Source organism: Rhizobium sp. SRDI943 (genome assembly GCF_057653695.1).
Genome location: NZ_JBYGKN010000002.1, coordinates 1 through 110,243 on the forward strand (window position 1 = coordinate 1; position 110,243 = coordinate 110,243).

A 110,243-nucleotide genomic window follows, 5' to 3' on the forward strand; every position below is an offset into this window, starting at 1 on the left:
ATGGAGCCGAGTCTTGCTCTTCAGGACGATCAAGAGCACCTCCCGTCGCTTCTGGCAACGGATGCGAAGGAGTTATCCTATCAACTTCAGCAGCATCAGGCAAAAATCTTCCCCCCGCTCTCGCAAAAGACCATCAGAACATTTTCGCCGGCGGAAGCGGCAGGCTTTATCGGCATCGGCGAAGGGTATCTCCGCCAGGTAGCCGCCGACGGCCATGGGCCCGATCCGCTCGCAAACGGACGGCGGCTCTATAGCGCAACGGATATGGATCGAATTCGCCGGGTCCTCGACGAGCGAAACGGAACGCCGAAATATGTGCCGGCCCGCAGGCCGGGCGAAAAGCTCCAGATCATCTCCGTCATGAATTTCAAGGGCGGCTCGGGCAAGACCACCACTGCGGCCCATCTGGCGCAGTTCATGGCGCTGCGAGGCTACCGCGTGCTCGCCGTCGACCTCGATCCGCAGGCGTCCCTGTCCGCCTTGTTCGGTCATCAGCCGGAGTTCGACGTCGGAGAGGGCGAAACGATCTATGGTGCGATCCGATATGAGGACCCGCGCCCCATCGCCGACATCGTGCGCGCCACCTACACGCCCAATCTGCATCTCATTCCGGGCAATCTCGAGCTGATGGAATTCGAGCACGAGACCCCGAAGGCGATGGCGTCGGGTACGGCGGAGACGATGTTCTTTGCCCGCATCGGCGAGGCCTTGACGGAAATCGAAAGCCTTTACGACGTTGTGGTCATCGACTGCCCGCCGCAATTGGGCTTCCTGACGATGTCGGCGCTCTGCGCGGCAACCTCGGTCTTGATCACGGTCCACCCGCAGATGCTGGATGTCATGTCGATGTCGCAGTTTCTGACGATGACGAGTGAATTGATGTCGGTCGTGGAAAAGGCCGGCGGGCGTACCAGCTATGACTGGATGCGCTATCTCGTGACGCGGTTCGAACCGAATGACGGACCGCAAAGCCAGATGACCGGCTTCATGCGGGCAATCTTCGGCAACCGAATGCTCCACAATGCCATGGTGAAATCGACGGCAGTCGCCGATGCCGGCGTCACCAAGCAGACACTTTACGAGGTCGAGCGGTCGCAGTTCACACGCGGAACCTACGATCGGGCACTGGAATCCCTCAACCTCGTGAATGGCGAGATCGAGGCGCATATTCGCTCCACCTGGGGGAGGAAATAGATAGATGGCGCGCAAGAACCTCATCGAAATTTCCGCTCCGAACCCGGCAAGGGCGGACGCGGTCGCACTGCGCGACAATCGTCCGATCGCTGGATTCGTGCCGCAGGAGCGCAGTGCCGCGCCGGTCGGCGGCATTACCAAGACGCTCGGCAACATTACCGAGAAAATGGAGCGGGCGAGTGAGCTGGAACGGCAGCTTGCCAGTGGCCAGACGATCATCGAACTCGATCCCGGCCTGATCGACGCTTCCTTCGTCAGCGATCGATTGGCGATCGATGCGGCCGAACTCGCGCAGCTTGTCGAGCAGATCCGCGAGCATGGGCAGCAGGTTCCGATTCTTGTCCGCCCGCATCCCGAAAGCAGGGGACGCTATCAGGTCGCCTACGGCCATCGTCGCCTGGCTGCCACCCGAGAAATTGGCATCAGGGTGCGTGCGGTCGTCCGCGATCTCACCGACGGTCAGTTGGTCGTCAGCCAGGGACAGGAAAACAGCGCTCGAACCAATCTCTCCTACATCGAGCGCGCACTCTTCGCATCGCGGCTCGAGGAACGCAGCTTTGGCCGTGACGTCATCATGGCGGCTCTCGGCGTGGACAAGGCGGCGCTGTCGAGAATGCTGATCGTCATACGACAGGTCCCCCTGGGGCTCGTCAATGCGATAGGTGCAGCACCTGATATCGGCCGCCGCCGATGGCTGGAACTGGGTGAGCGGCTTGAGAAAGCCGACGTCGAAAAGATCATCGCGGAGTTGTCCGCGGACGACGCGCGCAAAATTTCGAGCGACGAACGGTTTCACCGGGCACTCGTTCTGGCAACGAAGAAGACGACTGCTCCGAAGCCGACGGTGGCCAAATCTGAGGTCAGCGGTGTGCCTGTCATGATCAAGAAGACAGCATCCGGTGCGACCTTCGTCTTCGACGGAAAGACCGCGCCCGGTTTTGATCAATTCGTCCAGGAAAGGCTGAAGGGCCTGTTCCAGGAGTTCAACAAGGACAGAGGAGCGTAGCGCGCAAAAGAAAAAGGCCCCCAACGACGACGCCGTGGAAGCCCTTCTCAGATCTTAAGCACATCGAGAATCGCATTTCCCCGAATCACAGTCAAGCGTCTTAGGCACCAAATTGGTGGATGGTTTTCTTTTGCCTGAACGAAGGTGAAGGCAAATGGAGAGTGGATATGTGACGACGCCCTTTGGGCGGCGGCCGATGTCGCTTGGCATGCTGGCAAACCAGCACCTGGCCGAGACCATCGAGCCGGGAATGAAACGCAGCAAATGGAAGCTATTCAGGGCGATCTGCGAAGCACGGCCGGCGCTTGGCGTCACCGATCGGGCACTGACGGTGCTCGACGCGCTTCTGACCTTCTACCCTGACGACGAAATCTCCGAGGAAAAGGGACTGATCGTCTTCCCGTCGAATGCGCAGCTTTCGTTGCGCGCCCGCGGCATGACGCCAGCGACCCTCAGGCGGCATCTTGCTGTCCTGGTCGAGGCCGGCCTGATCCTGCGCAAGGACAGCCCGAATGGAAAGCGCTATGCGCGCCGCGACAGGGCAGGGGCGATCGGCGATGCCTTCGGCTTCAGCGTCGCACCGCTTTTGGCGCGTGCTGTCGAAATCGAAAGCCTGGCGGCTCAGGCGGTTGCCGACCGGGAGCTGTTACGGGTGACCAGGGAACGCCTGACGTTGTGCCGGCGGGACATTTCCAAGCTGATCACGGCGGCGCTCGAAGAAGGGGTTTCCGGTGATTGGGAAGGTATTTCGGCGATGTTTCGAGCGCTTCTTGCCCGAATTCCACGGGTGGCGACCGCCGAAGACCTGACACCGCTGCTCGACGAGATGGCGATGCTGCGTGCAGAGATCGTCAACATGCTGGAAAGACGGATAAAAACACAAAAAATAGACGCCAATGAGTCTCAAATTGAGCATCACAAACAGAATTCAAATCCCGACTCCAATTATGAACTTGAACCAAGCTTCGAAACGAAGCAGGGCGAAAAGGCAGCGGCCGATAACGACCCGAACGCCGGGCCGTCAGACGAACGAAGATTGAAGCAGCAAAGGCCTTCCGGCCGGATGAGCAACAGGGCGGGGGGCGCAGCCGACCCGGGCGCCGGACAAGGCCTGAAGTCCTTCCCGCTCGGCCTCGTCCTCCAGGCCTGCCCCAGTATTCTCGACTATGGGCCCGGCGGAAACATCGGCAATTGGCGAGACTTGATGTCGGCGGCCGTCGTCGTGCGTTCGATGCTCGGCGTCAGTCCCTCGGCCTATGAGGAAGCCTGCTCGGGCATGGGCCCGGAAAACGCCGCCACCGTGATCGCCTGCATCCTGGAAAGGGGAGGGCACATCAACTCGCCCGGCGGTTATCTCAGAGATCTGACCCGAAGGACCGAAAAGGGCGAGTTTGCAATCGGACCGATGCTGATGGCGCTCGTGCGGGCCAATGGGCCGACGGCGAGGCATGCCAGTTGATCGTGAGAAAGCGACTGCCTCGGCATTCGTGTAACAGTGCGCAATCACCTCTTTACAGCTAACATGTTAGTTTGCTACATTTGATCCATTCATTGGGAGGAAGCATATTTGACACAAAAATTCGGGCTCTCGGTTGCTCTCGCCACGCCGTTCGACAGCAACGGCGATATCGCGATCGAGGCGATGATCGAGCAGGCACGGCGGAGCCTCGCGGCCGGCTGCTCGAGTGTGACCCTGTTCGGGACGACGGGTGAAGGTTCTTCCATCGGCACGCAGGAACGTGAGCATGTTCTCGCTTCCATGCTTGATAGCGGAATAGCTGCAAAGCAGATCATCGTCGGTGTGCTGGTCGACGCTGCCGAGGATGCGGCGATGCAGGCCGGCCATGCGCTTTCCAAGGGAGCCCGCAATATCCTTCTTGCTCCGCCGTCTTATTTCAAGAACGTGAGTGAGGACGGCGTCTTCCAGTGGTTTTCGGCTGTTTTCGCTATCCTGGGCGGCAAGGCGCGAGACATTATCGTCTACAACATTCCTTCGGTCACCATGGTTCCGCTGAGCGTATCGCTCATCGGCCGACTGCGGACCGCCTTTCCCAAGGTCGTTACGGGCGTCAAAGATTCCTCCGGCGACTGGCCTTTTACGGAAAAGCTGCTGAAGGCGCATGGCGATCTCGTCATCCTGGTGGGCGACGAACGTCACCTGGCGAAGGGTGTGCGGCTTGGCGGCCAGGGTGCGATCTCCGGCATGGCGAATTTCGTACCTCGCGAAGTCAAGCTGATGGCGGAAGAAGGCAAGGACGATCCTCGCGTCGAGGATTTCGTGGCCGAACTGCTGAAATTTCCGGTGACCGCCGCCGTGAAAGCGATGGTCACTCACCTGACGTCTGATGAAATCTGGCTTGCGGTTCGCCCACCACTCGTTTCAATATCCGGCGAAGGGCAGGCGCAACTCGCTCTTGCGTTCGACACTCTTTTCCGCTCGAAAGCGGCATAGGTCGGAGATGTTTCTGGGAGAGGCGATGGACGGAACGGACGAGCAGCCGACACTGCGGGAAAAGGCGTATGAGAGTTTCACACGCCACCTTCTTGCGCGTGACGTGCGCCCCGGCCAGTTCGTTTCGCAGCGTCGCCTCGTCGAGCTGACAGGGCTGACGCTTGGCGCCATCCGCGAACTTATCCCAAGGCTCGAAGCCGAAGGACTGATCAAGACGGTGCCCCAGCGGGGGTTGCAGATCGCGCATATCGACCTGAACCTTATTCGCGAGGCGTTCCAACTGCGCGTGTTCCTGGAGAAGGAAGCGGTAGCGCTTTTCACCCGCTCTGCGTCTGAGGAGACGATCGCCGGGCTTTTGAAGCAGCATCGGGATATTGCGGACGCCATTCGAAATGGCGATGGATCGCACGAATTGGAAGTACACGCACAAGCTGTCGATTGGGGTATGCATGACGCCTTTATCGATGCTTTGGGAAATACCATCATCTCGAACGCCTACCGGGTGAACTCAATCAAGATGCGCCTGATCAGTCAGGACCGTTTTCGTATCGATGGTCACGTCGGACCTGTCATGGGTGAGCACCTCAAGGTACTCGAGGCGATCGAACGACGATCGGCGGAGGACGCCGTCAACAGCCTTGTCGCACACATCAATCATGCAAGAGATCGTGCGCTCAGGATATAATCGGAAATAAGCAGCCGGGGGTGAGGAGATCGCCGGCAAAAGGAGGAGGAATCACATGTCATCGTTTTTGAACCCGACGAGGCGCGGCTTTCTGGCGGGTACGGCCGCTTTTGGCGCCAGCAGCATGCTCGGCGTGCGGCTGGCATCGGCTGCGGTCGATTGGAAGCGCTTTGCCGGCACGACGCTCGAAGTCAATCTGGTCAAGAGCCCGCGCAGCGAAATACTTCTCAAGTACCTTCCCGAATTCGAGGAGCTCACCGGCATCAAGGTCAATGCCGAAGCGACGCCCGAACAACAGCAGCGTCAGAAGACGACCATCGAGCTGAGCTCCGGCAAGCCCAGCTTCGATGTCGTGCATATGAGCTATCATGTCCAGAAGCGGCAGTTCGAAAAGGGCGGCTGGCTTGCCGATATCGGCGGTTTTCTCAAGGACCCCTCTCTGACCGACCCGTCTCTGGTTGAAAGCGACTTCGCCGAAGCCGGCCTGACTTTTGCCAAAGATCCGGGCGGCGTTCTGCGTTCGCTTCCATTCTCGGTCGACTACTGGATCATCTATTGGAACAAGGCGCTGTTCGAGAAGAAGGGGCTGGCCTATCCGACGACGTTCGAAGAACTCGCCAGTGCCGCGGAGGCGCTCACCGATCCTTCCACCAACACCTACGGCTTCGTCGCCCGCGGCCTGAAGAATGCCAATACGCCGGTCTGGACGTCGCTGCTGCTTGGCTATGGTTCGAGCCCGCTCGGCCCGGATGGCAAGCTGCGCACGACATCGCAAGAAGCGATCGATGCGGCCAAGCTTTACCAAAGACTGATGACCAAGACAGCCCCTCCCGGCGTCTCCGGCTTCAACTGGGCCGAGGCACAGTCGGCCTTCCTGCAGGGCAAGATCGGCATGTGGCTGGATGGCGTCGGTTTTGCGCCGCCGATCGAGAATCCGGAAAAGTCGCGCGTCGTCGGCCAGGTCGGTTACGGCATCATGCCGAAAGGTCCGAAGGCACAGGCCGCGGGCACCTTCGGTGACGGGCTTGGAGTCGTCGCGGCAAGCCAGAAGAAAGAAGCCGGATACCTCTTCTGCCAATGGGCGATTTCGCATGAAATGGGCGCACGTCTGCTGCAGGCCGGCGCCGGCGTTCCTTTCCGCCAGTCCGTCCTCGAGGATGCGAAGGTCCGCGAAGGCGTCAAGATGCCGGGCGCCTGGCTAGATGCCGTCGTCGGTTCCGGCAAGATTTCGCAGCTCGCGCTGCCGGTCATCATTCCGGTCACCGAGTTCCGCGACGTTTACGGTGTCGGTCTCACCAACATGATCGGCGGCGCCGATCCCGAAACCGAGCTGAAGGCAGCGACGGCACAGTTCGAACCCGTCCTGGCGAAAAGCGAGGGATAATGGCCTCGACAAGCATCGAAACGGCCGCAGTGGCCAAGACCTCGAAAGGAAGGAGCAAACCGGATCGGTTTGCTCCCAACTACTGGCCTTTCGTCATCCCGGCGCTCATCGTCATTGCGGCCGTCATCGTTTTTCCATGGGTGTTTACCCTTTGGATGAGCGTCAACAGCTGGACGCTTGGCCAATCCCAGGTCTTTGCGGGACTGGACAACTATGCCCGCCTGGTCGTGGACATGCGCTTCTGGGACTCGCTGTGGCATACGGTGCTCTATACGACGCTCTCCGTGGTGGCGCCCCTTTTCCTGGGGACGCTCGCCGCGCTGATCTTTGATACGCAATTTCCGCTGCGCGGCCTTCTGCGTGGCATATTCGTGATGCCGATGATGGCGACGCCGGTCGCCATCGCCCTCGTCTGGACGATGATGTTCCACCCGCAGCTCGGCGTCCTCAACTATCTTCTCTCCCTCATGGGCATCGGCCCGCAGGAATGGATCTATAACCAGAACAGTGTCATCCCATCGCTGGTGCTGGTCGAGACGTGGCAATGGACGCCGCTTATCATGCTGATCGTGCTCGGTGGTCTGGCGGCGGTTCCGCGCGAGCCCTATGAAAGTGCCGAAATCGACGGAGCCAATGTCTGGCAGAAATTTCGCTACCTGACGCTGCCGATGATCGCGCCATTTCTGATGATTGCCGTGATGATCCGCAGCATCGATGCGGTGAAAAGTTTCGACATCATCTACGCCATGACCCAAGGCGGTCCGGGCACGGCGTCGGAAACGATCAACATCTATCTCTACAACACTGCTTTCGCTTACTACGATATTGGCTATGGATCTGCGATGGCGGTTGTCTTCTTCATCCTCATCGTCCTGCTCGCCTTCGTCCTGATGATGCTGCGGCAGCGCGCGAACTGGTCCGACGGGGAGGCACGCTGATGAAGCGCAAGACGCTCGATCGCATCGGACTGCTGTTTGTTGCCCTGGTGATGATATCGCCGGTCGTCCTGTTCTTCCTCTGGATGATTTCCCTGTCGCTGAAATATGAAATCGACAACGGCGCTTATCCACCGATCTTCATCCCGGAGCGCTTTGCCTGGTCGAACTATCTGAAGGTCTTCGAAGAGAACAACTTCTTCCTCTATCTCTGGAATTCGGTGCTGGTGACGGGTGCCGCCACACTTCTGGCGCTACTAATCGGCGTGCCGGCCGGATATGGCATCGCGCGGCTGAAGGCCGAGAAGTCTGCGATGGTCATCATGATTGCGCGCATGACGCCGGGCCTTTCGTTCCTGATCCCGCTCTTCCTACTGTTCCAATGGCTGAACCTGCTCGGCACGCTCTTGCCGCAGATCATCATCCATCTCGTCGTCACAGTGCCGATCGTCGTGTGGATCATGATCGGTTATTTCGAGACGACGCCGATGGAACTGGAAGAGGCTGCAAGCATCGACGGTGCAACACCCTGGCAGGTTTTCCGGCTGGTTGCCTTGCCGATCGCCAGGCCAGGCATTGTCGTCGCCTTCATCCTGTCGGTCATCTTCTCGTGGAACAATTTCGTCTTCGGCATCGTGCTCGCCAGTCGCGAGACGCGCACGCTCCCCGTCGCGGTCTACAACATGCTCTCGTTCGAGCAGGTCAGTTGGGGTCCGCTGGCGGCGGCGGCGTTGATCGTCACCTTGCCCGTGCTGATTTTGACGGTGTTTGCGCAACGGCAGATCGTGGCGGGTCTGACGGCCGGAGCCGTCAAGTGAGCGGGTGAGACAACGGTTTTGACGACTTCTTCTTCTTCTGCCTTCGACCCACCTCCCGGTCGGGCGCGCCGCGTTTTGTGTGTCGGCGCCGCGGTTATGGACACCTTGTTTCGCGTACGTTCGCTACCGAATGGCCAGGGCAAAATTCTGCCTTACGATATGCTCCAGATCGCCGAAGGCATGGCATCGAGCGCCGCCTTTGCAGTCGCCCGGCTGGGTGGCAAAGCCAGCCTCTGGGGCGCCGTCGGCAATGATGCCACCGGCGAACGGATCATTGCCGATCTCAGCAATAGCGGCATAGACACGAGCGGCATGCTGCGCGTCGAAGACGCCCGTTCGGCCGTCTCGACCATCCTTGTGGATGACCAAGGCGAGCGTTTGATCGTACCTTTCTACGATGCGGGCCTGCACGAAACGGTCAAGCCGGTCACCAAAAAGGATATTTCTGCTTTCGATGCGGTGCTGGTTGACGTCCGGTGGCCGAAGCTTGCATTGCGGACGCTATTGGCAGCCGCAGAGGCGGGCAAGCCGGCCATTCTCGATGGCGATGTTGCAGGCGATGGCGTGATCGAGATGCTTGCGCCGGCGGCCAGTCACATCGTGTTCTCACAACCGGCGGCCGAACGGCTTTCTGGAGCAGCCGAGCTGGTGAAGATCGTCGGTCTTCTCAAACGAAAGTTCGAGCATGCCTTCATCAGCGTCACGGCGGGCGAAAGTGGCTGCTTCTGGTTCGATGACCGAAGCGGCGAAGTCCTTCATCTTGCCGCTCCGAAGGTGAGGGCGGTCGACACGCTCGCGGCAGGCGATATCTTCCATGGCGCTTTTGCGCTGGTTGTCGCGGAAGGCCTGCCGATTGAAGAGACGATGCGCTTTTCATCCATGGCGGCGGCGCTCAAATGCCAGGTGTTTGGCGGTCGTACCGGCGCACCCAGCAGAGCCGAGGTCTGCAACAGGCTGCAGGGTTGGGACGCGCCGGTGACAAGGATGGGTGGTCGCTAGAGAAATTCCAGCAATAGTGCGAAGCGGTTTTGCGTCCGGTATTGCGTGAAAACAAAGAGATAGGGCATGATGCCGAAAAATGTGAGCGGTTTTCGGACGACATCCCGTTCTAGGCGAAGAGGTCCGATAGCCAGTAGCACAGCGCCGAAATGATCGCAGCGGCGGGGAGTGTGACAACCCAGGCAACAACGATGTTGCCCGCCAAGCCCCAGCGTACGGCGGACAGGCGTCGGGCGGCGCCCACGCCGATGATGGCGCCGGTGATCGTATGCGTGGTCGAGACCGGGATGCCCAGCCAGGTTGCGCCAAACAGTGTCAATGCACCGCCTGTTTCGGCACAAAAGCCCTGCATTGGGTTGAGACGCGTGATCTTCGATCCCATCGTATGGACGATCCGCCAGCCGCCGAAAAGCGTACCGAGTGCCATTGCGCTTTGGCATGAGAGAACGACCCAGAGCGGCACATGGAAACCACCCGTCAGGTACCCTTGCGAATATAGCAACACGGCGATGATGCCCATCGTCTTCTGCGCGTCGTTGCCCCCATGGCCGAGGGAGTAGAGGGAGGCAGACACAAACTGGAAGACCCGGAATGTGCGATCAACGGCGAACGGTGTCTGTCGCACGAAAGTCCACGACACGATCAGAATGAGCAGAAGCGCCAGGAAAAATCCGATCGCCGGCGACATCACGATGGCGCCGGCCGTCTTCAACAAACCGGTCCAGACGATCGAACTGAATCCCGTCTTCATCAGGCCAGCACCCACCAGACCGCCGACCAGTGCATGCGATGAACTCGACGGGATACCAAAGACCCAGGTGACAATATTCCAGACAATGGCGCCCATCAACGCCGCGAAAATGACTTGCGGAGTCACGATGGCCGGATCGATGATGCCGGTTCCGAGCGTTTCCGCGACGTGCAAGCCGAAGAACAGGAAGGCTATGAAGTTGAAAAAGGCCGCCCAAAACACAGCATATTGCGGACGCAGCACGCGCGTCGACACGATTGTGGCGATGGAATTGGCTGCATCGTGCAGGCCGTTCAGGAAATCAAAGAAGAGTGCGACAGCCACGAGAGCGGCAAGAAGAGGAAGGGCAAGGGTGGCTTCCATCAAACGTTCTCGATGACGATGCCACTGATCTCATTGGCGACATCCTCGAAACGGTCAACGACCTTCTCAAGCTCGCCATAGATCTCGCTGCCGATGAGGTAAGCCATTGCATTCGACGCGCCGTGGCGGCGGAAAAGATCCTTCAAGCCCTGCTCGTGCAACTCGTCGGACCGGCCTTCGACGCGCGTCACTTCTTCTGCCAGCGCCGCCAGACGGGGAGCATTCGTGCTGATCCGATCGAGAAGAGGAAGGGCTTCGGCTATCAAATGTGCTGCCTGGACAATGGTCTTTCCCATTTCCTGCATCAGAGGATCGAAGCTTTTCTGCTCGAATAGCCGAATGGTCTTCACCGTTTTCTGCATCATGTCGATCGCATCATCCATCGACTGGATCAGATCCTTGATGTCGCCACGGTCGAACGGCGTGACAAAACTGCGACGCACGGCAAGCAGTACTTCGCGGGTGATCTCGTCCGCTTCATTCTCCAAGGCGACAATCCGTGCACAATGCCCTTCAATGTCTGTGCCGCTCAAAAGTTCGTCGAGGGCTTCGGCCGCACCGACGACAGTCTTTGCGTGTTGAGCGAACAGATCGAAGAAGCGATCTTCCCGCGGCATGAGTTTTCGAAACCAGTTCAGCATCTGCGCTCCATCGACTGTCACAAAGCTGTCATAGAGCACGCCGTTGGTCGTGAAAAGCCGTTAGCGACCGATGTCATGGGACTTCCACCGGATCATGCGTGCCATCAAAGGCTGACGCGGCGCGTATCATCGATTGGCCACTCCTTCCGGGCAACGGTCTTTACGATCGCCGACCGAGTTGGTGTCATCAAATGTTCATATGAACATTCTATCTTTGCAAAATGAAACTAGCCTGTTACCATCGAGCTCACGTTCGTAGCGGGAGGCTATGGACCGACAACAAGTGGGAGTGAGGATGAACAAGATCGCTTTTTTCCTGTCCGCAGGATTGACCAGCCTATCCTTATCCGTTCCGGCAATGGCGGCCACGAAGATCCAGTGGTGGCACGCAATGGGCGGCGAGAATGGCGCGAAGCTTGAACAGATCGCCAAGGGGTTTAACGCATCTCAATCTGACTATGAGATCGTCCCGGTATTCAAAGGCACCTATGACGAGACGCTGACGGGCGCCATTGCTGCGTTCCGCGCCAACCAGCAGCCTGCAATCGTACAGGTCTATGAAGTCGGTACCGGCACGATGATGGCAGCACAGGGCGCGATCTATCCTGTTTACCAGTTAATGAAGGACGAAGGCGAGGCCTGGGACCAGAGCAAATTCATTGCTCCGGTCGTCGGCTATTACTCAGACACCAGCGGCAACGTTCTGTCCTTGCCGTTCAATTCCTCGACGCCGATCATGTATTACAACAAGGATGTCTTCAAAAAGGCGGGGCTCGATCCGGAAACACCGCCGAAAACATGGGCGGAAGTTGAAGCCTTTTCGCGGACGATCATGAAGTCCGGCGCTGCCAAATGCGGCTTCACCAGCGCCTGGATCTCCTGGATTCAGACTGAAAACCTCAATGCTCTGCACGACAAGCCCTACTCCACCAAGGCCAACGGCTTTGGCGGCTTGGATGCGGAGTTCACCTTCAACAACGATCTCACGATCCGCCATTGGGGCAACTTGAAGAAGTGGCAGGACGAGGGGCTCTTCAAATTCGGCGGGCCTGGCGGCGGCGATAATGCTCCTCCGATGTTCTATTCGCAGGAATGCGCGATGTACATGAACTCGTCGGCCGGCCGGGCAGGCGTTATCAATAACGCAAAGGCTTTCAAGGTCGGGTTTGCGCCGCTTCCCTACTATGACGACGTCATTACGCAGCCGCTCAATTCGATTATCGGCGGCGCCACGCTCTGGACGCTGAAAGGTCGCCCAGAAGAGGAGTACAAGGGTGTCGCGAAGTTCTTCACCTACCTGCAGAAGCCGGAAGTGCAAGCCGATTGGCATCAGTTCTCCGGCTACCTGCCGATAACCGAGGCTGCCTATAAGCTGGGCCAGGATCAGGGTTATTACGAGAAGAATCCTGGAGCAGATATCGGCATCAAGCAGCTGACGCGGGTGACACCTACCGATAATTCCAAGGGTATCCGGTTCGGCAACTACGTCCAGGTGCGTGGCATCATCGACGATGAGTTTGCAGCATTGCTGGGCGGGAAGAAGACGGCGAAGGAAGCGGTTGATTCCGTGGTCGCACGAGGCAACGAACAGCTTCGCGATTTCCAGTCCGCCAACTAATGGGCTCCGCGACGGGGGCTGGTGAGAGACCGGCCCCCGTTTCCCATCCGTCAGTGTGAGGGCCCATGCAAACCAAACGGACCGTATTTCCCAACAAGCTTTTGCCTTACCTGCTCATCGCACCCCAAATTTTCGTGACCGTGGTATTCTTCCTCTGGCCCGCGGCGACGGCATTCTGGCAATCTTTCCTGCGCCAGGATGCCTTCGGCTTCAAAACGAGTTTCGTCTGGTTCGAAAACTACCGCCGGCTCTTTGCCGATCCGATCTACATCAACGCCTTCGGCCACACGCTCATCTTCGCCATTCTCGTGACCGTCCTATCGACGGCGATCGCGCTGCTCCTGGCTGCAGCGGCGATGCGCGTGTTGCGCACCTCTCGAATTTATTCGACCTTGCTGATCTGGCCCTATGCCGTCGCTCCCGCGATCGCCGGCATTCTTTGGTGGTTCATGTTCAATCCCTCGATCGGCATCGTCGCCTATATGTTGCGGGCGATGGGGATCAACTGGAACCATCTGATCAATCCTGACGACGCTATGATCCTGATCGTCATCGCGGCGACTTGGAAGCAGATTTCCTATAATTTCTTATTCTTCTTGGCTGCGCTGCAGTCGGTGCCCCGTTCGCTTCAGGAAGCCGGGGCGATCGACGGAGCCGGTCCTGTGAAGCGTTTCTGGACGATCGTGTTCCCGCTGATCTCACCGACAACCTTCTATCTGATCGTCATCAATATCGTTTACGCGATGTTCGATACCTTCGGCATCATTCATGCGACCACCCAGGGCGGACCGGCGCGTGCAACCGAGATCCTTGTCTACAAGGTTTATTTCGACGGCTTCATCGGACTGAATTTGGGCTCGTCGGCGGCGCAGTCGGTCATTCTCATGGTGATCGTCATCGCTCTGACCGCGGTCCAATTCCGCTTCATCGAACGCCGCGTGCAATATTGAGGAATCCCGAGGATGGTTGAAAATCGCCCCTTCCTAAATTTCCTGGCGCATCTTGTCCTCATCATCGGCGTCACGATTGTTGTATTTCCCGTCTACGTGGCTTTCATCGCATCGAGCCACGGTCCAAACGACTTCTTGTCAGGTGTCGTGCCGCTAACGCCGGGCAGCCACATCATCGAGAACTATTCGACGATGCTGTCATCTGGAATGACAAGCTCGGGGGCGCCGCCGATCGGACCGATGATGATCAACTCGCTGATCATGGCGGTTGGCGTCGCCGTCGGGAAGATCGCTATTTCGATCCTTTCGGCTTTTGCTATCGTCTATTTCCGGTTTCCGTTCCGGACCTTGGCATTTTGGATGATCTTCATCACGCTGATGCTGCCGGTCGAGGTGCGCATCGTGCCGACCTACAAAGTCGTCGCCGATCTCGGAATGCTGAACAATTACGGCGGCCTCATCATCCCGCTGATCGCATCGGCAACGGCAACCTTCCTGTTTCGTCAGTTCTTTCTGACTGTTCCCGACGAACTCATGGAGGCTGCCCGTGTCGATGGCGCAGGGCCGATGAAGTTCTTCCGGGATATCCTGCTCCCACTATCGATCACCAACATTGCGGCGCTCTTCATCATCTTGTTCGTGCTCGGCTGGAACCAATATCTGTGGCCGCTCATCATAACGACCGACCAGAGCTTTTATACCGTCGTGATGGGAATCCAGCGCATGGCAGCGGTTGCCGATGCGGAGCCGCGCTGGAACCTTGTGATGGCAGCCGTCATTCTGGCCGCCCTGCCACCCGTCCTCGTCATCGTCGCCATGCAACGCCTTTTTGTCAAAGGCCTGGTCGAAACGGAGAAATGAAATGGCAACGATCAATATCATCGACGTCAAGAAGAATTATGGCGCCGTTCCGGCGGTCAAGGGCATCAACCTGTCTGTCGCAGACGGCGAACTCATCGTCCTCGTCGGCCCCTCCGGCTGTGGCAAATCAACCCTGCTTCGCATGATTGCCGGGCTGGAATCCATCAGCGAAGGCCATGTCGAGATTGCCGGCCGCAATGTCAACAAGGCAGAGCCGGCCGACCGCGATATCGCCATGGTCTTTCAGAATTATGCGCTTTATCCGCATATGACCGTACGCGGAAATCTCGAATATGGTTTGAAAAATCGTGGCACCGAACGGGCGGAAATCAACCGCCGTGTGGCGGAGGCGGCCGAGATCCTCGAAATTGGGCCGATGTTGGATCGTAAACCTCGCGAACTCTCCGGCGGGCAGCGCCAGCGCGTTGCGATGGGGCGGGCGATCGTTCGCGAGCCGGCCGCCTTCCTGTTCGATGAGCCTCTGTCCAATCTCGATGCCAAATTGCGGGTGCAGATGCGCGTTGAAATACGCCGGCTGCAACGGCGCCTGAAGACCACCAGCATCTATGTCACCCATGACCAGCTTGAAGCGATGACGCTGGCCGACCGGCTGGTTGTCATGAACGGAGGACTTGTCGAACAGGTCGGCACGCCCGTGGCGGTCTACGATCGCCCGGCGAGCCTGTTCGTCGCCAGCTTCATCGGCTCACCGCCTATGAATCTCGTGCCGATCGACGTCCTCAGGGCAGCCGACAGCGCAAGTGCCCTGGCATTGCCCGCCGGGACCGATATGGTCGGCCTTCGCCCGGACGCGTTGCTTGTTGCCAAGCCGGTTGAGCCTTCCGTTCGTCTCAATGCAACGGTCGAGCTGCTCGAGCCAATCGGCGGAGAAAGCCATCTGCATGTGCGATTGGGAGGGGGCCAGCAGACGGTCGTCCTGACCGTACCGGGTCGTCCGGATTTTGCCGAGAATGCCAATATCGACGTCTTCGCACGCGTCGGCGCGATGCATCCTTTCAACAGCGATACCGGAAAACGCACAGATTGACTCCGGTTTATTATTTCTCCATCCCAGCCCAGAAGACGATGAAAGAGATGAGACGATGACGACCGTAGAGCCGCGATCCGGCCCGAGACGCAGTGAGGTTCAGGCGCATCGAGGCGCCTCTGCCATTGCGCCCGAGAATACCATTGCCGCTTTCCGGGCGGCCGCTGAACAAGGCGCGGAATGGGTCGAACTCGACGTAGCACTTCTTGCCGACGGGACCCCGGTCGTCATCCACGACGTGTCGATCGATCGCTGTTCCTCGTCGAAGGGAAATCTTGCCGACCTCACCGCGTCGGATCTCGGCGCCATCGACGCTGGCTCATGGTTCAGCCCGAAATTCAAAGGCGAACCACTGCCGACGCTGGCCCGCGTTGTTTCCGCGCTGGGCGAACTCGGGCTCAACGCCAATGTCGAGATCAAGCAGCATGCCCATCACAAGTCACTCGACCAGCTGGTCAAAGTCGTCGATCAACATCTGAAGGCGCGGGCGGCGCACACCAGGATCATGATCTCAAGCTTTGATGCCGCTGCGCTGAAGGGAATGTATGAGATCGATCCAAGCTACGAACTCGCCATGCTGTGGAGCAAGCTGCCTGCGGATTGGCAGGATACCCTTCGGTCGATTCCCGCAAAGACCATCCATCTCGACTACAAGGCTCTGAGTATCGGGTTTCTCGAGGAGGCCGTGCGTCGCGGCATCTCGGTGCGGGCGTGGACCTGCAACGATCCCAAGCGGCTCGCATCATTCTGGGACGTGGGTTTGACCGGTGTGATAACAGACGACCCCAGTGTCTACCTCACGTAAGGAGCGGCGATGGGGCAGCGGATCATATCGAGCCGACAACGTGAGATCCTTGCGCTGATCGAAACGGAAGGTGTTCAGTACATCGAGGAACTGGCACGTCGGTATGATCTGACGACGCAGACGATCCGTCGTGATATCAATGCATTATGCGATCTCGGGCACGCACGCCGCTTCCACGGCGGCGTCGACTTGCCGGTCGCGGGCAGCAACATCTCACTCAATGCTCGCGCCCAGCTCAACCGACGGGCCAAGCGGCTGATCGCCAAGCGTGTCGCCGCCGACATAGGGGCAGACGCGACAGTGTTCCTCGGGATCGGCAGCACGGTTCGGTTCGTCGCCGAGGCGCTGCGTGATCACCAGGGTCTGACGGTGATCACCAATAACATCCACGTCGCCTTGAGCCTTTGCGACGCGCCGAGCGTCGAGGTCCATTTGACGGGCGGACTTTTGCGCCACGATGACCGCGACGTGGTGGGCACGGATGTGATCAGGTTCGTCGAAAAATTCTATGCGACTTACGCAGTCGTCGGCGCGGGCGCTTTGAGCCCGCTCAACGGTCTGATGGATTTCAGCTATAGCGAAGCCCAAATCACCAATGCCCTCCTTGAGAATTCACAAACGCAGATTCTGGCCGCAGACGTCAGCAAGTGGACGCGCAACGCTTCCGTGCGTGTTGCGCCATTCAGCAAACTCACCCGCTTCTACACCGATCGGCTGCCTGGCGAAGCTGCCGCCACCAATGCCCTCGCCGAGAGCGGCTTGGACGTGGTCACATGCAGCGAGGATATGACATGAGCTATGTAGACCTTGCACCATCGGCTCGTGAGTTACAGGATGTGCGCTACCTGTTCACCGACATCGACGATACCCTGACCACCGAAGGCAAGCTTCTGCCGCAAACCTACGAAGCTCTCTGGGATCTCAGCCGGGCGGGAATTGCCGTCGTGCCGGTCACGGGCGGCTCAGCCGGATGGTGCGAACATATCGTCCGCGCCTGGCCTGTGGCTGCCGTCATCGGCGAAAGCGGCGCATATTGCGTCACCCGTCAGGACGGCGAAGTGGTGTTCGACTATTGGGAGGATGGCGCCCTACAGGGTGAGCGCCAGCGCCAGCACCTGCAGACGATCAAAGAGCTGATCTCGCAAAATAGCCGGACGTTCAGAATTGCCCACGACCAGGTCTTCCGGCTGGCGGATGTCGCAATCGACATTCACGGTCAGGAACCGTATGAGGTCGAAGATCTGGCATCCAGCATTAGAGCCATGGGCGGAACGGTCGCGATCAGCTCCATCCACATCAACACGTGGATCGGCGATTACAATAAGCGCTCGATGAGCGAGCGCGTTTTAACCGAGATGTTCGGTATCGATCCCGATCAAACAGCCGCCGTGACCGCCTTCGTCGGTGACTCTCGAAACGATGCACCGATGTTTGGCTTTATCCGCAACTCTTTCGGGGTCAACAACATCATCCCGGTTCTTTCACAATTGCAATACGCGCCGAAATGGGTCTCCTCGCAGCCCGCCGGGCTTGGCTTTGCCGATATTGCCCAAACGATCTTGGACGCGGCTGGCGCAGGTTCTGAGACGTCTCGTCAGCTTTTGACCGAGCCGGCGGTCATGCCTGCCAGGAAGTAGCGTTGAGCAACCAGATAAAGGACCAGGAGGGGAAGGGAACCGAGCACGCTCATCGCCATCATCTCGTTCCATTCGAAGGCGTGCTGGCCCATCAGAAGCTGGATGCCGATCGGAACCGTCCTGAGGTCCATCGATTTTGTCAGCGTCAGCGCGAAGAGGAATTCGTTCCAGGCGAGCAGAAAGGTGTAGACCGCAGTGGCGACGATCCCGGGGATGGAGACCGGAACGATGACGCGCCAGAGCGCCGTCCAGCTCGAACCGCCGTCGACCAGGACGGCCTCGTCCAGCTCTTTCGGCAGGGTGTTGAGATAGCCTGTCATCAGCAGGACGGCGTAAGGCAGTGTGAAGACCATGTAGGTCAGGATCAGCGCCAGATAGGTATCGAAGATCCTGAAGGCGACCACCATTCCGAAATAGGGAATGAGAAGGGTAATCGGCGGAACGGTCTGGGTGCTGATGATGAAAATGTTCAAGGTGTTCTTGAACCGGAACTGATAGCGGCTGAAGCCGTAGGCGGTCACGATCGCGACGAGGAGGGTCAGAATGGTGACGACGCCGGCGACAAAGTAGCTGTTGATGAAGAACCGCACTTTCACCGGATCGTTGAAAATCGTCAGATAGGCGGCCACCGTGAAATCATCCGGCAACAGTCGCGGCGGAAGGGCGAAGATTTCCGTATTCGATTTCAGCGAGCTGAAAAACATCCACACGATCGGAAAAGCCGAAAAAACCAGGCCGATCGCCAGACCGAGATAGGTCAGGATGGTCGGCAATACCGAGCTTTTGAAGGAACGCTTTGCCATGACGGTCACCTGCGCTGCTGGTGTTTGATGTAGAAATAGGTGACGCTCATCGAGATGATTAGGATGATCATCGCGCTCGCCGAAGCCAGCGAGAATTCATACTGCGAGAAGGCGAGCTTGTAGGTGAAAGTGGAGAGCACTTCCGTCGAATAGATCGGGCCGCCGCCCGTCGTCATCCATACCAGCGGAAAAACCTGCATCGTCCAGATGAAATCGAGAAGCGCGATGCTGACGATGATCGGCATCAGCTGCGGAATGGTGATGTACCAGAACTTTTGGAGTCCGTTGGCGCCGTCGATGCCGGCCGCCTCGTAAAGCTCCTTGGAAATGCCCTGGAGGCCGGCGAGCAGGCTGACCATGTAAAGCGGATAACCCGCCCAGATGTTTGCGAAGGTCAAAGCGTGAATGGCCGTGCGCGTCGACGAAAACCACTCGACCTTGAAGTTGATGATATGGAGCGCCATCAGCACGCTGTTGACGACGCCGTTCGGGTCGAGCAGCAGGCGCCAGATGATGGCGATGATGACGGCGGTGAACAGCCAGGGCAGGATGAAGAGCACGCGCAGGATGCTGCGAATAAGCGGATCGACGCGGTTGGTGTTCAACAGCAGCGCGAATGCCAGGCCGATGATGAAGTGGAAGACGACGCTCATGATCGTGAAATAAAGCGTCTGCGCGACCGACTGCCAGAAGACCGGATTTTCAAAGATGGTCACATAGTTCTGGAGCCCTGCGAAGGCAGCGGTCTTTTTCATGATGGCGCCGTCCATCAGAGAATATTTGAAGACCATCACCATCGGGAACAGCATCAGCAGCACAAGCAGCAGGGTCGCCGGCGACACGTAGAAATACGGGACCAGCTTCCTCAAGGTGCTGTAACGAAGCCATCCTTTTCTTCGCGCTTTGGCATGCGCGGCGACCAGAGCCGTAGCCGAGTGATTCATGAGCTGTGACTTTCCATTCTGCCGAGATTTGACGACTTGCACCGGCAGCGCAAGGCTGCGCTGCCGGTGATCGTGAAAGCGACGTGCTTAGAACTTCGCGAGCCACGCCTTTTGGGTATTGGCAGCTGCGTCCTTGGCTGACTGCCCGCCGTCGAACATCTTCTGGACTTCGACGTTCATGTCGCGCATCAGCTCTTCGGCAACCGGAAGACCGACGAATTCGTTGGCAGGATAGCCGCTCTGGAAGATTTTGAAAGCTTCCGCGAAGATCGGGTCCGAGGCCACGAAGTCCGGCTTGGCATGGACGTTGCCGGGGAAGGCGTTGGCAATCGAGACGAGACGGCCGTTGACGTCAGGGCTCATCAGGTATTCGACCAGCTTCCAGGCTTCGTCCTTGTGCTGGCTGCCTTCGCTGATGCCGATGCCCCAGGAGGCATAGGGCATGCCGCGCTTGCCGGTGTAGCCGTCAGTGGCCGGCAAGGCGGAGATGCCGAAGTTGAGCTTCGGATTGCGCTCGCGGATGAGGTTCACATGGGCGAGGGAATCCACCATCATGCCGACGCGGCCGTTGACGAATTCTTCGACCTTGTCCTGTTCCTTCTTGGCGAAGATGCCGGGAGAAATCACGCCTTCCTTGTTGAGCGAGGCAAGATAATCGAGCGTGCCGACGACGGCGTCATTTTCGAGGTCAGGCTTGCCGTCCTTCAGCATCGAGGCGCCGGAGGCCCAGACCCAGGACATCACGTCGTTCTGGATTCCGCTCGGAGACTGCAGCGATAGCGGCAGAACCCAGCCGTACTGGTTCTTCGAGGCGTCGGTCATCTTCTTCGCGGCTTCAGCGAATTCCGTGCGCGTCGTCGGCAACTTGTCGACGCCGGCGGCCTTGGAGATATCCAGGTTCACGAAGACCGGGTAGACGAAGGATGCCAGCGGGAACATCACGCTCTTGCCATCGACCTTGACGATATCGGTGATCTGGCTCTTGTCGTATTTCGCCTTCTCCATCAGTTCGTCCATGGAGGCGATCGCGCCCTGCTTGGCGAGCCCGTTTACCCAGGCACCATCGAGGCCGACCACGTCGCTGAGCGTTCCCGAGGCGGCGCCGACGACGATCTGGTCACGCGTCGTGGCATAGGGACCGCTGACAAGCGTCACCTTGATGCCGGGATTTTTGGCTTCGAAATCGTTCATAATGCCGCGCAAGGCGCCGGACGGCATTTCGGGTTCCCACCATTGAATGAACTCGATGGTGGTGTCGGCAAACGCGGATGTGGCGCAGAGCGCCCATACCGCTACCGCAGCCCGCATCGTCACGCCGAATTTGCTGATATTCATCTGTGCCTCCCAAAGATTGTCAGTTAATCGATCCTCCTCAAGATCGTAGGCAAAGTAGGTTCCCTGAAGGCCCTATCTGTCAATGAAGAACTGCGATCGGGAAAAGATGGGAGGCCGGCATTCACGGCGCGTGTCGCGTTAAATCATTGATAAAAAATAATAAAACTGATTGACATCATCGGTATTTTTCTACAGCATTTGTGTTGCTTGTGACGCATTTTTTCTTTACTTTCGTAAACAAATGAAAGTTTATCCAACAAAATGAAAAGCGTGGAACCCGGCGTCTTCACTGCAAATTTTCGAATTTGGGGCGCTGAAACAAGCACCTTTTGCAACCACGCGGCGCAAACGGCGCAAGTCGCAGTGAAGGGAATATTTCGATTTTCGAAAGGGAGGGCAGGGCCCGCACCAAAAGTGACGGATCACGCCGGCTTACGTGGTGGGTTTCGACGATTGAGGATACGAAGATCACCTGTACAAATTGCCGAATGCGTGATTTGGCGCGTCAGAGGATCGGCCGTTGCGTCAAATCATTCCCGATCAGTTGTCGTCGTCCCGCCAGTAAGGAATTGAATGGCCAAGAAAAATTATAAATCGATGGACGACTTCGCGACCGCCGCCGGCGTATCGCGTCCGACCTTGTCGAAATATTTCGACGATCCCTCACAGATCAAGGAGGTGACCCGCAAGCGTATCGAGGCGGCTCTCAAGAAGTCGCATTTCGAGCCGAACCTTTTCGCCCGGCATCTCAATCGCAAGCGGACCAGGAATATCGGGATTCTGGTCCCGACCATGTCGGATCCCTTTTATGTGCAGGTCGTGTCGCTGATCGAGCTGGAGTTGCGCGAAAAGGGATTCTGGCCCGTCCAGATCTCTTCGCACACGCGGCCGGAGCTGGAGGCGGAGGCCGTGCGGACCTTGCTGTCGCTGAAGGTTGCAGGCGCGATCGTGGCGCCGCTCGGAGCCGGTTCACGCCGTTCCGCGCTGGAAAGACTAAGCGGCGCAATCCCCGTCGTCTGCTTCGACAACCCTGCCGGCGCTGACCTTCCCTATGTCGGAAACGATAACGCGCAAAGCATGGCCGCCATTGTGCAATATCTCTGCCGGTCCGGTGAGCCACCGATATTCCTGGAGATTCCGCATTTGACCGAAAATGCTGGCGAGCGGCAGGAGAGCTACCGCGCGACCATGGCGAGGGAAGGGCATACTCCGCTGGTCATCGATTGCGACGCACCACCTTCCTGGGAATTCGAGCGTCTCGGATACGAGCAGATGCAGAGAATTCTTGCCAGAGGCGGTCTTCCCGGCAAAACGCTGCTATGCGCTAATGACCGCTTCGCTTTCGGCGCGATGGCTGCCGCTTTCGCTTCGGGACTGAAAATCGGTCGTAGCGACGCGTGCGACGTACGCATTGCCGGGCACGACGACCACCCGCTGAGCCGATACACCTGCCCGTCGCTGACGACGATGGCTCAGAACGCGCCCGAGATCGCCGCGAAATCCGTGGAGCTTTTGCTGGCGCATATCGAAAGCGAGGATGATGGAACCACCCCTGCGACGAACAAGGTGATCCTCGAGGCAACGCTGGTTATGCGCGAATCGGCTTGAGACTAGGCAGTTCCCGCCTCAACGGGTAAGCGCAGGGTCCATGGCGCGCCATGCCATTGCGATGGCTTCGAGGGCCTCTTGTGCTTCCGGAATAGCCCGTCGCTTCGATACGAAGCCATGGATCTGTCCGGGCCAGGTCCGGGTCGTGGCCTTCGCCTCGGCGCTGAGCCGCTCGGCATAAGCGGCCCCTTCGTCGAACAGCACGTCGTATCCGGCAAGGATCACCAGGGCCGGCGCCACGCCCGCCAGCGATTCTGCGCTCAGCGGCGAGGCTCGCCAGTCCGACCGGCTCGTAGGTTCCGGCAGATAGTGGTCTCGGAACCATTTCATCGCCGCGGCCGTCAGGCCGAAATCCTCTTGGTAACGCAAGTAGCTGTCGCTTGTCTGCAACTGATCGGTCACCGGATAGATCAGCACCTGTCCGATGACAGCCGGCACCTGTCCGTCCCGCGCCAACAGGGCGACGACGGCGGCCAGATTGCCACCGGCGCTATCGCCGGCGACGAGAATTCGCAAGGGATCGATGCCGAGCGCATCCGCCTGCTCCGTCATCCAGACGAGTGTGGCGGCGCAGTCGTCAATGGCAGCGGGAAAGGGGTGTTCCGGGGCCAGGCGATAGTCGGGCGAAACCACGACGGCGCCTGCCATATTGGCAAGCGTCCGGCAGATATCCTCATGGGTTTCCGGCGCGCCGATGACAAAGCCGCCGCCATGGAGATAGAGCAAGGCCGGTGCGCCCTGGCGCGGCGCAGCGCGGCCGCGCCATATCTTCAACCGGATTGCGCCCGCATGCCTTTCCAGGATCTCGGCTACGTCTTCGAGCGGCCGTTGAATGTCTGCGAAACTATCCAGATATTGCTGCCGCGCCAGCGCCGGCGTGCAGCTTTCGACCGGCGTTTGGGGATCGCCGGGCCATGCAAGCGCACGTTTGGCGGATTCATCCAGTTGTGTCATGCCAGCAAACTCCTCGCTTCGTCTTCCCGCAATTCTTTTGGCTGCGCGACAATACCCGGAATGGTCTGCGCGACACCGGTTTCACCGGCACGCAGGATCGCTTCCATGACTTCGAGCACATGGAGAGCGAGATCGCCCGAAGCACGCGGCGCACGGCCCTCAATGATTGCGCGTGCGAGATCGGCAAGACCAAGCATGCGGTAGTTGGCACGATCAGGCGCTGCGATCGGCCAGTTGACGGCGCCAAAGAGTTTGCCTGACGTATCCGTTTCCTGCCAGGGCGCGCCGCGGCTGGAGAGCGCAACGGAGCCGCCGAAATTGTCGGGGTCGGGCAGGCGCAGCGAGCCTTCGGTCCCGTGGAGTTCGATGGGGTGATTGGAGTGGCGAAAGACGTCCCAGGAGGTGCCGAAGGTGACCGTGGCACCGCAATCGAATTCCAGCAACGACAGCACGCTGGTCGGCGTGCCGACCTTGAACGTGGTGCCCTGCTTCGGTCCCTCCGCCGTGATGAGCCGCTCGTCCTGCCCGCTTGTGGCGACGGCCTGCACACGGCGGATAGGCCCCATCAGATTGACCATCATCGTCAGATAATAAGGCCCCATATCCATGAGCGGGCCGGCGCCGGCCTGGTAATAAAAGCCGGGATCCGGATGCCAGTGCTCCATGCCGCGCCCCATCATGAAGGCCGTCCCGGTCACCGGCTTGCCGATGGCGCCGGCTTCCATCTGCCGCCGGGCATGGCGTCCGGCCGCCCCCAGAAACGTATCTGGCGCCGAGCCGAGCATGAGGCCCTTTACGGCGGCGGCATCCACCAAGCGGCGTCCTTCGGCGGCCGTGACACCGAGCGGCTTCTCCGTGAAGACATGCTTGCCTGCAGACAGCGCCCGCATCGAAACGTCAAAATGCGCGGCCGGGATCGTCAGGTTGAGGATGAGGTCGATGTTCCGGTCGTCGATGAGGCTGTCGACGTCGGCCGCGCGCAGATCGAACTCGGCCGCGCGACGTTTGGCGGCGTCTGCGTTGAGGTCTGCACAGGCGATGATTTCGACGCCGCGAAACAGCGGCGCGTTGCGCATATAGGCGAGCGAAATGTTGCCGCATCCGACAACGCCGATCCTGAGTTTCATACCATTGGTCTGTGCCATCGAAGAACCTGATTTTGCCGTTGCGCGTGCGAAGCGTTGAGGGGTACGTTACATTTTAATCGTAAGGTATAAAATATATTGACGTACGCTAACATTTGACCGTACGTAATGGCAAGACGCTGGCGTCGCAATCCCCGCTGAAGAGCCCGCCTTTCCGGCCTTCGGCCGCCTCCCAGGCGGAAGGAGTTTTGCAAGGTCGGCGAAGCCCCTGAGGATTGCCCGCGCGGGGAAGCAGCCGGCTTCGGTATCGGCTGTCATCAACGAATAGGTCAGGACCGCGATATGAAAAATGCTGAGCTGCAGATCGGCTGCCAAACATTCACCTGGGAGATGCTGGGGACAGGTTGGAGCGGCGGCCCGGACGATCTGGTGCGCGCCATTGCCGACGGCGGATATGCCGGTATCGAAATCACCGACACGATGATCGGTCACTACGCGCTCAAGCCTGCCGACTTTGCCCGCACCCTGGCGGATGCCGGTTTGGCGCTGGTTTCCTTTGCCTTCGGCTCCGCCAGCGGCTTCACGGTGGCGGAAAAGATTGCCTCCGATCTCGACACGGCGCGGCGATGGGTCGATTTCGCAGCGAACTTTCCCGGCGCTATGATATCGATGGGATCGGCGACGGTCGTCTCGGATGGTCCGCGCGATGAGAAATTCGCCATTGCGGCCGAGTGCTACAATCGTGCAACCGAGATCGGACGGTCGGCTGGCGTCGCTGTAGCTGTCCATCCTTCCTCGCACCACAACACGCTGCTGTTCACGCGGAACGACTATGATCAGCTGTTTGCTCTCTTGGATCCACAGGTGGGTTGGGTGCCGGATACCGGTCATATCCTGCGTGGCGGCCAGCAGATCGGCGATACGCTGGCGGCCCACCGGGACCGGATCCGTTACGTGCATCTGAAGGATGTCGACGCCGGCGGGATCTGGGCGATGCTGGGCGAAGGCGTCTGCGACGTGCCTGCCGTGGTTTCGACCGTTCGGGATGCGCCGAACTTTATCGGCTGGATCGTGGTGGAAGAAGAATCGGACCATGCCGGAACCGATCCTGCCGCCGCCGTTCGAGCGAACCGCGAGACGCTTCGACGTCTGGGGTTTTAGCCCATCTCGTATTCCGTGGCGTCGGCCAAAGCTATCCGTCGATGCCAAAGCCTCTCCTGTCTCTCTTGTAAATTGGAGAGGTGGACTGGAGGTCACGCGTAGCGAACCTCCACGCCCAGCTTGTCGAGCCTGTGGCGAATGCTGTGCGGCATGTTGCTGTCCGTGATGATCAAGTCGACGCGCGACAGCGAGAAGGCTTTGGAGGAGGCGCCGACGTCAAATTTGCTCGAATCCGCCACGAGGACGACACGCCGCGCCATGCGAACCAGGTTGCGCTTGGTCCGTGCCACGTCCTCGGAGACATCGACGACATCGAAGGCCTGATCGATCGCGTGGGCGCCGACAAAAGCCTGGTGGGCGACGAGGCCGCCGACCGCCTTGTCGGAATCCTGTACGATCGTGCTCACGGTGCTGGGAAACACGCGGCCGCCGATCATGTGCACGTCGAGCCCTGGCCGGTACATCAGATGCTGGGCGATGTTCATTGCCGTTGTCGCAACCACGACGTTGTTGACTGGTGGCATCTGCATGGCGACCTGCAGCAGCGTCGAGCCGCTGTCGAAGACGATCGACTGGTTATCGATGATCTGTCTCGCAGCCATCTGGGCGATGCGGCGCTTCGCATCGAAATTGCGTTGCATGCGTTCCTCGAAGGCTGCTGCCGGAGAGTCGGACGGCAGGGCGATTGCCCCGCCATGCGTTTTGATCAGCTGCTTCTTGGCGTCCATGATTTCGAGATCGGAGCGGATCGTCACTTCCGAGACCTCGAAGAATTCCGCGAGCTGGCGGGTGCGTGCCTGGCCGACCCGTTGAAGTTCCAGCATGATCTGCTGCCGCCTCTGCTCTGCAAGCATATGTGATCCCGACTGCTGTTATTTGCGACACTGCGACTTTTGAAATTGCGACACTGCGACTTTTGAAAAACGAAAGCTCGCTGTCTCATCCTACGGCTTCTGCTGTAGAAATAGCCGTTCAACGACGAAAATGCACGTCAAAAATTCATCATTCTTGTAAAAACGAAAGAAATCGAAATATTGAATGTTTGTTTGTTTTCGAGTTAGGGTTTTTCCAGCATCGGCGCCGGCAATCGCAAGCCTGCAATCACAAAGTCGGCAATCACAAAGGAAGTCTCGCCATGGGTCTCGGAACCAAAATCCGCCTCGCACGCCTGTTCTCGAACCCATCGGGTCACTTGTTCGGAGGCGCCGTCGATCATTTTGTCGGTTATGGCAATGTGCGTGAGGGCGGGCTTGCCGACCTGCCGGGTGCGCTCAGACGCGTCATGGCGGGAGGCCCCGACTACATCAGCATCCAGCCTGGCGCGGCGCGCCACCTCTGGTCGGAATACGCCGGAAAGGCAGCGCTCGTCATTCAGGGCGGTTGCTTCACCGCCGACGACCGTATTCGCCAGCTCATTGCGACCCCGGAGGACGCGGTTCGTTATGGTGCGGACGCTCTGGCTGTCGCCATTCCCGTGCGCGGCGCCACCGAAGGAGAGTATATCCGCTGGCTCACCGATACGGTCAACGCCGCCGCCCGCTTCGAGATGCCGGTCGTTGCCCACGTCTATCCCCGCGATTTCTCCGACGGCGGCAAGATCGTGTTCACCCCGGATGAAATCGCTTACGCCGTGCGCATCGGCTTCGAGGCCGGCGTCGACGTGATCAAGGTCGGCTACACCGGCGATTTCGAGTCCTTCCGCGAGACCGTTGCGACTTGCCCGATTCCGGTCGTGATCGCCGGCGGCCCGAAGACCGATACGCTGCTCGGCGCGCTCGTCCAGACGTCGGAAGCACTGCGCGCTGGGGCCAAAGGCGCGGTCGTCGGTCGCAACCTCTGGGGTCACGGCGACACGACCATGGCCGCGCGCGCCTTCAAGTTCGTCATTCATAAGGGGATGACGCCGGAGGATGCGCTGGCGGCGGCCGGTGCTTGAGACGTGTCGCGCCCTTTCCAGGTTCTGGGCTTCGGCGCCCTGGCAATCGATGACATCATCTATGTCGATCGGGGCCTGACGGCCGGCAAAGGGAAGGTGAAGAAGCGCGCCACGGACCATGGCGGCAACGTGGCGACGGCCCTTGTTGCCGTCGCCCGGCTCGGCGGGCGGGCCGGCTTCATCGGCTGGCTCGGCGATGAGACAACGGCCGACGTGGCGGGAAGCGAGCTCGAGCGGGACGGTGTCGATATATCGCTGGCTCCCCGCCACGCGGATGCCGCGCCGATCCGCTCCGTGATCACCGTCGGTCCCGACGGCGACCGGTTCATCGCTTATGACGATGATGTGCTGCACGGCACGTCGGATGCGCTGCCGGACGATGTTCTGATGCAGGCCCCGGTGCTGCTGATCGATGGCTACGCCACGCACTCGGAACGGGTCGTGGCACGCGCACGCGCCTTGGGCCTGGCCGTGATTGCCGATATCGAATGGACGGTCGGCGCCGCGACCGACCGGATCCTGGCTCTTGCCGATCACCTGGTGCTGCCGCTTGCCTTCGGGCGGGAGTACACCGGCGAGGGTGATCCAACGATGATCCTGGACAAGCTCTGGTCGGGGGATCGGTCCGCGGTTGTCCTGACTGATGGCGAACGAGGGACCTACCTCCGTCAGAGAGGCGATGCCACCCGCTGGCATGTGCCGGCCTATCAAGTTCAGGCGGTCGACACGACCGGCGCCGGGGATTGTTTTCACGGTGCCTACGCCCTTGCTCTCGCAGAGGGTAAGAGCCCGCTTGATTGCACTGCCTATGCCGCGGCGGCGGCCGCCATTTCCGTGACCGCACGGGGAGGGCGCAGAGGCCTGCCGGATCACCTTATGTGCCTGGCATGGATGGCGGCGGAGAATGCGCCTGTGCCGATGCCGATGCCGGGATGCCAAAAATGAGCGCGGGCGGCGATGGGTGCCGGCACCGATCGACTGACCCAGCAGAGCCTCACGGCTGGCGTGTCATTGAATCACTTTGAGCGATCTCTCAACAGCGGCAAGTTCGATCATAAAAGTTACGCGCGATAAAAAATATAATTCCGCAGTTTATTTTTAATTTCTGGTAAAATAATGATACGTTTCAAATAGATATTAAGAGCGGCTGGTAATCTGCGGCGAAATATCATCGATTCTTTGGTTGACTTTGAAGCTCAGGCCTGAGCTTTCTTGTCAAAAGGATCGGACACGGCGGGGAGCGCCGTCTGAAGATATGATCCGGACTGGTACGGGAGGACGAGACGTGGCTGTGGTTGTACTCGACAAAATCTGCAAGACCTACGGAAACAGCTACCATGCGATCAAGGATCTGAGCCTGACGATCCATGATGGCGAGTTTCTGATTCTGGTCGGGCCGTCCGGATGCGGAAAATCGACCGCTCTGCGCATGATTGCCGGGCTCGAGGAAATCAGCAGCGGAACATTGAGCATCGGCGGCCAGGACGTCGTGGATCTCGCGCCCAAGGACCGGGATATTGCCATGGTCTTTCAGAGCTATGCGCTTTATCCGCACATGACCGTGTTCGATAACATTGCCTTTTCGATGAAGCTGGCCGGAAAGAACAAGGCCGAACGCACCAAACGTGTCCACGAAATCGCCAAGATCCTGCAGCTGGAGCCCTTGCTGGGCAACAAGCCCGCGCAGCTTTCGGGCGGCCAGCGCCAGCGTGTTGCGATGGGCCGCGCCATGGTCCGCGAGCCCGCGGCATTCCTCATGGACGAACCGCTCTCGAACCTCGATGCGAAGCTGCGTGTTCAGATGCGGGCAGAGATCGCCAGCCTGCAGAGACAGCTGGGCGTGACGACGATCTATGTGACGCACGACCAGACTGAAGCGCTGACCATGGGCGATCGGGTCGCGGTGCTGAAGGGCGGCGTGCTGCAGCAGGTGGATACGCCCAAGGCTCTGTATCACCGCCCGGTCAATGCGTTTGTCGCCGGCTTTATCGGTTCGCCGTCGATGAACCTTTTCGAAGGGCGTCTGGCGGGCGGACGGATCCATCTGCCGGGCTTCTCCATCCCCTTGTCCGGCGGCGCCTTCGAGGGCGCTCCCGGTCTATCCGCTTTCGAGGGAAAGGATGTGATCTTTGGGGTCAGGCCCGAGGACCTCTACGACAGCCGGTTGCCATCTGGCGCCTCCCATCCGACGATCCCGGTTGTCGTGAAATCGATCGAGGAGCTTGGCTCCGAGCTGATCGTGCATTTGAAGATCGACGCGGTCCGCATCGACTCGGGCGACCCCGATGCCGTCGAGGACCTGAGCGGGGCCGCCAATGCCGTCGCGCGGTTCGAAGCGGTCAGCGCGGTCGAGACAGGCCAATCGATCGACCTGGCCATCGACCCGGCGAAACTGCACTTTTTCCACCCTCAAACGCATATGGCGCTGTGACGTGACGAGGGAGAGCCGCAGGCGCTGCTGGCAGTCCGGCCACAAGCCGTTGGCGACGTTCGATGTCTTGAAAGCATTCCATCCGACGCCGAAACCAGCGTTCATCTTCAGTATCCGACTTAAAGGGCTTATCGATGCCAGCAAAACAGGAACGACGTCTCCGCATCGGCGTATTGGGAGCGGGCCAGATTGCCCAGGCCGCGCATTTCGAGAGCTGCACCAAGGCAGCCAATGCCGACCTTTATGCAATTTGCGATGTTGCCGAAGATCTCCGCGAACGTGTGGCCATCACCCATGGGGCGGAAAAAACCTATGACGACTACGACAAGATGCTGGCCGATCCCGACCTCGATGCCGTGGTCATCGCGACCGCCGACGCCTTTCACGTGCCTGCTTCCATTCGCGCCCTTCAGGCAGGCAAGCATGTGCTGTGCGAAAAACCCGTCGGTGTCACCATCGAGGAATGCCTTGAACTCAAGGCTGTGGTCGACACGTCGGGAAAGGTGTTTCAGGTCGGGCATATGAAGCGTTTCGACGCGGGGCTGCAGGCTGCCAAGTCCTTCATCCGCGATGAAATGGGCGAGATGGTCGCTCTGAAAGCATGGTATTGCGACAGCACGCACCGCTATCCGATGACCGATGCGGTTCAGCCCCTGATCGTCACCAGCGCCAATGCGAAGAAACCCTCCGCCAATCCGAAGGCCGACCTGCGGCGCTACTATATGCTTGCCCATGGTTGCCATCTGATCGACACGGCACGTTATTTCGCCGGCGACATCGTTTCCGTCAACGCTCGTCTGTCCGAGCGAGCCGGTATCTGGTGCTGGTTCGTGGACGTGGAATTTGCCTCCGGCACGCTCGGCCATCTCGATCTCACCGTCCAGGTGCGCATGGACTGGCACGAAGGCTTCCAGATCTATGGCAAGAACGGCAGCATTTTGGGCAAGACCTATAACCCGTGGTACTACAAAAGCAGTGAGGTCGACATTTTCCGGGAAGCGGACGGCGCCTCACACCGTGTTCTCGGTGCCGACGGCCATTTCTACCGCCGCCAGGTCGAAGGCTTCGCCCGCACCATTCTGGATGGCGCGGTGATGGAAGGGGCCGATATCGATGATGGCCTGGCATCCGTCCGGGCCATGGTTGCCGTCGCGCGTTCCGCCGAAAGCGGCAAGGCGGTTGCGCTGTCCGACGTCACGGGTGGCGTGTGATGAAGCTCGGCATCTTCGCAAAGACCTTCGAGGGAACGGAACCCGTAACCGTTCTCAACTCGGTCGCTGGCGCCGGGTTCACCTGCGCACAATACAATATGGCCTGCTCGGGCCTTGCGCCGATGCCGGAGATGATCACGGAAGCCCAGGCCCGCGCAGTCGGCGAAGCGGCGCGTAGCAGCGGCGTCGAGATCGTTGCCGTTTCCGGCACCTTCAACATGATTCATCCGGATCTCGCCGTGCGCGAGGCCGGCCTTCGCAAACTGGCGACCCTGGCCGAGCGCTGCGCCGGCATGTCGACCACCTTGATCACGCTCTGCACCGGCACACGCGACCCCATCGACCAGTGGAAGGCGCATGCCGACAACGACACGCCGGAGGCCTGGCGGGATCTCCTCGAGGCGATGGGCGCGGCCATCGAGATCGCCGAGCGTTACGATGTCGATCTCGGCGTCGAGCCCGAGCTTGCCAATGTCGTCAACTCGGCTGAGAAAGCCCATCGGCTGATTACGGCACTGAAGAGCCCCCGCATCAAGATCGTGCTCGATCCAGCCAATCTCTTCGAGGTCGCGACGCTCGATGAGCAGCGGAACATTGTCTCTTCCGCCATCGACCTTCTGGCCGATCGGATCGACATGGCACATGCGAAAGATCGCAATCCGGACGGTAGTTTCGCGACCGCCGGCAAGGGTGTGCTCGACTACGCGCATTATCTCGGCCGTCTCAAGGCGATCGGCTTCGAGGGCAGTCTCGTCACACATGGCCTTTCGGCTTCGGAGGCGGCCGGTGCGGCGAGTTTCCTGAAGAGCAGTCTCGGCGGCGAAGCTGTGGGGGCAGGAAGATGAGATGGGCTGAACCGTTCGAAACCAGCGACGGGACCATTCTCAATGTCGATATGGCGGGCGAGGGCGCGTCCATAATCTTCCAGCATGGCTTATGCGGCGACGCGGCGCAGACCGACGAAGCCTTTCCGCTCGAAGCGGGTTTTCGCCGGGTAACGATCGAAGCGCGCGGCCACGGCCATTCCCAAACCGGCAATCCGGAGCAGCTGTCGATCGCGACCTTCTGCGATGATGTCGCCGCCTATATCGAAAAGAACCTTATGCCGCCGATCGTGATCGGCGGCATCTCGATGGGCGCGGCGATCGCCCTGCGTCTCGCGGTCAAGCGGCCTGATCTTGTCAAGGCTCTGATCATAGCAAGGCCGGCCTGGCTGACGGCATCCGCGCCGGAGAATATGGCACCCAACGCCGAAGTCGGGCGGCTTCTGAAAACTCTGCCACTGGGCGAAGCAAAGACCGCATTCCTTGCCGGGCCGGTGGGCGTGCGGCTCGCCGCCGAGGCGCCGGACAATCTGGCCTCGCTTGCCGGTTTTTTCTCCCGCACGCCTTTGGATGTGACCGCCGAACTGCTCACCAGGATTTCCAATGACGGTCCTGATGTGACCGACGAGGAGGTCGGCAATCTCACCGTACCGACGCTGGTTATCGGCCATGATCGGGACAGCATTCATCCTTTCGCATACGCGCATGCTCTTGCCGAGCGGATTGCCGGCGCGCGCTTCGTGCAGATCACGCCGAAGACTGAGAGCCGTCCGCAATACGTCGCCGACTTCCGGCTTGCCATGGGCCATTTTCTGAAGGAGCTCTGAAACAATGACGACCCCCTCCAAGACCTGGATCGCCGATCTTCCGAAGGATCGCCTGATTGCCGAATTCTCGGTCTGGTCGGCCGATCTCGTGCATCTGGCGGATGATCTGGCGCGTGTCGATCCTCACGTCGACATCCTCCACATCGATGTCGCCGATGGCCATTTCGCGCCGGCCATGTTGTTTTTCCCCGATCTTGTTGCCGGCGTGCGCAAAGTGTCCGCGCGCCCGATCCATGTTCACCTGATGGTCGCCGACAGCATCCTCCTGTCGCAGATCGAGCAGTTCGCCGATGCGGGCAGCGACCTGATCAGTCTTCATGTCGAAAACGAAAGCGTCGCTGTCGAGGCTCTCGATCTTCTCGATCGCCGCGGTGTCGCTGCCGGCATGGTGCTCAAGGTCGACACCCCCGTCGAACGGGTCGAGAGATATGCTTCCCGGCTGCGCTTTGTGACGCTGCTCGGCACGGCGATTGGCGTGAAGGGCCAGGGCCTCGACGAAAAGGCTGGTGCGCGGCTTCAGCAGGCAAAGCAGATCATCGCCGGTTGCGGTGCGGCGCATCGGATCGTGCTGGCGGCCGACGGCGGTATTCGCGAGCACACCGTGCCGCTTCTGCGCCAGTCGGGTGCGGAAACGGTGGTCCTCGGTTCCCTGGCTTTCAATGCGCCATCGCTAGACGAGCGGATGGCATGGGTGCGCGCACTCTAACTCATGGTCTTCACATGCAGCAGGTTGCCATTGGAATCGACCTCGGTGGGACGCAGGTGCGCGCTGCCCTCGTCGACGAGCAGGGCAGGATTCTGGCGCGCGCAGCCGAACCGACGGATGCGTTGGCGGGCCCCGACCGCGTGCTCGCCCAAATCTGCGGCCTGACCGACGGACTGCTTGCAGCATCGAACCCCGCTTCGGTGGTGGGCGTCGGCGTATCCGCTCCGGGCCCGCTCGATACGGTCGCCGGTGTCGCCTCGAATATCCCGACCCTCTCCGGCTTTGTCGACTTTCCGCTGAAGGCGGAGTTGCAGAAGCGGTTTCCGTTTCCGGTCGACCTCGAGAATGATGCGATTGCCGCTGCCATCGGTGAGTGGCAGTTCGGAGCCGGAACGGGGCTCGACAATTTGGTGTATGTCACCGTGAGCACTGGCATTGGCGGTGGCGTTGTGTCGGATGGTCGCGTCGTGCGCGGCCGCAAGGGCATGGCAGCCCATGTTGGGCACATGTCGGTCGTGCCGAACGGAGAGCTTTGCCCCTGCGGCAACAGGGGTTGTTTCGAGGCCTACGGATCCGGAACGGCATTTGCGCGCCGCGCCCAAATCAGGGCTGTGGAATCCAGCGCGACGACAATAGGCAGCGATGGCGGCGCCATCGATAGCCGCAGCGTTTTTGCAGCAGCAAGAAATGGCGATCGTCTCGCAAATCAACTGATTGACGAGGAAGCGGAAATTCTCGGTCGCGGCTTCACCAGCCTGATCCATATCTTCAGTCCCGATATCATCGTGATGGGAGGCGGTCTTTCCCACGAGTTCGACCGACTGCAACCCGGCATTCAAGGCTACATCACGCAATGGGCAATGCCGGCATTCAAGGATGTCAGGGTAATGCTGGCGGCGTTGGACCAGAACTCGGGCCTCGTCGGCGCAGCTGCTCTGGCGTTTCTGACCGGAAAGGTCCCGGCGGTCGATCAGATTTAGAAAAGCAAGCCGATCCTGCCCCTCGAGACACGGGAACGGTTTGTGCGACGGGCAGGGTCGAAATGGGCGCAGCCAAGACAATCGTCAACGTCCCTTTCCGTATCGAGAGGTTGCTCTCCGTCAGGGCGGCGAGGCGATACTTAAGGTGCTGATCAACGGCGTCACGTGGGCCTATAATCCCGAGGGGTCGTTGACTGGTATCACCGATGCTCCAAATGTGCCTGTAGAAAAAGCACTGGAGCCGATCGTCGAACGCGGCCCGAGACTGCACCAGGCCGGCGAAGCCGGTTACCGCTGAGGGAACTGAAACACCGTCCTTGGGCGGGACGCCACGCATGCGGTCCGCCCGGCAAAACGCTGTGCTGACAGTCGTCGCTCTCCATTTGGCAAGACCATCTGGCGCTTGTGAAAGACGACGGTTCTGGCGCTAATGATTTCGATAAACGACCATGAGGACAAAAATGCGCTTGATCATTCTCGGAACCGGAGGATGGGCAAACACCCATGCCATGAATTTTTCCGAAATCGCCGACGTAAAAATTGTTGCTGCTGTTGATACGGACGAGGTCCGGCTACGGGCCTTCGCGCTAAGGCATGGTATCCCACTTACCTTCACGTCGCTTGATGACGCTCTTGCCTGGGGAGAGTTTGACGCCGTGACCAATGTCACGCCGGATCGCGCGCATTATTCCACGACAATGAAGATACTCGGCGCCGGCAAGCATGTCCTCTGCGAGAAGCCGCTGGCGGTTAACTACCGCGAAGCCAAAGAGATGGCCGACGCTGCCGCTGCGTCCTGCAAGGTCACGATGGTAAACCTTACCTATCGTAATGTAGCGCCGCTGCAAGCAGCGCGTAAGATGGTGTTGGACGGCCGCCTTGGCGCGATCCGCCACTTCGAAGCATCCTATCTCCAGAGCTGGCTGGTCTCAAAGGCGTGGGGCGACTGGACCAAGGAATCGCAATGGCTTTGGCGGCTGTCGACAAAGCACGGCTCCAATGGCGTGCTGGGCGATGTCGGTATCCATATTCTCGACTTCGCGGTTTTTGCCGCCGGAAGTGACGTCAAGGCGGCCGCATCGCATCTTAAGGTGTTCGACAAGAGCCCCGGAAATCGGATCGGCGAGTATGATCTCGACGCCAACGACAGTTTCCTGATGATGGCTGAACTCGAAAACGGTGCCGCCGGCGTCATCCACGCAACGCGCTGGGCAACCGGCCATCTGAACGAATTGCGCCTGCGCCTGCATGGAGACAAGGGCGCGCTGGAGGTGGTGCATACGCCTGAAGGTTCGACGCTCAGGGCCTGTGAAGGTCCCGATGCCGACAAGGCAATCTGGCGTAAGATCGACGTCGAACCGGTTATCACTAATTTCCAGCGCTTTGCAAACGCCGTGCAAAAGGGGCAGCTGGATGAGCCTGGTTTTGGCCACGCAGCCAAGCTGCAATTCGTTCTTGACCACGCAGTGAAGACGGCCGGCGCTCTGATCGAACTTTAAGCAAAGGTGCTCCAGTTCAGTGCCACCTCGGCAGGTTGCTCGTCGTCTTAAGGCCAGGGTACCGGTTGCGCGGCCTCGTTGGAGCCGGCGCCGACAGCCTCGTATAAATTCCTCAAAGGGACGTCGGCTTGCTCAGATGCGCCGGTTCAACTCGTCTTCGCTGATCCCAAAGTGGTCGAGAATGATGCCGACGTTTCGGCGATGAGACTTGAAATAGACGTCGAAGATATCGCCGAGCAACGGAACCGTCCCGCCGGCGGCGTCGATCCCGAGATTGACGGCCATGCGTGCGAGCTTTTGGGTGGGAATGCCGAGGCGTCTTGCCTCATCGATGATGAAAAGACCGATCAGGGATCCGGCAATGTCTCCGACGGCCGGGATAAGGCCGAGAATCGAGTCTGCACCGATCCGCACGCCGATGACAGGCAATCTGACCGCGGTATCCATCAGGCGCGCTATGGCGACGGCGCGCCGAATTCTTCCAAGTTCGATGGAGGTCAGATGTTTGGTGCTGGCGGAGGCTGGCATCAGCGACCTATTGGCGCGAACGAACGTTCCGCCTCCTCCAGTGAGGGCGCGGCAAGAATGTCGTCGCATTGCTGCGAAATAGTCCGACGCAGCGAAAGCCCGGTGCCATCATCAGTTCCCATGGCCGTGAAACGCTACAAACCCGATAAGGTTCGCCCGGAAAAGCAAGGATCATCTCGCGTCGGGGACCACGACCAATTTGCCCACAAAGTTCTTCGCCATGAAATCGGTCTGCGCGCGGTGGAATTCCGATAGTGGATAGACGCCGCCGACGAGAGGCCGGATTTTCCGGCTTTCGATATAACCGACGATCCGACGAAAGTCGGCGCGGCTTCCCTGGCTCGAGCCGTGCAGCTCCAGCTGCTTCAGATACATGGTCCGCAAATCGAGCTGAACGACCGGGCCGGCGATGGCGCCGGCTGTCGTGTAGCGGCCTTCGGGGCGCAGGATCTTCAGGAGATCGTTGAACAGCGGTCCGCCGACGAGATCGGCGACGACATCGATCGGCTGGCCACGGCTGGCGGAATGGACGGCTTCGACCAGATCGCCCTTGCCGCGGGTCACCACCGCCTCGGCGCCGATATCGAGCATCGCCGCCTCCTTGCCGGGGCCGGCGACCGCCATCGGGATGGCGCCGCGGGCCCGTGCGAGCTGGATGATCGCCGAGCCGACGCCGCCCGAGGCGCCGGTCACCAGGACGCGTTCACCGGCGACAAGCCTTGCCCGTTCCAGCATGCGCTCGCCGGTCAGATAGGCGCAGCAAAAGGTGGCGAGTTCGACGTCGGTCAGATCGGTTGCGACGACATGGGCGTTCTCGGCCGGCAGTGCCATGTATTCGGCATAACCGCCGTCGCGGCCATGGCCCATGTAATCGATGTCGGCGAGGCTGTCGTCGTCGCGGTTATAGATCGAGAAGTCGACCATGACGCGTTCGCCGACGCGCGCCGGATTAACGCCGGCGCCGACGCCGACGATATGGCCGACCGTATCGGTGCCCTGAATGCGCGGGAATGTCAGCGTATTGCCTTGCCTGCGCCATGTGGAGACGGCCGACGGATCGTCCTCGGTGCCGTAGGCGCCTTGGCGGACCCAGACGTCGGTATTGTTCATGCCGCAGGCCGTGACGCGGATCAGAACCTCGCCGTCCGCGGGTCTCGGGACGGGCACGTCCCTGTCATAGACGAGCTTGTCCAGACCGCCATGGCCGGTGAGCAATACGGCCGCCATCTTTTCCGGGATCGTCATGCCGATCTTCTCCCTCAGATGTTCTTGAAGACGGTTTCGATCGTGTCCGCCGCGGCCTTGACCACGATGTCGGCCTCCTCGCGTGTCAGGCAGAGCGGCGGGGCGAAGCCGAGGATGTCGCCCTGCGGCATGGCGCGGCCGATGACGCCGCGTTCGAGGAGGGCAGAGGCGACCTGCGGGCCGATCTTGCGGCCGGCATCGAAGAACGTGCGGTCGTCCTTGTCCTCGACGAATTCGACGGCTGCCATCAGCCCGTCGCCGCGGACTTCGCCGACGTTGCGGTGGCCGCCGACGGCCTTTGCGAGTTCCGAGCGGAAATAGGCGCCGGTCGCCCCGGCATTCTCGACAATGCCGAGTTCGTCGATCAGTTCGAGATTGGCAATGCCTGCGGCAGCACAGATCGGATGGGCGGAATAGGTCCAGCCGTGACCGATCGCGCCCATCTGATCGGAACCCTGCACCAGGACTTGCCACATCTTGTTCGAAACGATCGTACCGGAAAGGGGAGCGTAGGCCGAGGTCAGGCCCTTGGCGATGGTGATCAGGTCCGGCTTCATGCCGTAATGATCCGAGCCGAACATCGTGCCGAGACGGCCGAAGCCGGTGACGACTTCATCGGCGACAAGCAGGATGTCATATTTGTCGAGCACGGCCTGGATCTTCTGCCAGTAGGTTTTCGGCGGCGGCACGATGCCGCCGGTGCCGAGGATAGGTTCGCCGATGAAGGCGGCGATCGTTTCCGGGCCTTCGGCGATGATCATCTCCTCGAGCTTGTCGGCGCAATATTGCGAGAACTGCTCCTCGCTCATCGACCGGTCGGGGCGGCGGAAATAATAGGGTGCTTCGGTGTGCAGCACCGGCGCCCGCGGCAGATCGAAGGCATTATGGAAGAGGGCCAGGCCGGTGAGGCTGCCGGTCATGACACCGGAGCCGTGATAACCGCGCCAGCGCGAGATGATCTTCTTCTTTTCCGGACGGCCGAGGATGTTGTTGTAGTACCAGATGAGCTTGATGTTGGTCTCGTTGGCATCCGAGCCGGAGAGACCGAAATAGACGCGGCTCATGCCGGCGGGGGCGCGGTCGATGATCATCTTCGACAGCGTAATCGAGGCTTCCGTGCCGTGGCCGACATAGGCGTGGTAATAGGCGAGGTTCTTTGCCTGCTCGGCGATCGCATCGGCAATCTTCTGGCGGCCGTAGCCGACATTGACGCAATAGAGGCCGGCAAAGGCGTCGAGGCTTTTGCGGCCTGTCGTGTCGGTGATGTAGACGCCTTCGCCGCCGGCAACGACACGGGTCGGCGTCTCGCCGCGGGCATGCCCGCCCATATGGGTCGAGGGATGGAAGAAGTGATCGCGGTCCCAGGCGGTAAGTTCGTTGCTTCTGTCGAGCATGTCTAGCCTCTTTCTTGAAAATGGGGGCTCACTTGAAATGGGGTCAGGCGGCCGTGTCGATGCAGAGATATTTGAGCTCGGTGAAGGCCTCGAGCCCATGGCGTGAACCCTCGCGGCCGAGGCCGGACTGCTTCCAGCCGCCGAAGGGAATGGGAGCGCCGGTGATTTTCACGCGGTTGACGGCGACCATGCCGTATTCGAGCGCGCGGCCGAGGCGCATCTGCCGGGCGCCGTTTTCCGTGACGATATAGGCGACAAGGCCGTATTCGGTATCGTTGGCGCGGGTGATGACCTCGTCTTCCGTATCGAAGGCGGTGATGGCCGCTACAGGGCCGAAGGTCTCCTCGTGCATGATCAGCGCATCCGCCGGCACGTCGCTCAGCAGCGTCGGCTCATAAAAAAGCCGGCCGGCCTTATGGCGCTTGCCGCCGGTAACGAGCCGCGCGCCGCGCGCCAGCGCGTCGGCGACCTGTTCTTCGACCTTGGCGACGGCGCGTTCATGCATGAGCGGCCCGATCTCGGCGCCATCCTCAAGACCCGGACCAACTTTCAGTTCGGCAATGCGGTCTGCGAAGGCCTTGGCGAAGCCATCGGCGATCCGCCGCTGGACGAAAATGCGATTGGCGGCGAGGCAATCCTGGCCTGATGTGGCAAATTTGGCGTTGACGGCGATCTCGACCGCCTTTTCGATATCAGCGTCATCGAAGATGATCAGCGGGGCGTGGCCGCCGAGTTCCATCACCAGCCGCTTCAGGGTCGGGGCGCATTGGGCGGCGATCAGCCGTCCGATTCCGGTGGAGCCGGTGAAGCTCATGGCGCGCACGCGGACATCGGCACACATCCGTCCGACGATCGTTGCGGCGTTGCCGGTGACCACGTTGAAGACGCCGGTGGGAATGCCTGCCCGCTCGCCGAGCTCGGCAAGCGCCAGTGCCGAAAGCGGCGTTTCTGAGGAGGGGTGGGCGACGACCGTGCAACCGGCGGCGAGGGCCGCGGCAGCCTTCCGGGTGAGCATGGCAGAGGGGAAATTCCAGGGCGTGACGATGCCGACGATGCCGAGCGCCTCACGCCGGACGATCATTTCCGCGCCGGGCAGATGGCTGGTGACGCTTTCGGCGTTCAGCCGTTTGCCTTCCTCGGCATACCATTCGACGAAGAAGGCGGCGTAATCGATCTCGCCGCGCGATTCCGCAAGCGGCTTGCCCTGTTCGAGCGTCATGATCAGCGCCAGATCCTCCTTGGCCGCAAGCATCAGCTCAAACCATTTGCGCAGGATCGCCGCGCGGCTCTGCGGCAGCATTGCGCGCCAGCCGGCAAAAGCCTCCGACGCAGCATCGATCGCCACTGCCGTCTCATCGGCGTCAAGGCTAGCAACCCAGGCCAGCGTCGCCGAAGAGGCGGGATCGGTGACCTCGAAACTTTTCCCTGATTTGCCGGCGATCCACCGGCCGCCGACATAGGCCAGATCGCGCAGGAGATGACGGTCGGCGAGCCGCGACAGCGCGTCATGATAGGCGGGGCGGGCAAAAACGGCGGTCATGTCCAGTCTCCTCGTGGCGGTTGACGTCAGTCTTCCACGGGAGCGGGCGAGAGATTGTCTGTTGGCTGATGCAAAAAGAGAGAGATGGCCTAAAGGACGGCGGCCTGACAGAGAGATTGTCTACGACGCGGCCTGTTCCTCGCCGGTGGCAGTGAAGGACGAGACCGGAAGGACTGTGTCCTCCTTGACCGTCTTGGTGACGATGTAGGTGAAGTAGCGGTCGATGCCGAGTTCGCGTTCGAGAAGCCCGTCGACCAGCCGCTGATAGGCATCGATATCGGGCGCGATGATTTTCAGGATGTAATCGACGCCGCCGCCGACAGACCAGCAGGCGACGATCTCCGGGATTGCGCTGATGGCCCGCTCGAAGCGCTCGAAATCCGCCTGGCGATGGTTGGCGAGCGTCACTTCCATCATCACGCTGGCGACCGGCGCAATGCGCCGCGGCGCGATGCGTGCGTGATAGCCGGTGATGATCCCGGCCTTTTCGAGCTTTCGCAGCCGCATCCAGCACGGCGTCGGCGACAGCCCTGCCTTTTCGGCCAGCGCCAGTTTGGTGATGCGGCCGTCGCGCTGGACGGCGTCGAGAATGCGCATGTCGATGGCGTCGAGCTTCATGGTGCTTTCTTTAGAAAGAAATCATTTCAAACGTAGGGAAAAGACAATGGGAGCGCATTTTGGCATTGTCAATTGAACTGATTTTCAGCAGTGTTGAAATCATGACAAAGTGGCGCCCCGATCCCTCGCAACTTCGCCGGCCGGCCTATCTTTCGCTTGCCGAACAGATCGCAAACGCGATCACCGACGGCAAGCTCACCGACGGCACACAATTGCCGCCGCATCGCAAGCTGGCGGACGACCTGCATCTTTCCGTGCAGACGGTCAGCCGCGCCTATGACGAGCTGATCCGTCGGGGGCTGATATCAGGCGAGATCGGACGCGGCAGCTTCGTCCAGACCAGGCCGCGTGAACCGGAGCCGCCCTATCTGCCGGAACGGCTGGGCGAGGTGATCGATCTGTCGATCCTGAAACCGGTCTGCGAGCAGATCCATTTGGAAAGGCTGCGGCAGGCCTTCGGCTGGCTTTCGGAAAACCTGCCTTCCAGCTCGGCGCTGTCGTTCAGGCCGAACATGGTGTTTCCGCGCCACCGCGCCGTCGCCACGGAATGGCTGGCGCGCTGCGGGCTGGAGATATCGCCGCTGAACATCAGCGTGACGAACGGTGCGACATCGGGCATGACCGTGGCGTTGATGAGCGTTGCCCCGCCCGGCTCGACGGTTGCGACCGAAGCCATCAGCCATCATACGCTCGTTCCGCTCTCGACCTATCTCGGTCTGCACCTGGAAGGGTTGGCGATCGACGAGGAGGGCATGATCCCCGATGCGCTGGACGAAGCCTGCCGGAAGGGACCGATCCGGGCGATTTTCCTGCAGCCCTCGGTGATCAATCCGATGGCGGCGCTGATGAGCGCGGAACGCAGACAGGCGCTCGCCACTGTCGCCGCCAAACATGATATCGCGATCATCGAAAACGATATTCTCGGCCCGATGGTCGAGAATCGTGCGCCGCCGATGGCCGCGTTTGCGCCGGAGCGGACACTCTACGTTACGAGCTTCACGAAAATTACCGTTCCGGGCCTGCGGATCGGCTATCTCACCGCGCCTGACCGCTATGTCGCCGCCGTCGCCAACCGGCATCTCGTCTCCAACTGGATGGCGACGCCTGCCATGGCCGAGATCGCCACCCGCTGGGTCAGCGACGGCACGGCGATGGAACTGGCCAACTGGCAGCGCCGCGCCCTTTTGAGCCGGCATGCGATCGCGGCGGAGATGCTGGCCGGCCAGCCATACCGGGCCCATCCGCAAAGCCTGCACGTCTGGCTGCCGCTCTCCGGCAACCATACCGAAGACGGGTTCGTATCGCAGGCAAGGCTGCGCGGCGTGGCGATCGCGCCCGGCAAATCGTTCCACACCACCGATCAGGGCTGGACGCCGGCCGTGCGCATCTCGCTCGGTTCGACGACCGAAAGCGAGCTGCGGACCGGGCTCGGCATCGTCGCCTCATTGGCGCAGGGAAATCCGCAAGAGCTGCTGCTCGCGATCTGATGCAAATGCCTTGCGTTTGAGCATATGCAGAATAATTGTCATGATATTATTTTACGAATTGACATGATTTTGATGGGCCGTCATCGTTAGGACATTGCTTGTCTCAACAGGGAGAGACATGAATGCTTCCGCCCATCATCCGCATTGACAACATCGTCAAGAAATACGGCCCGCTGACCGTGCTCGACGGCCTGTCGATGAATGTCATGCCGGGCGAGAAGCTGGCGCTGATCGGGCCATCCGGCTCCGGCAAGACGACGATCCTGCGTATTCTGATGACGTTGGAGACGATCAGCGGCGGCCATATCGAAGTCGACGGCGAACAGCTCTACCATATGCCTGGTAGCAGTGGGCTAGTGCCGGCCGACGAACGGCACCTGCATCGGATGCGCGAAAAGATCGGCATGGTCTTTCAGCATTTCAATCTGTTCCCGCACAAATGCGTGCTCGACAACGTGACGCTGGCGCCGATGCTGACCAAGGGCATCAAGCGGCCCGTGGCGGAAAAACGGGCGATGGAGCTTCTCGACATGGTCGGCTTGGCCGACAAGGCTAAAAGTGTCCCGGCGCAGCTTTCCGGCGGGCAAAAGCAGCGCGTCGCCATTGCTAGGGCGCTGGCGCTATCGCCGAAGATCATGCTGTTCGACGAGGTGACCTCGGCGCTTGACCCGGAACTGGTCGAGGAGGTGCTGAACGTCATGCGGCGGCTGGCGTCCGAGACCGACATGACCATGCTTCTCGTCACGCATGAAATGGGCTTCGCCCATGATTTCGCCGACCGTGTGCTGTTCTTCGATCGCGGCAAAATCGTCGAGGAAGGCAAGCCGGGCGACATCTTTCGCAATCCGAAACAGGAGAGAACGCAGACCTTCCTGCGCAAGATCATTGCGGCGGGGCACCGCGTCTGACCTCAGACATTGCCCGCAAGAACAAACTCAAGGAAAATCAGAGGAGTTGGGAACGATGAAAACACGATATCTTTTGAGCGCCGCCAGCCTGTCAGTGCTTCTGATCACGGCGGCTTCGCCTGCCTCCGCCGCCGATGACAAGCTCGAGCAGTTGAAGGAGCAAGGCTTTGCGCGTATCGCCATCGCCAACGAGCCGCCGTTCACCGCCGTCGGCGCCGACGGCAAGGTTTCCGGCGCGGCCCCCGATGTGGCGCGCGCAATATTCGAAAAGCTGGGCGTCAAGGAAGTGGTCGCCTCGATCTCGGAATATGGCGCAATGATCCCCGGCCTGCAGGCCGGCCGCCACGACGCGATCACCGCAGGCCTCTTCATGAAGCCCGAGCGCTGCAACGCAGTCGCCTATTCCGAACCGATCCTTTGCGACGCCGAAGCTTTCGCGCTCAAGAAGGGCAACCCGCTGAAGCTGACGAGCTACAAGGACATCGCCGACAATCCGGACGCCAAGATCGGCGCGCCGGGCGGCGGTACCGAGGAGAAGCTGGCGCTTGAGGCCGGCGTGCCGCGCGATCGCGTCATCGTCGTTCCGGATGGCCAGAGCGGCATCAAGATGCTGCAGGACGGCCGCATCGACGTCTACTCGCTGCCGGTTCTGTCGATCCACGATCTGATGGCCAAGGCGAACGATCCGAACCTCGAGACCGTCGCACCCGTCGTCAATGCGCCGGTCTATTGCGATGGCGCGGCCTTCCGCAAGCAGGACGTTGCGCTCCGCGACGCCTTCGATGTCGAGCTGAAGAAGCTGAAGGAATCCGGCGAATTCGCCAAGATCATCGAGCCCTACGGTTTCTCGGCCAAGGCGGCGATGTCGACGAGCCGCGAAAAGCTCTGCGCCGTGGCGAAGTAACAAGGGGTTAGCAGCCGGCCATGTCATGGACATGGCCGGATTGTCCCCGAACGATCTTCCAAAGCGCGTCGCGATCTTTCAGATTGGCACCTCGCGCTTTAGGTCCTTGTTTTTACGCATGTCGTTCTCGCAAAAGCGCTGCACAGTTTTGCGCGACATGCTCGAAGAAGTGAGTTGCCGATGTCGGTATGGTCCGGCTATCTGACACTGATCCTTGAGGGCGCCCTGGTGACGCTCGAACTGACGATCATGGGATCTGCGCTGGCGCTGGTGATGGCCTTCCTGGCGGGCCTCGGCCGGTTGTCGCGCTTCTTCGCCGTACGCGCGTTGGCGACGGCCTATATCGAGTTCTTCCGCGGCACCTCGATCTTCGTCCAGCTCTTCTGGGTCTATTTCGTACTGCCTTTCGCGGGCTTGACCCTGACGCCGCTGCAGGCGGGCGTGTTGGCGCTCGGGCTGAATGTTGGCGCCTATGCGGCGGAAGTGGTGCGCGGCGCCGTCAAGGCCGTCGGGCGCGAACAGTCGGAAGCCTGCATCGCGCTCAACCTTTCGCGATACCAGCGCATGCGCCACGTCATCCTGCCGCAGGCGCTGCCGCTGATGCTGCCGACCTTCTGCAACAATGCGATCGAACTCTTGAAGGGCACGGCCGTCGTGTCGCTGATCTCGCTGACCGATATGACCTTCCAGGCGCAGGTAGTGCGGGCCCAAACCGGCAACACGCTGGTGCCCTTCGCGACGATCCTCATCCTCTATTTTCTCATGGCCTCGGCGATCTCCGCGACGATGCGCTGGCTGGAGCGACGGATGGCGCGCAGCCTCGACGGCATAAGGACCTGATCAGATGGAATGGGATTGGGACTTCGTCTGGCAGATCATGCCGACCCTTCTCGAAGGGTTCAAGATCACTCTTCTCGCGACCATCCTCGGCGCTGCCGTCGCCATGATCGTCGGCCTGGGGCTCGCCATTGCGCGACGCTCACCGGTCGCCGGCATTTCCAGGACGGTCGCTTTCGTCTCGGAATTCATCCGCGGCACGCCATTGCTGGTGCAGCTCTACTTCATCTTCTACGTACTGCCGGATATCGGCATTCGGCTGGCGCCGCTGGTCGCCGGCGTCATCGGCATGGGCATTCACTATGCGACCTATACCGCCGAGGTCTATCGCGCCGGCATCGAGAACGTGCCGCGCGGCCAATGGGAGGCGGCCAAGGCCACCAATTTGACGACGCGCCAGGCCTGGATCCACGTGATCCTGCCGCAGGCGATCCCGCCGATGATCCCGGCGCTCGCCAATTATTTCATCGCCATGTTCAAGGAAACGCCGCTGCTTTCGGCGATCACCGTGCTCGAACTCATGAACCAGGCAAAGAGCATCGCCAACAGCAACTACCGCTACATCGAGCCGATGACGCTGGTCGGTGTCTTCTTCCTCGTCATCAGCCTGATCTCGGTCGTGGGATTACGCTGGCTCGAAGAACGCTACGCCAGGATGGATGACTGACCATGACCGCAGAGATCGAGATCATCCCGGCCGGCCGGCTGCCGCGGCTGGAGGACCGGCCGCTGGAAAAGCGCATCGGCCTGGTCATCCTCGCGACGGACCATACAACGGAAGTCGACTTCCAGCGTATGGTCGCCAGCGATCGCCTCGGCGTCTATGTCAGCCGCATCCACTATGCCAATCCGGTCACGCCGGAAAACCTCTTGAATATGCAGCCGTCGCTGACGGAAGGCGCGGCACTGATCCTGCCGGGCGAGGCGCTCGATGCCATCGTCTATTCCTGCACCTCCGCCTCGGTGGTGATCGGCGACCGGAACATCGAGGCGGCGATCCATGCGGGCAAACCCGGCGTTCCCGTCGTGACGCCGACGGCTGCCGCCGTAACCGGCCTGAAGGCGCTGGGCGCCAGGCGGATTTCGGTGCTGACGCCCTATACGATCGAGACCAGCCGGCCGATGGCGGATTATTTCGCGGAGCTTGGCTTTGCTATCGACCGCTTCACCTGTCTCGGCCTGACCGATGATCGCGAGATGGCGCGGATCGCGCCGGACGAGATCCTTGCCTTCGCACGCCACGCGCTGGCGCCGCAGTCGGACGCGCTGTTTATTTCCTGTACGGCCGTGCGGGCAGCAGAGGTCGCGGCCCGGATCGAGGCTGAAGTCGGCAAGCCGGTGGTCACTAGCAATCTCGCGACCGCCTGGGCTTGCCTGCGGCTTTGCGGCGATGATCGGGCGCGGCCCGAACTCGGTCAATTGATGACCAAGCCCTATCGGGAAGGCTGAGATCATGGTGAGCACCTTGCCCGTTTCGCTGGAGGATATCCGCGCCGCGGCCCGCCGGATTGCCGGCCGCGTGCTCTGTACGTCGATGGTGCAGTCCGCTTCACTTGGCCAATTGGCCGGCGCGCCTGTCCATCTCAAGCTCGAACATCATCAGACGACCGGCAGTTTCAAGCTGCGCGGAGCGACCAACGCGGTGCTTTCTTTGTCGCCGGCGGAGCGCTCGCGCGGCTTCGTCGCGGCCTCGACCGGAAATCACGGACGTGCACTTGCCTATGCGGCAAAGGCGGAAGGTGCCGTCGCGACCATCTGCATGTCGCGGCTGGTGCCGGAGAACAAGGTTTCGGAAATCTGCCGCCTCGGTGCCGATGTCCGTATCATCGGAAGGTCGCAAGACGAAGCGCAGCAGGAGGTCGACCGGCTGGTGCGCGAGGAGGGGCTGGTGATGGTCCCGCCCTTCGATGATCCTGATGTCGTGGCCGGGCAGGGGACACTGGGGCTTGAAATCATCGACACCTTGCCGGAGGCGGCAATCGTGCTGGTGCCGCTCTCGGGCGGCGGCCTGGCGGCCGGCGTTGCCGCCGCGGTCAAAGGCATCAGCTCGAAGACCAAAGTGATCGGCCTGACGATGGAGAAGGGTGCCGCGATGAAGGCAAGTCTCGATGCTAGACGGCCGGTGCAGGTCGAGGAATTGTCGAGCCTTGCCGACTCGCTCGGCGGCGGCATCGGCCTCGACAATCGCGTGACCTTTGCCATGTGCCGAGACCTTCTCGACGAGGTCATCCTGCTGACGGAAGCGGAAATCGCCGCCGGCATGCGCCATGCCTATGCCTGCGAACGGCAGATCGTCGAAGGCGCGGGCGCGGTCGGCATTGCAGCGCTTCTTGCCGGGAAAATTGTGGGGAACGGTCCCATCGTCGCGATCCTGTCCGGGCAGAATGTCGACATGGAACAGCACCGGCGGGTGATCAATGGCAAGGCGGCACTCTGTGGGGAGGAGGGACCATGAGCCGGATGATCATTCTGACGGAAGCGGAACTGCGGAAAGTCATCGCGCTTGATCGCGATGCGGTTGATTGCGTCGAGGCCGCTTTCGCAGCGCTTGCGACCAAGGCTGTCGCCATGCCACCGATCCTGCGGCTCGACATTCCGGAATATCGGGGCGAAGTCGACGTAAAGACCGCCTATGTGCCCGGCATCGAGGGCTTCGCAATCAAGATCAGCCCCGGCTTCTTCGACAACCCCAAGATCGGCCTGCCGAGCACCAACGGCATGATGGTGCTGCTGTCAAGCCGAACCGGACTGGTGCAGGCGCTGCTCTTGGACAACGGCTATCTCACCGACGTGCGCACCGCAGCGGCCGGCGCCGTCGCGGCAAAACATCTGTCGCGGGAAAATGCGTCCGTGGCCGCGATCTTCGGCGCCGGCATGCAGGCGCGGCTGCAGCTCGAGGCACTGACGCTGGTCCGGCCGATCCGCGAAGCGAGGATATGGGCGCGCGATTCTGCCAAGGCGCAAAGCGTGGCAGCGGAACTGGCCGCAAAGCTCGGCTTTTCCGTCACCGCCACACCGGACGCCAGAGGCGCAGTGACCGGCGCCGATCTCATCGTTACCACCACGCCTTCCGAAACCCCGATCATCGACGCCGGCTGGCTGGAACCCGGACAGCATCTGACGGCCATGGGCTCGGATGCCGAACACAAGAACGAGATCGATCCGGCCGCCATTGCGGTTGCTGACCTCTACGTCGCCGACAGCCTGAAGCAGACGCGCCGTCTCGGCGAGTTGCATCACGCAATCGATGGCGGCCTGGTCGCAGATGACGCGATCTTTGCCGAGCTCGGCCAGATCGTTGCCGGCCGGACGCGGGGACGGACGCGCAACGACCAGATCACCATTGCGGACCTGACCGGAACCGGCATCCAGGACACCGCCATCGCCACGCTCGCCTTTACCCGCGCCGGCGCGGCCAATGCCGGGACCACATTCGAAAGCTGACCGGCGCGGCGCCGGAAGAGAAGGGAAGAAACATGACAAAGCCCAAACTCAAATTCTCGCTCGGCGAATATGCCGCGCGGCTGGAAAAGACACGGCGTGCCATGGAGGCGAAGGGTGTCGACCTGCTGATCGTCAGCGATCCGTCGAATATGGCCTGGCTGACCGGCTATGACGGCTGGTCCTTCTACGTGCACCAGGCGGTGATCGTGCCGCCGCAGGGCGAGCCGATCTGGTTCGGCCGCGGCCAGGATGCCAACGGCGCCAAATTCACTGCCTATCTGAAGCACGACAACATCGTCGGTTATCCCGATCACTACGTGCAGTCGACCGAGCGCCACCCGATGGACTACCTCTCGGGCATCCTGACCGAGCGCGGCTTCGGCAAGCTGACGATCGGTGTCGAGATGGACAATTACTGGTTTTCGGCGGCGGCCTTTGCGGCGCTGCAAAAACATTTGCCGAACGCGCGCTTTGTCGACGCGACCGCCCTCGTCAACTGGCAGCGAGCCGTCAAGAGCGACACCGAGATCGGCTATATGCGCAATGCCGCCCGAATCGTCGAGGCGATGCACGCCCGCATCTTCGACAAGATCGAAGTCGGCATGCGCAAGTGCGATCTGGTCGCGGAAATCTATGATGCCGGCACCCGCGGCGTCGACGGCATCGGCGGTGATTATCCGGCGATCGTGCCGCTGCTGCCGTCCGGCGTCGAGGCATCGGCACCGCACCTGACCTGGGACGACCGGCCGCTGAAGAAGGGCGAGGGCACCTTCTTCGAGATCGCCGGCTGCTACAACCGCTATCACCTGCCGCTGTCGCGCACCGTCTTCCTCGGCAAGCCGACGCAGGCCTTTCTTGATGCCGAAAAGGCGACGCTGGAAGGCATGGAAGCCGGTCTTGCAGTCGCCAGACCCGGCAATACCTGCGAGGATATTGCCAACGCCTTCTTCGCGGTGCTGAAGAAATACGGGATCGTCAAGGATAACCGCACCGGTTATCCGATCGGCCTTTCCTATCCGCCGGACTGGGGCGAGCGCACTATGAGCCTGCGACCGGGCGATCGGACGGAGCTGAAGCCCGGCATGACCTTCCATTTCATGACCGGTCTCTGGCTCGACGACATGGGTTTCGAAACGACCGAGAGCATCCTCATCACCGACAGCGGCGTCGAGTGCTTCGCCAAAGTGCCGCGCAGGCTGATGGTCAAGGATTGAGGCTGTCATGACAGAGATTGGCTTGCGGCCGTCGCCGATCAGCGCGACGGTCAATTTCGCCGCCGAGGGCATCCAGCACGGCTTCCTGCGTCTGCCTTACAGCCGCGACGATTCCGCCTGGGGATCGGTGATGGTGCCGATAACGGTCGTCCGGAACGGCACGGGCCCCACGGCCCTTCTGACCGGCGGCAACCACGGCGACGAGTATGAAGGACCGATCGCGCTCTTCGATCTTGCCCGCACGCTGAAGGCCGAAGAGGTGAGGGGCGCAGTCATCATCGTGCCGGCCATGAATTATCCGGCATTCCAAGCGGGAACCAGAACCTCGCCGATCGACAGGGGCAACATGAACCGCAGCTTCCCGGGCCGGCCGGACGGCACGGTGACCGAGAAGATCGCCGACTATTTCAGCCGTGTGCTTCTGCCGATGGCGGATCTCGTCCTCGACTTCCATTCCGGCGGCAAGACGCTCGATTTTCTGCCGTTCTGCGCAGCCCACATCCTGCCGAACAAGCAGCAGCAGGAAAAAGCTTTCGAATTCGTGAGAGCGTTTGCGGCACCCTATTCGATGAAGATGCTGGAGATCGATGCGGTCGGCATGTACGACACCGCGGCCGAGGAGATGGGCAAGATCTTCATCACCACGGAACTCGGCGGCGGCGGCACCGCCACGGCCAAAAGTGCGGCGATTGCCAAGCGCGGCACCACGAACGTGCTACGCCACGCAGGGATTGTCGCCGGCGCCGTCGATCCCGGTCCGACGACTTGGCTCAACATGCCGGACGGCCGCTGCTTCTCCTTCGCGGAAGAGGGAGGTCTGATCGAACCTGTCATCGATCTCGGTGAAGCCGTCACTGACGATGCGGTGATCGCGCGCATCTATCCGACCGGGCGGACCGGGGTGGCGCCGTGCGAGATTCGCGCCGGCATGAACGGTATTCTCTGTGCCCGGCATTTCCCGGGGCTGGTCAAGGCTGGTGACTGTGTTGCCGTCGTGGCGATCGTCGACGACTAAGGTAGATCGACGATCACACGTCAAGCCGCTTTCTGCGGTCTTGACCCGCCGGCCGCCGCGTCGATCTGAAAGCGGTTTACCACCCCTTCCAACGTCTGCGTTTGGCTGCCAAGCGCCCGGCAGGCCGAGGCGGTTTCGACGGCCATGGCTGCGTTGCGTTGCGTTACCTGATCGAGGGCGTTGACGGAGGCGTTAATCTCACCGATCGCCACCGCCTGCTCGGCGGACACCGAAACGATGCGGGCGATCAGCCCGGCAACCTGCTCGACCTGTCCTTCGATTTCCAGCAGCGCTTTGCCGGTGCGGTTGACAAGCTGCACCCCGCTGGAGACCTGAGACGAAGAGGTGGAAATCAGTGCTCTGATCTCCTTGGCGGCGTTGGCCGAGCGCAAAGCGAGTTCGCGCACTTCCTGCGCCACCACGGCAAAACCCTTGCCCGCCTCGCCCGCACGGGCGGCTTCAACCCCGGCATTGAGTGCCAGAAGATTGGTCTGGAAGGCGATTTCATCGATGACATTGACGATATCGCCGATCTGGGAGGACGAGCCTTCGATCCTTTCCATGGCGGCGATTGCTTCGCGAACGACGGCTGCCGAATGTTCGGCGCTGGTGCGGGTCTCGGCCATCATACCGGTTGCCTTGCCGGCATGAGCGGAGGCGTCTTTCGCCTTGGTATTCATCTCATCGAGCGCGGCTGTGGCCTCCTCGAGCATTGCGGCTTGCTGTTCCGTGCGCGACGCAAGACTGTCGGCCGCATCGGTGATGCCGGCCGAGGAACTGCCCACTTGCTTGGAGGTCTGGGCGATCTCCGCCATCGAAGCGCAAAGCGCGTCCATACTGTCGTTGAACTTGGCGCGCAAAGTCTCGTAGGCGGCGGCGAACGGCGTCGTGATCCGGCAATCGAGATTGCCGGTCGACAGCTGTTCCAGGCCGTATGTCAACCGATCGATCACCGTTTCGCGGATCTGCTCCTCGGCGGCTCTTTCGGCCAGTTGGCTGCGTTCGCGCTCAAATTCCGCGTCGCGAAGTGCGGTCTCGCGCTTCTGCGCCTCCTGCCGTTCGAGCGCGTTGCGGCGGAATACCGCCACGGCCTTGGACATGGCTCCGATCTCGTCGGACCGCTTGGCATAGGGAACATCGGTCGAAAAGTCGCCTTCGGCAAGGTTGCCCATATAGGCCTTCATGCCATCGAGCGGCACGATCGCCCGTCGACGCAGGAGATAAAGCCCCACCAGCAAAAGCCCGAACGATCCGAAGCCTGCAGCACCCGCATAGATCGTCCAGGTGACGATCTCCGAGGCGGCATTGCGCTCCTCGCCCTTCAGGAAGGCGTCGGAATTGGCAACGAGTTTCTCGACCGCGTCCTGGTGCGAATGAAAGGCGACGCGCAGCTGCTCGATCGCACCATGCGCCTTGTCTTCGTCCTTGGCATTCAGGGCCGGGATGATCTCACGGTTCATCACTCCCCAGAATGCATCGCCCTTGGCGATGACATCGTTTTCAAGCTCGTCCTTCAAAGCCTGCGGCAGCCGGGTGGTTTTCCAATAGGCACGGCGGTCGTCGTAAGCGGCTTTGAGATTTGCGATCTTGGCAAGATTGGTTTCTGTGAGCTCTGGAAATTTGCTCGCCTCGAAGGACAGCATGTAGGATTCCACCACAAACAGTGGCGGCGGCAGAATATCGGCGATCAAATCCTTGCCGTAGACGACCTGTTCGTACACCGGCCCGTTGACTTTCAGCCTTTCGAGCGCCGACTGCTGCAATCCAATCGACATGAAAAGGCCTGCTGAAACGGCGACACCAAACGCAACCAAACTACGGGCAATAGTGAATGCCAAGGACTGTCTCCCGAATAATATGGCTTCTCCGGTTCGAGACGCCTGATCCCTCGTGCAGTATTATGTCGTGAGAACACTGAAATATGGTTAATTATTTTGGAGATCTAGGCGGAATAAGAGCCATGAATACTTGTGGTATCAAGCCATCATTTGTCATCCTTGATGGCTGACAGGTTAATGCTGCGCACACAGGTGAAGGGACACCAACTTGGCTGAACCTCTTGCTGCTCGTCGAGGGCGTGGAATGTCGGCTCCAGATGGCATGATAGCCGCGATTGCGCGGGTTAGAGGCGGTCGGCTTGCGACGTGAAACCTGGGGGACTTTGCGACCACAGGTCTTGAGTTGATCTCACCATGGCATTTTGAATTCCCGAAACATGCTTGGCGCTCATAGCTGAGAGGCCTTTCATGCCAAGCGCATGAGCTTTTCGTTCAGGCTGCCGATCTCGCGCAGAAGCTCGACCAATCTGTCCGTGTTTTCCTGGCTGAGCCGGCCCGTTCCGCCGCTGCTGTTCCAAAGATCTTGAAATTCCTGGCTCATGGTGCGTGCGCTGCTCATAATTTCGATGATTTGAGCGCGGTTTTCCCAGGTTGCAACGATGGTCGGTTCGTCCATCTCCACCGACATGTCTGGTTCGCGTTCCAGCAAAAACAATTCCTGATTCCTCTTGGGCGATGACGGTTTGGTTCTGATGGCGCCATCCAGCCTACGGGATGGGCCATTCCTGCGATGACTCAAGAACATGGTTTGACAGTCTCGGAACGATTGAAAATCAAACGATTGGCTAGCGGGTGTGGGGCGGACACGTTAGCCAATCGGCAAACCCTTCCTGGAATCACCCGGAGTAGAATTCGCATGAACAATAAATGGGAAAATTTCCCATTTGTCAATGCCGATGACAGCGTTTTCAGTGCGGACCCGGCCCCGGGGGCGGCGGCCCAGGAGGCGGGCCGTCCTGCGGTGGCGCCCCGCCTCTATCCGGAGCAGGAAAATCTCGGTCCGGCCCGCCTCTGCCGAAGGGCGAACGATCGGGAGGCGGTCGATCCGAAGGGCCACCTGGACGTCGCGAACCGAAGTCGTGCGGAATGCGCCCGTCGGGAAAGCCGGTCATTCTGCTTGAGTCCCGCACGCCGACATCGACGAAGCCATGACCATCAGGAGATGGCGGCGTCGAGCCGAAAGGCGCGGAGCCTCTGGGTCCCGCGCCCGGCCTGTCCTTATCCGTCGGCTGGAAGGTCTCGACGTTGACGATGCCTTGTTTCAAGCCCGGCACCAGGGGTTCAGCCTGAATGCGCGTGATGATCAATCGATCGGCGACGGCCTTGAGGCGCACGAGCGTTTGCTTGCCGGCCAGGTATCCATGCGTGCTTCCAAGCGAAAGGCCGCCGAGCAGGACGCGATTGCTGCTCTTGACGGGGATGCCGCGAACATGGGCGCCTTCGGAAACGGAGCGGGGCTCGATGCGCCGGGCAATGATCGTACCGTCAGGTTTGCGGATGCCGAACACGGCGACCCGCTTGCCCTTACGCAGGCCCTTCGTCGCGACACCCGTCGTGTCGATCGTCTGCCCCAGTATGGTAATGCCGGTCTTGTCTATCCGGTCGATGCGGCCCTGGACTTCGCTGGCGATGGTGATGCGGGCGGCAAGCTTGCCCGTCAGCAGCACCCGGGCGACATGACCGACCTTCATCGCGCTGGCGCGAACGCGCCGGCCGTCGATTTCGATCGGTGTCGTCGCGCTGAACGGTATGTGGATGTTGTTGACGATGATGCTTCCAAAGCCCTGGATAGTTCCGACGATGCCCGTTCCGCCGATGCCGTGATCTTCGTTTTCCCCACCGCCCTGGATGGAAAGTCCGGATCCGCCGATGCCGTGATCGCTGGTGCCCGTCGGCTGCGCGGCGGCAATCTTCGGCCCCAGGACCTGAAGCGCTATTCCGGCCAGCAGAAATTGCCTTCTCGAGATCGCCGACGGGGTCATTCGCCCGTCTCCGTCTTCGATGCGGCGTCTGGCTGAAGATCGGCCTCGCCCTCCTCGGTCATGACATAGAGCCCGGTGATCCAGCGGCTGCTGCCGCCGGGGTCGTCCTTGATGGCCTGATGGGCGATCTTGTTGAGTTTCAGGAGCAGCGCCATTCCTTCTGCGCGCGCGATCTCGTCGAGCCGGGCCGCCAGAACGGGCGACATCCCGTCATAATGGACGGCACGTTCGAAGTAGGGTGGAGGCTCGTTCATCAGGTTCATGACCGACGCCTGCACATGGTCACGGAGGTTGCGCGTAAAATAATGCCGGCGGGCTTCGTCACCGGCATTGGGAACTATTGAGGAGAGCTCGAGCTGGATCCAGCCGTTCTGATCGACAACGACGATGCCTTTATCCAGCCAGTCGTCCAGAATGGAGCGGGGATGGACGTCCTTGGTGATGTCGCTCACCAGGCTCTCGAATGACGGACCGCCGTCGCTGGAGGTCCGGGGCAGGGCGCTCGGCCGATCGTCCGCATCGCAATAAAACGGATCGGCAAGCCATCTGGCGAGAATGCGGCTTGTCTGCGAAACGCCGACGGTCAGGAAGGATGCCGAAAGCACCTGTCCGCGCAGCCGATTGACGTCCTTACGGTGAATGCCGGTCAGAAGCGAGATGCGGCTATCTGTCTGGTTCTTGCTCGGCAGCGCAAATTCCTTCTCCGCGACCTCGATATAGAGGCGGCGAAGAACGGTCGAAAAAGAGATGAAGTTGAAGCCGGAGGCGAGTGCGAGCTTGACCAGCGGGCGAAGCACGCGGATCAGCATGGCCTGCAAGGTCTCTTCGGAGAACGGAAGCTTTGCGCGCGGCTTCGACATCAACAACACACTCGGTCTCTGAAAGACCATTGCCGGCAGACCTTCGACAATCGTCTTCAGTCTCCCTATGGGAAAGTCCAGACTGCCGCAACGGACGAGCCATATGCAAGACCGGCTTATGCCATGCTTCCTGGCGGCGCGGCCGTGATCGCGGCGCCATTCGGAAGATATTTTGCGCCTTCTGTCAATGCGTTACCGGATGCGGTTCGGGTGACAGCACTGCGCCATGGCGCCAGTCGATCAGCCGGTCGATGCGCGCAATCTTGTGGAAAACCTCAAAAACGTCGAAGGACGTGCCTTTCTCGATGTGGGCTGCCAGCAGCTCGCAAAGCTGAAATATTTCAGGGGGCGTACCGGTCATCTCGACGCCGTCATCCGTGAAGACACCCGATCGTGGCCATGCCCGCGTCTGTTGCTCGTCGAGTTTGCTGCCGACGAAGGGGATCGTATCGATGATGCCGGAAGCAAGCGCGAAGGCCGCTTCCGCCACGATTTCGGAACACGTCGTGTTGGGCTCCCTCGCTAAGGCCGGTATTTGCATCCGCTTGAATTCCCGCATTTTTCAATCCGTCAGAGATAGTTGACCAGGCTCAGGCTCTGGAGTTTCGAGACGAGCGTGTAGGCCGTTTCCAATTGCGTCTGCAGCTGGTTGACGAGCGTCGAAGCCTGATAGGTATCCACACCCTGGAGATCGACGAGGTTTCCCTGAAGCAGAGTGGATTGAGCGTCGAGGGCGTCATTTGCCTTTTCGAGCCGCTCTTGCGCGAGGCCGAGTTCGCTTTGCTGCGTCACGATCCCGGAGGTCGCCTGCGCCGCATAGGCGATCGCCTTGGATGCGACGGTGCTCTGTGCGTCGGAGCTGAGATCCTGGCCGAAGAGGGCGGAGACGACGACGGATGCCAGCGCGAGATAACGCATGCCTTCGGAATTGGCGTTGGTCGACGAGGTGATGGTTTCCGATCCGCTAATCCGGCTCGTCATGTCGGTGCTGGAAGCGGTCGACCAGCCGTCGGAAGTGTCCGTCCAGGCGCTCTCGGAGAACATCGGCTCGACCGTGTCCGTGATGAAGCTGCCAATTTCCTCGCCTGTCAACTCGTTGACGTCTTTTCCGAGACCGGTTGCATAATCGTTCAGCCCCGAAACGATCGTATCCGAGACCGCCGAGGATTGATCGCTCAGAGGCTGGCTGTCGAGGTTCGTCCCGCCGAACAGGAATTCGCCATTGACCGACGTGTTTGCCGTCGAGACCAACTGCGAAATCGTGGCGCCCGCCGTCTGCAGGGCAACGGCGATGCTTGTCGTATCCTGGCTCGCCTGGAGCGCCGTCAGGTTTGAGACCAGGCTGTCGCCGGCATCCTTGAGGCTCGAAAGGGCGGTTTGCGATGCGTCCATCCGCAACTCGACGACGGCATTGCTCGTCTTGAACGAGGCAGCCTGGGCGATAGCGCTGGTGAGATTGATCGACTTTGCAGCGCCGTTGCCGAGGGATACGCCGATATCGGCGTAGGTTCCCGTCGTTGCTTCCGTCGAGGCCTGCTGCAGCTTGTTTTGGGACTGGCTGATGGTGAGCCGCAAAACATTCTGCATCGCCGATGATGAGACAAAAGATGCTTTCATGACTAGCTCGCTATGTCGAGGAGCGACTGGAACATCTCGTCGATGACGTTCAGGATCTTCGTCGCCGCTTTGTAGGATTGTTCGATGTCGAGAAGCAGCGTCAGTTCCTCGTCGAGGTTGACGCCGGTTTCGTTGGAATAGGCCTCGTCGGAGCGTGACAAGGCCGCAGCCGTTGTTTCGGAGGCCGACGTGGCATCGCTTCGATATTGTTCGAGCCAGCCGATGGAGGCGCTGGCGTAGTCCGTCAGGCTTTGTGACGTGGAGAGACCGGCGTCGGAAGAGAACGAGCGCTGTTCCGTCAGCGCCTGATACAGGGCGTCGAGATTGTCCGAGAAGCCGCTGTTTCCCGCGGTGTTGAGATCGGTGATGCCGCTGATGGAGCCATCGCGCAGCTTTGTCGCATCACCACCCTCGCTCGTGACGACGGCTAGATTGACCGCGATGGTGGAGGCGATCCCTGTCGTATCGTCGGAAGCAGCAGGTGTTGCCCCGGTTGCGCCCGACGCCGTCGTCCACACGAAAAGTCCCGGCGCGCTCGTGCTGCCGTCGGTTTCCGAGAAGATCTGGACGAGCGATTTGGCGATCTCGTCGAGTTGGGCCTGGAATGTCGGGGCGATCTCGTCGCGAAGCTGCAGCAGCGCCTGCAGGCTGCCCGAGGCACTCGTCGTCGATCCCTCGCCGGCGTCGAGCGCAACACCGTCGATATAGATGGAATTGCCTTCGGTTCCGGCAACGTAGGTTGCCGTCGATACGAACGTGACGGTGCGGGGAATGGTCTCGAACAGCACGGTGCCATCAGAGGTATAGAGCGCCATATCGTTATTGTCGCGCACGGTTGAGGTGACGCCGACGAGCGAGGAGATCTGCTTCAGCAGCTTTTCACGCTCGTCGAGTGCCGAGGATGTATCGGTGCCGGTCGCTGTCGCCAGCTTGACCGCATTGTTGGCCGCCTCGAACTGCGACAGCAGCGTATTCAAGGTGGAGACCTGTGTGGCGATCTCCGCATCCGCCTCGGCTCTGATCGACTGGACGCCGTCGCTTGCAGTATTTAGCGAATTGGCGAGATCCTGCGCGGCGGTCGCGGCCGATTGCGCTGATGTCGTGCTGCTCGGCGACGTGCCGAATGTCTGGAGCGCCTGCTGGAATTCCGTGAGATAGGTACTCGGCGAGGTCTCGTAGTCATTGCCGCCCACCAGCGACTTCAGGCTTTCGAGACCGGTCACCAGCGTCTGCTGGGCGCTGTCCTTGGCATTCGTTTGCAGATACTGGGCAAGCAGCGCAGTTTCCTGCGCCCGGCTGATGCTGACGACCTGGGCGCCGGAAAGAGACGTCGTAACCGACGCCTCCCGTCTCACATAGTCGGAATTTCCGACATTGGCGATATTCGTCGAGATGACGCTGCTTTGCTGGCCCGTATTGTTGAAAATACTTTGCACGCTGTTCAAGGCGGAGGTGAGCGACATGCCGGCGCCCTCCCTATCGTTTCAGATTGACGAGGACATCCATGATATCGGAGCCGGTCTGAAACACCTTGGAATTGGCGGTATAGCTGCGCTGCGCCTCGATCATCTCCGTCAGTTCGCCGGCGAGATCGACGTTCGAGCTTTCGAGAGCGCCGGACTGGATGGAGCCGAGCCCGTTCGTCTGCGGGAAGCCGGTGACCGTGACGCCGGACAATCCGTTGGCACTGTAGACGTTGCCGCTGAGCAGCGTCAGATTGTCGGGGCTGGCAACCGTCGCGAGAGGGATCTGATAGAGAGCCTTTGTCGCGCCGTTCGCATAGGAGACCGACACCACGCCGTCCGTACCGATAGACACCGAACTCACGGCACTTGCGGCCTGGCCGTCTGCTGAGCCCGTTGCCGAGAAGTCGGAGGAAAGCTGGGTGAAGTCGGAATAATCCATGGTGATCGTCTTGGCCGTCACCGGATCGACGATGTCGGTGTCGGTTGCCGAGGTCAGCTGGCCATCGGCGTCGAAGGAGAGCGTGGCAACGCTCACGGCATCGGAAGAGTAGGGAAAGGACGTCGTGCTGCCGGTGGATGCATCGGCATTGCGGTAAACGGCAACCTCCCAGGTGCTGCCGGTGACCGCGCCGCTCGCGTCCGTCGTGACGCCGGTCTTGGTGAAGTAATAGTCGTACTGGACGGTGCCGCCGAGGCTGTCATAGGCAACCAGCGACATCTTCTGCGTGTCGTCGGTGACGCTTGCCGTGTTGGCGCTCGGCAGCGTCGTCGTATCCGTGACGACGGTCGCTTCGGAGTTCAGGTTGCCGCTGAAGTAAGCGCTGCTCGAAGCGACGGCGCTCAAGCCCGATTGGGATACGTTGACCGGCACCAGGCCGTCGAAGCCGTTGACGACCACCGCCGGCACGCCGGAGTCATAGGAATATCCCATCAGCGTGAAACCGGCGCCGTTGACGAGATTGCCGTCGCTGTCGACCGAGAAGTCGCCGGCCCGGGTAAGCACAGGCGTGCCGTCGGCGCTTTCCACGATGAAGAACCCGTCTCCCGAGATCGCCAGGTCGTAGGCCGAGGTCGTATAGGAAATGTCGCCCTGCTGAGAAATCGCCTGGCGCACGGATGTCTGAACGCCGCCTGAATTATAATTGCCCGAGGAAGACGGCAGAACCAGTGACGAAAAGGACGTGGAAACGGCTTTGTAGCCGGTGGTGTTCGCATTGGCGATATTGTCGGAGACCGTGCTCAGCCGGTTTGCCTGGGCGCTCATGCCGGAGACGGCGGTTTTCATGCTTCCAAAAATGCTCATGGCTCGATTCCTTTATGGTTTGGGAACATGCCATGTGACGAGGGGCTTCCAGGGCGCCGGGATTGCGGGCGCACGACATCGCTGGCGCCGGGCAAGGCCGACACCGGTCGATGATCTGATTGTCTGGACTGACCCCGTGATGGCGATCGGCGCTTCGGCTCATCCGCGCGCTGGTTATCCGTGCGCCTGTGACGGCGCACCATTCGAACGTTTCCATATTTCGCAAGCGACCCGACTGAAGGCTCTGCCGGCTCGACTGCCGGTTCGCTTTAAAACCGTCTCAGTGCGGATCCTCCAGCGCCCGCAATGGCGACGGCTTAACGACCGTCAGCTCGTGGACTGTGCAGACAACGAACCGGTGCCTGACGCGTCGAGCAGACTAAAGAGCTGGCTCGCCTGTCTTTCGGTGACGTCGTCCGACTCACCCGCCATAAACTCGTCCAATGTCACAAGCCCGTCTCCGTCCGTATCGAGATCGGAGAGCAGGGATGCAAACTGGTCATCGTCATCGTCAGCGGACGGCGGCGGTCCTTCGGGACGTTCCGACCGCTGAGCGGACATGGCCTCGGTCAGCGTATCAACCGATAGCGAGCCGGAACTTTCGCTGTCGAAGCTGTCGAACAGCGTGCCGGCCTGCTCCTCGCTCACATCGGACGGCCGACCTGCAACGAACTCGGCTTTGCTCACCTGCCCGTCGCCGTCGGTATCGAGATCGGAGAGCATGGATGTAAGATCGTCATCGTCGGAAGGTGGCGGGGGTGGCGGCCCCTCGGCACGTTCCGACTGCTGAGCGGACATGGCCTCGGTCAGCGCATCGACCGACAGCGAGCCGGAACCTTCGCTGTCGAAGCTGTCGAACAGCGTGCCGGCTTCATCCTCCGACACATCCGACGGCCGGGCTGTGACGAACTCGGCCTTGCTCACGTACCCGTCGCCATCGCTGTCCAGCTGCGCAACGTCCATGTCTGCGCCGCCGTCCTGCTGCTCGCTGGAAGCGGACTGACCGGCGAGGCCGTTCATCGTCAACGACATCAGCTGCGACATGAGTTTCTCAGCGCTGTTGGCCGCGTCTTCGCTGCGCTGCTGGCTTGCGGTTGATTTTTTTGCCGAAACCGTATTACAGGATAGGGTGTCCTGGGATGCTGACGTCGAACTCTTGCTGTACGAATAGGAAGAGATCGACGTTGCGGCAGAAATGGTCGTCATAAGCGCTCCATCGATAGAGGGTGGGGATGCAACGCATTACAGAACTTATGAGTTCTCTAAATCGAAATTACTAATGCCACAACCGAAAAAATCGTCCCTCAGAAATCGTAGTCTCCTTTCTGCGGGCGTCGGCTTGCGCTTCGTTGAGGCGGTCTAGATATCATGGATGTTGCCGACGAGCCCGTAGATGAGCCGCGCAAGCGAGGCCGGCCGAAAGTCTCCAGCGACGAGGACAAGCGGGCGCATATCGTCGAAATTGCCCGCCGCGTTTTTGTAAAATGCGGCTATGCCGGAAGTACGACCGCAGTCGTCGCCAGCGAGGCGGGTGTTTCAAAACAGACGCTTTACAAGCTGTTTCAGAGCAAGGAAGAGCTGTTTGCCGCTGTGGTCGGCGCGCATCGGCGCCTGATGCTCGACCTGCCGCGGCCTGCTGAAGATATCTCGATCGCCGAGAGCCTCGAACGCATCTTCATGATCGATATGGATGAGGACAAGGACGCGGATCGTGCCGGTTTCCTGCAACTCGTCTTTCGCGAAGCGGGGCAGTTTCCCGAGCTCGTCGATATTCTGCAGCGCGAAGGCATGCTTGCCAGCCGGCAGGACCTCACCGACTGGCTGAGCCACCGTAGGGCGGAAGGCAAGTTGTCGCTTGATGATCCGGCCAGCGGAGCCCGGATGCTGATGGATATGATTTTCGGCGGCATGGGTCCGCCGGAAGGGCGCGCTCAGGCCTGGCCTGATCGGGCGGTGCTGCTTGCCCATCTCAGGCGTTGCATTGCAATCTTTGCGGCGGGCGTGGGGGCCGCTTAACGCGATAAAGTCGCGATCCCTCGGCTTTCGACCTCCTATTGCATTTTCGAATAATTATAGTACCATGTGGTTCTATTAAATTGATTCGGCCGCATGAATGCAGTCCGTATGCGCCATGAGCGGCGGCAAACATCTCAGCAAACATGAAAAGTTTCAACCGTGACTGCCGGCAGGCTTTCGCGCGCGCGCTCATGCAAAGGGACAGACGTTGGTTTCCACCTATGTGAGCTACCTCTCGGTCGCCAGAAATCTAAACGCCAGTCTCTCGAGTGTGGCTTCGCAGGCAACGGTTTCCCGCGACAGCGCCTACTACAAGGAAAACATCGACAAGGTCACGACCGTCGACGAGTTCATGAGCGATTACAAGCTCTATTCTTATGCCATGAAGGCCTACGGCCTTGAAGACATGACATATGCCAAGGCCTTCATGACGAAGGTGCTGGAGAGTGACCTCAGCGATTCATCGAGCTTCGCCAACAGCTTGAGCGACACCCGCTACGCCGAATTCGCCGCCGCCTTCAAATTCGCCGGCGAGACGAAGACGGCGCAATCGGACGTGCAGCGGGACAATCTGCTCGATGCTTATGAGGAGTCCTTCGACACCGAGGCGGACGACATCGCGGACGCGACGGACTATTTCGAAGAGAATATCTCGTCGATCACCTCGGTCGACGATCTCCTGTCGAGTTCGAAGCTGAAGAACTATGTGCTGACGGCTTTCGGGCTCAGCACCGAATATACTTCGACCAGCTTCCTGAAGAGTGTTTTGACGAGCGATCTCGACGACGCCGATAGTTTCGTCAACCAGCTCGACGACGCGGTCTATGTCAACCTGGCGAAGGCCTTCAACTTCAACGAGGACGGCTCGACCGACGGCGACGTGATGTCGGAAGATCAGATCTCGCTGGTCACGAGCGCTTATGCGGTGGCCTCGGCGACGATCGCTTCCTCGGAAACCGGGGAGGCCTATGACACCTACTTCGCGGCGCAAATCGGCAACATCACCTCCGTCGATGAGTTGATGAGCGACGACAAACTGGTTTCCTATCTGAGAACTGCCTACGGGCTTACCGATAGCGAGACCGACAACTTCATTTCCGCGGCGCTGAAAAGCGCCGACGTCGCCGACGCGATCGGCTTGTCCGACCTGCACGACGCCTTCAATTTCGATGAGGACGGCGATCTTGCCGATGGCGACACCGCCCAGACTTCAGACCAGACCGCCACGACCAAGGCAGCCTTCGACGAAAATTATCAGGTGCTGGTCGCCAACGCCAGCACGGAAGATGCCACCGACAACTATACGACACGCATCGCCAGCGTCACCTCGATCGATGATTTCCTCGTATCGAACGATGACGATGATGACGACGACAACGACGATCTTCCGGAACTGTGGGAAATGGCGTTGCGCGCCTATGACATAGACCCGGACAGCGTTTCGAGAAGCGAAGTTCGGAAAATTCTCGAAAGCGATCCCGCGGACTCGAAAAGTTATGTCAACAGCCTCGATGACGACCGGTTCGTAGCCTTTCGCAAAGCCTTCAACTTCGACGACAATGGTGATGTCACCGTTCCCTTGCAGGCCATGTCGGAATCCGTCGTCGACGACTATGCCGCCTATTACAAGCAGAACAAAATCCGCTACCTCGAAGGCGCCGAACTGACCGAGGCGACCGATGCAGCGAATGACGAGATCACCTATTTTCGCGAGCAGATGGCGACGATCACGACGGCCAGCGAATTTCTGGCCGACGATCGCCTGGTTAGCTTTGCGCTTGAGGCGAAGGGGCTCGACCCTGATGATGTCACGTCGGACGAGTTGGAGAAGATGTTTTCTTCCGACCTCGACGACGAAGACAGTTATGTCAACAAGCTGGACGACAATCGTTTCGCCGAACTCGTCGGCGCGTTCAATTTCGATCAGGACGGCAATATTTCCGCCGATCCGACCGGGACTGTGCAGCAGCGCGGCGATGTGCTGGAGACGATCGACGCCTATGTCAGGCTGACGCTCGAAGACGACCAAGGCGATAGCAACACCGGCGTGCGCCTTGCCCTTTACTTCCAGCGCAAGGCGCCGGAGATATCGAGCGCCTATAACATTCTAGGCGACAGCGCGCTCTTCGAGTTCTTTACGACGACCTTCAACCTGTCCAGTTACGTCTCGAACATGGACGTCGACAAGCAAGCCGAGATGGTCGACAATTTCATCGACATGAAGGATCTGTCGGATCCTGACAAAGTCGACGATCTGATCAAACGCTTCACCGCCATGTATGACATGGCCAACGGCACGGGCACCACGTCGTCAGCCCTTTCGATCCTGACCGGCTCGGCGACGATAAGCGCCGATACGCTGCTTGCTATGGCGCAATTGAAAAGCGGTTGAGCGGCAAGCCCCTTCCTCGGGGAGCCTGACAGAGGTGCATTGCCATCCACGGCAGGGCAGGGGGCCGGCTGCCTTTGCCAGGATGTGCCTGATCAACGCAGCGCTGGTTGAAAAGAAAATATCCTGCACGTTATATTCATAATTAAATCCCCGTTAATAAGCATAAGCGAATATTTGCGACATGGCTGGCCCAACAGCAATGAAATCTAGGGGGATTGCGCGTGAGTATTCTTGGTCGTGGTGCAAATGCTGTGGCGGCTCTTGCCGCTTTATCAAATTCGCAGGCCATGATCGAGTTTGACTTATCAGGCAAGATCCTCACCGCGAATGAAAACTTCTGCCGGGCGCTCGGCTACGAGTTGAGGGAGATCGTCGGAAAACATCACAGCATGTTTGTCGAACCTGCCTACGCATCCTCGGCGGAATACAAGGCTTTCTGGACAAAGCTGTCAGCGGGGAAATTCGATCAACAACAATATAAGCGGGTCGGAAAAGGCGGGCGCGAGGTCTGGATCGAGGCATCCTACAATCCCGTGTTCCGACGCGGGAAGCCGGTCAAGGTTATCAAGATTGCAACTGACATCACTGCGCAGAAGCTGAAGTCTGCCGAGGATTCGGGCAAGATCGACGCATTGTCCCGGGCTCAGGCGATCATCGAATTCACGCCGGTCGGCGAAATCCTGACCGCGAACGACAACTTCCTGTCCGCGCTAGGTTATTCGCTTGCCGAAATCCAGGGCAAACATCATTCGATGTTCTGTGAAGCCGACTACTCGAGGTCGGAGGCTTATAAGGAATTCTGGCGGAGACTTGCGAGCGGTCAGCTGGTCGCCGACGAATTCATGCGCGTGGGCAAGGGCGGACGGAAGGTCTACATCCAGGCTTCCTACAATCCGATTTTCGACCTGAACGGCAAAGTGTTCAAAGTCGTGAAGTTCGCAACCGATGTCACGGCGCGCGTCGAAAATGTCGAACAACTTGCCCGTTGCCTGACGAATCTTGCGGACGGTGACCTGTCGCAGGTGATCCAGAAGCCTTTCATTCCTTCGCTGGAAAGGCTGCGTGCCGACTTCAACAGCGCCTCGGAGAAGTTGAAGGGTGCAATGGCAACGGTTGCCGAAAATGCGAAGGCGATCTCAGCCGGTTCCAACGAAATCCGCACAGCGGCCGACGACCTGGCAAAGCGTACCGAGCAGCAAGCGGCATCCGTCGAGGAGACGGCCGCCGCCCTTGAGGAAATCACGACGACGGTCAAGGATTCGAGCCGCCGCGCCGAGGAAGCCGGTCAACTCGTGGGGCGCGCCAGAAATCACGCCGAGCATTCCGGCCAGGTGGTGCGTGACGCCATCGGAGCGATGGACCAGATTGAAAACTCGTCACGGGAAATTTCCAATATCATCGGTGTCATCGATGAGATTGCCTTCCAGACGAACCTTTTGGCGCTCAATGCCGGCGTCGAGGCGGCACGAGCTGGGGAGGCCGGCAAGGGGTTTGCGGTCGTTGCCCAGGAGGTTCGTGAGCTGGCGCAGCGGTCGGCGAAAGCTGCCAAGGAGATAAAGAGCCTGATCACAGCGTCCGGTTCCCATGTCGCAAACGGCGTCGCCCTTGTCACGAATGCCGGATCCGCGCTCCAGGAAATCGCCACTCAGGTTCACGAAATCAATACCAACGTCACGGCGATCGTGGAGGCGGCGCGCGAGCAATCGACTGCGCTCGGTGGGATCAGCCAGTCCATCAACACCGTCGACCAGGGAACGCAGCAGAATGCCGCAATGGTCGAAGAGCAGACGGCTGCAAGCCATGGTCTCGCACGAGAGGCTGCCGCGCTCTTCGAGCTTCTTGAACAGTTCCGTTTCAACGATGCGCCGAGATCCAGGTCTTCGTTTGCGCCGGCGGATCGTCACCCTGCCGCACCGACGCCTTTGAAAGTCGTTCGTACTTCGCCCCTCGCGTCCATCCAGCGCGGGTCGGCCTCCGTCGCGCTGAAGTCCGACTGGGAAGAGTTCTGATTACGCTGGCTGAGCCATTCTCAGCAGTATTGGCGACAATCAATCAATCGAGCGACCACGAGCCGGGATAGTTCGGCTTGCGGCGCTCGATCCACGCGTCGAGCCCTTCGCGCAGATCGGCGGTTGGCGCCATGCGGGCGAATTGTTCGCCTTCGATCAGCAGCCCCTCGGCAATGCTCTGGTTGATGCCGCGCGTCACCGCCGTCAAAATGCTCGCCGCCGCCAGCGGTGAATGACGCAGAATGCGCCGCGCGAGATCGTGGGCTGCCGGCATGAGAGCGTCATGCGGGACAAGCTGGTTGACAAGGCCGAGTTCGAGGGCGCGCTGCGGGGAGAATGCATCGCCCGTCAATAGCAATTCGAGCGCGCGCTTACGCCCGGCCAGCCTTGGCAAACGCTGCGTTCCGCCAAAGGTCGGCGGCATTGCGAGATTGATCTCGGGCTTGGCGAACAGGGCGCGTTCGCTGGCGATGGCGAGCGGCACTGCCTCGGTGATCTCGCAGCCTCCGCCAAAGGCAAGGCCGTTGACGGCGGCGATGACGGGTTTGTGGTAGGCTTCCAACCGCGCTGTCAATCGCTGCCCGCGCGCGACGAAATCGCGCATGGCGACATCGGCGCCCTGCGCCACGCTTTCTGAGAATTCGTAGATATCGCCGCCCGCCGAGAATGCACGCTCGCCGGAGCCGGTGAGGATGACCACCCGGATTGATCTGTCGGTTTCGATGGCGTCGAGGATCGCGAGCAAGCGGTCTATCAAGGCGTAATTTAGCGCATTGAGTTTTTCCGGGCGATTGAGAGTGAGCATGGCGATTCCGTCGCGGCTGTCGATCAAAACAGTGTCGGCCATTCGGTTTTCCTTTCCGGTATGCTGCGTCAGGAGAGTATGCCGCCGCCCGATGCTTGTGTATACTCACTAGTCGGTATACATAGCGGCATGATCTCACCTGCAGTTCCAACGCGCGAACGCATCATCTCGGCCGCCGCCAAGCTGTTTTACAACGAGGGCATCAGAAGCGTCAGCGTCGATGCGGTGGCTGAAGAGGCCGGCGTCACCAAACGCACCCTTTACTACCATTTCGCCAGCAAGGACGATCTCATCGGGGCATATCTGGAGGCGCGCGATCAGCCCAACCTCTCTCTATTCAAGCGCTGGTACGCGGAAACGGCGGGCGAACCGGCGGATAAGGTCCAAGGCATTTTTCGCAATCTCGCCCGCGCGGCCCGCCATCCGAAATGGAAGGGCTGCGGCTTCCTGCGCACCTCTGCGGAACTCGTCAATATGCCCGGCCATCCAGCCATGAAAGTCGGGATTGAACACAAGAAGAGGGTCGAGGCGTGGTTGCGGGTCACATTCGAGGCGGCCGGGATCAAGACGGAAGCGCCGCAGCTCGCCCGGCAGATCGTCCTGCTGCTCGATGGCTCGTTCGCCGTCGTTCTGTTGCATCGCGACCCGACCTACATGGAAGCCGCCGGCGAGGCGGCGGGTTCACTGATCCGCGCTGCAATCGCAAACCGGTAAGGCGCCGGATCCTGAGGCGCTCGCCGTAAAGAGCACATCTTGCGCCCTCGGCATGGCCTGAGGTCGCTGAGCGGGAAGGGCATGATGTTGAGCCTCTAAACAACAGAACAATGCTGCACTGCCGAAAAAATCGCCACGCGCGCCACTGCGCGTTTTTTCAGCATGGCCCATTGACAATTCACCCTTGATGGCACTTGATAACGTTGTTCCAGTAAAACAGACATGCGTCCATTATACTGGAACAATAGAAACCATGATAAGGGGAACGCCATGACTATTTCCTTTCGCACCGGCGTGATGTCGCTGGCCGTCGCCGCTCTGTTGTCCACCCCTGCGCTGGCCGACGGCAGCAAACTCGATGAAGTGCTGGCCCGCGGCCATCTCGTCCTCGGCACCGGCAGCACCAATGCGCCCTGGCACTTCAAAAGCGCCGACGACAAGCTTCAGGGCTTTGACGTCGACATGGGCCATATCATCGCCAAGGCGCTCTTCGGCGATCCTGAGAAGATCGAATATGTGAACCAGTCCTCCGACGCCCGCATCCCGAACATCACCACCGACAAAGTCGACATTACCTGCCAGTTCATGACCGTTACCGGCGAGCGCGCCCAGCAGGTTGCCTTCACCATTCCCTATTATCGCGAGGGTGTCGGACTGATGCTCAAGGCGGACGGAAAATATGCCGACTACGCAGCCCTCAAGGCGGCCGGTTCCTCCGTCACCATCTCGGTTCTCCAGAACGTCTATGCCGAGGCGATGGTGCATGCGGCGTTGCCGGAGGCGACCGTCGATCAGTACGATTCCGTCGACCTGATCTATCAGGCGCTGGAATCGGGACGCGCCGATGCAGTCGCCACCGACCAGTCGTCGCTCGCCTGGTACATGACGCAGAATCCGGGCCGCTACAAAGATGCCGGCTATGGCTGGAATCCGCAGACCTACGCCTGCGCCGTCAAGCGCGGCGATCAGGATTGGCTGAACTTCGTCAACACCGCCCTGCACGAAGCCATGACCGGCGTTGAATTCGACTTTTACGCCAAGTCCTTCAAGACCTGGTTTGGCAAAGATCTGACGCCGCCGCAGATCGGCTTCCCGGTCGAATTCAAGTAACAGCCATGCGGAGCGGGACATGTTTCCCGCTCCGCATTTAAAGAGTGAAAGCATGACGCCGTCCGAAAACCGCTCATATTTTTCGGCATCCTGCTCTGGTCTGAAAGGGCGGCCCGTATGGGTTACACGTTGAATTTCGCTGCCGTCTGGCGCAACTTCGATTATCTTTTGAGCGGGCTCGCGCTCAGTCTCGGCCTTGCGGTGATCTCGATCCTGATCGGGGCCGCGATCGGCCTTGTGGTGGCCTTCGCGCTGACCTCCAAAAGCCGCTTTGCGGTGGTGCCGGCGCGAGTTTATGTCACTGTCATTCGCAACCTGCCGATTCTCGTCCTGGTGCTTTTCGTCTTTTTCGCGCTGCCGCAAATGGGTTTGCGCCTCGACAAGATAAAAAGCTTCGTCCTGGTTCTGTCGCTTTATTCCGGCGCCTATCTGGCAGAAGTGTTCCGCGCCGGGCTGCTGTCTATTCCAAGAGGGTTGACGGAAGCGGGGCTTGCCATCGGCCTGACGGGGATGCAGATCCGCAGCTCCATCATCGCTCCGCTGATGCTGCGCAACGTGCTGCCATCACTGTCCTCGACGATCATCTCGCTCTTCAAGGACACCTCGCTCGCCGCCGCCATCGCCGTGCCCGAACTGACGTTTGCTGCCCGCAAGATCAATGTCGAGAGCTTCCGCGTCATAGAGACCTGGATGGTGACGTCAGCGCTCTATGTCGCGGCCTGTTTCCTCATCGCCGCCGTGATGCGCTTCGTCGAGCGCAGTCTGGCCCTGCCGAGATAGACCTGATGTCCCACACTTTTCTCGAACAACTCTGGATCGCCCGATACGTCATCATGAACGGCATCGGCGTGACCGTGTCGATCTCCCTGCTGGCCATCCTTGCGGGTTCCATACTTGGCGTTTTCGTCGGTTTGGCGCTCGTCTATGGCGGCGTTGTTTTGCGGCTGGCCGTGCGTGCCTATACGGATATCATCCGTGGCACGCCGGTGCTCGTACTGGTGCTGGCGAGCTACTACGTCTCCGCCGCCGTCGGCCTCGATCTCGGGCCGTTCTCGGCCGGGGTGCTCGCCCTTGCCATCTTCTGCTCCTCCCATGTCGGCGAAATCGTGCGCGGAGCGCTTCAGGCAATCCCGAAGGGCCAGACCGAAGCCGCCAAGGCGATCGGCCTGACCTTTACCCAGACTTTCACCTCTGTGCTGTGGCCGCAGGCCATGCGCCAATGCCTGCCGGCCTGGGTGAATACGGCGGCCGAGATGGTGAAAGCCTCGACGCTGCTCTCCGTCATCGGCGTTGCGGAGCTTCTCCTACGCACGCAGGAGATCATCTCCCGCAATTTCATGAGCCTCCAGTTCTACTTCCTGGCCGGTGGTCTCTATTTCATCATCAACTACGGCATCGAGCACTTCGGCAAATACGTCGAGCGCAAGACCGCCCTGCCGTCCTGAGGAGTTCCCCCGATGGCCAAGACCATTCTCGACATCCAGGGTCTGCGTAAGACTTACGGCATCCACGAAGTCCTCAAGGGCGTCGATTGCGCCGTTGAGGAGGGCGAAGTCATTTCCATCATCGGCTCGTCCGGCTCCGGAAAGACCACCTTGCTGCGCTGCATCAACATGCTTGAGGAATTCCAGGGTGGCACGATCAGCCTCGACGGCGAGGAGATCGGCTACCGCGCCGAAGGCGCAACGCGGCGCCGCAAGAGCGAGAAGGAGATTGCACGCCAGCGCGCGCTGACCGGCATGGCGTTTCAGCAGTTCAATCTCTTCCCGCATATGAGTGCCGCTGAAAATGTCATGCTCGGCCTCGTCAAGGTGAAGAAGATGACGAAGCCGGATGCCCGCGCCATCGCGGAAAAATGGCTCGATCGTGTCGGCCTTTCCGCCCGCTCGAGCCATTATCCCGGCCAGCTTTCAGGCGGCCAGCAACAGCGCGTCGCGATCGCCCGTGCCATCGCCATGTCGCCGAGGCTGATGCTGTTCGACGAAGTGACCTCGGCGCTCGACCCGGAACTGGTTGGCGAAGTGCTCCAGGTCATCAAGGGGCTTGCCGCCGACGGCATGACCATGCTGCTCGTCACCCACGAGATGCGCTTTGCCTACGACGTTTCGTCACGCGTCATCTTCATGAACCAGGGCGTCATCTGCGAGGAGGGCGATCCGAAGGACATGTTCGTGCATCCGAAGACCGAACGGCTGGCGGAATTCCTCAAAACCTCGAGTTTCAACTAGACGAAAAGATCCCGTGGCGGTCCGCTCTGTGGATCGTCACGGGCGCTCGGTCCAAGGGTGGACAAGCTCGATCCCAAGGCCCTCGAAATCCTTTATATTGCGCGTGGCGAGGGTGAGATCGTGAGCAATCGCGGTGGCGCCAATTAAGCCGTCCATTGACGATAAGCCGCGTCCGCTTCGCTTTGCGAGCCCCATCAGGTCGCCCCAGGCTATCGCAACCGGCTGGTGCACAGGGATGACGCGCTGCTCGAAGCGCTGCGGCAGATCCTGGGCAAGCCATTCAGCCAGCGCGTCGCGCTTTCGCCCGCTTTCCATCAATGCGACACCACGCCGGATCTCCGCGATCGATACGGTGCTGATGAATGAGCGATCCTCGTCGAGACTGTCCAGCCATTGTAAGACATGTGCATCGGGACGCGGCCTTGTCACCTCGGAAAGCACATTGGTGTCGAGCAGAACTCTCACAGCTGGAGATCACGCGGTTCGTCGCGTTCACGCTCGAGATCGAGATCGGCGCCCCGCAGCGGCGATTGCATCAGAAACTCTGCGAGGGTGCCCTTGCGCGCGGTCTTCCGCTGCCATTCCTCGGCTGAAACGACGACGACGCTTGGTTTACCATTGCGCATGATCGTTTGCGGCGTTGCTTGCGCGCGTTGGATAACCTCAGACAGTTTGGCCTTCGCACTGGCGACGGTCCAACTTTTATCCTCTGGTCGTGATGGCTGCATTCGCTATATCCTGACTATAGTGACTAACATGACTATATAGGTCGAGCCGGTCTTGCCGCAAGCAACTCTTCCGATAGGGAAGGGGCTTCGTCGGTTTCGCGCGGCCGGCGTTGATTGGGGCTTGCAAGGAATTGCGGGCATGCGCTCAAATTACGCCCAGTCTGCATTCCCAGCGTGCAAATTCCAGGGGAGGGATCCGAGACATCTTGGAAGTCCTGAACGCCGAATTTTGGCACGAGCTTTGCTTTCCTGTCTTGTATGCAAGATAGCCAGACATCTGAGACCACGCAGAAGACCATCGAGGAGACGATCGTCTCCGGGATTCTTTCAGCCAAGATTCGGCCTGGGACGCGTCTCAGTGAAAACCAGCTGGCAACGCTCTTCAGCGTGTCTCGAACCCGCGTCCGTGAAGCCATGATGCGCTTGGAAACACGCGGTATCGTGCATGTCAGTCCGAGACGAGGCTGGTTTGTTGTCGAGCCGTCCGCTGAAGAGGCGATCGCGGTCTATGAGGCACGGCGCGTCATCGAGGCGGGATTGTTGCGCAGCATGCGCGTATTGACGAACGAGGGACGCGAAGCTCTCGACGCGCATTTGAACGAGGAAAAAAGCGCAATGGCTGCGGGCGACCGCCAGCGCCTGACCTATTTGATGGGCGATTTCCACATCCGCATCGCAGAATTGAGCGGGAACGCCATCATCGTCGATATCCTCCGTGATCTCACCGCGAGGACGATCCTCATTTCGATGCTCTATCAGTCTGAATTTCATGCAGCACAGTCCCATGACGGACACTGCCGCATCTTCGAGGCCATGCAAGCGGGCTATTTCGTCAGAGCTGCCGAGCTCTCTATCGAACATCTGGACGAAGTGGAAATGGGCCTCGACCTCACCACACGGCCCGATCCGCTCTCGGAACTGCGCAGTTCCCTGTCACTTCCTCGCAAGACCGTGCCCTCGGTCTCCCAACTGTCAGACCCAAAAAACCACAACTTCAAAGGAGCAATCAAAACATGCTGACAAGACGAGTCTTCTTCGCAATCGCGACCCTGGCTGCAACCTTCGGCTTCGGCTCCGCGTCTTACGCCGATGCTCTTGCCGACATCACGGCGCGCGGTACGCTGCGTGTCGCCGTCCCGCAGGATTTTCCGCCCTTCGGTAGTGTCGGCACCGATATGGCGCCGATGGGCTACGATATCGATGTGGCCAATCTCATTGCCGAAAAGCTCGGCGTCAAGACCGAGCTCGTGCCGGTCACCAGCGCCAACCGCGTTCCCTATCTGCAGACGAACAAAGTCGATCTGGTCATATCAAGCCTCGGCAAGAATGCGGAGCGCGAAAAGGTGATCGATTTCACCACGGCCTACGCACCCTTCTTCAACGGCGTGTTCGCACCGGCCGATCTTTCGATCGCCAAGGTGGAAGATCTCGCCGGCAAGAGCATCGGCGTCACGCGCGGCGCTGTCGAAGATCTCGAGCTGACGAAGATCGCGCCGGCCGACGCGACGATCAAGCGCTACGAGGACAACAACGGCACCATCTCGGCCTTCCTGTCCGGCCAGGTCGACACCATCGCGACCGGCAACGTCGTGGCCGCTGCGATCCTCGCCAAAAATCCTCCCAAGCGCCCTGAGATGAAGTTCCTCATCAAGAACTCGCCCTGCTACATCGGTCTCAACAAGGAACAGGCAGCTCTTCTGGAGAAGGTGAACGGCATTATCGCCGCCGCAAAAACCGATGGCGCGCTGAACGCCATATCGCAGAAGTGGCTCGGCGCCGATCTCCCGTCGGATCTCTAAGGGCCGGTCTCACGGATGTCATCCCGCGCCCGCGCGGGATGACATGACGCTCCGTCGCCACAAGAGGGGACAATTCCTTGAGTTACCATTTCGAATTCGGCTGGCTGCTTGAATATTATCCTGAGATCATCAAGGGCATACTGATCACGCTGGAGCTTATCGCGATCGGCGGAGGGCTCGGCATATCGCTCGGCATCTTCTGTGCCTGGGTGCGTGCACTCGGCCCGGCCTGGCTGAAGCCTGTCGTTGCGACCTATGTCGAACTGATCCGCAACACGCCGTTCCTGATCCAGCTCTTTTTCATCTTCTTCGGCCTTCCGTCGCTCGGCTTCAAGCTTTCCGAACTGACGGCCGCCAACCTCGCGATGGTAGTCAATCTCGGCGCCTATAGCTGCGAAATTATCCGCGCGGGCATCCAGGCAACCCCGAAGGGCCAGTTCGAGGCAGGCGAGAGCCTTGCCATGACGCGCTTCGAAACCTTCCGGCATGTCGTTCTCGTGCCATCCCTGCAGCGCATCTGGCCGGCACTGTCGTCGCAAGTGGTCATCGTCATGCTCGGCTCATCAGTCGTCTCGCAGATCGCCGCCGAGGATCTGACCTTTGCCGCGAACTTCATACAATCGCGAACCTTCCGCGCCTTCGAGGCCTACATCGTCTCGACAGCCATCTATCTTGTGCTGGCGATCCTGCTTCGGCAGCTGCTGGCGGTGGTCGGCGGGTTCATTTTCCCGAGGAGAGCAGCACGATGATCGAGTTCACACTCTGGGACATCCTGCGCAACCTGCTGCTCGCCACCCGCTGGACGATCCTGCTTTCGCTGGTCTCGTTCATCGGCGGCGGCGTGGTCGGGCTGGGGCTGCTGTTCCTGCGCATCAGCAAGCGCAAGGCATTCAGGACAGTCGCGAAATATTATATCGAGCTCTTCCAGGGCACGCCGTTGCTGATGCAGCTCTTCATCGCCTTTTTCGGTCTCGGCCTCTTCGGGATAGACGTGCCGGCCTGGCTTGCTGCGGGTTTCGCGCTGATCTTGTGGAGCGCTGCCTTCCTCGCCGAAATCTGGCGAGGCTGCGTCGAAGCGGTCGTGAAGGGTCAGTGGGAAGCCTCCGCCAGCCTCGGCATGGGCCGGTTGCAGCAGATGCGTTATGTCATCCTCCCGCAGGCGCTGAGGGTCGCCATACCGCCGACGGTCGGTTTCTCCGTTCAAATCGTCAAGGGAACGGCGCTGACCTCGATCATCGGTTTCGTCGAATTGTCGAAAGCCGGCACGGTCGTCACCAATGCCACTTTCCAGCCCTTCACCGTCTACGGGCTCGTCGCTCTCATCTACTTCGCCCTTTGCTGGCCTTTGTCAAAAAGCAGCCAGATCCTGGAAAGGAAGCTCAATGTCGCTCATCGAAATCACTGAAGTCCGCAAGAGCTTTGGCACCACCGAGGTGCTGAAAGGCATCAATCTCGATGTGGAGGCTGGCGAAGTCATCGCCATTATCGGCAAGAGCGGTTCGGGCAAATCGACCCTGCTTCGCTGCATCAACGGCCTGGAGACCATCACTGACGGCTCCATCTCCGTGGCCGGCGCGCAGCTCCTCGATGATGAAGTGCATCTGAAGGCACTGCGCCTCAAGGTCGGCATGATCTTTCAGCAGTTCAACCTCTTCCCGCACCTGACCGTCGGCGGCAACGTCATGCTGTCGCAGACCGTGGTAAAGAAGACGCCGAAAGCCGAAGCCGAGGCGACCGCCCGCAAGATGCTGGAGCGGGTAGGGCTGGGTCACAGGTTCGACGCCTATCCGGACGAGCTCTCGGGCGGCCAGCAGCAGCGTGTCGCCATCGCCCGCGCGCTCGCCATGCAGCCGACAGCACTTCTCTGCGACGAAATCACCTCCGCGCTCGATCCGGAACTGGTCGCCGAAGTTCTGGCCGTCGTGCGCGAACTCGCCGCCGAGGGAATGACCCTCCTGATGGTGACGCACGAGATGAAGTTCGCCCGCGACGTCTGCAACCGCGTCGTCTTCATGCACCAGGGCCGAGTCCATGAAGCAGGCCCGCCGGAGGAAGTCTTTGCCAATCCGCAGACAGCGGAGTTGAAGCAATTTCTCGGGGTCAACTAAAGCATGTCGCGCAAAAGTGCGCAGCGGTTTTGCAACAAAACATGCGTAAAAACAAAGAGCTAAAGCGCGACAAGCGAATCTGAAAGATCGCGACACGCTTTAGGAGGCAGTGAGAATAGCCGACTTGGCGGATCGAGCATTTTTATGGCGTGCTGCGTTTGCGCGTCGACTATCCGCTTGGTCTCGGTAAGCGGGGCGCCTCTCGCCTATCTAACGCGGCTTGCTGCTCGATCTGCTGCCGCGCCGCCGGTGATCGCGGCCGACCGTCCTCAGGACTTCGGCCGAGGATGTCCCATCAACGCTTCATACTCTCTGTCGGTCAATCGTTCGATTGTCCTCAGCTGTGCGGGAATATCCATCCGCTCATGCAAGACCGCGGCAATGACGAAGGTTGAGTCGTCAACGACGATGTATACGGCGTAATGGTGCTCTATCTTGTGGAGCCGGAAGAGCGAATTCCCGGCGCGCTCGTCTTTCTTTATCCTTACGCGGGCGTAGGCTTCGGGGATGCCTTCAAATCCCGCCCGCAGCAAGCGGCCATATGCTTTGGCCTGTTCGGTGGACCATTTTCGCGCCGTTTCGCGGACTGCCAGACGGTAGTTATCAAGGGCGGTCGGCAGGATGAGAACGCGAGGAGCCACTAGCGCAGTTCTTCATCCAGCTCCGCGTCGATAGCATCCAGAGCGGAAAGGGGCAGCATCTCTCCGCGCCGGAATTCCTCTTCCGCCCGCAGCAGCGAGCGGATGGCATAGCGGCGATCTTCTTCGCGTGCCATATCTTCGCGAATAAGGGCGCGTACATATTCGCTCGGCGTCGTGTACTGGCTCTTCCCGTTGGCGCGCATATCGACGAAGGCGCGCATTTCATCGGGCAAACTTACATGCAGGCTGCTGGTCATGAAGCACCCTCCTTATCAAATTCCTGAAATTGTTCTGCATCCGGGTCGCGATGTCAATATTTGACATTGAATTCGGTCCCTTCCAAATAGCCCCGTGGCTCCAAGACGTTCATGACGTGGGCGGATGCAGCCGCGTATCGAGGGCAAATGACTCCTGGAACTTCAGCGCATAGGCGCCCGTCGCACCGCCTGCCAGAAAAATCAGGTTCCAGCTATGCCGCGAGACCGCGCTCGGGATCGCAACGAAACGATGTTGTCGAAGCAAATCGTCTCCGAAGATCTGCTGTCCGGCGCTGGGAATGCCCGGGCGCAACCAGTTGGGATTGGGCACGTTTCCCGGATCGACAACATGGATATCGCCAGCATCGGCAATGACAGCTGCCGTCATCCTGTGCGCCACGGTGTCGAGCGCCCGGAACCCGTTGTGGACCGCGACTTCAAGGATCGCCGTCGCGGGATCGAGCGAGCAGTAGACCGCGCGAACCCCCTTGCTGTTCCAGCGGCCGCCAACCCGATAGGCGCCTTCTCCGCTATCCCAAGTCGGCGCATGGACAGCCTGATCGAGCCGCCACGCGACCAGCTCGGTCCCGCCGAGCGCGATCGGCAAAAGGGTCATGCATAGACGCCGTATTCCAGGCGATCGAGATGATCCTCGACAAGCTCGACACCAGCGGGCGTCCCGAGAAGATCGATCGGGCGGCGCTGCTCAAGTCCGACTGCCGGACGCTCCAGCCATTGTTCGGCTTCTGCTTGCGATCCGAAGATATCCGTTGCCTTTGCGAGGATCTCGGCGAATTTCCACGCGCGGCCGCTCTGTTCCTGGCTGAGCGGCTTGGAAGGCGTGTCCTTCCGCCGCTGCCAGGTGCGCAAGCTCATGCCCACCGCCTTTTCGAGGGACTCGTTCTTGCCGAGGACGACGAGAGTGCCGACAAGATGATCCAGTGCTGTTGCAGGCAGGCCGTGCAGGAGCAGCTCATGGGCGTCGAGGGCATTGGTCAGGCTACGCGACAGAATGCGCGAACCGCCGAGCAATGCTTCGATTTTTTGCAGTTCTCCACCGCCTGCCGCTGAAGAGGGTGCTTTTGCTGCGACGGCCATGATCTTTCTCCTGCGTCATCTGTCGCTTTTTATATGTCATGTGTCGCGACAAATTTCAAGATCTGACGGGCGTATCCGGCGTATCGGCCGCGGAACCGTGCCTTTCTCGCTGCCGGCGCCAAACAAGCGGGCAGGCGTACATGGCACCGCCTGCCAAGGGCAGCTTGCAGCGGATTGAAATGCCGCGATCCCCACAGAGGCTGGGTCGCGGCGCTCCAATTCCGTAAGCGCGCGCGGCAATGGCAGGCAGGGCTGCCGCTCCCGGGATTATCAGTCTTTTTTGCTGGTCGGCGCTGGCAGCAAGATGGGCTCTACCGAATGTTTCGGTGCCATCAGCTGTGCAAGAATGTCATCGGCCGAGTGGCTCGAACTGCCAATGCCGGCCTCGCGCAGTTGACGATCGAGGTCGCTGCCGTTTTCCAGCGCGGCCAGTTCAGCACCGGCTTCGATGCGGCCGGCAGTGATTTCCTGGCGTTTCTTGATGCGTTCGAGACTTTCGACGGCGCTACCGAGGCGGGTATTGATGCCCGACTGGCTATGGGCGATCGCCGATTGAGCGCGCAGCAGCGACTCATTGGCTTTGACATTCCCCACCTCGCGCTTCATCTGAGCAATGCGCGCTTCGGTCTCCTGGATCGTGCGCAGCATCTGCTGCTGGCGAGGCAGCAGCCGGTCGAGCTCTTCCTGGTCGCGCTGCACTTCGGCACGGATACTAGCAATGCGCTGAGCCAGACCTTGAGCGAGATCCGTGCGGCCCGCGGAGATCGCAGCGCGAGCGCTGTCGGTATCCTTGGTCTCCTTGGCGCGGTTTTCGTCAAGTCGGCGCATGACGCTCTTGTTGGACGCCATGATGCCGGCAAGATCGGATCGCGCACTGCGCAGCGACTGTTCAGCGTCGCGGATTTCTTGATCAAGGACGCGCATGGACTGGCTGTCGGCGGCCGCTTCCGCTGCCTCGTTAATGCCGCCGCGAATCGCGGTGAAAATCTTGCCCCAAGTGCTCACGCTGCAATCTCCCCGCTTTTCCACTCTTCAATCATGTGTGCCGCATCGACGGCATTGGCAGCCAGAATCGCGACTTCCTCGACCACCGTCTCGGCCGGCGAGCGTGCTGACAGCGAGCCGAACAATTCATACCATTCCTCACCGTCGATTGTGGTGATGCCGAAGCTGGAGAGCGGCACGAACTTATGGGTCTTCAGCACCATCCGTTCGAAGGCTTCTCGATTGGACACGTCCTTGCACGGCACCAGAACAGCGCTGACGAGGATGTCGCGCTCCCCGCTCACCGCGACGAAGACGTCGAGATCGCCCTTTTCCTTAAGAGTCACGCATATGACGTCGCCCTGTTCGGGTACGGCTACATCCACATCGCCCAGTGCGTCGGGATCGGCGGCGAACAGGCGCGTTAAAGTGGTGAGGTTCCAGGTCTCCAAAAAGTCCTCCATCGGTTGGAACGTCAAAATATTTGGGTAATCGGTTTGCAACTTAAAGATCTGGTGCGCTAAATAAATTTCGCTAGGGTACGCGTTGGGAACGGGGGCGAATCGCTTGCCATTTATCGCTTCATTGATGCGGCGTGTATATCTCTCGCTCAGCGAATTGGCCTGGTCAGCCCTTTTTGTTATCCTCGTGATCCACCTGGTCGCTTCTTACCTGCTCTTCATGCTTGCCGGCGAAGCCGATCTCGTCGGCAATCCGGTCGACTTTCTTTATTACTATATGGTGACGGCAACGACTGTCGGCTATGGCGATCTTTCTCCAAAATCGGGGGCCGGCCGATTAATTGCCGTCCTGTTCGTTCTTCCCGGCGGCATTGCCATCTTCACCGCTGTTCTTGGCAAGTTGTTGACAAATATCGGTACGATCTGGAGGAATCGCATGCGCGGATTGGGTGATTACAGCGAACGCGCCGGCCATATCATCGTCCTGGGCTGGCAAGAGGGGCAGACATACCAGACGCTGCGGCTGCTGCATGCCGAACGGCAGGCCAACGAGCCGATGAGTGTTCTGGTTGCCAAGGACCTGCCGGAAAATCCCGCCAGCAATTACGCCGACTATATCAGAACCGAGCGGCTTGCCGATGCCGATGCTCTGGTGCGGGCCGGAGTGGCCCAGGCGCGCGCGATCATCGCGCGCGGTGCAAATGACGACGAGACGCTGGCCGCCGTGCTGATTGCCGAAGACCACGCGCCCAATGCCCATATCGTGGCCTATTTCGCCGACGACCGCACGGCACAGATGGTCAAACAACGCCGGCCGCGCGTCGAGGCGGTGGGCTCGCTCGCCGAGGAGCTGCTGTCGCGTTCCGCACGTGATCCGGGCTCTTCGGAAATCGCCGCACGGCTGCTGTCGGCCGCTTCCACCGACACGGCGTTTTCCCTGCCGGTGCCGCCTTTGCAAACGCCGCTACTCTATGGGGACGTGTTTTTAAGGCTCAAGCGTCAGCATAATGTGACGCTGGTGGGCATGCTGAGCCAGGGCATGACCGACCTCAATTGCCAGGACGAGACGCTGATGCGGGGCGGCGAGACCCTTTACTACATCAGCGGAATGCGGCTAGATCCCGCTGCCATCGCTTGGGCTCGAATGGGGGAGGTATCATGATCGGCTGGTTCGGCAGAGACAAGAACGAAAGGCCCTTACCCAAAGAACTTGGCCCGTTGAGCGCCGCCATCGGCGGGGCGTTGGAGATCGATTTCCTCTCCCTCGAAGCCGATGCTTTGGCCGGCCAGCCGGCCATGCCGCTGCCACGGAGCGGCCCGTTCATCATTGCCGCCTACGGTGAGGTTTCGCTCGATGCCGCGACGGTTCTGTCGCGCTATTACGATGAAGACCATCGGATGATTCAGGTGATGTCGACGTCGGGCCAGCCGGGTGATGTCGACGACATCAGCTTTTATCAGCCCTGGGACAGCGTCGTGCCTGCCGGGCAGGGCGAATGGAACCGCTGGACCGGGCCGGACGGCCTGATCGGTCAGCCAAGCTACGATGCCGATGGCATCCTCTATAGCCGCTTCTGGGGCGAGGGCACGGAACGCACCCCATTGGCGGAGTTTGTCGAGAAGGTCGACGACGGTGAGGCGCAGCGCTCCATTCACCAGACCTGCATGCTATATTATCGCCCGCTTGGCTCGACGCGCGAGATGCTTTTGATCAATGTCGAGCGCGACCTCGATCTCGGACAGAGCCAGGCAGGCAGCTCGGTGGAATTTCTGATCGGCTATGGACTCGCTCCGGCCGATGTTCGCCGCGTCTGAGGGGATCCTATCAATTTCAACGGAGGACTTTTTCAATGCTCGATTACGTGGCGGGTCTGCCTGCCTTCCTCGGCTATTTCGCCGTTGGTCTTGCCGCTTACGGCGTTTTCGCGGTGATCTACACATTCCTGACGCCGCAGAAGGAAGTCCAACTCATTCGCGCAGGCAATCTTGCCGCCGTCACGGCATTCTTGGGCGCGCTTGTTGGTTTCAGCCTGCCGCTGGCTTCGGCCGCAGCCAATTCGGTCAGCATAGTCGATTACATCATATGGGCGGTGGTCGGCATTCTGGCGCAGATCCTGGCTTACTATATTGCGAATTTCACCATGACGGATCTGCATGAAAAGATCACTGCCGGCGATATCGCCGCGGGCATATGGGGCGGCGGCATCGCGCTGGTCATCGGTATTCTCAACGCCGCCTGCATGACCTATTGAGGGGAGGGAACGATGCGCAGACGTAAGAGCGGGCACAAACGACCTTTCCTGGCCCTCGGCACCATCGCTGCCTCGACCCTGGCCCTGTCCGGTTGCGGCGATCAGACTCCCTCGGAGACAATGTTCACCTCCGTCGACCAATGCGTGACTTCCGGCATGGACCGGCAGGTCTGCCAGGCCGGCTATCAGGATGCCATGCGGGCCCATCTCGCCGCCGCGCCGCGCTTCAACGGCATGGCCGCCTGCGAGGCCGAATACGGCTCAGGCCAGTGCACGGAACAGTCGGCCAGTGCCGTCCCCAACAATACCGGCGGAGGCGGCAGCTTTTTCGTACCGTTCCTGACGGGCTACATGCTGTCTTCCGCACTGAACAACATCGGCGGCTATTACGATTATCGCCGGCGCCAGGAGGAGAGTGGCTCCTACGGCTCGACGCCGATTTATCGCAATCGCTCGGGGCAAACGGTGACAACGACTGTTCGCTCGGGCGGTCGCAACGACACCGTGACTGCGCCCTCACGTCAGAGTGTCAAGCCGGTCAACGTCAACACCCGCACCGTCGCCCGTCAAGGCTTCGGGGGCCGTTCGTCGTTCAGTTTCGGCGGCTGACATGAAGCGCATCACCCTTCCGGCGCGTCCTGATTGGCTTGACAAGGCGCGCGCCGTCGGCTTCGGGTTTCACGTCATGTACGGCGAGCCTTACTGGCTCGACGATGCCGCCTATACATTCACGCTCGATGAGATCGAGACACGGATTGAAGAACCGAGCCAGGAACTGCACGACATGTGCATGGATCTGGTCGATGATATCGTCAGAAGCGAAGAGTCGCTCGACAAGCTGGCTATTCCGGAGGACCTGCGCGATGTGGTGCAGCGCTCCTGGCAGCGTCGCGACCGGCACCTCTACGGCCGGTTCGATCTTGCTTATGACGGCACTGGCCCGGTTAAGTTGCTCGAATATAACGCTGATACTCCCACTTCGGTGTTTGAGACAGCCTATTTCCAGTTCAACTGGCTGACCGACCAGGTGGCTTTGGGTATCCTGCCCAAGGATGCGGACCAGTACAATTCCTTGCAGGAAAGCCTCGTCGAGGCGTTCGAGCAATTTTCCAAGGAGCCGATCTTCCACTTCGCGGCGATGACCGACAATGAGGAGGATCGCGGCACGACGGTCTATCTGATGGACTGTGCAGTGCAGGCCGGCCATCGCGTCGAGCTTCTGGACATCCGCGAAATCGGCATCGATGCACAGGGCCGTTACACCGATCTCAAGGATCGGGTGATCGACCGCTGCTTCAAGCTGTATCCGTGGGAATTCATGCTGCGCGAGCCGTTCGCCCGCGACCTCGTGCGCTCGGGTGATGTTTTCGTCGAGCCCGCCTGGAAGGCCGTGCTTTCCAACAAAGGGCTTCTGCCTCTGCTCTGGCAGCGCCACCCCAATCATCCCAACCTGCTCGCTAGCTATTTCGCAGACGACCCGGCGGCGTCCAGTTTGAGCGATTATGTGCGCAAACCACTGCTGTCGCGAGAAGGCGAGAACGTCACGATATTCCGAGATGGCCGGGAATTGATTTCCGCCCCCGGCGATTATGGCGACGAAGGCTTTATCGTCCAGGCCTATGCTCCGCTTTTCGAAAGCGATGGTGGCTTCGCCGTGCTCGGCAGCTGGATCGTCGGTGATCGCGCCTGCGGTCTTGCCGTCCGCGAGGATCGCTCGCGCATAACCGCCAACTTGTCGCGTTTCGTACCGCATGTCATCGTCGGATAAGAGAAGGTATATCGCGCCATGCGCGGCTATCTTCTTTTAATCGTCGAGCGACGCAGCCCCAGTTTCAGCGGCGATGTCGCACTTGGAAATAGAATGTACCCCCTACAGACCGTGTGGCGGCAGGGTTGGAATGTCCGTTTGTGTGCAAAGTAGAAGTGTCACTTTGGGCGCTTCTTCAGCCATTTGCAAATGCGTCACTCGGCATGTCCACTTGCGCTGAGGCAAGCCCCCGACCGGACCGGCTGGACCGGGTTGCAAGGGAAGGGAGGGGGCGGGTGAGATGCTCCCCATCGGCTTTAGCTTTCTCAGTGGCAATTGTTCCGTCGCCGGTTGTACTATGGGCAGCTGTCTGTTGCAGGGTAGGGATCAAAGCCGCACGATGCTTCCAGAAATCAAGCTGCAGGGTGACATCGACGTCGCCGCGCTGTCACCACTTCTTCGCGGGATGATCCTTTCGGTTGCCTATGCTGACGGTGAGGGTGGCATAGGATTGACTGCGACCGGCGCCATGAACCGCAAGTTCGTGCATTGGGCCGCTGTGCACTTCCTCTGGCCAAGCTTCACAGCCGAAGACCTCTACAGCATGAACAAGGTGCTCAATGAAAGCGACATGCCGCCGCTTTGGGTCGTGCGCGACATGACCCGCCACCTGAAGCTTCTTCGCCGGAAAAAGGATGTGCTGCTGCCAACTAGACGAGGCCGGGAGTTTTTGGCAAAACCGCAAGCCTTCTTCGATCTGATCGCCACGGATTATCTCTACTCGTATGTCCACGAAACCGATCGTGAAGAGGAGGTGCGGGCGCGGTTACGCTGGTGGCGCCTATTCCTCAATCTTCTCAATATCGCGGCCAGAGAAGGTTGCACGTCAATGGAGGTTGTGGAGATCCTCTATCCAGACCTGGCGCCTCTGTCGGACACCGAAATAACCCTGGAAGCCTGGAAGTTGAAATCCGATCTCCAGCACGGCGTCTTTCGACGCTTATGCTGGCTCGGCTTGCTCTATGAGGCACGAGAGGGGCTCACTCTTCTCCAGGACGGATCCTTCCACAAGACGCCACTTTGGGCAGCCTGCCTGCAGTTGGAATCGGATACGCAAAGCGACATCGGCGTGCACTGACGAACTTCATTCCGTTGGCTGCCTCATCAACGCCTTCTGCCTTTTGGGAATCACCTCCGGATCATTCATGAAGTCCGTCCGCCGACCAGGCTTGCGGCCGCGCTTGTGATAACCATTGCCCTGGCTGCCATCGGGAATGCCGAACATATGATCCGTCTGGCCGGCGCGGCGAGGGCCGCTCTTGCTGCGCTGCTGTTCCCGCCCAGCCTGCAGCTCGGCGACGATGGAAAGCATGTCTCGACCAGACTGGAGGTCGTCATCCTTGCTCCCAAGGTTGGCATTGACCAGCGCGTCGAGGCGAGACTGTCGCATCTCTAACTGGCCCAACTGTCGCATTACTAAAAGCCCTTACACAACTTGTCAAAGCTGAATAGCGCTGCGACTTCGCCAGCCAGTTAGAAACGCGACACTAGCACCGTCGGTCAGCCCCCGATCCGGCCGGCTGGGCCGGGTTGAAAGGGCGGAGCGGGGGCGGGTGATGACACTTCCTTCGGCTTTAGCTTTCTCACTGGCAATTGTTCTTTTGTCGCTCGATACTCGCTGGCACTTGCATGGCGCAGGATGGGGATCAAAGCCGCACGATGCTTCCGGAAATCAACCTGCAGGGGCACGTCGATGTCGCCGCGCTGTCACCACTTCTTCGCGGCATGCTTCTTTCGGTTGCCTATGCTGACGGTGAGGGTGGCATAGGATTGACTGCGACCGGCGCCATGAACCGCAAGTTCGTGCATTGGGCCGCTGTGCACTTCCTCTGGCCAAGCTTCACAGCCGAAGACCTCTACAGCATGAACAAGGTGCTCAATGAAAGCGACATGCCGCCGCTTTGGGTCGTGCGCGACATGGCCCGTCATCTGAAACTTCTTCGCCGAAAAAAGGACGTGCTGCTGCCAACCAAACGCGGCCGGGAGTTTTTGGTGGACCCGCAAGCCTTCTTTGATCTGGTCGCCACGGATTATCTCTATTCGTATGTCCACGCCACCGAGCGGGAAGAGGAGGTCCGAGCGCGGTTACGCTGGTGGCGCATGTTCCTCAATCTTCTCAATATCAAGGCCAGAGAAGGTTGCACACCAATGGAGGTTGTGAAGATCCTCTATCCAGACCTGGCGCCTCTGTCGGACACCGAAATAACCCTGGAAGCCTGGGAGTTGAAATCCGATCTCCAGTACGGCGTCTTTCGACGCTTATGCTGGCTCGGCTTGCTCTATGAGGCACGAGAGGGGCTCACTCTTCTCCAGGACGGATCCTTCCACAAGACGCCACTTTGGGCAGCCTGCCTGCAGTTGGAATCGGATACGCAAAGCGACATCGGCGTGCACTGACGAACTTCATTCCGCTGGCTGCCTCATCAACGCCTTCTGCCTTTTGGCAATCACCTCCGGATCATTCATGAAGTCCGTCCGCCGGCCAGGCTTGCGGCCACGCTTCTGATAACCATTGCCCTGGCTGCCATCGGGAATACCGAACATATGATCCGTCTGGCCGGTGCGGCGAGGGCCGCTCTTGCTGCGCTGCTGTTCCCGCCCAGCCTGCAGCTCGGCGACGATGGAAAGCATGTCGTCGAGACGCTTGTTCTCGACAACCTCTGCCCGGTGGACCGACCGCAATGTATCGAAGGTTCTGTAGGGCAGGGTGAAGCTCTCGTGCATGATCTCGAGGCGGCCGTCCGGGTAGTCGCAGACAACGACCTTCTTACCCGCCAATGGCCTGGAAATCTCGGTCGGATCGAGAATGAACAAGACCTTGTCGTAACGGAGCGTCAGCGACTGCGACAGTGTGCGGACTTCCTTCCGGCACATGGCGCCATCGAGATTCTCATGGTCGGCCAGCGGTCGGTGCATGTCCTTCGGATTGCGCGGTTGCTTGCCGAACCGCGAATTGAAATCCGCAATGAACTCAGTCGCATAGGCATTGGCAGCTTCGATCGTATCGATGCCGCGAAGCCGCATCTCCTTCACCAGCCGATCCTGCAATGTCTGGTTGGCGCGTTCCACACGGCCCTTGGCTTGCGGAGTGTTGGCACAGATAATGTCGATGTTCAGCTCATAAAGCGCACGACCAAACTGCGTCAGGCCGCTCGTCCGGTCTTTCTCTGACGCATGCGTGCTACGGAAAACCCCATGTTTGTCGCTGTAGAACGCGAGAGGTTTGCCCCATTGCTGCAAATACGCCTTAGTCGCATGCAGATAGTCGAACGTGTTCTCTGATCCGGCGAACCGCAGGTGCAGCAGCTTGCCGGTCGCATCGTCGATATAGACGAGCAGGGCGCATTTGGGGCCGCGGTTCTCGAACCACCAGTGATGCGAACCATCGATCTGCACCAGTTCGCCAAAGCAGTCGCGCCGGCCGCGTGGCTGGAAAACCCGTTTCTTGCGTTCCCGGCGCGAGATCCAGATGCCGGCCTCGGTCATCCATTGCCGCAGCGTCTCCTTAGCAACAGAGATCCGGTGCAGCTCGATCAGCTTCTCGCGAGCCAGCGTCGGGCCGAAATCCAGATAGTGCTCGCGGATCAGATCCAGCGCTGCATTGCGAAACTCCTCGCTGTGGCGCCGGTTGCTCGGCTGCGATCGTTTCTTGGAAACGAGGCCGGCTGGACCATCCCGGTCATAGGCCTGCAGCAACCGATGGACCTGACTTCGACTGAGCCCGAGCAGTTCGGCAGCCTGGACAACGCTCAGGCGTAGGTCACGGATCTTCTGGATGACTTCAAGGCGATGCAACTCTTTCTGCGACATGGTGATCATAAAGGACATGACGACTCCGACCGCTCATGGTCTTGACCAGGCTGAAGATCGTCATCCTTGCTCCCAACGTTGGCTTTGACCAGTGCGTCGAGAGGCGAGACTGTCGCATCTCTAACTGGCCCAACTGTCGCATTACTAAATAGCCCTTACACAACTGTATCGCATAAGATAGCTTATGGAACAAAGTGATTGCACAGGCCTACGCGTGATCAGCGAACCGAAGTTCGTTAGACTATGCTCTTCATCGCGATCACGCGACCGTCCTGGTCCCCCGGAACACGCGACTATTCGGCGAGTTCGCGCATGACCTTGATAAGGTCGGACTTGCCTTCGAAGCCGATGCCCGGCAGCTCAGGCATCGTGATATGCCCGTCGATGACCTTTACGCCGTCCGGGAAGCCCCCGTATGGCTGGAAGAGATCTGGATAGCTCTCATTGCCACCGAGGCCGAGGCCGGCCGCGATGTTGAGCGACATCTGGTGACCGCCATGCGGGATGCAGCGGGACGGCGACCAACCGAACTGGCGCAGGACGTCGAGGGTCCGGAGGTATTCGACGAGACCGTAGGACAGGGCGCAGTCGAACTGCAGGAAGTCGCGGTCGGCGCGCATGCCGCCGTAACGAAGCAGGTTGCGGGCATCCTGGTGGGAGAAGAGGTTCTCGCCGGTTGCCATCGGAGCGTCGTAGAATTCGGAGATGGCCGCCTGCAAGGCGTAGTCGAGTGGATCGCCGATTTCCTCGTACCAGAAAAGCGGGTAGTCACGCAGCATCTTGGCGTAGGCGATGCCAGTCTCCAAATCGAAGCGGCCGTTCGCATCGACCGCGAGTTTCGCCTCGGAACCGATCTCTTCCAGCACGGATTCGATGCGGCCTCGGTCCTCGTCGATCGAGGCGCCACCGATCTTCATCTTCACGACATTGTACCCGCGGTCGAGATAGCCGCGCATCTCCTTGCGAAGCGCACTGTTGTCCTTGCCGGGATAGTAGTAGCCGCCGGCGGCGTAAACGAAGACCCTGGGGTCCGCCTCGCGGCCCTTCATGTCGGCCAGCATGCGGAAGAGAGGTTTACTTTCGATCTTCGCAACCGCATCCCAGATGGCCATGTCGATGGTACCGACAGCCACGGAGCGCTCGCCGTGACCGCCGGGCTTTTCATTCATCATCATGGTCGACCAGATCTTGTGCGGATCGAGGTTGGTGCCGGCGTCGTTGATCAGGCTGTCCGGGTCTGCCTGCAGGACGCGGTCCTTGAACCGTTCGCGGATCAGGCCGCCCTGGCCATAACGGCCGTTCGAGTTGAAGCCATAGCCAACGACGCGGCGGCCGTCCCTGACGACATCGGTCACGACGGCAACGAGACTGGCCGTCATCTTCGAAAAGTCGATATAGGCGTTGCGGATGGGCGACGCGATGGGCTTGGTAACTTCGCAGACGTTTACGATACGCATTTTGATCTCCGGTTTCTGAACATTTGGATGTCTGGCTAGTGCTGGGCTTCGTCAGCGACAACAGTGATCCGGCGGGGAACGTCCCCGCGTGTTCGGCGTCGACGGTGGCCCGGTCAAAAGCCCCTTCCCACTTGGCGATGGCTATTGTTGCAACCCCGTTGCCGATGAGGTTCATGAAGCGATCGACGCCGAGCAGGAGGATGAGACCTGCGATGGGAATGGCATGAAAGCTGGGCAGCGTGGCAGCAAGGGTAACGAAGCCTGCGAGGTGACCGAGATCGATGGTGACTTCATTTCTTCCTGCCATTGCCATCGCGTCTCCAACAACGGCGTTCCTCAACGCAACATTCGCGAACAAGCGATTGACCGTCCAATGCCGTTTCGGCTTCAATTGATGCCGCAAGTGAGAGGATGAGATGGATACTGCCTGGCTTTTGGATTTGCGAGCTCTCGCCGACACCCTCAATTTTTCGAGGGCGGCGGAGTTGCGCAATATTACGCAGCCCGCCTTTGGTCGCCGGATAAAGGCCTTTGAAGATTGGAGCGGATCCGTTCTGGTCGACCGATCAACGCACCGCATCAGGATTACGCCTGCTGGCGAAATTATGCTTGATGCCGCAAATGACATTCTTCAAAGGATCGAAAGGGTTACCCACGACTTGAATCAGGAACGATCCGCCACTGCGACCCTGACGTTTGCGGCGACGCACGCTTTATCCTTCACCTTTTTTCCGGGTTGGGTGCAAAGTCTGGGCTCGTCGGTAGCGACAGTGCCAATCCGGCTTCTTTCCGACAACATGAATGAGTGCGAAAAGATGATGGCGGAAGGCAGGGCGCAGTTTCTCCTGTGCCACTTCCATCCAGACAGCGAAATTCGTTTGCATGAAGCCGACTTCAAGTACATGGAACTTGCCAGCGACGTTCTTGTCCCCGTTGCTCGAAGAGGCAAGGAGGGCGCGCCAATCCATAAGTTGCCCGGTACACCGGAGATTCCCGTCCCTCATATATCGTTTGACGAGAAATCGGGAATGGGCCGAATACTGGCGGCCAACCTTTCGCCGGTCGAGAGCGAATTGCATCTGGTGCGCGTCTTCACATCGCATTTGGCAATGGTCTTGAAAGCGCTGGCACTTGAGGGAAAAGGCGTGGCCTGGATACCGCGCAGCCTTGCCAGCTCTGAGCTGGAACCAGAAGGGAACCTGGCAGTCGCCGGCGACGAACGGTGGATGGTGCCGGTCAAGATCGTACTGATCCGATCCAGGACCCGGATGACGGAGTTGGCAGAGAAATTCTGGATGACGGTCGAAAGTGCATCGAAGCGAACGCCAGTATGAACAGTCTTTACTTGCGACCCGTGGCCCCTCATAGGGGGCAATTGAATTTGATTTGGCATTCTATTTTGCAAGCCAGGGGCAAAGGTGCGTGCTTCTTCCCGTACTCGCCGGAACCGTGAGAACGATTGACGAGAACCTACTGGCCGAGCCACTCGATAAATGGATCCGCGGACTTCAATCCTTCGCCGCTTCAGTCACCATTCATGCCAGCGCGTCGGAGTAGTGCCCAGTCGATCAACGCTTCCATCGCCGGACCCAGTGCAACACCAAGTTTGCTTAAGTTGTACTCTACCCGTGGGGGCACCTCCGGATAAACGGTTCGTACGATTATTCCGTCCTTCTCCAGCTCTTTCAGTTGTTGGATGAGCATTTTCTGGTTCACGCCGTCGACACGCCGTTCCAACTCAGAAAAGCGGAGGGGACCATGCGCTGCAAAGAGCTGGCAGATGATGACAGTCTTCCACTTGCCCTCGAGAACCCGCAGCGCCTCACTGGTCGCCGCAGCCCATACCTTCCGCTGCTCGGGATTCTGGCAGTTCCAGTCGTGCTCAGTCCGCATACATACCTCAATCGGCAGTAACACACCAAAAGGTGGGTTCTTGCCTGCTTAGCTATCTACTCCTATTTTCATTAGTACAGAAATGCGGAAGGAATAGCTTATGAAAATCGGCATCTTTGGCACCGGCAATATCGGCGGTACCCTCGCACGCAAGCTTGCCGCCGCAGGGCATGATGTCCGGATCACCAATTCAAAACCCTCCGAAAAGCTCAACGCATTCGCTGCTGACATCGGCGCGACCCCGGTTGATGCACAGGGCGTGGTGGATGGCGCTGATATGATCATCTTGTCGATCCCATTCCCGGCCGTTGCAGAGCTTCCGCAGGATCTATTCGCAAATCTTGCCGCCAACGTCCCGGTCGTCGATACGGGCAACTACTATCCTGGCATGCGCGATCCGCACATTGCCGAGATTGACGACGGATTGCCGGAAAGCGTCTGGGTTTCGAACCAGATTGGCCGCCGCGTTATCAAAGCCTTCAACAACATTCTGGCTGCGACCCTTGCCGATGGCGGGCGTCCGGTTGGTGCACCCGATCGCATTGCAGCGGCCGTTGCGGGCGACGACGAGGCTCAGAAAAGAATCGTCATGGGCATCGTGGACGAGGTCGGTTTTGATCCCATCGATTCAGGGTCTCTCGACGACTCCTGGCGCCAGCAGCCGTCGACGCCCGTCTATTGCTGCGACTGGAACGTCGAGGAGACGCGCAAGGCCCTTGCTCAGGCCGTGAAGGGAAAGGCCGCTGCAACGCGGGATAAATTGCCCGAACAATTCGCGGCACTCGGCCCCAACCCAAAGCACGCCGATGTCATCGCCTCCAATCGGGAGAACAATGCCCCGGCGTAAGGAAATTAACCAACGACACCACTCATCAGATGCCCAGTGTCTCTAGCGCTCACTTGCTCGAGATATTTGTTTGAACGATGTGGTTTTCCGCCTGGAGGATTTTGCCCAAATACGTTTTGGCCTATTCTATTGCTTGATCAATCAGGCTGAATCTCTCACCACAAGCTTGCCTTGGAAATTAACTGTCTCCCTCGGCGCTCTTTCCAGAATCATGTCTATTGCCGCTTTGACCATCTGGTCGGTGGGTTGCTCGTAGGTTGTAAGGCTGTATGCGGGGGATGCCGCAGGGGCAGCGTTGTCGAAGCCCACAATGGCGAGATCATCCGGCACACGTAAGCCGAACTCGCTTCGGGCAACATCGATCGCTCCGAACGCGAGAGCATCGTTTTCGCACATGAGGACATCGATCCGGTCTTCCGGCGCAACGTTAGACAAATAGTCCCGGGCGGCTTGCGCGCCTGCTTCTGCGCTGTAGCGCTCGGCAGACATTTCTACGAGTTCGACGCCGAGAGCGGTTCGCCAGAACGCCTTGAAGTTTCTCCGCCTGCCAAGCGCTGTAGACAATGTAAGCGCCCCGGCCATAAATCCCGGTCTCCGATATCCCCGTTTTAATAGGTGCTCGCCGATCTCGGCAATCGCCACGACGGCATCGCAGGAGATGGCGGGAACACCTTCGATCTGGCTATCTCGAGCAAGAACAAACATCGGAGGCCCGCCGCGTCCCAGCTTATGATCCGTCAACATCTCGTCGCGAAACGCTGTGCCAAATAGCACGATCGCATCAACCTGCCGCTGGTCGGCATTCAATATGGCATGCACGTGGCTGTAGTGCTGATTGATATTGATCAACATGGTCACGAGCCCCTCCGCCTGCAGGCTGGCGGTTAGCTTTTCAAGAAACGGAAGCTTGTGCGGGTTTGCGAAGTCATCAACGAGAACCGCGACCTGATGTGTAGAATTGGTGGCAAGGCTCCTGGCCAACAGGTTAGGCCGATAATTGAGCCGCTCTGCCGCCTCCAGCACTTTGGCTTTGCTTGCTTCCGTGATCGAGGCACCCGGCGTAAATGCGCGGATGACCGTCCACTTTGAAACGCCGGCCTCCATCGCCACGTTCTGCGCCGTCGCTCGCTTCATAGTCGAACCTCTCCGTTTCGAAACGTTTATTCCATTTCTGCCGGAACGCGAAATGAATGGTTGATTTCTTTTAGCAAGAATCTTATAGCTATGCACGTTTGCTACCGGTAGCATAAAATGTGCACCCGGTAGCAAATTGGAGGACGCGCCGTCTGAGGCGTTTTTGGTGGTTTTCGCGCTAGGAGGCGCGGGACACCCTTTGGGAGGAGTTTTTATGAAATCGTTTCTTCGTAAAATTGTGCTGGGCGTTGCCGTGGTTAGCGCACTTGGCGCTGCATCTGGCGTTGCCATCGCACAGGATATCAACATCATCGCCGTAACGCACGGCCAGGCCAACGACCCCTTCTGGTCGGTTGTTAAGAACGGGGTAAGCGCCGGCGCCAAGGATGCCGGTGTCAGCATCGACTATCGTGCGCCGGAAACCTTCGACATGGTGGCCATGAGCCAGCTGATCGACGCCGCCGTCAACCAGAAACCAGCCGGCTTGATCGTCTCGATCCCGGATTCGTCCGCATTAGGCCCGTCGATCAAGAAGGCCGTCGCCGCCGGCATTCCGGTCATTTCCATCAATTCCGGCTCCGACGTTTCGAAGTCACTGGGAGCGCTTCTCCATGTCGGCCAGGACGAATACAGCGCCGGCAAGGCAGCAGGTGAAAAGCTCAAGGAGATGGGCGGCAAGGTTGCCATCTGCGTCAACCAGGAGGTCGGCAACGTCTCCCTCGATCAGCAGCGTTGCCAGGGCTTCTCCGACGGCTTTGCAGGCAGCGTTACGGTCCTGCCCGTCTCCAACGATCCGGCGGACGTTCGGGCCAAGGTGAAGGCTGCACTGAGCTCGAACGCCGCAATCGACACGATCATGGCACTCGGCGCAAGCACTGCCGGCGAACCGTCTCTGGCTGCCGTCGCCGATGCAGGCATGACTGGCAAGATCAAAGTCGCCACTTTCGACCTTTCTGCAGACTTCCTGAAGGCTGTCGCTGCTGGCGATGCCGCTTTCGCCATCGATCAGCAGCAGTTCCTCCAGGGCTATCTGCCCGTGGTCTTCCTCGCAAACTATGCCAAGTACGGCCTGATCCCCGGCGGCAACGTGCCTTCCGGTCCGAACCTGATCACCAAGGAAAAGGCCGCCCAGGTCGTCGAACTATCGGCAAAGGGCATCCGCTAATCCACGACTGCCGAAAGGCGTGATTGTCGAACACCCTCCCCGCTTTCGAAGAGGGTGTTCGACAGACGACGTGCGCCGTGAGGAATGCCCTCGGCGCTTCGGCGAATTGCATCCATTGGGAGGTAGGTATCATGGCTCCGATCGAGCAAAAAATAGGAGATGCGTCAAACTCCGACGAGCGCATCAAACAGGTGGGCTTTCTCACACATATGATGCGTCGGCCCGAGCTCGGCGCGGTTGCTGGCCTCGTCCTGGTGGTGACGTTCTTCTTTCTTACCGCAGACCGTTCGATGTTTTCGCTTTCAGGTGTGATGACGATCCTGGCCCCAGCCTCACAGCTGGGAATTCTCGCCATTGCGGCAGCTCTGCTGATGATTGGTGGCGAGTTCGATCTTTCGATCGGCTCGATGGTGGCCTTCGCCGGATTGATCTTCGGCGCGGCCCTGACCAATTTCGGTCAACCGCTCTGGATTTCCATTATCATCACGATGCTGCTTGCAGCCGCCATGGGCGCGGTGAACGGACAGATTGTGATCAGGACACGGCTGCCGTCGTTCATCGTCACGCTTGCCTTCCTCTTTATTTTGCGGGGTCTAACTCTTGTTGGCCTGAAATGGGCGACAGGCGGCTCAACTCAGCTTCGCGGGATAGGTGAGGCCGTCGGCGACGGTCCCTTGAAGCGCCTGTTCTCAGGCGTCGCCTTCCAGGATCTTTTCAGCTGGCTTGCAGCCCATGGCCTGATCGAGAAGTTCGACAACGGCGTTCCGAAAGTCACGGGCGTGCCGGTGTCCGTGGTCTGGTTCATCGCCATTGCCGGGCTCGCCACCTGGGTTCTTCTGCGCACCCGGATCGGAAACTGGGTTTTTGCCGCCGGCGGCGATCCCAATGCGGCAAGAAACTCCGGGGTCCCGGTCGATCGCGTGAAGACGGGGCTCTTCGCGCTCACAGCCTGCGCCGCGGCGCTTGTGGCAATTATCACCGTGCTGGATGCCGGCTCGACGGACGCGCGCCGCGGTTTCCAGAAGGAGTTCGAGGCGATCATCGCTGCCGTGATTGGCGGATGTCTGCTGACCGGCGGTTATGGATCGGCGATCGGCGCCTTCTTCGGCGCCATCATCTTCGGTCTCGTCTCGATCGGCCTGACCTACACGAAGTTCGACTCGGACTGGTTCCAAGTCTTCCTCGGCTCCATGCTGCTGCTGGCCGTTCTCTTCAACAATTTCATTCGCCGCAAAGTGACAGGGGAGCGCTGATCATGACTGATAACCAATCAGAAACCGCTCCGCCGGTCATTGAAGTCAAAAATATCGTCAAGCACTACGGCTCCGTCATCGCGCTCTCGGGCGTTTCGATGAAGGTATCACAGGGCGAAGTGCTCTGCCTGCTTGGAGACAATGGAGCTGGGAAATCCACACTCATCAAGACGCTGTCGGGTGTGGTCCGTCCCTCGGGCGGCGATTTCCTGGTCGAGGGCAAGCCGGTCGCATTCACCAGTCCGCGCGATGCACTCGATGCCGGCATCGCGACCGTCTATCAGGATCTGGCGATGATCCCTTTGATGTCGATCACTCGAAACTTCTTCATGGGACGCGAACCCGTGAAAGGCATTCCGCCGTTTCGCCATGTCGATTTCAAGTATTGCAGCGAGGTGACTCGCGAGGAGATGCACAAGATCGGCATCGATATCCGCGACCCGAACCAGGCGGTCGGCACCCTTTCCGGCGGCGAGCGGCAATGTGTGGCGATCGCGCGGGCCGTTTATTTCGGAGCAAAGGTGCTCATCCTCGATGAGCCGACGTCCGCATTGGGCGTTGCCCAAACCTCGATGGTGCTGAAGTACATCCATCAGGTTCAGCAGAAGGGCCTCGCTGTGATCTTCATCACCCACAATGTTCGCCATGCCTTTGCTGTCGGCAATCGTTTCACGGTTCTCAATCGCGGAAAGACGCTCGGCACTTTCGACAAGAGCGAGATTTCGCTTGAGGAACTGCAGAACCTCATGGCTGGCGGCAAGGAACTGCAGGTGCTCTCCGCCGAACTCGGCGGCACGATCTGACATATTGCATGAGGAACAATCATGAAAACGACTACAAAAACATCACCTTTCACGCTAGCGGTCTGCGCCGAAATGGTGTTTCGCTCCCTGCCCCTCCTCGATCGGTTGAAGCGCATCACCGAACTCGGCTTCCAGGCGGAAATCTGGGATTGGACGAAACACGATATCGAGGCGATCGCAAAGTCTGGTGCCACTTTCTCGTCGATGACAGGATACGTGACCGGCACGCTGGCAGATGACGCCGGAGCCGATGAGCTGCTGCGCACTGCGCGCCAGTCGATCCCGATCGCCAAGGAACTCAATTGCCCGCGCCTCAACTTGCATGGCACGGGGCTCGACGGACAGGGCCTGCCCGTCGTCAAGTCCGAGGTCGTCACCGGCGCCATGTGGCTGAAGGCCGCCGATACGCTAAACCGCATCGCTGATCTCGGCGAGGAGGAAGGCGTTACCTTCGTCCTCGAAAACCTGAACGAGGCTGTTGACCATCCAAAGACGCCGTTTGCCAAGGCCGCCGACACGCTTGCATTGGTCGCGGCCGTCAACCGGCCGTCGCTGAAGCTCAACCTGGATCTCTACCATGCGCAGATCGGTGAAGGGAACTTGATCGAGCTTTGCCGCACCGCTCTTCCACATATCGGTGAAATTCAGGTCGCCGACGTTCCCGGCCGCAAGGAGCCGGGCACTGGTGAAATCAACTATCCGGCGATCGCACGCGCCCTGAACGAGATGGGCTACCGGGGCACGATCGGCATGGAAGCCTGGCCATCCGGCGATGACGAACTTGCTCTTTCCCGCTTCCGCGACGCGTTTTCCCTTTGATCCGACAGCAGCATTTTCAGGAGCTTTCCATGCCCGCCCACCGTCCCGTCAATCTCGCTCTCATCGGTGCCGGCCGCATCGGTTCGTTCCACGCCGAAAGCGTCGCCCGGCGCCTGGTTGATGCCAATTTGCTCGCCGTCGCCGATCCGGCGCCGGGCGCTGCCGAAAAACTGGCGGCAGCGCTCGATGCACCCAAAGCCTATACCAGCGTGTCGGAGCTTCTCGCCAATCCGGAGATCGATGGCGTCATCATCGCCACGCCGGCGCGTTTCCACACGAGCGTCGTCGTGGAAGCCGCGCGGGCCGGAAAAGCGGTCTTCTGCGAAAAGCCGATGGCGCTGACGCTCGGGGAAGCAGACGAGGCTATCGCTGTCACAAAGGCTGCGAAGGTGCCACTCCAGGTTGGCTTCAATCGACGTTGGGACCAGGCTTTTTACGAGGGCCGCGCAGCGATCGACGCTGGCAAAGTTGGTTCCGTCCAACTTCTTCGCTCGTTGACGCGAGACCCGGGTCCCTACGACGGCAACCCGGAAAAGACGCCGCTATGGACGATCTTCTATGAGACACTGATCCATGACTTCGACACGCTGCTGTGGCTGAACCCGAAAGCAACCCCGATCGAGGTGACGGCGATTGCCGATGCGCTCGTGGTACCGGACTTTGCCAGAAAGGGTTTTCACGACACCGCCGTCGTCACCATCCGCTTCGACAACGGTTCGATCGCCGTGGCGGAGGCGAATTTCTGCGCCATGTACGGCTACGACATCCGCGGCGAGGTCTTTGGCTCCGGCGGCATGGTGACGATGGGCGATGTACGCCGTTCCTCGATGACGCTCTACGACAAGAACGGAGTTTCGAACGATACCTGGCGGCGTGACACGGATCACTTTGTCCACGGCTACACCGCCCAGCTCGCCTCCTTCGTCGAGGCCATAAGGACAGGCACCGTCACTGGCCCGACCGGTGAAGATGCCCGCAATGCGCTTGCCATCGCGCTTGCCTGCATCACGTCGGTTACCGAGCGCAGGACGATCCAGCTTTCCGGTCTCTAGGCCGGATCGCAAAAGACGGAGTGTGCCACGAAATGCCGCAGCATATCCGCAGTCTGAGCAGCCCGCCGGCTAGTTTCGAAGAGCTGAAGTGCGCTATCGCCTGCCGCCAGGTCACCTTCCCTCTTCGTGTCGAGAATGTCGCGAAGAGGGTCCTGGCCAAACCGGAACTCATGGCCTTTGCTAGCACGACCTCAATCGCGAACGACTGCGGCGTCTCCGTCTCTACGGTCATGCGCTTTGTTGCGCATATCGGCTTCCACGAGATCGGGCAGGCACGCGCAATTTTCAGAAATGAGTTGCGCCGCCGCCTGGCTGTGTTGTTGCCCGGGCCGGGTATGAAAAACGGGAGCGATGGGTAGATGGCCGTCGCCACAGTCGGTACGCTCAAGCGCAGGTTCGTGCTTTACGCTTGATCTGAAGATTGGTCCGATGAAGGCCACTGGCGCGTTCATTGATGGGTTCCTGTGCGTCACCACCCGCGGCCGCCCTACTCGCCATCACTATCGGTTTGAAAGCGAAGAGGCGCTCGCATTGAAGGAAACCGAGCGCGGACCCGTTGTCCTCGTCACGTGGGATAACAATGATTAATGGAAGCCAGCTCATTTGAGACGCGTTACATTCCTGGCTACATGAACCCGATGCAACTGTGCTTATGCTCGCAATCGGCGAGGCCTAACCAGGATCGCCGGCCCAGTCTTCATGTCCATGGCGTATTCGGATCACGAAAATGGCTCCGTTCTCTTCGATCCGGTAGACAACGAGATGCGCTTTGAACGGATGGATCCTAACGTGCGGCCAAATCTCTTCTCGTTCACGCGCCATTTGCGGATTCGCGGCAATCAGGTCAAGCAACGCGAACAGCTCGTCATGATACCTTCTAGCCTGTGCAGATCCGAAAATTCGGACACTTTGCTCGGCGATTGCAATGATGTCCTCTTCCGCTTCGACAGAAAGGCTAAAACGCATTATCTGCTGCCGCGGGTCGTTTCCGCGCGCGCGACTGCCGCTGCAAAGAGTTCGTCCTTCGAGCGACCGCCAACACCACTTTTGACACCGTCGTCGACAAAGCGTTGCATGGCAGCAATCTTATCACTGCGTGCTTGGTCCCTGCGAATCAGGTCGCGCACATAGTCACTGGCATTGGAATATCGCCCGGTCCTCGCTTGCGCCTCGACCCAATCTTTCATTGGATCTGGTAAAGATACGTTCATAGTAGCCATTCAAGCCTCCATACTGCGCATAGGTTAAGTGAAATTGGCAAAGTTTGTCAAACTGGCTCCTCATTCTCTATATAGGCGAAAAGCGACGCACCTGGTTTGGACCAAAGGAGATCGTTGGGAGGCTTGATGTGAGATAGCCCCACGAACCGCGCGCGGTTGCAACCGATCCTGCCCGAGGAAGGCAGCAAGTTCGGCTTGAAAACACGTTGCACGCAGGCCTCGTCCGGCACGAGCACATGGTTCTTGCTCTCAAGCGGTACGAAGCTCGCATTCGGAATCGCGGCGGCAAGCTTGCAACCTTGATCAAGCGGCACGCGCACGTTGCCGCGGCTCGGCAAATCGCGCCGGTCCCCAATATCACATTCTCCGACGCATTCCCTCAGAAACCAGTTTCGATCTTGGGCTCTGTGAGATAGACATCCCAGGTCGATACGCGCGTGTTTTGCGTCGACGCGTCAATCCCCGGAGTTGCATCATGAAAATCGCCCCGCAGCAGCGGATCTATGTCTGCTTCTTTCTCTTCGCTGTGTCGCTGGGGGCGCTGCTGTCGAGGATGCCGGATTTGCAGGTTGCACTTGGCGTCAATAAGTCCGAGCTTGGGTTGACCCTGATAGGGGCTGCGATCGGCGCCTTGATTTCGTTGACTTTGTCTTCGCCCTTGATCGCCCGGCTCGGCGCGCGTACGACGGCATTCATTACTGTTCTCGGCACGTCTGCGCTGCTATCTCTGGTGCCGTGGATTGGTGCGGCGCCGGTCGTGTTCTGTGTGCTTTTCGTCGAGGGGCTGCTCGCCGGGGCGCTGGAGATCAATCTCAATGTTGAGATCGACCGTATCGAAGCGCAGCTAGGACGCGGTGTGATGAACAGGGCGCATGGTTTCTGGAGCCTCGGCTTCTTCGTCACGGCGCTTGTCTCCTCGGTCGTTCGCCAAGCCGGGATTTCGATGGAACTCCATCTCGCCGTGACCTTTGTCGCGGTTGTTGTCATCGGCATCTGGGCGATTTCCGGCATGCGGAATGCGCCGGCGCGGATCGCGTTGCATGAAGGCAAGGCACCGCTGGTAGCGCTTCCCACCTGGGGCCTCATGCCGCTGTGCGTGATCGGCATCGCGGCCTTTCTCGTCGAAGGCGCCGGGATCGACTGGTCGGCGATCTATATGCGCGATGTGTTTTCGGTCGAGCCCTTCATTGGCGGACTGGGATTGACGCTCTTTACCTTCTGCATGGCGCTGGCGCGCCTGTTCGTCGATCCGCTGGTCGATCGGTTTGGCGCACGTGCCGTCGCCACGATGTTGCTTGTTCTTTCGGCGATCGGCATCTGCGCCGTGTCGGGGGCGCCGCATCCCTATGTCGCGCTGGCGGGCTTTGCCTTGATGGGCGCCGGCTGCAGCGCGGTCTATCCTCTCGCTGTCTCGGCGGCGGCTCAACGCACCGATCGCGCGGCGTATCTCAACGTCGCCGCCCTCGGCCAAATGAGCTTTGTCGTCTTTTTCCTGGCGCCGCCGCTGCTCGGTTTCATTGCCGAACATGCTGGCATCCGGACATCCTATCTCGTTTGCCTTCCCCTTATCATTTACGCGCTCTTTTCGGCCAAGGCGCTTGCTACGCGCCGGGCTGCCGGCGGCGGTAGCGCTGCGACTGCTCGGAGCGTCAACGGGTAACGGCCTGGGCTACCGGTTTTGGCCGCGCGATTGGTTCGGCGAAAACCCGAGCACGTTGTTGCGGCGTGCTCGGTGCTCTCCCTAAGCAATACGGCTGGCTCTGCTGGTCGAAGTAGATCGCCTTGCGAGTCGCGCGTCTGGTCGAGGGAAATGCGGGCGCAGGCGCGAGGCCACTTGCTTGCCGCCGAGTTTGTTGACGGCAAGGGTATCTGAGCCGACGGGCTCGACCACGTCGATTGGGCGATCGCCCCCGCCATCGTGCCCCATTGATCACCGGTAATACAGCCTGGCGGTGGCTCTTTGTCGAATTTGCAGACGAACGGTGGTCTGGACGGTATCGAACTGGCGTTGGCTAATCGTGAAGCACCTGATACGTCATAGACCGCTGAGTATGAGGTCTTGGCACCATCTTCAGAGACAACCCTCGGACCGGACAGGAGAGCTTTTGATGGGCTGGAAAACACCGAAGATCGAATACGTGAACGGCTATAAGATCGTTGAAGTTGAGGGGCCTGCCTTCAAAGTCTACGATGGCGACCGTCAACTCGGGGACGATTTCCCCTACCCCGGCGAAGCTGCTGCTTACGCAACCTCGTTGCCAAAACGGGATCATCCACGCAGCTAGGCAAAAAGCCGCGGAAGATCATTGAAAACCCTTTATGGCAGCCTTACCGAAAGTGGAACAAGATTTGACCAGCTCCCAACTTTCTTCACCGCTAGAACTGCTTGGGTGGTCTGAATTCTTCGCGGACCAGGTCCAGCCCAGCGAAGCGGACTTGATCCCCCGACGCATCGCTTCAGTTCACCGGGCACGCATCGAGGCAATCGATGTCACCGGGCCGGTCGGACTGGAATTTCCATCCAATACCAGTACTGGTGACTACGCCGTGGGCGACTGGGTTCTTGCCGATGCATTGACTGACATGCTTGTCAGACGTCTCGATCGAAAAAGCGTCTTTCAACGACGCCTGGAAGGCGGGCGTGGCCAGCAACTTGTTGCCGCCAACATCGACACCCTGTTGATCGTGACCTCGTGCAATGCCGATTTTAATCTTGCTCGGCTGGAACGTTACCTGGCCATGGCCAACCAGGCCGGGAGCAATCCGGTGATTGTGCTGACAAAGGCTGACACCGCGGAGGATGCCGGCATGTTCCAGGCCCAAGCCGAGGCCTTGCAACGCGATGTGCCTGTCATTGCCTTGAATGGGCGCTCCGCGAACGCCGTTTCCCTGTTAAGGCCCTGGTGCGGCGTTGGCCAGACGGTTGCGCTAGTGGGATCTTCTGGTGTCGGAAAATCAACGCTGGTGAACACCATGACCGGGCCTGAATCCGACACAAAGCAAAAGACAGGCACCATCCGCGAATATGACGCGCAGGGCCGACACACCACCACGGCGCGATCCCTGCACGCAATTTCAGGGGGCGGCTGGGTCATCGATACGCCGGGAATAAGAACGCTTTACGTGAGTGATGTTGCCGACGGTATAGACACCCTCTTTGCTGAAATAACTGAACTGGCGCCGCTGTGCCGCTTTCGCGATTGCACCCATGCCCATGAACCTGGGTGCGCGGTCCAGGCAGCTGTCGCAAGCGGTGCCCTGGGCGTCGATCGCCTCGAACGCTGGCGGAGCCTGCTTGCCGAAAACAGCGACCGAACACCGGTCGTGAGCGGACCCCGCGGCAACAAGATCGTTCGCAAGAAGAAATATTGAAAGTGTTGAACGTTTGCGACGGTGCTCATCGGCGTCAGCCACAATCCGCTACCTGAATTGGCTGGGCTGGAGGATGGCGTGAGCGCTCAATGATTGGGATTGCGGTCAAGAAGAAGACCCTGCAAGCGGCCGCTCCCGCTTGTGAGGGATATGTCTTTGAACAATCGCGATATGAGACGCGGTCGCAATCCTTGCCTCTCATCGATGAGGAGGACTGACATCCTCTTTATCTCGATCGTGATCACGCCTGCATTGTCATGGCGACAAAAATTCCCGGAATCCATCGCATGGAATCCATTTTCCACCGCCCAGGCGGCTATCATATCCGCGTTCATCAAGGTCCTGCTTTAGGAGATGCGGACGTGCTGTCTCTAGCCTGTCCCGCTCGCGCAAATCGCTTCGCAGTCCCACGGATACCGTAACTGAATCGCTCTAATCCAGCCAAATCCTTCCAAGATTACAGTTCTCGCTCAGGTGTTGCGAGAAAGACTCGAAGCAATCGTTGTAAACCGGTACGACTCAGCCGGGGCCCCGCCCGTTAGTGCTCTTGAAATGATGTGAACCGACGCCGCCGCCGCGGGGTCGAGGTGGAAGCAAAACCTTCGAAAATCTACAGACGGTAGCGCCTGCGCCGAAGGTTGGGGTGTTATCGCGGGTGCTGAACCGCCACAGCCGGCTTTAGAGTGCAGCGTCTAGGACGCAATCGTGGTCACAGTCAACATTGGCGCGGGGGCCGAGCTACTCATCTCGGTTGATTGGCAAACGTGCATCGATGTGACCAGGATGCAAACTTGGCTGACCGATCCCGAGAACGTACGCGGCTGGTCCTCCTTGCGCGATCCCGAACTCGGGCACTTCTGGACATGGCGCGAGGAAAGCGATTTCCTCGTCGCGCAAGCGCGCCTTCTCAAAGCTCAGGGACGACCGGGCGAAGGGCTCGCCAATCTGGAGTGATGGCGCGAAGCCGCGCGAACGGCAGCGGTTATCACCTGCTGGCGGCGGAAATTCTGGCAACGGTTGCCGCCTGGAACGACGACCGGCATGCCCAGGCGCTCGAATATTTCCAGTTTGCGATCGCGCGTGCTCGCTCGCACGAGGTAACTCAGCTTTTCGAGGACGAGGGGCTCGAATTCTCCACGGTCGTGCGGGCGATCGTGCGCCGTTTCGGCCTGAAGGTCTTCAGTGCCGATGCCGTCGACATCATCGGTCGCATAATTGGCCAGGGTGAAAAAAGCGTCTTCGGCAAACCCGCCGATAGCGGCCGCCGGATCAAGGGTCCTCTTGCCGGCGGCAAAAGTCTTCTCAGTCAACGCGAGCAACAGGTCCTGCTCTGCCTGCACGAAGGCAAGAGCAACAAGGAAATCGCCCGCGCTCGGGCTTTCCGAGCCTACGGCGAAATTCCACCTCAAGAACGTGTTTTCCAAACTGGGGGTCGCCGGGCAATGGCCCTGGCAGTTTCGGCTAAATTGAACCTTAGATAGCACGACGAAATGCCGGTACTGTCAGCATAAACGATCTATAATTCACATAAGACAATCCGAACCGGGCAATCATGAAATTCTGCCAGCTGGTGATGGTCGGCCGGTGGTATCGGCGCGTTGAGGGTCACGAGATGCACCCTGCTATATCATGAGCGTGTTAGAACAGCCGCAGCCTGGTCGGCGGCCCGCAATCCGCTTTCCCATGCGCCATGCGCGGTCGAAAAGTCGGACTGGTGCGTCGCTTCGCCGGCGAAAAACAGTCGGTCGCCGACCGGGAGCGCCAGGACTGCGCGTGCGTCCGCATGGCCGGGCAGCGCATGGCTGTAGGAGCCGCCTATCCAATCGGTGCGACACCAGGAAGAGGCCGCAAGGGGCCGCAGGTGGCGGCGGATGTTGCTGCCGAGCAGTGATGACAGCTGGTCGAGTGCGAAGGCAAATGCTTCCACCAAACCCGCGCGTTCGATGACGACTGCGCCGTTTCCGCCAAAGAAGCCTTCGATGATCGGCCGGCCGAGCGGCCGGATATAATAGCTGCCGGTCTCGGCATTTTGCGGGTCGCCGAGCAGATGGGTTTCCGGCTCTAGACCATGATTGCCATGGAGTTCCAAAAACAGCTTGTCTGCGAGGCCAAGCGGCAGCTGACTTGCGGCATGGAGGTGATCGGCGGCCTTCGGGTCGAAGATAATGGCTCCGCGGGCCAGGGCGGTGGTCGATGCCGTGATGATCGCGGCCCCTGCTGTGACAGGACCGCGGTCGGTCTCCAGTCGGATGCCGTTTGCGGTCAATGTCAGGCGTCGAACGGGCGTCGAAAGGCGCAAGGCCACGTTCGGAACGGCCGCGCTGATCAGACTTCCATAACCTTCATGCACCCGCCAATTGGCGTCAGTCGCTGCATTGTCATAGGCCAGAAAATCGGCGACCGACAGCCGATCGAGCGGTGCCCCGTTCAGATATCCGCTGAGGGACTGGCAGTAGGCGTTCCATTTGCCATGTGGCTCCAGCGCGTCCGACGCGCTGTCGCTGGCGGGGGGACCGGTCCGCATCCGCTGCTTAAGTGCGTTCCATGCCGCCGCCGCCGCCGCGCGCTCCTCCTGCGTGAAGCCGAAATCGCGCCACTGGCTTTGCCACGCCGTCGGCCCGGGCTCGATATTGAACCCGGCTGCACGGCCAATGGCGACGAGAGGATTGCGCTCGGCGGAATGCAGCCAGCCGCAACCCATATCCAGCGGCATTCCGGCCAATTCGATTGTCCAGGCCCGTCCGCCAACGCGGCTGCTGGCCTCCAGGATAATGGCCGAGCGGCCGGCCTCGGCTAGGCTTTTTGCCGCTGCAATCCCGGCTGCGCCAGCGCCGACAATCGCAACCTCGTAGTCCATCGTCGCCCTCCGCCGCTGCGTCAGCAGCTTGATACGACACAAGCTTTACATCGGGGTGACACCCGCTTCAATGTGCTCGAAAGCCTGCTAGTATGCTGAAATGACGTTCTTCGAAACACTCGTTGCATTGCTGGCGGTTGCCATCCTGCTGCTGCAGGTGACGCGTCGCATGCGCCTGCCCTACCCCGGCATCCTGGCTGCCGCCGGCGTCGCCGTGGCGATGTTACCCGGCGCGCCGACGATCCCGATCGATCCGCCGACGGCGCTCGCTTTGTTCATCGCGCCCGTTCTTGTCGATTCGGCCTATGACTTCGCGGTGGGCGCGGCGCGGCGCATGCTGCTGCCGTTGTTCTTCTACGCTGTTGTTGCGGTTCTCGTCACGACAGGCGTGGTCGTGTCGATCAGCATGCTGACGGTCGGGCTTCCGATTGCGGTTGCGGTTACACTCGGCGCAATTGTTTCGCCGCCCGATGCCGCCGCCGCCACGGCAGTCCTTTCCAATTTGCCGGTCGCCCGCCGCGTGGATGCTTTGCTCAAGGGAGAAAGCCTGTTCAACGACGCGACTGCGCTGCTGCTTTTCGGCGCCGCGCTGACTGTCCAGGCGCGTGGCGGACTGGATGCCGGGACGGCGCTTCAGGTGGGGTTTGCCGCACCTGGAGGGATCCTGTTCGGCATCGTCTTCGGCTTTTTTGTCTCGCGGCTTCGGCCGATAACCGAAAACACGGTCGGCGGGACCCTGCTTCAATTCGTCTACGCTTTTTCGACCTGGCTGATCGCCGAACATCTGCACCTGTCGGCTGTCCTTGCCACCGTGGCGAGCGCAATGACGCTTGCCACTCTCTCTTCGGTCAAGGATTCGCCACGGATGCGGGTGCATTCCTTCGCCGTCTGGACGACTGTCGTCTTCCTGTTGAACGTGGTGGCTTTCCTGCTGATGGGCCTGCAGGCGCGCCGCATCCTTGAGGCGATGTCGGCCGAAGAGCTTCAGCGGGCGATGGGATTTGCCGCCATCGTAGTGGTGGGCGTCATCCTGGCGCGCATGGCAATGGCGTTCCTGCTTCACGCCGTCGTCGCGTCTCGCCACCGGCGCGGCGGTGAACTGGCACCTTTCACATCCGGGGAGACCTTGCTGGTGGGTTGGGCCGGTATGCGCGGCCTCGTTACGCTGGCAACGGCATTCGCACTCCCCGCCGACTTTCCGGAACGAGACCTGGTCGGACTCACGGCCTTCGCGGTGGTGCTCGCAACGCTGGTCATTCAGGGGGCGACCCTGGCGCCGATGATCCATCTCCTGAAACTCGGTCGGCAGGCAGAAGTCCACGATGAACTCAAGGCGGCCCGAAGGTCGCTCGCCGAAGCGGCCTTTCAGCGCCTTGAGAAGGAAGACGGCACTGAGGCCGAAGCGATCCGGACGATCTGCAAGGATCATTGGACGGCATCAACCGATGCAAACAAGACCTCGCCGCCCGATCGCCGCCGCGACCTGACGATCGCCGCCGTTCTCGCCCAGCGCCAACGCCTTGAGGAATTGCGCGACACAGATCAGATCGGCGCGACGCAATATCTCGAGTTGCAGGAGGACCTGGACTGGAAGCAACTCTCCGTCGGTTCCGATGAGGATCGCCGCATCACGGAAAGCTAGATTCAGGCCGTTGTCGATGCCAACGCGATCGGGCGTCAAATCTCCGTCAGCCCAGCGGTTCCAACGAGGCGGTGCGCATTACTCGATATCCTTCAGCGCATCGAGCGGGCCGGTCAGCGCCGTGCGGGGTGGGACGAGCGTCGGCCGTACCAGATGCGTGATTGGCGGGCCGCGGCCCGCATCGAGGATCGCAAACCCCTTGGTGATCATTGCCTCGCTGTCCTGCCGGATCATGAAGACGGGGAAAGGCAGGAAGGAGCCGAAGGGATCGTAGTCATAGCAGCCGACGACGATATCGGCGAAGGTCTCGTGCGGGTGCAGCGCGAGGAAGCGCATCAGCCCTTCGAGATTGATCGAGGAATTGACGAAGAATGCGCGCGGCAGCTTTCCGTGGCCTTCGTAGAAGGCTTCGAAGGCGCGGGCCGTCATGGCGGGTGAATAGCCGGTCGGCTGGATGCAGACGTCGGGATCCGCGCCCAGCAATGCGCGCTTTACGTCCCGGAAACCGCGAATTCGCTCATGGCTGGCATGGTCGTTGCGGCCGCCGAACAGGTACAGATCGTCGGGTGAAAGCGGGCCATCCTCTTGCGAGCGCTCGATGATCGCCTGTGTCAGCATGCGCGCACCTTCATGATTGTCGCTGATGATCGACGGCGCCAGCGTGCCCGGCAGATCGATGTTGACGTGCTTCAGCCCAGCCTTTTCGCAAACCTTGTGCACGCCATCCGGATCGGTTGCGCCGGCGATGAAAAGCTCATCGATCGAATAGGAGATCAGCGTCTCGACGACCTTGCGTTCCTCCTCCGGATCGCGACAGGCACTGACGACGAGGGGGCACTGGCCACGGCTTCTGACCTGCGCCTCGAAAGACTGCGCCATGGAGGAGAAATAGCGGTTGTCGTGCACCGGCAGCAGAAGACCGACGAGACCGGAGCGGGACGAACGCAGGCCACGGGCCTGCAGGTTTGCCGTATAGCCGTGCTCGTTCGCCAGGTTCTGAATGAGCTGCGCCGTCGCCTCCTTGATACGCCTCTTCCGCCAGCTCCCGTTCAGCACGGCGCTCACGGTCGAAGGCGACGCACCGGATAGCATCGAGAGATCGTAGATCGTCGCCTTCTTCTTGCCGATGTCGGTCATATCTCGCCTTTCCTTTGTCGCTTCCCTTAGAAACAAACCCCTCTTGACGAAAGCTCTACCTTGATCGATAGTCATTGCACCATCGATTGTGCAAAAAAGAAAGATCGATTGTGCAAAAGATGGTTCGCCGGAGGAGGCGGGATGGGAGGCAAGGGTATTCCCTCGCCAAGAAGCAACCAGGAAAAACCTGCCGCGAACCGGCCGGTGGTCGTCGTTCGTATGAGCGACCTTTGAGGAGGAGTGAGGATGAGGAGCCTTATCGTAGCGGCATTTGCCGCATCGCTGTCGCTTGCCGGGGCGGTGGTCGCGTTTGCGCAGGACGCGCCGAAAGTCGGCGTTGTCGTCAAGATCGGCGGCATTCCCTGGTTCAACGCGATGGAAGCCGGCATCAAGGAACAGGGTAAGAAACTGGGCGTCGATGCCTTCATGATTGGCCCGACCAGCGCCGACCCGGCGCTGCAGGTGCGCGCCATCGAAGACCTGATCGCCCAGGGCGTCAAGGTTATCGGCGTGGTCCCGAACGATGCCAAGGTGCTCGAGCCCGTACTCACCAAGGCGCAAGCCGCCGGCATCAAGGTCATTACGCATGAATCGCCCTCGCAGAAGGGCGCCGACTGGAATTTCGAACTCGCATCGGCCACCGGTTTTGGTGAAGCGCATGGCAAGCTGCTCGCTGAGAAAATGGGCGGCAAAGGCGAATATGCCGTCTTCGTCGGTTCGCTGACCGTGCCGCTCCACAATGCCTGGGCGGACGCTGCAATCGCCTATATCAAGGCAAACTACCCAGACATGAAACTCGTCGGCGAGCGCTACGGCGTGGCGGAAGACGTCGACAAGAGCCGCTCGACGGCGCTCGATCTCATCGCTGCGCATCCGGATCTGACCGGCTTCCTCGCCTTCGGCAGCCAGGGTCCGATCGGCGCCGGGCGCGCTATCGAGGAACGCCGCAAGACGGGCAAGATCTTCGTGCTCGGCCCGTTCTCGCCAGGCCAAGGCCTGAAGCTGATCAAATCAGGTGCGATATCGGGCGGCTTCATGTGGAATCCGAAACAGGCCGGCGAAGTCTTCGTCACGCTCGCCGATCGCCTGATCAAGGGCGAGAGCGTCAAGGAAGGTGATGACATTCCGGGTCTCGGCGTGATCAAGCCTGTTGGTAACGACATCATCGTCGATCAGCTGCTGCCGATCAACAAGGATACGGTCGACGACCTGGCCGCTATGGGCCTCTGAAGAGGCCCCCTCCCCGGATGTCGGGCCGGTCCATGTCGACCGGCCCGGCGTTCGGGAAAAGAGAGCGGTATTCGGCCATGGCCGGACCATTGATCTTTCATGGCATTCGACTGGACAGGCAACCGGCATGAGCACGGCAACGGATGATGGTGTGAAGGCCCAGCCGCTTCTTTCGCTTCGCGGCATCAACATGACATTCGGCGGTGTGAAAGCGCTGAAAAACGTCTCCTTCGAAGTCTTGCCCGGCGAAGTGCATTGCCTCGCCGGTGAAAATGGCTCCGGCAAGAGCACGCTGATCAAGGTGATCTCCGGCGTCTATCGGCCTGCTGACGGCGCCGAGATCGTCTTCGACGGCGAGACGATATCCCACATGACGCCAGGCATGGCCCAGTCCCGCGGCATCCAGATCATCTGGCAGGACCTCGCGCTCTTTCCGGAGATGAGCGTGGCTGAGAATATCGCCTTCCAGACCCTTTCCGGTTCGCGCCCGCG

At 60.0% G+C, this 110,243-nt stretch carries 117 protein-coding genes and 3 pseudogenes (1 of these 120 running past the window's edge); 77 read left to right on the forward strand and 43 right to left on the reverse strand.

Annotated elements, in window-relative coordinates; translation table 11 throughout:
• From repA to AC245Y_RS24115, 9 genes are all read left to right on the forward strand, one after another.
• A complete protein-coding gene (gene repA / locus AC245Y_RS24075) occupies nt 1-1,194 on the forward strand; it encodes a plasmid partitioning protein RepA (protein ID WP_017996283.1) in 1,194 nt (397 codons plus the stop codon).
• Between the two features lie 4 nt (nt 1,195-1,198).
• Nucleotides 1,199-2,200 carry a plasmid partitioning protein RepB gene (gene repB, locus AC245Y_RS24080; RefSeq protein WP_017996282.1) on the forward strand — a complete coding sequence of 334 codons (1,002 nt, stop codon included), beginning with the start codon at nt 1,199-1,201 and terminating at the stop codon, nt 2,198-2,200.
• Between the two features lie 154 nt (nt 2,201-2,354).
• Entirely contained in the window at nt 2,355-3,659 is a 1,305-nt protein-coding gene (gene repC, locus AC245Y_RS24085) for a plasmid replication protein RepC (protein ID WP_017996281.1), read from the forward strand.
• Between the two features lie 108 nt (nt 3,660-3,767).
• Nucleotides 3,768-4,652, forward strand: coding sequence for a dihydrodipicolinate synthase family protein (locus AC245Y_RS24090; RefSeq protein ID WP_017996280.1), 885 nt, complete (start codon nt 3,768-3,770; stop codon nt 4,650-4,652).
• A gap of 7 nt (nt 4,653-4,659) precedes the next feature.
• Nucleotides 4,660-5,337 carry a GntR family transcriptional regulator gene (locus AC245Y_RS24095; protein WP_017996279.1) on the forward strand — a complete coding sequence of 226 codons (678 nt, stop codon included), beginning with the start codon at nt 4,660-4,662 and terminating at the stop codon, nt 5,335-5,337.
• A gap of 55 nt (nt 5,338-5,392) precedes the next feature.
• Nucleotides 5,393-6,721, forward strand: a complete 1,329-nt coding sequence (locus AC245Y_RS24100; protein ID WP_017996278.1) for an ABC transporter substrate-binding protein — start codon at nt 5,393-5,395, stop codon at nt 6,719-6,721.
• A complete protein-coding gene (locus AC245Y_RS24105; RefSeq protein ID WP_003562595.1) occupies nt 6,721-7,659 on the forward strand; it encodes a carbohydrate ABC transporter permease in 939 nt (312 codons plus the stop codon). Before AC245Y_RS24100 ends, AC245Y_RS24105 begins: the two co-directional genes overlap by 1 nt.
• Nucleotides 7,659-8,474, forward strand: coding sequence for a carbohydrate ABC transporter permease (locus AC245Y_RS24110; protein WP_017996277.1), 816 nt, complete (start codon nt 7,659-7,661; stop codon nt 8,472-8,474). Before AC245Y_RS24105 ends, AC245Y_RS24110 begins: the two co-directional genes overlap by 1 nt.
• A gap of 18 nt (nt 8,475-8,492) precedes the next feature.
• Nucleotides 8,493-9,473 carry a sugar kinase gene (locus tag AC245Y_RS24115; RefSeq protein WP_017996276.1) on the forward strand — a complete coding sequence of 327 codons (981 nt, stop codon included), beginning with the start codon at nt 8,493-8,495 and terminating at the stop codon, nt 9,471-9,473.
• A 109-nt stretch (nt 9,474-9,582) separates the two neighbouring features.
• Here the strand turns inward: AC245Y_RS24115 and AC245Y_RS24120 are convergent, their stop codons facing one another.
• Nucleotides 9,583-10,587: an inorganic phosphate transporter gene (locus AC245Y_RS24120; protein ID WP_017996275.1), complete on the reverse strand. Its 1,005-nt coding sequence runs from the start codon at nt 10,585-10,587 to the stop codon at nt 9,583-9,585.
• Nucleotides 10,587-11,204 carry a DUF47 family protein gene (locus AC245Y_RS24125; protein WP_245274062.1) on the reverse strand — a complete coding sequence of 206 codons (618 nt, stop codon included), beginning with the start codon at nt 11,202-11,204 and terminating at the stop codon, nt 10,587-10,589. Before AC245Y_RS24125 ends, AC245Y_RS24120 begins: the two co-directional genes overlap by 1 nt.
• Here AC245Y_RS24125 and AC245Y_RS24130 point away from each other — a divergent pair.
• The 8 genes from AC245Y_RS24130 to AC245Y_RS24165 all read left to right on the forward strand — a co-directional run bounded on the left by AC245Y_RS24130 (nt 11,094) and on the right by AC245Y_RS24165 (nt 18,147).
• The gene (locus AC245Y_RS24130) at nt 11,094-11,453 is read left to right on the forward strand and encodes a hypothetical protein (protein WP_245274065.1); all 360 of its coding nucleotides are present in this window, start codon (nt 11,094-11,096) and stop codon (nt 11,451-11,453) included. The genes AC245Y_RS24125 and AC245Y_RS24130 overlap by 111 nt on opposite strands.
• Before the next feature lie 70 nt (nt 11,454-11,523).
• A complete protein-coding gene (gene ugpB / locus AC245Y_RS24135) occupies nt 11,524-12,846 on the forward strand; it encodes a sn-glycerol-3-phosphate ABC transporter substrate-binding protein UgpB (RefSeq protein WP_026157588.1) in 1,323 nt (440 codons plus the stop codon).
• Nucleotides 12,847-12,911: 65 nt separating this feature from the next.
• Nucleotides 12,912-13,796: a sn-glycerol-3-phosphate ABC transporter permease UgpA gene (ugpA, locus tag AC245Y_RS24140; protein ID WP_003562585.1), complete on the forward strand. Its 885-nt coding sequence runs from the start codon at nt 12,912-12,914 to the stop codon at nt 13,794-13,796.
• Nucleotides 13,797-13,808: 12 nt separating this feature from the next.
• Nucleotides 13,809-14,657, forward strand: coding sequence for a sn-glycerol-3-phosphate ABC transporter permease UgpE (gene ugpE / locus AC245Y_RS24145; protein ID WP_003562583.1), 849 nt, complete (start codon nt 13,809-13,811; stop codon nt 14,655-14,657).
• Nucleotide 14,658: 1 nt separating this feature from the next.
• Entirely contained in the window at nt 14,659-15,705 is a 1,047-nt protein-coding gene (locus AC245Y_RS24150) for a sn-glycerol-3-phosphate import ATP-binding protein UgpC (RefSeq protein ID WP_017996273.1), read from the forward strand.
• A 55-nt stretch (nt 15,706-15,760) separates the two neighbouring features.
• A complete protein-coding gene (locus AC245Y_RS24155; RefSeq protein ID WP_003562579.1) occupies nt 15,761-16,510 on the forward strand; it encodes a glycerophosphoryl diester phosphodiesterase in 750 nt (249 codons plus the stop codon).
• A gap of 9 nt (nt 16,511-16,519) precedes the next feature.
• The gene (locus AC245Y_RS24160) at nt 16,520-17,305 is read left to right on the forward strand and encodes a DeoR/GlpR family DNA-binding transcription regulator (protein WP_003562577.1); all 786 of its coding nucleotides are present in this window, start codon (nt 16,520-16,522) and stop codon (nt 17,303-17,305) included.
• On the forward strand, nt 17,302-18,147 hold the full coding sequence (locus AC245Y_RS24165; RefSeq protein ID WP_003562574.1) for an HAD-IIB family hydrolase: 846 nt from the start codon (nt 17,302-17,304) through the stop codon (nt 18,145-18,147). The genes AC245Y_RS24160 and AC245Y_RS24165 overlap by 4 nt, the downstream gene beginning before the upstream one ends.
• On the opposite strand, the gene AC245Y_RS24170 is transcribed toward AC245Y_RS24165, so the two are convergent.
• The 3 genes from AC245Y_RS24170 to AC245Y_RS24180 all read right to left on the reverse strand — a co-directional run bounded on the left by AC245Y_RS24170 (nt 18,105) and on the right by AC245Y_RS24180 (nt 21,229).
• Nucleotides 18,105-18,950, reverse strand: a complete 846-nt coding sequence (locus tag AC245Y_RS24170; protein ID WP_003562573.1) for a carbohydrate ABC transporter permease — start codon at nt 18,948-18,950, stop codon at nt 18,105-18,107. The two genes, AC245Y_RS24165 and AC245Y_RS24170, sit on opposite strands and share 43 nt — an antisense overlap.
• A gap of 5 nt (nt 18,951-18,955) precedes the next feature.
• The gene (locus AC245Y_RS24175) at nt 18,956-19,894 is read right to left on the reverse strand and encodes a carbohydrate ABC transporter permease (RefSeq protein ID WP_003562572.1); all 939 of its coding nucleotides are present in this window, start codon (nt 19,892-19,894) and stop codon (nt 18,956-18,958) included.
• An 87-nt stretch (nt 19,895-19,981) separates the two neighbouring features.
• Nucleotides 19,982-21,229, reverse strand: a complete 1,248-nt coding sequence (locus tag AC245Y_RS24180) for an ABC transporter substrate-binding protein (RefSeq protein ID WP_003562569.1) — start codon at nt 21,227-21,229, stop codon at nt 19,982-19,984.
• A gap of 573 nt (nt 21,230-21,802) precedes the next feature.
• Here AC245Y_RS24180 and AC245Y_RS24185 point away from each other — a divergent pair.
• Nucleotides 21,803-22,837 (forward strand): LacI family DNA-binding transcriptional regulator, encoded by a 1,035-nt coding sequence (locus tag AC245Y_RS24185; RefSeq protein WP_003562567.1) that lies wholly within the window; start codon nt 21,803-21,805, stop codon nt 22,835-22,837.
• 18 nt (nt 22,838-22,855) lie between these two features.
• Here the strand turns inward: AC245Y_RS24185 and AC245Y_RS24190 are convergent, their stop codons facing one another.
• Together AC245Y_RS24190 and AC245Y_RS24195 are read right to left on the reverse strand one after the other, a co-directional pair.
• Nucleotides 22,856-23,791, reverse strand: coding sequence for an alpha/beta hydrolase (locus AC245Y_RS24190; RefSeq protein ID WP_003562566.1), 936 nt, complete (start codon nt 23,789-23,791; stop codon nt 22,856-22,858).
• On the reverse strand, nt 23,788-24,936 hold the full coding sequence (locus AC245Y_RS24195; RefSeq protein WP_017996272.1) for a Gfo/Idh/MocA family protein: 1,149 nt from the start codon (nt 24,934-24,936) through the stop codon (nt 23,788-23,790). The genes AC245Y_RS24190 and AC245Y_RS24195 overlap by 4 nt, the downstream gene beginning before the upstream one ends.
• A gap of 282 nt (nt 24,937-25,218) precedes the next feature.
• On the opposite strand from AC245Y_RS24195, the gene AC245Y_RS24200 reads away from it, so the two are divergent.
• On the forward strand, nt 25,219-26,037 hold the full coding sequence (locus AC245Y_RS24200) for a sugar phosphate isomerase/epimerase family protein (protein ID WP_017996271.1): 819 nt from the start codon (nt 25,219-25,221) through the stop codon (nt 26,035-26,037).
• A gap of 92 nt (nt 26,038-26,129) precedes the next feature.
• Here the strand turns inward: AC245Y_RS24200 and AC245Y_RS24205 are convergent, their stop codons facing one another.
• Nucleotides 26,130-26,891, reverse strand: coding sequence for a DeoR/GlpR family DNA-binding transcription regulator (locus AC245Y_RS24205; protein WP_012755536.1), 762 nt, complete (start codon nt 26,889-26,891; stop codon nt 26,130-26,132).
• Nucleotides 26,892-27,172: 281 nt separating this feature from the next.
• Here AC245Y_RS24205 and AC245Y_RS24210 point away from each other — a divergent pair, with 281 nt between their 5' ends.
• The 10 genes and pseudogenes from AC245Y_RS24210 to AC245Y_RS24255 all read left to right on the forward strand — a co-directional run bounded on the left by AC245Y_RS24210 (nt 27,173) and on the right by AC245Y_RS24255 (nt 36,451).
• The gene (locus tag AC245Y_RS24210) at nt 27,173-27,973 is read left to right on the forward strand and encodes a beta/alpha barrel domain-containing protein (RefSeq protein WP_003562561.1); all 801 of its coding nucleotides are present in this window, start codon (nt 27,173-27,175) and stop codon (nt 27,971-27,973) included.
• 3 nt (nt 27,974-27,976) lie between these two features.
• On the forward strand, nt 27,977-28,918 hold the full coding sequence (locus tag AC245Y_RS24215) for a PfkB family carbohydrate kinase (protein WP_017996270.1): 942 nt from the start codon (nt 27,977-27,979) through the stop codon (nt 28,916-28,918).
• 340 nt (nt 28,919-29,258) lie between these two features.
• Complete coding sequence (locus AC245Y_RS24220; RefSeq protein ID WP_017996269.1) at nt 29,259-30,404, forward strand: ABC transporter ATP-binding protein; 1,146 nt, start codon at nt 29,259-29,261, stop codon at nt 30,402-30,404.
• 134 nt (nt 30,405-30,538) lie between these two features.
• Nucleotides 30,539-31,615, forward strand: a complete 1,077-nt coding sequence (locus AC245Y_RS24225) for a Gfo/Idh/MocA family protein (protein ID WP_017996268.1) — start codon at nt 30,539-30,541, stop codon at nt 31,613-31,615.
• Complete coding sequence (locus AC245Y_RS24230; protein ID WP_017996267.1) at nt 31,615-32,460, forward strand: sugar phosphate isomerase/epimerase family protein; 846 nt, start codon at nt 31,615-31,617, stop codon at nt 32,458-32,460. The genes AC245Y_RS24225 and AC245Y_RS24230 overlap by 1 nt, the downstream gene beginning before the upstream one ends.
• On the forward strand, nt 32,457-33,266 hold the full coding sequence (locus tag AC245Y_RS24235; RefSeq protein WP_017996266.1) for an alpha/beta fold hydrolase: 810 nt from the start codon (nt 32,457-32,459) through the stop codon (nt 33,264-33,266). The genes AC245Y_RS24230 and AC245Y_RS24235 overlap by 4 nt, the downstream gene beginning before the upstream one ends.
• Before the next feature lie 4 nt (nt 33,267-33,270).
• On the forward strand, nt 33,271-33,972 hold the full coding sequence (locus AC245Y_RS24240; protein WP_012755542.1) for a ribulose-phosphate 3-epimerase: 702 nt from the start codon (nt 33,271-33,273) through the stop codon (nt 33,970-33,972).
• 14 nt (nt 33,973-33,986) lie between these two features.
• Nucleotides 33,987-34,952, forward strand: a complete 966-nt coding sequence (locus tag AC245Y_RS24245) for an ROK family protein (protein WP_012755543.1) — start codon at nt 33,987-33,989, stop codon at nt 34,950-34,952.
• Nucleotides 34,953-35,088: 136 nt separating this feature from the next.
• Nucleotides 35,089-35,250: pseudogene (locus AC245Y_RS24250) on the forward strand (ThuA domain-containing protein); the annotation flags it as partial.
• A 163-nt stretch (nt 35,251-35,413) separates the two neighbouring features.
• Nucleotides 35,414-36,451: a Gfo/Idh/MocA family protein gene (locus AC245Y_RS24255; protein ID WP_017996264.1), complete on the forward strand. Its 1,038-nt coding sequence runs from the start codon at nt 35,414-35,416 to the stop codon at nt 36,449-36,451.
• A gap of 132 nt (nt 36,452-36,583) precedes the next feature.
• On the opposite strand, the gene AC245Y_RS24260 is transcribed toward AC245Y_RS24255, so the two are convergent.
• The 5 genes from AC245Y_RS24260 to AC245Y_RS24280 all read right to left on the reverse strand — a co-directional run bounded on the left by AC245Y_RS24260 (nt 36,584) and on the right by AC245Y_RS24280 (nt 41,776).
• Nucleotides 36,584-36,979 carry a DUF4112 domain-containing protein gene (locus tag AC245Y_RS24260; RefSeq protein WP_012755545.1) on the reverse strand — a complete coding sequence of 132 codons (396 nt, stop codon included), beginning with the start codon at nt 36,977-36,979 and terminating at the stop codon, nt 36,584-36,586.
• A gap of 171 nt (nt 36,980-37,150) precedes the next feature.
• Entirely contained in the window at nt 37,151-38,224 is a 1,074-nt protein-coding gene (locus AC245Y_RS24265) for an alcohol dehydrogenase family protein (protein ID WP_017996263.1), read from the reverse strand.
• Between the two features lie 14 nt (nt 38,225-38,238).
• Complete coding sequence (locus tag AC245Y_RS24270) at nt 38,239-39,618, reverse strand: aspartate aminotransferase family protein (protein ID WP_017996262.1); 1,380 nt, start codon at nt 39,616-39,618, stop codon at nt 38,239-38,241.
• Between the two features lie 43 nt (nt 39,619-39,661).
• The gene (locus AC245Y_RS24275) at nt 39,662-41,158 is read right to left on the reverse strand and encodes an NAD-dependent succinate-semialdehyde dehydrogenase (RefSeq protein WP_017996261.1); all 1,497 of its coding nucleotides are present in this window, start codon (nt 41,156-41,158) and stop codon (nt 39,662-39,664) included.
• 120 nt (nt 41,159-41,278) lie between these two features.
• Nucleotides 41,279-41,776 (reverse strand): Lrp/AsnC family transcriptional regulator, encoded by a 498-nt coding sequence (locus tag AC245Y_RS24280; RefSeq protein ID WP_017996260.1) that lies wholly within the window; start codon nt 41,774-41,776, stop codon nt 41,279-41,281.
• Nucleotides 41,777-41,877: 101 nt separating this feature from the next.
• Here AC245Y_RS24280 and ehuR point away from each other — a divergent pair, with 101 nt between their 5' ends.
• From ehuR to doeB, 10 genes are all read left to right on the forward strand, one after another.
• Nucleotides 41,878-43,263, forward strand: coding sequence for a MocR-like ectoine utilization transcription factor EhuR (ehuR, locus tag AC245Y_RS24285; protein WP_050563555.1), 1,386 nt, complete (start codon nt 41,878-41,880; stop codon nt 43,261-43,263).
• Nucleotides 43,264-43,385: 122 nt separating this feature from the next.
• Nucleotides 43,386-44,171, forward strand: coding sequence for an ectoine/hydroxyectoine ABC transporter ATP-binding protein EhuA (gene ehuA, locus AC245Y_RS24290; RefSeq protein ID WP_017996258.1), 786 nt, complete (start codon nt 43,386-43,388; stop codon nt 44,169-44,171).
• 55 nt (nt 44,172-44,226) lie between these two features.
• The gene (ehuB, locus tag AC245Y_RS24295; protein WP_017996257.1) at nt 44,227-45,075 is read left to right on the forward strand and encodes an ectoine/hydroxyectoine ABC transporter substrate-binding protein EhuB; all 849 of its coding nucleotides are present in this window, start codon (nt 44,227-44,229) and stop codon (nt 45,073-45,075) included.
• Nucleotides 45,076-45,255: 180 nt separating this feature from the next.
• A complete protein-coding gene (ehuC, locus tag AC245Y_RS24300) occupies nt 45,256-45,915 on the forward strand; it encodes an ectoine/hydroxyectoine ABC transporter permease subunit EhuC (protein WP_003550191.1) in 660 nt (219 codons plus the stop codon).
• Between the two features lie 4 nt (nt 45,916-45,919).
• Complete coding sequence (ehuD, locus tag AC245Y_RS24305; protein ID WP_012755553.1) at nt 45,920-46,579, forward strand: ectoine/hydroxyectoine ABC transporter permease subunit EhuD; 660 nt, start codon at nt 45,920-45,922, stop codon at nt 46,577-46,579.
• 2 nt (nt 46,580-46,581) lie between these two features.
• Entirely contained in the window at nt 46,582-47,361 is a 780-nt protein-coding gene (gene eutA / locus AC245Y_RS24310; protein WP_017996256.1) for an ectoine utilization protein EutA, read from the forward strand.
• Between the two features lie 4 nt (nt 47,362-47,365).
• On the forward strand, nt 47,366-48,367 hold the full coding sequence (gene eutB / locus AC245Y_RS24315; protein ID WP_017996255.1) for a hydroxyectoine utilization dehydratase EutB: 1,002 nt from the start codon (nt 47,366-47,368) through the stop codon (nt 48,365-48,367).
• On the forward strand, nt 48,364-49,356 hold the full coding sequence (gene eutC / locus AC245Y_RS24320) for an ectoine utilization protein EutC (protein ID WP_017996254.1): 993 nt from the start codon (nt 48,364-48,366) through the stop codon (nt 49,354-49,356). Before eutB ends, eutC begins: the two co-directional genes overlap by 4 nt.
• Before the next feature lie 32 nt (nt 49,357-49,388).
• The gene (gene doeA / locus AC245Y_RS24325) at nt 49,389-50,570 is read left to right on the forward strand and encodes an ectoine hydrolase DoeA (RefSeq protein WP_012755557.1); all 1,182 of its coding nucleotides are present in this window, start codon (nt 49,389-49,391) and stop codon (nt 50,568-50,570) included.
• 7 nt (nt 50,571-50,577) lie between these two features.
• Nucleotides 50,578-51,585 carry a N(2)-acetyl-L-2,4-diaminobutanoate deacetylase DoeB gene (gene doeB / locus AC245Y_RS24330; protein WP_017996253.1) on the forward strand — a complete coding sequence of 336 codons (1,008 nt, stop codon included), beginning with the start codon at nt 50,578-50,580 and terminating at the stop codon, nt 51,583-51,585.
• 20 nt (nt 51,586-51,605) lie between these two features.
• On the opposite strand, the gene AC245Y_RS24335 is transcribed toward doeB, so the two are convergent.
• Nucleotides 51,606-53,423, reverse strand: a complete 1,818-nt coding sequence (locus AC245Y_RS24335; RefSeq protein ID WP_017996252.1) for a methyl-accepting chemotaxis protein — start codon at nt 53,421-53,423, stop codon at nt 51,606-51,608.
• Nucleotides 53,424-53,646: 223 nt separating this feature from the next.
• Here AC245Y_RS24335 and AC245Y_RS24340 point away from each other — a divergent pair.
• Nucleotides 53,647-53,733 (forward strand): annotated as a pseudogene (locus AC245Y_RS24340) (type II toxin-antitoxin system VapC family toxin); the annotation flags it as partial.
• A gap of 96 nt (nt 53,734-53,829) precedes the next feature.
• Here AC245Y_RS24340 and AC245Y_RS24345 read toward each other — a convergent pair.
• The 8 genes from AC245Y_RS24345 to AC245Y_RS24380 all read right to left on the reverse strand — a co-directional run bounded on the left by AC245Y_RS24345 (nt 53,830) and on the right by AC245Y_RS24380 (nt 61,857).
• Entirely contained in the window at nt 53,830-54,078 is a 249-nt protein-coding gene (locus tag AC245Y_RS24345) for a hypothetical protein (RefSeq protein WP_017996251.1), read from the reverse strand.
• 253 nt (nt 54,079-54,331) lie between these two features.
• Nucleotides 54,332-55,405, reverse strand: coding sequence for a DUF5666 domain-containing protein (locus AC245Y_RS24350; protein ID WP_017996250.1), 1,074 nt, complete (start codon nt 55,403-55,405; stop codon nt 54,332-54,334).
• Nucleotides 55,402-56,295 carry a DUF6502 family protein gene (locus tag AC245Y_RS24355; RefSeq protein ID WP_017996249.1) on the reverse strand — a complete coding sequence of 298 codons (894 nt, stop codon included), beginning with the start codon at nt 56,293-56,295 and terminating at the stop codon, nt 55,402-55,404. Before AC245Y_RS24355 ends, AC245Y_RS24350 begins: the two co-directional genes overlap by 4 nt.
• 154 nt (nt 56,296-56,449) lie before the next feature.
• Nucleotides 56,450-56,824: a DnaT-like ssDNA-binding protein gene (locus tag AC245Y_RS24360; RefSeq protein WP_017996248.1), complete on the reverse strand. Its 375-nt coding sequence runs from the start codon at nt 56,822-56,824 to the stop codon at nt 56,450-56,452.
• An 11-nt stretch (nt 56,825-56,835) separates the two neighbouring features.
• Nucleotides 56,836-57,882 carry a flagellar hook-associated family protein gene (locus AC245Y_RS24365; RefSeq protein WP_017996247.1) on the reverse strand — a complete coding sequence of 349 codons (1,047 nt, stop codon included), beginning with the start codon at nt 57,880-57,882 and terminating at the stop codon, nt 56,836-56,838.
• A 2-nt stretch (nt 57,883-57,884) separates the two neighbouring features.
• Nucleotides 57,885-59,345, reverse strand: a complete 1,461-nt coding sequence (gene flgK / locus AC245Y_RS24370; RefSeq protein WP_017996246.1) for a flagellar hook-associated protein FlgK — start codon at nt 59,343-59,345, stop codon at nt 57,885-57,887.
• Nucleotides 59,346-59,358: 13 nt separating this feature from the next.
• Entirely contained in the window at nt 59,359-60,651 is a 1,293-nt protein-coding gene (locus tag AC245Y_RS24375; protein WP_012755566.1) for a flagellar hook protein FlgE, read from the reverse strand.
• 327 nt (nt 60,652-60,978) lie between these two features.
• Nucleotides 60,979-61,857, reverse strand: coding sequence for an EF-hand domain-containing protein (locus AC245Y_RS24380; protein WP_017996245.1), 879 nt, complete (start codon nt 61,855-61,857; stop codon nt 60,979-60,981).
• Between the two features lie 162 nt (nt 61,858-62,019).
• On the opposite strand from AC245Y_RS24380, the gene AC245Y_RS24385 reads away from it, so the two are divergent.
• The 3 genes from AC245Y_RS24385 (at nt 62,020) to AC245Y_RS24395 (ending at nt 67,068) form a co-directional block, all read left to right on the forward strand.
• Nucleotides 62,020-62,667, forward strand: coding sequence for a TetR/AcrR family transcriptional regulator (locus tag AC245Y_RS24385; protein WP_017996244.1), 648 nt, complete (start codon nt 62,020-62,022; stop codon nt 62,665-62,667).
• 208 nt (nt 62,668-62,875) lie between these two features.
• Nucleotides 62,876-65,059 (forward strand): DUF1217 domain-containing protein, encoded by a 2,184-nt coding sequence (locus AC245Y_RS24390; RefSeq protein ID WP_017996243.1) that lies wholly within the window; start codon nt 62,876-62,878, stop codon nt 65,057-65,059.
• A 221-nt stretch (nt 65,060-65,280) separates the two neighbouring features.
• The gene (locus tag AC245Y_RS24395) at nt 65,281-67,068 is read left to right on the forward strand and encodes a methyl-accepting chemotaxis protein (RefSeq protein ID WP_026157586.1); all 1,788 of its coding nucleotides are present in this window, start codon (nt 65,281-65,283) and stop codon (nt 67,066-67,068) included.
• A gap of 43 nt (nt 67,069-67,111) precedes the next feature.
• Here AC245Y_RS24395 and AC245Y_RS24400 read toward each other — a convergent pair whose 3' ends face one another.
• On the reverse strand, nt 67,112-67,915 hold the full coding sequence (locus AC245Y_RS24400) for a crotonase/enoyl-CoA hydratase family protein (protein ID WP_017996241.1): 804 nt from the start codon (nt 67,913-67,915) through the stop codon (nt 67,112-67,114).
• 87 nt (nt 67,916-68,002) lie between these two features.
• Here AC245Y_RS24400 and AC245Y_RS24405 point away from each other — a divergent pair, with 87 nt between their 5' ends.
• Nucleotides 68,003-68,587 (forward strand): TetR/AcrR family transcriptional regulator, encoded by a 585-nt coding sequence (locus AC245Y_RS24405; RefSeq protein WP_017996240.1) that lies wholly within the window; start codon nt 68,003-68,005, stop codon nt 68,585-68,587.
• Nucleotides 68,588-68,682: 95 nt separating this feature from the next.
• Here AC245Y_RS24405 and AC245Y_RS24410 read toward each other — a convergent pair whose 3' ends face one another.
• Complete coding sequence (locus AC245Y_RS24410) at nt 68,683-68,859, reverse strand: hypothetical protein (RefSeq protein WP_157628365.1); 177 nt, start codon at nt 68,857-68,859, stop codon at nt 68,683-68,685.
• On the opposite strand from AC245Y_RS24410, the gene AC245Y_RS24415 reads away from it, so the two are divergent.
• From AC245Y_RS24415 to AC245Y_RS24430, 4 genes are all read left to right on the forward strand, one after another.
• Nucleotides 68,858-69,697, forward strand: coding sequence for a transporter substrate-binding protein (locus AC245Y_RS24415; RefSeq protein WP_012755573.1), 840 nt, complete (start codon nt 68,858-68,860; stop codon nt 69,695-69,697). The genes AC245Y_RS24410 and AC245Y_RS24415 overlap by 2 nt on opposite strands.
• 117 nt (nt 69,698-69,814) lie before the next feature.
• A complete protein-coding gene (locus AC245Y_RS24420; protein ID WP_017996239.1) occupies nt 69,815-70,477 on the forward strand; it encodes an amino acid ABC transporter permease in 663 nt (220 codons plus the stop codon).
• Nucleotides 70,478-70,482: 5 nt separating this feature from the next.
• Entirely contained in the window at nt 70,483-71,142 is a 660-nt protein-coding gene (locus tag AC245Y_RS24425; protein WP_011648868.1) for an amino acid ABC transporter permease, read from the forward strand.
• 12 nt (nt 71,143-71,154) lie between these two features.
• On the forward strand, nt 71,155-71,925 hold the full coding sequence (locus AC245Y_RS24430; protein ID WP_012755576.1) for an amino acid ABC transporter ATP-binding protein: 771 nt from the start codon (nt 71,155-71,157) through the stop codon (nt 71,923-71,925).
• 36 nt (nt 71,926-71,961) lie between these two features.
• Here AC245Y_RS24430 and AC245Y_RS24435 read toward each other — a convergent pair whose 3' ends face one another.
• Nucleotides 71,962-72,390, reverse strand: coding sequence for a type II toxin-antitoxin system VapC family toxin (locus tag AC245Y_RS24435; protein ID WP_012755577.1), 429 nt, complete (start codon nt 72,388-72,390; stop codon nt 71,962-71,964).
• Nucleotides 72,387-72,653: a type II toxin-antitoxin system prevent-host-death family antitoxin gene (locus tag AC245Y_RS24440; protein WP_012755578.1), complete on the reverse strand. Its 267-nt coding sequence runs from the start codon at nt 72,651-72,653 to the stop codon at nt 72,387-72,389. The genes AC245Y_RS24435 and AC245Y_RS24440 overlap by 4 nt, the downstream gene beginning before the upstream one ends.
• 258 nt (nt 72,654-72,911) lie before the next feature.
• On the opposite strand from AC245Y_RS24440, the gene AC245Y_RS24445 reads away from it, so the two are divergent.
• The 5 genes from AC245Y_RS24445 to AC245Y_RS24465 all read left to right on the forward strand — a co-directional run bounded on the left by AC245Y_RS24445 (nt 72,912) and on the right by AC245Y_RS24465 (nt 76,560).
• Nucleotides 72,912-73,673, forward strand: coding sequence for a GntR family transcriptional regulator (locus AC245Y_RS24445; RefSeq protein WP_026157584.1), 762 nt, complete (start codon nt 72,912-72,914; stop codon nt 73,671-73,673).
• Complete coding sequence (locus AC245Y_RS24450) at nt 73,667-74,452, forward strand: transporter substrate-binding domain-containing protein (protein WP_017996238.1); 786 nt, start codon at nt 73,667-73,669, stop codon at nt 74,450-74,452. The genes AC245Y_RS24445 and AC245Y_RS24450 overlap by 7 nt, the downstream gene beginning before the upstream one ends.
• Before the next feature lie 77 nt (nt 74,453-74,529).
• Nucleotides 74,530-75,201, forward strand: a complete 672-nt coding sequence (locus AC245Y_RS24455; RefSeq protein WP_017996237.1) for an amino acid ABC transporter permease — start codon at nt 74,530-74,532, stop codon at nt 75,199-75,201.
• Entirely contained in the window at nt 75,198-75,857 is a 660-nt protein-coding gene (locus tag AC245Y_RS24460) for an amino acid ABC transporter permease (RefSeq protein WP_011648875.1), read from the forward strand. The genes AC245Y_RS24455 and AC245Y_RS24460 overlap by 4 nt, the downstream gene beginning before the upstream one ends.
• Entirely contained in the window at nt 75,835-76,560 is a 726-nt protein-coding gene (locus tag AC245Y_RS24465; protein ID WP_012755581.1) for an amino acid ABC transporter ATP-binding protein, read from the forward strand. Before AC245Y_RS24460 ends, AC245Y_RS24465 begins: the two co-directional genes overlap by 23 nt.
• Nucleotides 76,561-76,829: 269 nt before the next feature.
• On the opposite strand, the gene AC245Y_RS24470 is transcribed toward AC245Y_RS24465, so the two are convergent.
• The 6 genes from AC245Y_RS24470 to AC245Y_RS24495 all read right to left on the reverse strand — a co-directional run bounded on the left by AC245Y_RS24470 (nt 76,830) and on the right by AC245Y_RS24495 (nt 80,004).
• Entirely contained in the window at nt 76,830-77,201 is a 372-nt protein-coding gene (locus AC245Y_RS24470) for a type II toxin-antitoxin system RelE/ParE family toxin (RefSeq protein WP_017996236.1), read from the reverse strand.
• Nucleotides 77,201-77,458, reverse strand: a complete 258-nt coding sequence (locus AC245Y_RS24475; protein WP_003550229.1) for a ribbon-helix-helix domain-containing protein — start codon at nt 77,456-77,458, stop codon at nt 77,201-77,203. Before AC245Y_RS24475 ends, AC245Y_RS24470 begins: the two co-directional genes overlap by 1 nt.
• A 109-nt stretch (nt 77,459-77,567) precedes the next feature.
• The gene (locus AC245Y_RS24480; RefSeq protein WP_017996235.1) at nt 77,568-78,074 is read right to left on the reverse strand and encodes an RES family NAD+ phosphorylase; all 507 of its coding nucleotides are present in this window, start codon (nt 78,072-78,074) and stop codon (nt 77,568-77,570) included.
• A complete protein-coding gene (gene parS / locus AC245Y_RS24485; RefSeq protein WP_012755584.1) occupies nt 78,071-78,556 on the reverse strand; it encodes a type II RES/Xre toxin-antitoxin system antitoxin in 486 nt (161 codons plus the stop codon). Before parS ends, AC245Y_RS24480 begins: the two co-directional genes overlap by 4 nt.
• A gap of 270 nt (nt 78,557-78,826) precedes the next feature.
• Complete coding sequence (locus AC245Y_RS24490; protein ID WP_017956566.1) at nt 78,827-79,561, reverse strand: PspA/IM30 family protein; 735 nt, start codon at nt 79,559-79,561, stop codon at nt 78,827-78,829.
• Nucleotides 79,558-80,004, reverse strand: coding sequence for a YjfI family protein (locus AC245Y_RS24495; RefSeq protein ID WP_029871137.1), 447 nt, complete (start codon nt 80,002-80,004; stop codon nt 79,558-79,560). The genes AC245Y_RS24490 and AC245Y_RS24495 overlap by 4 nt, the downstream gene beginning before the upstream one ends.
• A 103-nt stretch (nt 80,005-80,107) precedes the next feature.
• On the opposite strand from AC245Y_RS24495, the gene AC245Y_RS24500 reads away from it, so the two are divergent.
• The 6 genes from AC245Y_RS24500 (at nt 80,108) to AC245Y_RS24525 (ending at nt 85,138) form a co-directional block, all read left to right on the forward strand.
• Nucleotides 80,108-81,163 carry an ion channel gene (locus AC245Y_RS24500; RefSeq protein ID WP_017996233.1) on the forward strand — a complete coding sequence of 352 codons (1,056 nt, stop codon included), beginning with the start codon at nt 80,108-80,110 and terminating at the stop codon, nt 81,161-81,163.
• Nucleotides 81,160-81,816 carry a YjfK family protein gene (locus tag AC245Y_RS24505; RefSeq protein ID WP_017996232.1) on the forward strand — a complete coding sequence of 219 codons (657 nt, stop codon included), beginning with the start codon at nt 81,160-81,162 and terminating at the stop codon, nt 81,814-81,816. Before AC245Y_RS24500 ends, AC245Y_RS24505 begins: the two co-directional genes overlap by 4 nt.
• Nucleotides 81,817-81,851: 35 nt before the next feature.
• Nucleotides 81,852-82,253 (forward strand): DUF350 domain-containing protein, encoded by a 402-nt coding sequence (locus tag AC245Y_RS24510; protein ID WP_003550237.1) that lies wholly within the window; start codon nt 81,852-81,854, stop codon nt 82,251-82,253.
• A gap of 12 nt (nt 82,254-82,265) precedes the next feature.
• Entirely contained in the window at nt 82,266-82,862 is a 597-nt protein-coding gene (locus tag AC245Y_RS24515; RefSeq protein WP_012755589.1) for a DUF1190 domain-containing protein, read from the forward strand.
• A 1-nt stretch (nt 82,863) separates the two neighbouring features.
• Nucleotides 82,864-84,021, forward strand: coding sequence for a glutathionylspermidine synthase family protein (locus tag AC245Y_RS24520; RefSeq protein ID WP_012755590.1), 1,158 nt, complete (start codon nt 82,864-82,866; stop codon nt 84,019-84,021).
• 379 nt (nt 84,022-84,400) lie between these two features.
• Entirely contained in the window at nt 84,401-85,138 is a 738-nt protein-coding gene (locus tag AC245Y_RS24525) for a hypothetical protein (RefSeq protein ID WP_026157583.1), read from the forward strand.
• A gap of 6 nt (nt 85,139-85,144) precedes the next feature.
• Here the strand turns inward: AC245Y_RS24525 and AC245Y_RS24530 are convergent.
• Nucleotides 85,145-85,375: pseudogene (locus tag AC245Y_RS24530) on the reverse strand (ISNCY family transposase); the annotation flags it as partial.
• Between the two features lie 344 nt (nt 85,376-85,719).
• On the opposite strand from AC245Y_RS24530, the gene AC245Y_RS24535 reads away from it, so the two are divergent.
• Complete coding sequence (locus AC245Y_RS24535; RefSeq protein WP_026157354.1) at nt 85,720-86,457, forward strand: hypothetical protein; 738 nt, start codon at nt 85,720-85,722, stop codon at nt 86,455-86,457.
• Nucleotides 86,458-86,463: 6 nt separating this feature from the next.
• On the opposite strand, the gene AC245Y_RS24540 is transcribed toward AC245Y_RS24535, so the two are convergent.
• Both AC245Y_RS24540 and AC245Y_RS24545 read right to left on the reverse strand, forming a co-directional pair.
• Nucleotides 86,464-87,888, reverse strand: coding sequence for an ISNCY family transposase (locus AC245Y_RS24540; RefSeq protein ID WP_017996228.1), 1,425 nt, complete (start codon nt 87,886-87,888; stop codon nt 86,464-86,466).
• A gap of 275 nt (nt 87,889-88,163) precedes the next feature.
• Nucleotides 88,164-89,327 (reverse strand): mandelate racemase/muconate lactonizing enzyme family protein, encoded by a 1,164-nt coding sequence (locus AC245Y_RS24545; protein ID WP_017996227.1) that lies wholly within the window; start codon nt 89,325-89,327, stop codon nt 88,164-88,166.
• 88 nt (nt 89,328-89,415) lie between these two features.
• Between AC245Y_RS24545 and AC245Y_RS24550 the strand changes: the two genes are divergently transcribed.
• Together AC245Y_RS24550 and AC245Y_RS24555 are read left to right on the forward strand one after the other, a co-directional pair.
• Nucleotides 89,416-89,742 carry a hypothetical protein gene (locus AC245Y_RS24550; protein ID WP_017996226.1) on the forward strand — a complete coding sequence of 109 codons (327 nt, stop codon included), beginning with the start codon at nt 89,416-89,418 and terminating at the stop codon, nt 89,740-89,742.
• Nucleotide 89,743: 1 nt separating this feature from the next.
• A complete protein-coding gene (locus AC245Y_RS24555) occupies nt 89,744-90,661 on the forward strand; it encodes a LysR substrate-binding domain-containing protein (protein ID WP_017996225.1) in 918 nt (305 codons plus the stop codon).
• A 190-nt stretch (nt 90,662-90,851) separates the two neighbouring features.
• On the opposite strand, the gene AC245Y_RS24560 is transcribed toward AC245Y_RS24555, so the two are convergent.
• On the reverse strand, nt 90,852-91,220 hold the full coding sequence (locus AC245Y_RS24560) for a winged helix-turn-helix transcriptional regulator (RefSeq protein WP_017996224.1): 369 nt from the start codon (nt 91,218-91,220) through the stop codon (nt 90,852-90,854).
• 100 nt (nt 91,221-91,320) lie between these two features.
• Here AC245Y_RS24560 and AC245Y_RS24565 point away from each other — a divergent pair, with 100 nt between their 5' ends.
• On the forward strand, nt 91,321-92,067 hold the full coding sequence (locus tag AC245Y_RS24565) for an NADPH-dependent F420 reductase (RefSeq protein WP_017996223.1): 747 nt from the start codon (nt 91,321-91,323) through the stop codon (nt 92,065-92,067).
• A 141-nt stretch (nt 92,068-92,208) separates the two neighbouring features.
• Here the strand turns inward: AC245Y_RS24565 and AC245Y_RS24570 are convergent, their stop codons facing one another.
• Nucleotides 92,209-93,201 (reverse strand): LacI family DNA-binding transcriptional regulator, encoded by a 993-nt coding sequence (locus AC245Y_RS24570; RefSeq protein ID WP_017996222.1) that lies wholly within the window; start codon nt 93,199-93,201, stop codon nt 92,209-92,211.
• A 214-nt stretch (nt 93,202-93,415) separates the two neighbouring features.
• Here AC245Y_RS24570 and AC245Y_RS24575 point away from each other — a divergent pair, with 214 nt between their 5' ends.
• The 6 genes from AC245Y_RS24575 (at nt 93,416) to AC245Y_RS24600 (ending at nt 98,652) form a co-directional block, all read left to right on the forward strand.
• The gene (locus AC245Y_RS24575) at nt 93,416-94,366 is read left to right on the forward strand and encodes a sugar ABC transporter substrate-binding protein (RefSeq protein ID WP_017996221.1); all 951 of its coding nucleotides are present in this window, start codon (nt 93,416-93,418) and stop codon (nt 94,364-94,366) included.
• Between the two features lie 131 nt (nt 94,367-94,497).
• Complete coding sequence (locus AC245Y_RS24580; protein ID WP_017996220.1) at nt 94,498-95,619, forward strand: ABC transporter permease; 1,122 nt, start codon at nt 94,498-94,500, stop codon at nt 95,617-95,619.
• Nucleotides 95,620-95,621: 2 nt separating this feature from the next.
• Complete coding sequence (locus AC245Y_RS24585) at nt 95,622-96,422, forward strand: ATP-binding cassette domain-containing protein (protein ID WP_012755603.1); 801 nt, start codon at nt 95,622-95,624, stop codon at nt 96,420-96,422.
• 21 nt (nt 96,423-96,443) lie between these two features.
• Entirely contained in the window at nt 96,444-97,241 is a 798-nt protein-coding gene (locus AC245Y_RS24590; protein ID WP_012755604.1) for a TIM barrel protein, read from the forward strand.
• Nucleotides 97,242-97,270: 29 nt separating this feature from the next.
• Nucleotides 97,271-98,293: a Gfo/Idh/MocA family oxidoreductase gene (locus AC245Y_RS24595; RefSeq protein WP_017996219.1), complete on the forward strand. Its 1,023-nt coding sequence runs from the start codon at nt 97,271-97,273 to the stop codon at nt 98,291-98,293.
• Nucleotides 98,294-98,325: 32 nt separating this feature from the next.
• Nucleotides 98,326-98,652: a MurR/RpiR family transcriptional regulator gene (locus AC245Y_RS24600; RefSeq protein ID WP_012755606.1), complete on the forward strand. Its 327-nt coding sequence runs from the start codon at nt 98,326-98,328 to the stop codon at nt 98,650-98,652.
• A 313-nt stretch (nt 98,653-98,965) separates the two neighbouring features.
• Here AC245Y_RS24600 and AC245Y_RS24605 read toward each other — a convergent pair whose 3' ends face one another.
• From AC245Y_RS24605 to AC245Y_RS24615, 3 genes are read right to left on the reverse strand one after another with little or no spacing between them, the layout of a single operon-like run.
• A complete protein-coding gene (locus tag AC245Y_RS24605) occupies nt 98,966-99,259 on the reverse strand; it encodes a type II toxin-antitoxin system RelE/ParE family toxin (RefSeq protein WP_017996217.1) in 294 nt (97 codons plus the stop codon).
• Complete coding sequence (locus tag AC245Y_RS24610; RefSeq protein WP_012755608.1) at nt 99,259-99,513, reverse strand: type II toxin-antitoxin system ParD family antitoxin; 255 nt, start codon at nt 99,511-99,513, stop codon at nt 99,259-99,261. The genes AC245Y_RS24605 and AC245Y_RS24610 overlap by 1 nt, the downstream gene beginning before the upstream one ends.
• Before the next feature lie 47 nt (nt 99,514-99,560).
• Nucleotides 99,561-99,851, reverse strand: a complete 291-nt coding sequence (locus tag AC245Y_RS24615) for a hypothetical protein (RefSeq protein ID WP_012755609.1) — start codon at nt 99,849-99,851, stop codon at nt 99,561-99,563.
• A gap of 137 nt (nt 99,852-99,988) precedes the next feature.
• Here AC245Y_RS24615 and AC245Y_RS24620 point away from each other — a divergent pair, with 137 nt between their 5' ends.
• From AC245Y_RS24620 to rsgA, 3 genes are all read left to right on the forward strand, one after another.
• Complete coding sequence (locus AC245Y_RS24620) at nt 99,989-101,173, forward strand: MFS transporter (protein WP_012755610.1); 1,185 nt, start codon at nt 99,989-99,991, stop codon at nt 101,171-101,173.
• 448 nt (nt 101,174-101,621) lie between these two features.
• Nucleotides 101,622-101,798, forward strand: coding sequence for a hypothetical protein (locus AC245Y_RS24625; protein WP_003549623.1), 177 nt, complete (start codon nt 101,622-101,624; stop codon nt 101,796-101,798).
• Between the two features lie 34 nt (nt 101,799-101,832).
• Nucleotides 101,833-102,885 carry a ribosome small subunit-dependent GTPase A gene (rsgA, locus tag AC245Y_RS24630; protein WP_017996216.1) on the forward strand — a complete coding sequence of 351 codons (1,053 nt, stop codon included), beginning with the start codon at nt 101,833-101,835 and terminating at the stop codon, nt 102,883-102,885.
• Between the two features lie 86 nt (nt 102,886-102,971).
• On the opposite strand, the gene AC245Y_RS24635 is transcribed toward rsgA, so the two are convergent.
• A complete protein-coding gene (locus AC245Y_RS24635) occupies nt 102,972-103,220 on the reverse strand; it encodes a hypothetical protein (protein WP_012755612.1) in 249 nt (82 codons plus the stop codon).
• Nucleotides 103,221-103,590: 370 nt separating this feature from the next.
• Between AC245Y_RS24635 and AC245Y_RS24640 the strand changes: the two genes are divergently transcribed.
• Nucleotides 103,591-103,839 (forward strand): hypothetical protein, encoded by a 249-nt coding sequence (locus AC245Y_RS24640; RefSeq protein WP_012755613.1) that lies wholly within the window; start codon nt 103,591-103,593, stop codon nt 103,837-103,839.
• The gene (locus AC245Y_RS24645; protein WP_017996214.1) at nt 103,839-104,366 is read left to right on the forward strand and encodes a LuxR C-terminal-related transcriptional regulator; all 528 of its coding nucleotides are present in this window, start codon (nt 103,839-103,841) and stop codon (nt 104,364-104,366) included. The genes AC245Y_RS24640 and AC245Y_RS24645 overlap by 1 nt, the downstream gene beginning before the upstream one ends.
• 146 nt (nt 104,367-104,512) lie before the next feature.
• On the opposite strand, the gene AC245Y_RS24650 is transcribed toward AC245Y_RS24645, so the two are convergent.
• The gene (locus AC245Y_RS24650) at nt 104,513-105,742 is read right to left on the reverse strand and encodes a flavin monoamine oxidase family protein (RefSeq protein ID WP_017996213.1); all 1,230 of its coding nucleotides are present in this window, start codon (nt 105,740-105,742) and stop codon (nt 104,513-104,515) included.
• 100 nt (nt 105,743-105,842) lie between these two features.
• Here AC245Y_RS24650 and AC245Y_RS24655 point away from each other — a divergent pair, with 100 nt between their 5' ends.
• Nucleotides 105,843-107,384, forward strand: coding sequence for a cation:proton antiporter (locus tag AC245Y_RS24655; RefSeq protein ID WP_017996212.1), 1,542 nt, complete (start codon nt 105,843-105,845; stop codon nt 107,382-107,384).
• Between the two features lie 78 nt (nt 107,385-107,462).
• On the opposite strand, the gene AC245Y_RS24660 is transcribed toward AC245Y_RS24655, so the two are convergent.
• The gene (locus AC245Y_RS24660) at nt 107,463-108,521 is read right to left on the reverse strand and encodes a LacI family DNA-binding transcriptional regulator (RefSeq protein ID WP_017996211.1); all 1,059 of its coding nucleotides are present in this window, start codon (nt 108,519-108,521) and stop codon (nt 107,463-107,465) included.
• A gap of 246 nt (nt 108,522-108,767) precedes the next feature.
• Between AC245Y_RS24660 and AC245Y_RS24665 the strand changes: the two genes are divergently transcribed.
• Entirely contained in the window at nt 108,768-109,751 is a 984-nt protein-coding gene (locus tag AC245Y_RS24665; RefSeq protein WP_012755619.1) for an autoinducer 2 ABC transporter substrate-binding protein, read from the forward strand.
• Nucleotides 109,752-109,878: 127 nt separating this feature from the next.
• Nucleotides 109,879-110,243, forward strand: the beginning of a protein-coding gene (locus tag AC245Y_RS24670) for a sugar ABC transporter ATP-binding protein (protein WP_017996210.1). Its footprint extends 1,150 nt past the window's final position; only the first 365 of its 1,515 coding nucleotides appear in the window; its start codon is at nt 109,879-109,881; its stop codon lies beyond the right edge, outside the window.

Excerpts from the sequence above, each read along its gene's own strand:
- AC245Y_RS24565 (WP_017996223.1), top strand. The coding sequence starts at position 91,321 with ATGAAAATCGGCATCTTTGGCACCGGCAATATCGGCGGTACCCTCGCA.
- AC245Y_RS24475 (WP_003550229.1), bottom strand. The coding sequence starts at position 77,458 with ATGACCAGCAGCCTGCATGTAAGTTTGCCCGATGAAATGCGCGCCTTC.
- AC245Y_RS24590 (WP_012755604.1), top strand. The coding sequence starts at position 96,444 with ATGAAAACGACTACAAAAACATCACCTTTCACGCTAGCGGTCTGCGCC.
- ehuD (WP_012755553.1), top strand. The coding sequence starts at position 45,920 with ATGGAATGGGATTGGGACTTCGTCTGGCAGATCATGCCGACCCTTCTC.
- AC245Y_RS24190 (WP_003562566.1), bottom strand. The coding sequence starts at position 23,791 with ATGACACAACTGGATGAATCCGCCAAACGTGCGCTTGCATGGCCCGGC.
- repB (WP_017996282.1), top strand. The coding sequence starts at position 1,199 with ATGGCGCGCAAGAACCTCATCGAAATTTCCGCTCCGAACCCGGCAAGG.
- AC245Y_RS24425 (WP_011648868.1), top strand. The coding sequence starts at position 70,483 with ATGTCCCACACTTTTCTCGAACAACTCTGGATCGCCCGATACGTCATC.
- AC245Y_RS24460 (WP_011648875.1), top strand. The coding sequence starts at position 75,198 with ATGATCGAGTTCACACTCTGGGACATCCTGCGCAACCTGCTGCTCGCC.
- AC245Y_RS24175 (WP_003562572.1), bottom strand. The coding sequence starts at position 19,894 with ATGAATCACTCGGCTACGGCTCTGGTCGCCGCGCATGCCAAAGCGCGA.
- AC245Y_RS24350 (WP_017996250.1), bottom strand. The coding sequence starts at position 55,405 with ATGACCCCGTCGGCGATCTCGAGAAGGCAATTTCTGCTGGCCGGAATA.
- AC245Y_RS24380 (WP_017996245.1), bottom strand. The coding sequence starts at position 61,857 with ATGACGACCATTTCTGCCGCAACGTCGATCTCTTCCTATTCGTACAGC.
- ehuR (WP_050563555.1), top strand. The coding sequence starts at position 41,878 with ATGACAAAGTGGCGCCCCGATCCCTCGCAACTTCGCCGGCCGGCCTAT.
- AC245Y_RS24240 (WP_012755542.1), top strand. The coding sequence starts at position 33,271 with ATGACGACCCCCTCCAAGACCTGGATCGCCGATCTTCCGAAGGATCGC.
- AC245Y_RS24150 (WP_017996273.1), top strand. The coding sequence starts at position 14,659 with ATGGCAACGATCAATATCATCGACGTCAAGAAGAATTATGGCGCCGTT.
- AC245Y_RS24200 (WP_017996271.1), top strand. The coding sequence starts at position 25,219 with ATGAAAAATGCTGAGCTGCAGATCGGCTGCCAAACATTCACCTGGGAG.
- AC245Y_RS24270 (WP_017996262.1), bottom strand. The coding sequence starts at position 39,618 with ATGCTCGACAGAAGCAACGAACTTACCGCCTGGGACCGCGATCACTTC.
- AC245Y_RS24265 (WP_017996263.1), bottom strand. The coding sequence starts at position 38,224 with ATGACGATCCCGGAAAAGATGGCGGCCGTATTGCTCACCGGCCATGGC.
- parS (WP_012755584.1), bottom strand. The coding sequence starts at position 78,556 with ATGGCCGTCGCAGCAAAAGCACCCTCTTCAGCGGCAGGCGGTGGAGAA.
- ugpE (WP_003562583.1), top strand. The coding sequence starts at position 13,809 with ATGGTTGAAAATCGCCCCTTCCTAAATTTCCTGGCGCATCTTGTCCTC.
- ugpB (WP_026157588.1), top strand. The coding sequence starts at position 11,524 with ATGAACAAGATCGCTTTTTTCCTGTCCGCAGGATTGACCAGCCTATCC.
- AC245Y_RS24280 (WP_017996260.1), bottom strand. The coding sequence starts at position 41,776 with ATGAAGCTCGACGCCATCGACATGCGCATTCTCGACGCCGTCCAGCGC.
- AC245Y_RS24600 (WP_012755606.1), top strand. The coding sequence starts at position 98,326 with ATGCCGCAGCATATCCGCAGTCTGAGCAGCCCGCCGGCTAGTTTCGAA.
- AC245Y_RS24605 (WP_017996217.1), bottom strand. The coding sequence starts at position 99,259 with ATGCGTTTTAGCCTTTCTGTCGAAGCGGAAGAGGACATCATTGCAATC.
- AC245Y_RS24375 (WP_012755566.1), bottom strand. The coding sequence starts at position 60,651 with ATGAGCATTTTTGGAAGCATGAAAACCGCCGTCTCCGGCATGAGCGCC.
- AC245Y_RS24120 (WP_017996275.1), bottom strand. The coding sequence starts at position 10,587 with ATGGAAGCCACCCTTGCCCTTCCTCTTCTTGCCGCTCTCGTGGCTGTC.
- AC245Y_RS24100 (WP_017996278.1), top strand. The coding sequence starts at position 5,393 with ATGTCATCGTTTTTGAACCCGACGAGGCGCGGCTTTCTGGCGGGTACG.
- AC245Y_RS24260 (WP_012755545.1), bottom strand. The coding sequence starts at position 36,979 with ATGCCAGCCTCCGCCAGCACCAAACATCTGACCTCCATCGAACTTGGA.
- AC245Y_RS24620 (WP_012755610.1), top strand. The coding sequence starts at position 99,989 with ATGAAAATCGCCCCGCAGCAGCGGATCTATGTCTGCTTCTTTCTCTTC.
- AC245Y_RS24365 (WP_017996247.1), bottom strand. The coding sequence starts at position 57,882 with ATGAAAGCATCTTTTGTCTCATCATCGGCGATGCAGAATGTTTTGCGG.
- AC245Y_RS24510 (WP_003550237.1), top strand. The coding sequence starts at position 81,852 with ATGCTCGATTACGTGGCGGGTCTGCCTGCCTTCCTCGGCTATTTCGCC.
- AC245Y_RS24560 (WP_017996224.1), bottom strand. The coding sequence starts at position 91,220 with ATGCGGACTGAGCACGACTGGAACTGCCAGAATCCCGAGCAGCGGAAG.
- AC245Y_RS24255 (WP_017996264.1), top strand. The coding sequence starts at position 35,414 with ATGCGCTTGATCATTCTCGGAACCGGAGGATGGGCAAACACCCATGCC.
- AC245Y_RS24575 (WP_017996221.1), top strand. The coding sequence starts at position 93,416 with ATGAAATCGTTTCTTCGTAAAATTGTGCTGGGCGTTGCCGTGGTTAGC.
- AC245Y_RS24585 (WP_012755603.1), top strand. The coding sequence starts at position 95,622 with ATGACTGATAACCAATCAGAAACCGCTCCGCCGGTCATTGAAGTCAAA.
- AC245Y_RS24520 (WP_012755590.1), top strand. The coding sequence starts at position 82,864 with ATGAAGCGCATCACCCTTCCGGCGCGTCCTGATTGGCTTGACAAGGCG.
- AC245Y_RS24645 (WP_017996214.1), top strand. The coding sequence starts at position 103,839 with ATGGCGCGAAGCCGCGCGAACGGCAGCGGTTATCACCTGCTGGCGGCG.
- AC245Y_RS24555 (WP_017996225.1), top strand. The coding sequence starts at position 89,744 with ATGGATACTGCCTGGCTTTTGGATTTGCGAGCTCTCGCCGACACCCTC.
- AC245Y_RS24450 (WP_017996238.1), top strand. The coding sequence starts at position 73,667 with ATGCTGACAAGACGAGTCTTCTTCGCAATCGCGACCCTGGCTGCAACC.
- AC245Y_RS24155 (WP_003562579.1), top strand. The coding sequence starts at position 15,761 with ATGACGACCGTAGAGCCGCGATCCGGCCCGAGACGCAGTGAGGTTCAG.
- AC245Y_RS24445 (WP_026157584.1), top strand. The coding sequence starts at position 72,912 with ATGCAAGATAGCCAGACATCTGAGACCACGCAGAAGACCATCGAGGAG.
- AC245Y_RS24165 (WP_003562574.1), top strand. The coding sequence starts at position 17,302 with ATGAGCTATGTAGACCTTGCACCATCGGCTCGTGAGTTACAGGATGTG.
- AC245Y_RS24525 (WP_026157583.1), top strand. The coding sequence starts at position 84,401 with ATGCTTCCAGAAATCAAGCTGCAGGGTGACATCGACGTCGCCGCGCTG.
- repA (WP_017996283.1), top strand. The coding sequence starts at position 1 with ATGGAGCCGAGTCTTGCTCTTCAGGACGATCAAGAGCACCTCCCGTCG.
- doeA (WP_012755557.1), top strand. The coding sequence starts at position 49,389 with ATGACAAAGCCCAAACTCAAATTCTCGCTCGGCGAATATGCCGCGCGG.
- ehuC (WP_003550191.1), top strand. The coding sequence starts at position 45,256 with ATGTCGGTATGGTCCGGCTATCTGACACTGATCCTTGAGGGCGCCCTG.
- AC245Y_RS24205 (WP_012755536.1), bottom strand. The coding sequence starts at position 26,891 with ATGCTTGCAGAGCAGAGGCGGCAGCAGATCATGCTGGAACTTCAACGG.
- AC245Y_RS24360 (WP_017996248.1), bottom strand. The coding sequence starts at position 56,824 with ATGCGGGAATTCAAGCGGATGCAAATACCGGCCTTAGCGAGGGAGCCC.
- repC (WP_017996281.1), top strand. The coding sequence starts at position 2,355 with ATGGAGAGTGGATATGTGACGACGCCCTTTGGGCGGCGGCCGATGTCG.
- eutA (WP_017996256.1), top strand. The coding sequence starts at position 46,582 with ATGACCGCAGAGATCGAGATCATCCCGGCCGGCCGGCTGCCGCGGCTG.
- eutC (WP_017996254.1), top strand. The coding sequence starts at position 48,364 with ATGAGCCGGATGATCATTCTGACGGAAGCGGAACTGCGGAAAGTCATC.
- AC245Y_RS24420 (WP_017996239.1), top strand. The coding sequence starts at position 69,815 with ATGGGTTACACGTTGAATTTCGCTGCCGTCTGGCGCAACTTCGATTAT.
- AC245Y_RS24665 (WP_012755619.1), top strand. The coding sequence starts at position 108,768 with ATGAGGAGCCTTATCGTAGCGGCATTTGCCGCATCGCTGTCGCTTGCC.
- AC245Y_RS24245 (WP_012755543.1), top strand. The coding sequence starts at position 33,987 with ATGCAGCAGGTTGCCATTGGAATCGACCTCGGTGGGACGCAGGTGCGC.
- AC245Y_RS24625 (WP_003549623.1), top strand. The coding sequence starts at position 101,622 with ATGGGCTGGAAAACACCGAAGATCGAATACGTGAACGGCTATAAGATC.
- AC245Y_RS24650 (WP_017996213.1), bottom strand. The coding sequence starts at position 105,742 with ATGGACTACGAGGTTGCGATTGTCGGCGCTGGCGCAGCCGGGATTGCA.
- AC245Y_RS24095 (WP_017996279.1), top strand. The coding sequence starts at position 4,660 with ATGTTTCTGGGAGAGGCGATGGACGGAACGGACGAGCAGCCGACACTG.
- ugpA (WP_003562585.1), top strand. The coding sequence starts at position 12,912 with ATGCAAACCAAACGGACCGTATTTCCCAACAAGCTTTTGCCTTACCTG.
- AC245Y_RS24410 (WP_157628365.1), bottom strand. The coding sequence starts at position 68,859 with ATGGCGTTCCCCTTATCATGGTTTCTATTGTTCCAGTATAATGGACGC.
- AC245Y_RS24595 (WP_017996219.1), top strand. The coding sequence starts at position 97,271 with ATGCCCGCCCACCGTCCCGTCAATCTCGCTCTCATCGGTGCCGGCCGC.
- ehuA (WP_017996258.1), top strand. The coding sequence starts at position 43,386 with ATGCTTCCGCCCATCATCCGCATTGACAACATCGTCAAGAAATACGGC.
- eutB (WP_017996255.1), top strand. The coding sequence starts at position 47,366 with ATGGTGAGCACCTTGCCCGTTTCGCTGGAGGATATCCGCGCCGCGGCC.
- AC245Y_RS24440 (WP_012755578.1), bottom strand. The coding sequence starts at position 72,653 with ATGCAGCCATCACGACCAGAGGATAAAAGTTGGACCGTCGCCAGTGCG.
- AC245Y_RS24195 (WP_017996272.1), bottom strand. The coding sequence starts at position 24,936 with ATGGCACAGACCAATGGTATGAAACTCAGGATCGGCGTTGTCGGATGC.
- AC245Y_RS24505 (WP_017996232.1), top strand. The coding sequence starts at position 81,160 with ATGATCGGCTGGTTCGGCAGAGACAAGAACGAAAGGCCCTTACCCAAA.
- AC245Y_RS24275 (WP_017996261.1), bottom strand. The coding sequence starts at position 41,158 with ATGACCGCCGTTTTTGCCCGCCCCGCCTATCATGACGCGCTGTCGCGG.
- AC245Y_RS24480 (WP_017996235.1), bottom strand. The coding sequence starts at position 78,074 with ATGACCCTTTTGCCGATCGCGCTCGGCGGGACCGAGCTGGTCGCGTGG.
- AC245Y_RS24405 (WP_017996240.1), top strand. The coding sequence starts at position 68,003 with ATGATCTCACCTGCAGTTCCAACGCGCGAACGCATCATCTCGGCCGCC.
- AC245Y_RS24105 (WP_003562595.1), top strand. The coding sequence starts at position 6,721 with ATGGCCTCGACAAGCATCGAAACGGCCGCAGTGGCCAAGACCTCGAAA.
- AC245Y_RS24235 (WP_017996266.1), top strand. The coding sequence starts at position 32,457 with ATGAGATGGGCTGAACCGTTCGAAACCAGCGACGGGACCATTCTCAAT.
- AC245Y_RS24465 (WP_012755581.1), top strand. The coding sequence starts at position 75,835 with ATGTCGCTCATCGAAATCACTGAAGTCCGCAAGAGCTTTGGCACCACC.
- AC245Y_RS24415 (WP_012755573.1), top strand. The coding sequence starts at position 68,858 with ATGACTATTTCCTTTCGCACCGGCGTGATGTCGCTGGCCGTCGCCGCT.
- AC245Y_RS24430 (WP_012755576.1), top strand. The coding sequence starts at position 71,155 with ATGGCCAAGACCATTCTCGACATCCAGGGTCTGCGTAAGACTTACGGC.
- flgK (WP_017996246.1), bottom strand. The coding sequence starts at position 59,345 with ATGTCGCTCACCTCCGCCTTGAACAGCGTGCAAAGTATTTTCAACAAT.
- AC245Y_RS24580 (WP_017996220.1), top strand. The coding sequence starts at position 94,498 with ATGGCTCCGATCGAGCAAAAAATAGGAGATGCGTCAAACTCCGACGAG.
- doeB (WP_017996253.1), top strand. The coding sequence starts at position 50,578 with ATGACAGAGATTGGCTTGCGGCCGTCGCCGATCAGCGCGACGGTCAAT.
- ehuB (WP_017996257.1), top strand. The coding sequence starts at position 44,227 with ATGAAAACACGATATCTTTTGAGCGCCGCCAGCCTGTCAGTGCTTCTG.
- AC245Y_RS24515 (WP_012755589.1), top strand. The coding sequence starts at position 82,266 with ATGCGCAGACGTAAGAGCGGGCACAAACGACCTTTCCTGGCCCTCGGC.
- AC245Y_RS24610 (WP_012755608.1), bottom strand. The coding sequence starts at position 99,513 with ATGGCTACTATGAACGTATCTTTACCAGATCCAATGAAAGATTGGGTC.
- AC245Y_RS24170 (WP_003562573.1), bottom strand. The coding sequence starts at position 18,950 with ATGGCAAAGCGTTCCTTCAAAAGCTCGGTATTGCCGACCATCCTGACC.
- rsgA (WP_017996216.1), top strand. The coding sequence starts at position 101,833 with ATGGCAGCCTTACCGAAAGTGGAACAAGATTTGACCAGCTCCCAACTT.
- AC245Y_RS24635 (WP_012755612.1), bottom strand. The coding sequence starts at position 103,220 with ATGAACGCGGATATGATAGCCGCCTGGGCGGTGGAAAATGGATTCCAT.
- AC245Y_RS24130 (WP_245274065.1), top strand. The coding sequence starts at position 11,094 with ATGCCCTTCAATGTCTGTGCCGCTCAAAAGTTCGTCGAGGGCTTCGGC.
- AC245Y_RS24125 (WP_245274062.1), bottom strand. The coding sequence starts at position 11,204 with ATGCCGCGGGAAGATCGCTTCTTCGATCTGTTCGCTCAACACGCAAAG.
- AC245Y_RS24495 (WP_029871137.1), bottom strand. The coding sequence starts at position 80,004 with ATGGAGGACTTTTTGGAGACCTGGAACCTCACCACTTTAACGCGCCTG.
- AC245Y_RS24655 (WP_017996212.1), top strand. The coding sequence starts at position 105,843 with ATGACGTTCTTCGAAACACTCGTTGCATTGCTGGCGGTTGCCATCCTG.
- AC245Y_RS24535 (WP_026157354.1), top strand. The coding sequence starts at position 85,720 with ATGCTTCCGGAAATCAACCTGCAGGGGCACGTCGATGTCGCCGCGCTG.
- AC245Y_RS24400 (WP_017996241.1), bottom strand. The coding sequence starts at position 67,915 with ATGGCCGACACTGTTTTGATCGACAGCCGCGACGGAATCGCCATGCTC.
- AC245Y_RS24545 (WP_017996227.1), bottom strand. The coding sequence starts at position 89,327 with ATGCGTATCGTAAACGTCTGCGAAGTTACCAAGCCCATCGCGTCGCCC.
- AC245Y_RS24660 (WP_017996211.1), bottom strand. The coding sequence starts at position 108,521 with ATGACCGACATCGGCAAGAAGAAGGCGACGATCTACGATCTCTCGATG.
- AC245Y_RS24570 (WP_017996222.1), bottom strand. The coding sequence starts at position 93,201 with ATGAAGCGAGCGACGGCGCAGAACGTGGCGATGGAGGCCGGCGTTTCA.
- AC245Y_RS24160 (WP_003562577.1), top strand. The coding sequence starts at position 16,520 with ATGGGGCAGCGGATCATATCGAGCCGACAACGTGAGATCCTTGCGCTG.
- AC245Y_RS24385 (WP_017996244.1), top strand. The coding sequence starts at position 62,020 with ATGGATGTTGCCGACGAGCCCGTAGATGAGCCGCGCAAGCGAGGCCGG.
- AC245Y_RS24355 (WP_017996249.1), bottom strand. The coding sequence starts at position 56,295 with ATGGTCTTTCAGAGACCGAGTGTGTTGTTGATGTCGAAGCCGCGCGCA.
- AC245Y_RS24180 (WP_003562569.1), bottom strand. The coding sequence starts at position 21,229 with ATGAATATCAGCAAATTCGGCGTGACGATGCGGGCTGCGGTAGCGGTA.
- AC245Y_RS24230 (WP_017996267.1), top strand. The coding sequence starts at position 31,615 with ATGAAGCTCGGCATCTTCGCAAAGACCTTCGAGGGAACGGAACCCGTA.
- AC245Y_RS24225 (WP_017996268.1), top strand. The coding sequence starts at position 30,539 with ATGCCAGCAAAACAGGAACGACGTCTCCGCATCGGCGTATTGGGAGCG.
- AC245Y_RS24110 (WP_017996277.1), top strand. The coding sequence starts at position 7,659 with ATGAAGCGCAAGACGCTCGATCGCATCGGACTGCTGTTTGTTGCCCTG.
- AC245Y_RS24210 (WP_003562561.1), top strand. The coding sequence starts at position 27,173 with ATGGGTCTCGGAACCAAAATCCGCCTCGCACGCCTGTTCTCGAACCCA.
- AC245Y_RS24185 (WP_003562567.1), top strand. The coding sequence starts at position 21,803 with ATGGCCAAGAAAAATTATAAATCGATGGACGACTTCGCGACCGCCGCC.
- AC245Y_RS24540 (WP_017996228.1), bottom strand. The coding sequence starts at position 87,888 with ATGTCCTTTATGATCACCATGTCGCAGAAAGAGTTGCATCGCCTTGAA.